Here is a 115,343-nt window from a genome sequence, read left to right on the forward strand (position 1 = left end):
CAATAACTATAATTTACATATATGATATATTTTGGTAGCGGTTACTATTGTAACCTTAATAAAAATTTAATTGAGAAATGGGGAATATTAATGGAAACGAAAGCGCAACAATTAGTAGCAACAGTATTATCTCAACCAAAACCTTTAGATGGACAAAAAAACCGCTCAAGTGGGAACTTTAGTACTGAGAGCCTTCCTTCAGGAACGAAATATTTAAAATGGGAAATTGAAGGTGGAGGAGATCCGGATTTTGTTAGCTTTAATGTAATGAAAGATGTATCTGCTGGTACAGATCCTGTTGTTTTTAGCGATGTCTTAAGTGGTAATAGAACAAGTGTAGTATCAGCGAGATCATTATATATTGCGAATCCTAAAAATGCATCTGAACCATTTACTGTAAGTGTGTATGCTATTTATTAATTCTTAAAAATCAAAAAATAACAAAAGTGAAATATACTATGTAAATGTCAATGAAGTCCATTTGTATGTAAAGTGGAAAGAAAAACCGGCCATAATTGATATGTCCTCTAATTGTTTTTCGTGTCTAACAATTAGGGAGCACATCAATAAGAGCCGGCCTTTTAATTTTATTTTTTTGAAGCTCTATAACCTGCAGCCTGTGCATCAGCTTCGGAACAAAACATCTCTTCAGCATTCGTTTTATCATAGAACTGTTGTCCAGGAATATGATAAATTTTTTCACCCTTACTGTTTTTGTTTCCCTTTATAGTACAGGTACCACCTTGTACAGGTTTTGCTTCTGGTTTAGATTGAGAAGCTGGTGTTGTGTTTGAATCCTGCTGTTGTTTTTTTAATTCTTCCTGTTTACGTTTTTCTTCATCAAGTCTTTTTTGTTCTTCTTGCTTACGTTTTTCTTCATCAAGCCTTTTTTGTTCTTCTTGCTTACGTTTTTCTTCATCAAGTCTCTTTTGTTCTTCTTGTTTGTTCTTATTTTCATTAGATTTTTGACATTCTCTTAATTTATTATCTAGTTCTTTTTCTTTTTCTAGCAATTTCTCCTCCATTTTTTTTAAATCTTTTTCTTTATTGATTAATTGTAGTTCTTTCTTTTTTAATTCAGCCTTTTGAGCACTACTTGATCCACTACTACATGCTGTACATAAAATGATAATTAAGAAAAATAACGAAATGATAACGCGTACATTTTTTGTGAAGTGTGCATGTTTCCACATTAAAAATAGACCTATTGGAAAGAATATGATTAAAAAGAAAATTGTCCAAAATTTACTTTGCATTCCTTGTTTCCCCCTTGAAAAATTGTGTATTTATCGCGATATTAAGTATATCAGAAGGGTATACTTAATATTACATAAATTATTATTTACAAATTAAAATTTGTAAGGAATGAGGATTCTTTACAAAATATAAAAATTAACTGCTACAAGGGGGATCAAACTAGAGGTGTTGAAAAATGTGGTTTACAAGCATTAGTAATGTTTGACACGGGTATTGACGGGTAAATTGTTATTCTGAAAGGCAGTATTGGATCTGCTGTAACAAATGGATATTCATTCGGAAATATAGATAAGTTCACGTCTTGGTTGGGCGAGCGCAAGTAGTATTATTCCTATGTGAAATAAAACAAAAGAATTGTTTGGCTAATAAAAATAGTAGATATTAGGTTCTATGTGTAAATAACAACATCTTCAATATAAAAATTATATATGTTAGTGTATATGTATACCGTTTCTTATTTATCTATGAGCATTATCTGTAGAACGAATAGATAAATTTGAAAAATCCCCTTGTGCACTAATATGCAGAAGGGGATTTTTATTTTAATGAAGGTGTAATTGTAAAATAGCCGTTATAAAATGGATTCTCTCATGAAAAGTATGCTGTGTTATCACTTTTGTATGAATTTTTTCGACCATTAATCTTTTTGAAATCGTGTCATCCAAATAAAAAGATACTTTATTTAAACAGTCTTCAAAGCTGTTATAGGATACAATTTGATCATTATTGAAGAAAGATGAAAGATCAGATTTTTCTTCAATAATTTGAAAGCCTTGGCAAGCGGCAATATCAAAAGTACGATTATTAATGGTATTATTTTTCACTTTATTTTTATTTTTATTCTGTGGAAATAGATGACTACGATGAGGATTTAAAATAAGACTAGCATTATTATAATAGAGTGCAACTTCTTGAGGTGGAATCCATCCTTCTATAATCTTAATTCTTTGGTGATTCTTCCATTTTTTTAATAACTTATTTCTCCAGTGTTGACCAATAATAGTATAGTGATAAGGCGTTTTTTCCAGGAGAAACTGTATCAATTTTACTCGGTTAGGATAAGGATATCCAATAAACAATACTTCACTTTTATATTTTAGATTTTTTAGATGGGGTTTAAACACCTCTATATTAGTTGCTAATGGTAAGTGATATACATTGGTATATCCTAAAGCTGTGTAATATTTAAGTGCTTCGCTATCAATAGTAAATATAAAATCGAAGTTATTTAATAGAAGAAGAGAAGTATCTATATAAAATGGATCCTCAGTTAACCAAACAGCTAATTTAATGTTCCTTTTTTTAAAATATTGAATTGCTTTTTGTGGTAGATGATTACCTAATAAGGTGAAAACAATATTGGGATGAAACGTTGTTGTAATGAAATCCAATTGCTGTATTAATTCACTCGGCTGCACTGCTAACCATTCGAAATTTTGATTAATAAGAGTACTTTGTATGCTTTGATCTAGATATTGATAGATTTTTGAGTAACCAGAAGTAATGTATAAGAGTTTCATATTTCAACCCCTGCTTTAGGTCTAAAATATACTATGAGATAAACGTAACACTTTCTATTTCTTTACAACTAATTTTAGTAATACTTGTAGTAGGAGGAGTAACTGAATTTTCTTCTTCTAATGTGACGATACAAGTATTAGGGTTAAAATTTGTAAAGATAGCAGGTCCAATAATATTTCCAGATTTACCAGTCACAGTAATGACTTCGCCCGGTTGTAAATTTTTAAAAATACTACATACGCCACCTGAACAACCAAATAAATTACATAAGAACAAATTTATCCCTCCTTTAAACAATATACTATATCATATGAAAGTTTGTAGAATGATGTGTAGACAAGTAACCTTTAAAAGAGAAAAAATTTAAATGAAAGCAACTTATTAAAAGAATAGGTCCAATAGAATGATATATTTTAGGGTATACTAATTAGATTTTTCATGAAAAAAGGCATTCATTGGAATGTCTTAAATATGGATTAAGTGAGAACAATATGAATTATCTTAAGGAGTAGTTAAAGTAACACTTTCTATATCTTCACAACTTATAAATATAGTATTGGTAGAAGAGGGGGTTATCACATCATCTTCTACCAATACTACTGCACAGATATTTGGAAAGAACAGTGAAAAAGTAGCAGGTCCAATAATTTGACCTGATCGAGTAGTAACTGTAACAATTGTTCCAGTTGGCCACGAAGAAAATAGAAAACAAGCTAAACCTGTACAATCAGCCACATTAAATCCTCCTAACTTTAAGTTTTGATTGAAATAATAAAGTCCAAACATTTTATAGTGTATGTGATAGTAATGTGAAGTGTTTGGACTAATAGAAGTCACTTCTGGGCTTTATCCTTTCATAATCAATTTGAAAACTATTCAACCCTACAATACTCAGAGTTGAAAAATACATTATGGTCAGAAGGTTTTTGAGTGAGATATCGTATAATTTAGTTGTTAGCTAATCCATGGTCCAAATAGTATAAATTGGAATTATAAATTGAGAAATAACGAGTACATGGGGATGTGCTGAATGATATTTGAATAGGATGAAATACAAGGCTTAATTTTTCGATAGTATTTATGGATATCCCGTGCAACTAGAAAATTTTAAAAATCAAATTTATATGTAATAATTTTCAAAAGGATTTGTTAAGGGTAATAAATGTTTTAAAAATGAAGCAACAAATTGAACAAAAGCGTTATCAGAAAAAAAGAACACAGATCAGTGCTCTTAGAAAGTAGACTATATGGTTTTTGGATTAGTATATAATATCATATGCTTGTTTCTCGTAAGTGTGTAAACAAAATTAAATAAATGAACACATATACATATGTGCGCTTTAAAAAAGTGATAGCTCAAAAGGACTAATTTGCAAGCTGAATACATATGCTGATCCAAACAATATACACCTGTTCCCATGCAAAAATAAAAGATTCTTTTATTTTTCCGATAGAAGTACCCTTCCTCAAAAATGGAGTTTAATAGTGAAAGTGAAGTTGATTATTACTGTAGTTTTTAGCTATGAAAGCTTTACAATAAAAAATCAAATAATTGTTCATAAGAAGGAAAAAAGAGCACACCAATTAAATGAGGATGCATAGGAGATTTGCACATATAGTAAAATTTTGACGGTAAAGTTAACGGAATTTTCATTTAAATAAGATGGAAAATGATGTTTTTAACTTATAATAATGTTACTACGATGAAAATACGGCTACTAATTAGTTAATTTAAAAATCAATTTTAGATAGGAAGAGGAAAATGAAGACCAGAGATAGTTATAAAATTATTGTAATTGGTGCTGGAACTGCAGGACTATCTTCTACTGCATATTTATTACGAAATGTCCCCCTATTGAAAGAAAGTATAGCGATTATTGATCCATCAAAAAAACATTACTTTCAACCACTATGGAGTTTAGTGGGGGGTGGAATTGTTTCAAAGGAAAATACGGTGCGTGATCAAGAATCATTTATTCCTAAAGGCGCAACGTGGATTCCGAAAAGTGTTGTTAAGTTATTTCCGGAAGAAAATAAGATACTTTTAGATGATGGAATGCTGCTTGAGTATGAAATTCTTATTGTAGCAGCTGGTATACAAATAAATTGGGAAGGTATTAAAGGTTTAAAAGAGTCTATTGGGACTAATGGGGTTTGTAGCAATTATTCTTATGAATATGTTGATTCTACTTGGAGAGAAATCGAAAAATTCAAAGGAGGAAATGCGATTTTTACCCACCCCAATACTCCTATTAAATGCGGTGGTGCTCCACAAAAAATTATGTATTTAGCAGAAGAGTATTTTTGTAAAATTGGTGTAAGAAACAGAAGTGAAGTAATGTTTTATTCTGCAAACACTAACATCTTTCAGGTTCCACGATATGCAAATACTTTAGAACAAGTACTAGAAAGAAAGCAAATTATAACGAACTATAATAAAAACTTAGTAGAAATTATTGCTGAAAAGAGAGAGGCAATTTTTGAAGATATGCAAACCATGAAAAGAGAAATAGTACCATATAGTATGATACATGTTGTTCCACCAATGGGACCACCTGACTTTATTAAAGAAAGTGAGATAAGTGATCATCAGGGCTGGGTAGATATAAGCCCTTATACTTTGCAGCATGTACAGTATAAGAATATTTTTGGACTTGGAGATTGTACTAATTTACCTACCTCTAAAACTGGAGCGGCAATTCGAAAGCAAATACCTGTCTTAAAACAAAATATTATGGACGTACTTAACGGAAGAGACTTGCAGGCTAAATATGATGGATATACATCATGTCCGATTGTTACAGGATATAAAAGTCTTATACTCGCTGAATTTAACTATGAACATGAGCCACAAGAAACGTTTCCATTTAATCAAGCGAAAGAACGGTATAGTATGTTTTTACTTAAAAGATATATGTTGCCATATATGTATTGGAATTTAATGTTGAAAGGGATTATGTAAGGAAAGATAGAGAGTAGTTGTAAAAATTGAAAAGTAATTCGAAATAAGTATTCGGAGGGAATAGTTATGCTTTTAAAATATTTTTATGATGAAAAATTAGCTCATGCTTCCTATTTAGTTGGTTGTCAGAAAGAAGGCGTAGCAATTGTTATTGATCCTAGCCGCTATATAGAACAATATATAGAATTTGCTAAGAAAGAGGGGATGGAAGTAATTGCTGCGGCTGAGACTCATATTCATGCTGATTTTCTTTCTGGGTCTAGAGAACTTTCTAATCTCTATCATGCAAATTTATATGTATCTGATGAAGGAGATTTTGATTGGAAATATCAATATCTTAATGAAGGTCGATACCAATTAGTAAGTGAAGGTACAGTGTTTAAAGTAGGTCATATAAAATTTAATGTAATTCCCACCCCAGGGCATACGCCTGAAAGTATCTCTTTTTTAGTAACTGATACAAGTCAAAATAATTTTACGAATGATAAACCGATAGGAATTTTTACAGGTGACTTTATATTTGTAGGAGATATAGGAAGGCCTGATTTATTAGAAACAGCTGTTGGTATAAAAGATACTGCACAAATAGGAGCGAAACAATTATTTAATTCTATACAAAAAGTAAAAATACTCCCTGATTATTTGCAAATATGGCCATCACATGGTGCGGGAAGCGCATGTGGAAAAGCATTAGGAGCAATTCCAACTTCTACATTAGGTTATGAAAAGATGTTCAATTGGGCATTTCAGTGTAATGAAGAAAGTGATTTTATATCGACTTTATTGACGGGACAGCCAGAGCCTCCAAAGTATTTTTCATTAATGAAGCATTTAAATAAGTATGGCCCTCCAATTCGTAAGAAGAGAAAGATTACTACTATTAATACAGTAGAAGAGCTTCAAGAAGTTATGAGGAGTGTTCAGCAAATAGTTGATATAAGGGATGTAGAGAGTTTTGCTTCTGGTCACATTGAGAAATCAATTAACATACCGTATAACAATTCTTTCACAACTTGGTGTGGATGGTTACTAGATTATAAAACAGAGACTTTAATAATTCTAGATGAGGAAAAGGTTAAAATGAAGGAAGTCATTAGGGACTTCGAATCTATCGGGCTAGATAATATTGTTGCTTTTGTACCTTTAAAAGTAATAAAAAAATTTGATATATTAGAAAGTTACAAGGAATATACATCAATTGAATTATATCGGCATATAAAAGATAGAAGTGTTAAGGTTATCGATGTGCGTAGTAAAAAAGAGTGGGAGGAAGGACACCTTCATGATGCAATACATATTACGTTAGGTAATCTATTTGAGAAGATAGATTCTATACCGAAAGATTGTCCAATAGTTTTACAATGTCGAACTGGTTTGCGTTCCGCTATAGCAGCTAGCATTTTACAAAAAGCTGGTATAAAGGAAGTAGTTAATTTAAAAGGCGGATTTCTCGAGTGGAAAAAGTTTGGATTACCATACGAGAATTAATTTTTATCTAGTAATTCATTAAATTAGATATTTATCTTATTAATAAATCGCTTATGTTATTATAATTATAATAAACATTGGGTAATAACACCAGTCTTGTAGTATATTGTATATTGTATTAATATTTATATATTCTTGTTAAATATTATAAGATTGGGTGGCGATATCGATGAAAACAATTAAATGTATGACATGTATGTCTATTTTATTATTAATTTTCACATTGTTTTTACCAAAAAATTTAGTATTCGCAGAAGAGATGGATAAGGTTTGGGATCCAGAGAAAGGGACTATTTCTGGTTATATCTGGTTCGATGAAAATGAGGATGGTTGGATTGATCCCCAGGAACAAACAATTGCACCAGAAATAGGTGAAATAAAGTTATATTTAATTAATGAAAATGAAGAAATAGTTGAGGAAAAAATAGTTTCTAGATTACAAAATGGGCAAGCTCATTACTATTTTGAGGTAGAAGAAGGCAAATATAAAATACGAGCTGAGTTTACTGAAAAGGGAAAATATCAGCTTACTAGGGATGGAAGAGATTCATTTTTCAATTCTACAACAAACGAAACAAGATATTATGAAATTATGAAGTCATATAATATAGATAGTATACAGCTGGGATATAAAAAAGCATCTTAAACCTATTCAAAGTAAGGGAAAAGCTAAAGGTGATAGTAAAGAGGGTGGATTTCAATTTTAAGAGGGGCGCTTGCCCCTCTTTTTTATGTAACGGATTTGTTGGTTGTATTATTTAATGAGATGTTATATGAAAAAAGTGGCGACGTTTATCTTTGATGATTTTTGCATCATTAGATTGTGAACAGAGCTTTAATGCTTTATTTTATATCGACACTGTAATGGAATTATGTACGACTACAGCACCAGAATATTGTGTTTTCCAGTTCTTTAAAATAGATACTTGTACTTTATTTTATCATTAGATTAATCTCACAGAATGAGAAAATGTAATATGCTCTTATTTGAGGAGGGTTCTTATTATTGGTAATTTCATGTATCGTATTTAAAACTAAATCCACTTGGAAAGAAGTGCAGCAGGACGAACTTCCTGCAAAAGTGAAAGAAAACTTGCTGCGAAATAATAAAAAGGATTTGGCATTAAAGGTCAAATCCTTTTCTGTTTTCAAAATCTTATTCTGAAGTGAATATGAATCTATATTTTTTTAATTGAGCTGTTATTACTCCTTAACTAGTTTGTTTATTTCCACTAATTACATAAGGTTTACCGTTGATACCTCTACATTTTTCTGCCTCTTTAGTAAGGCATCGAAAAAAACTTACGTATACCACTGAGATTCCTGATAAGTTTCATGTAGAGGTATCACTCAATATAACAAAAATGTAATGTTAATGAAATGTAATTCCACCGATACTATTAATGAAATTATATAAAATGAAGGGGAGTTAAAGAATTTTTATAATGAAAAAGGAGAAGTATTAATGCGAAATATATTAAGTGTAGAAAAAATTGAAAAATATTATGGTAATAAAGATAATGTAACAAAGGCTATAGATAATATTAGTTTTAAGGTAGATGAGGGAGAATTTGTTGGGATAATGGGGCCTTCAGGAAGTGGCAAAACTACATTACTTAACTGTATATCAACGATTGATCATGTTACGACGGGAAAAATAATAATCAATAATAGTGACATTACTCGGTTAAAATCAAATTCACTAGATAAGTTTAGAAAAAATGAATTAGGGTTTGTATTTCAGGATTTTAATTTATTAGATACTCTTACTGCTTATGAAAATATTGCCCTAGCGTTAACTATAAAAGGTGAGGAAAGTTCAAAAATTGATGGCAAAATACAAGCAGTTGCAAAATATTTAGAAATTGAACAAGTATTAAGCAAATATCCTTATCAAATATCAGGTGGACAAAAACAAAGGGTTGCTTCGGCAAGAGCTATCGTAACAGAGCCATCTTTAGTACTCGCAGATGAACCAACAGGATCGTTAGATTCTAAATCGGCTAGATTATTACTCGAAAGATTTGAAAGTCTAAATAAGGATTTGAAAGCTACCATACTTATGGTTACTCATGATGCGTTTACAGCAAGCTATGCTCGTAGAATTCTTTTTATTAATGATGGCAAAATATTTATCGAGTTGGTAAGAGGAAATGATTCCAGAAAAGAATTCTTTACTAAAATTATCGAAGTTATAACCCTTCTTGGAGGTGACGATAATAATGTACTCTAAGATTGCTATTGGGAATGTAAAGAAAAGTTTTAAAGATTATGCCATATATTTCTTAACACTAACACTGGCTGTTTGTATATTTTATAGCTTTAACTCAATAGAATCACAAAAGGCACTTATGGAAATTAACGCTTCAGATAGAAAGTATGTGCGAACAGTAATGAACGCTATCTCAAATGTGTCAGCATTTGTATCCGTAATATTAGGTGGTTTAATATTGTATGCAAATAATTTCTTAATTAAAAAACGTAAAAAAGAATTAGGAATATACATGACTTTAGGTATGGGAAGAAGAAACATATCCAGAATATTAGTAACAGAGACATTTCTAGTTGGCATTATATCTTTAGTGAGTGGACTTATAATAGGTATTGGAGTATCGCAGGGATTATCTACATTTGCATTAAAGTTATTTGAATTGCCCATCAATAAATATAAATTTATAATTTCAACAAGTGCTATAGGTAAAAGCGTATTATACTTTGGAATCATGTTTTTGCTTGTTATGTTATTTAATGTATATGTTGTTTCTAAATACAAAATAATTGATTTGTTAACAGCAGGTAAAAAAAACGAAGATGTAAAATTTAGAAATCCTCTTATCTATGTAATCATATTTATTATGTGTGTAGCATCACTTGGATATGCATATGTGACCGTACTAAAAATCGGATTGAATTATAATAATCCTATGCTCATGGTATCAATCATTCTTGGCATATTAGGTACATTGCTGTTTTTCTTTAGTTTATCTGGATTTATATTATATGTTGTAAAGAAGAATAAAAAAGTCTATTTTAAAGGGTTAAATATATTTATCATCAAACAAATAAATAGTAAGGTTAATACAAATTTTATATCCATGTCTGTAATATGTTTAATGTTATGCCTTACAATGGTGGTTTTATCTACAGGAATCAGCTTTAACAGAATAATGGACGCAAGAACGAAAGAAGCAACACCATTTGATGCCAGTATTAAATTGGAGAATAAGGATGAAAGTTACACTATAGAAGACGTATTAAATAAAGCTAATTTTAAAATAAGTAATAACGAAAAATATGTATCTTATAATGTATATCCAACAGGGATGGTAGTGGGGGACTTAGTACCAGAAGTACGTAAAGATTATAAAAAAAGCGGTATGGATTTCATTAAAGTATCTGATTATAATAAAATTTTAAATCTTAAAGGTGAAAAGGAAATCACTTTAAATAACAATGAAGTTTTACTTTTATCAAATGATAAGAGGTTACTTAATTCGATAAATGAAAGATTAAAAAATAGCAATAAGGTGAATGTTAAAGAGAAAGAATATTTTGTGAAATATGATAAAATTATACAAGAGAGTCTTTACACTTCTGATACGCAACCTTATTTATTCACAATCGTTATAAATGATGATTTTTTATCAGACTACAAAATTATTGAATCAGTACTTAATGTAAATTATGTAGATGGAAATAGAGAAGAATATAATAAAAAATATGATAACGTTGCACGGGGCTTTCATGACGAAAATGGCCCGAAATTAAATATAAATCGTATAGAAGGCAAATCAAAGGATGAAGTTTGTGCAGAAAGTAAGGGAATGAAAACTATCGTACTGTTTATTGGGATATATATAGGTATTGTATTTTTAATAACGAGTATGGCTGTATTAGCTCTTCAACAATTATCAGAAGCCAGTGATAGCATAGATCGATATAAATCTTTGAAGAGAATTGGTTCAAACGGAACAATGATCGACAAAACGATTTTCATTCAAACTTTCGTATACTTTAGTCTTCCAGTTTTCCTTGCTCTAATTCATTCTGCAGTTGGAATTTATGTAGTCAATGATTTTATTAACGCATTTCAACAAGTAGACATTACTTTACCAGCATTGATGACTGGCTTAGTATTTCTTATAGTTTATGTAATATATTTTTACACGACATATGTCGGGTATAAAAATATTGTAAAAAGTAATACTTGATTTTATAATGCTCATTAAGGCTATTACACCTTGTGTCTCAAGATGTAGTAGCCTTATATTTTGTATAGGGAGGGAAAAGTCATGAAAAAAATCATTCTGATTGAAGATGATGAAATCATCAGAGAAGAATTACAACATTTTTTTATAAAGTATGGATATGAAGTAAAGGCTCCCACAGATTTTAATCATATTATCGAATATATAGAAAGTGAGAATGCAGACCTTATATTACTAGACATAAATCTTCCTGTGTTTGATGGCTATTATATATGCAGAGAAATACGTAAAACTTCAGATGTTCCAATTTTCATGGTTACAAGCAGAGATAGTGATGTAGATGAACTAATAAGTATAAATTTAGGAGCAGACGATTTTATAACAAAGCCGTATAATACAGAAATACTATTAGCAAGAGTAACAAATATTTTAAGAAGAACATCTGGAGATTTCAAGATGAATCATATCTTAATTTATAGGGATTTTAATTTAAATCTTTCAAATGCAACAGTTACTTATCAAGACAAGTCTGTAGAATTAACTAAAAATGAAGTTAAAATACTCTCATGCTTAATAAATAATCGCGGAAATATTGTAAAAAGAGATTCACTCATAGAAACTTTATGGAAATCTGATTATTTTGTGGATGATAGCACCTTAACTGTTAATATAAATAGATTAAGAAAAAAGCTTGAAGAGATAGGTATAGAAAATCCAATTGCAACAAGAAGAAGCTTAGGGTATATAATGCCATGAATATAGGTGAATTTATTAAAGATAAAATAGTAGTGATACTATCAAATGTACTGGTATATATCATACTAGCAGGTATATTGCTGACTGCGCATGTTCCGTTCATTATCATATTCTTTGTCTTTTGTATTTGGTTTTTTCCATTGATTTCATATATGGCTATAGAATTTATAAGATGTAAAAATTATTATAATGAGATTAACGGTATATTAGAAAACTTGGAGAAAAAATACTTACTTCCAGAGGTAGTAAAGGAAGCAAACTTTATACATGGGGAAAAGCTTAACGCAATACTAAAAGAAGTAAGTAGAGATATGCATGAAAATGTAAAGTATTATAGAGATATGCAGTTGGATTACAGAGAATATATAGAGACATGGGTGCATGAAATTAAGACACCAATAGCTTCTACAAAGCTTATAATTGAAAATAATCAAAATGAAATAACTAATAAAATTGACTCTCAAATGGATCGAATCGAGGTGTTTGTAGAACAGGTTCTGTATTATTCTCGAAGCAATAACGTTAATAAAGACTACATTATCAAGCCAATCAACCTTGATAATGTAGTAAGGAATGTAATTAAAAGAAACTATAGGGATTTTATTCATAAGAGAATAAAATTAGATATACAGGATATTGATGAGATTGTATATAGTGATGGAAAATGGGTTGAATTTATTATTAATCAAATAATAGGAAATTCTATAAAGTACTCAATTAACAAAGAACAAATGATACGTATATGCTCAATTAAGAAAACTAACTCAGTAATACTAACTATAGAGGATAATGGAGTAGGGATAGCAACTAAAGATATAAATAGAGTTTTTGAGAAAGGATTTACTGGAGAGAATGGAAGGAAATTTAGCAAAAGTACAGGAATGGGCTTGTATCTATGCGAAAAACTGTGTTCAAAATTAGGATTGAAAATTGGCATTGAATCTGAAGTAAATAAAGGAACTAGAGTTACATTAGTATTTCCTTTATCAGATATGGTAACTTTTGAGTCTTATTTATAAAAGGAAGACTGCCATCTTCCTACGAATTTCATATGAAACTTAAAGACAAATGTAAAACGGTATGAAAAGAGTAGAAATGCTCTTCATATCGTTTGTATTAGAAGGTTTCATAAATGTATCTTTGAAAACAAGAAGGATTTGGTGAAATGAAACTATCCTCGTAATGACTTATTGTAAGTCCAAGAAGGGGAGAAAACAATGAAAGTAAAATTCAAACCACACTTTACGGTTCAAATCGAGAAATTCTAAAATAAAAAATACAAAAAGCGCCCCTAGGAAGGGGCGCTTTTTGTATTTTTTAAAATGACATAAGATACGTTTACTTGAGTTCTTTAGGTAGTTAGGGTTTGTTATACTAACTTAAAATAAAAATGTTGAGTAGTTCATTTTTATTGTACATCAATATATCTAAATTAAATATGCAATTTTGCATCTAATACATATATTATCATTAAGAGTATATTTTATAAGATCAGTATTTCTCAATAACAACAGCTACACATTCCATTTACATTTATTGTATGTAAGGCGTATGCTAGATTTAGTTGTAATAAATGGAAGGGAGCTGTATTTTTGAACAGAAAAGTTTTTTCTTCAGTTTTACTATCGTCACTTTTGTTTTTAGGAGTAACTGGTTCAGGAGGAGTAGAGGCTTCTATGATTACACAAATAAAGTATAAACAAGGCGGAGCAAAGTACATATATACAAATGCACCAGAAAGTGTATACGATAATCCAAATATGGGATCAAACTTTGAAGCTGGTAAGTATGCTTACTACACAAATGAAAGAATATTAGAAGCAAATCAAGAGTATAGTGCTGAATTTTTTAATCGAAATTATACTGGAGGTCAATTGAAATTTGGATATGCTATACACAATGAAGATCGTCAACCGCAAACTATAAGAATTAAAAATAGTGCTGTAAATGCAGCATATCCGGTTAGTTCTGATGGTTCATGGGATATAATGGGCATTACATCTAGTACTATAGTTCAATATGGAAATAGTAACAATGATCAAGTTATTACTATCCCAGCAGATGGACATGTATTTATATTAGAAAAAGATGTAGAAGATACTTTTGCAGTTAATGGAAAAATGAAGTTTATTCCGAACGCAAAATTAACCCTACGTCAATTTGTTTCAAAGAAAAAACCAGATGGACAGTTCTCTAGGCCATCAGAAATTTTTGATCCCATAAAAACAACACAGGTTAAAAATTATAATAAAATCACTTCAACTGCTAATTATAATTACGATGAAAGGTATGCTGTTATTGATAATGTAACAACAAGTACCTTTTATGTAGGCTCAAAGATAAGTAAAGCCTATCCTCAACCTCGTGTTGGTGTTAATGAATACGAAGCACCTATATGGTATCTAGAAAATTCTAACCCGACGCTTGAAGGAAACTATGGAATTGTTTATGATTTTCAATTTAAAAATGCGGCAGGAAAGAAAATTAGAATTAAGCCTGAAATTATTTCAGAAAATGATAAGTCAACCGATCCAGAGAAATTCCCGCCACTAGCATTTTTTTCACAAGTAACGTACTGGACTTCAGGAACTTGGAAAAGTACAACCAAATTAACTAAACCTGATCAATATCATTATATAACTATTCCAGCAGATCAACATGTGAAATTTATATTACCAGGTGGTAATAATGGCAATAACCTTTTTGAAATTATAGAATAATGTTTTGGAAGTTAGAATTAAATAAATAGACAGAGTCATATTGTTGATGCCTATTTAATAAAAATGTAAGGGAATAAAAAAATCGTCAGTTGCTTTTTAAAAGCGCTGACGATTTTTTGTATAGTCTCATAGCTAGACTTGATTATTAAAAGCTAAATAAATTTCTATAGAGTGTAAAATTAAAGAAATTAGATAGAAATTTGGACTATATTTGTTTTAAAGGGATTGAGGTGGATCTAATTTTATTGAATCTATCATAACTTTAATATTTTTCGAATTACCTTTAACAGATAGTTTCACTTTTTCAATTTCCAATGTTTTTGAAAAATCTTCATTTCCTATTGAACCAATTAACTGATCTAATTCATTAGTCCATGTAATGTTAGTAGCTTGAATCATTGCTTTAATCGTAGGTATATCTGCGTAGCCAGTATACATAATTCCATTAATTATTTTTCCGCTTTCACCTAACATGACACTTACCCATTTCATATCTTGATCTGATTTATCTACTTCTTTAGGATAATAAAACCTATATGTATTGGATTGCTTTTCTAGTTCAAGATGAAATGGAAGAATTTCAATACCTTGTGTAGATACAGTACTTTTAATTTTATTATAGTTCTTTAAATATTCTTCTACTGTCATATGTTTAAGTGCAACTTTTTCTTTTACATCCACTGATTCTTTTTCGGGTGCTTCAATTTTGTTGAGAGTATCTTTGTGTTCTATATCTGTGCAACCTAAAAGGCTAGCCGCTATCAGGAAGGTTCCGAGTATAAGTATTTTCTTTGGCATAAAAATCTCTCCTTAAGTGATATAGGAAAAATGCCGAAAGAGTTGATATCCTTAACAATTTTGGCATTTTTCAAGTTTGGATACTTGAATTTTTTTATAACGAAAAAGAATCATTTATATGATCTAATTGATTTAAGAAAGAACAGTACAATTAGTCCTGAAATAAATAATAAGACCCCATTTATTAATAAGATTAATGGTGGACCATAAATGTCAGCGAAAAATGAGGAAATTGCTAAAGCGACTGGTGATGCAATACTCGTAAGAGAACCAAGTGTTCCAAAAGTCCTTCCCTGTAACTCAGGATCTACCTCAACTTTAATAATCACATTGACAAGCAATGTACAAAATGAAAAAAGTATTCCTAAGAGGAGAATTAATGGTACTGCATAAAGAACAGATGGAGCAAAAGATAGCCCTACAAAGATTGGAGCTAGTAAAACCATGCTAAGGATTATCCACCAACCCCGTCGATGTAGCTTATTATCAAAAAAGATAATAATGCCCGCACCTAACATATAACCTATTGGAATGCTAGATTCAATTATCCCAAATTCAATCGGATTTGCCTTCCACACTTTTACAGACATTACTTGAATAAGCATTAATGAAGCAGTGAAAAATGTGATTAAAGTAGGCGAGAGTATAATAACAGATTTAGCAAAAGGGTTCTGCCATATATACTTGAAGCCTGCAACAAGGTCCTCCTGAAATGAATTTTTTATTCTTGTTTTTTTTGTAGAATTAGGAAACTTTCCACTTAATAACACTAAAATAGCGGATAACATAAAAGTAACTGCGTCAACTGAGATAGCGATACTACCACCAAATGCTGCAACTACAACTCCTCCTATTGCTAGCCCCGAGATACGAGATACATTATCTGCTACATTTAATACTCCAGTAGCTTGTTGAACTTTGTCTTTTCCTACAATATCAATTAAGGAAGCATGGAATGCAGGAGACTGAAATAATCCTGCACAAGAAGTAAGAGCGGTTAAGATAATAATAAGAATAAAGGGGGTACCGGGTATTGCAATACAAAATGCGATACTTAGTATTAAAAGACTTCTTATTATATCTGTTATCCACATTAGTTTTCTGCGATCTACCCTATCTGCAACAGTACCTGCAATGGAAGAAAACAACATGCTCATGACCATATGAGTTATGGCAATTGTAGACATTAATTTGGCACTTCCTGTTGCTTGTAGTACCCAAAGGTTTAAAGCAATACTGTGAAATGAATTTCCGAACATTGATAAGGTATAACCTGTAAATACAAAAGTAAATGTACGATTTTTCCATAATGTCTTTTTCGAAGAAGCAGCAAGAGCGGAATCTAATTCGACCTGTTGTTGCATAGTATTGTCACCTCACAAATTTAAGTAACTCATTTATAAAAATTTGTTTGCAAACTAATGGTGATGAACTTTAGTAATCGAGTTAATTAGACGATTAATGAAATGGAATCTCATTGTAAAAGAACTATATTAATATAAGATATTGTTATTTTGAGGTAAAAATGGTAGGTATGAAATGGATTTAAGTACATAAATGTTTGAAAAATAAAAAACAATATAAATTAACCATAGAAATCTTAGAATGTAAGTGGATTTAAATTGTTATGAAATTAAATTACTAGAAAATATCTACTAATGGCATTATCAAATTTGTAGAAGTAAATCTTTAATTTATAAAGAAAATTTTAATTAGCATTTAGGAAGGAATATTTTAACTGTACAATAATGTTTTAATTTTTATATAAGATTTTTACAAATAAAATATTTCTCCAGATTATTTTGAAATTTCTTTACAGCTTTTCCTTAGGTTTTTAATATTTGTAAGAGCGGAAGCTATATTTATATTTTATAGTTTATTTTGGAATATAAGATTGGTATTAGTAGTATAAATAGTATTTTTATTAATAATCTAGTATTTATTTTTAATACTCCTCTCCGCATAAAGTTTTACCAAATATTTTCAGGTGAATATTACCAAATAAAAAATGTTTTGTCTATGTATTTTATTGGGGCTATATTTTGTAAGCATAATTCTATGTAAGAATTTTCTATATTTATCCTCCCTATATAATGACATTTTTTCCCTTACTTCGACATAAATCAAATGGTACAGTTTATAGGACAAATATAGAACCCACTTGTAGACATTATTTTGTATGAAAAACTGAGTCGAAACATGAGTTACTAGTTAGGGGGCGAAATATATTTTAACTATTTTTCAAATAGTACTTAAGGGTAGAGTGCTAAACGTTTGAAAATAGCTGGTAAATGCTTCTATGGGATGGAGGTTGTCATTTGAAAGAAAAAGATAAGCTTAAGGTGAATAGGAACAACGTTAATTTTTCTAAAGATATAATATATCAAATTGTAACGGACAGATTCCATAATGGATGCCCATCATATAATCCCAAAGGGGGATTATACGATGAATCTAGGAAAAATAAAAAGAAATACTTTGGTGGAGATTGGATAGGGATTATTGAAAAATTAAATACAAATTATTTTACTGAACTAGGTGTGACGTCATTATGGATATCTCAACCAGTAGAAAATATCTTTACTCCAATAAATGATTTGGTAGGAAGTACTTCATATCATGGATATTGGGCTCGTGATTTTAAAAGAACAAATCCTTTTTTTGGGACATTTGAAGACTTTCAAACCTTAATAACAACCGCTCATGCAAAAGATATAAAAATTATTATGGATTTTGCACCTAATCACACTTCGCCTGCATTACATGATGATGCGACCTATGCTGAAAATGGTAGATTATATGATAATGGATTATTACTTGGTGGATACGATAATGATTACAATCATTATTTTCATCATAATGGTGGGACGGATTTTGAAGAATATGAAGATGGAGTGTATCGTAATTTATTTGATCTTGCAGATCTAAATCACCAAAATATAGCTATTGATTTGTATTTTAAAGAAGCTATTAAACTATGGCTAGACCAAGGAATAGATGGTATACGAGTTGACGCAGTAAAACACATGTCATATGGCTGGCAAAAAAGTTGGCTAAATTCAATCTATAATTATAGACCAGTATTTATTTTTGGTGAATGGTATATCAATCCGAATGAGTATGACCATAGAAATGTTCATTTTGCAAATAATAGTGGTATGAGTTTATTAGACTTTAGTTTTGCTCATAAAGTACGTGAAGTTTTTCGAGATGGAATGGATTCCATGCATGGGTTACACAAAATGGTTGAAGAAACATATCAAATTTATAATGATGTAAATAATCTTGTTACTTTTATTGATAATCATGATATGGACCGTTTTCACATTAATGGACAAAGTAAACGTAGAATAGAACAATCATTAGCATTCTTGTTAACTTCAAGGGGAATACCTTCTGTATACTATGGTACAGAGCAGTATATGGTTGGAAATGGAGATCCGAACAATCGTGGTCAAATGGAATGTTTTGATGTGAATACAGATAACTTTAAAATAATACAATCTTTATCTTCGCTTCGTAGTTTAAATTATGCACTTCCATATGGAAATACCAAAGAAAGATATATAACGGATGATATTTATGTATATGAAAGGTACTTTGGAAGTGATGTGGTATTAATAGCGTTGAATCGAAATTTAACAGAAGGATATGAAATAAAAGATGTTAAAACAATTCTTCCTTCTAGAAAGTATAAGGACATATTGGATGGCCTTTTAGATGGTGAAGCAATTAGAGTTGAAAATAATAATATAGATTCATTATGGCTTGGACCTGGGTCAGTACATGTTTGGCACCATAAAGGAGTAAATAGTATACCTTTAATAGGAACTGTGGGACATAAAATGACAACAGTTGGTCAAATAATTTGTATTGAAGGATGTGGCTTTACTTCTAAAAAAGGATCAGTATTATTTGAGGAAAAAGAGGCGGAAGTTGTTTCATGGTCACATACTAGTATAAAAGTAAAAGTTCCAGCAGTGAACGATGGTAAATATGAAATTACTGTTGTAACAGATACAGGAACTAGGAGTAATATCTATAAACATGTAGAGGTCTTCAATACAAAGCAAGTTTGTATTCGATTTGTTATTGAAAATGGATATGAAATACCAGAGAGTGAAGTTTTTATAATGGGGAACACATATTCATTAGGGAATATGAATCCTTGCAAGGCAGTAGGGCCATTTTTTAATCAAATAATGTATCAATTTCCTACGGGTTATCTTGATATAAGTGTTCCGGCTGATACCTTGCTTGAATTTAAATTTATTAGAAAGATCAATAAAACACTATTGATTGAAGGCGGAGAGAATCATAAGTATCGGACCCCGAGTTTTGGAACTGGAGAAGTGGTTATAAAGTGGCAAACTGCAGAAAAAACTATCTTGGTGGAGTCTTAACTATATGGGTCTACTTTTTTTACAATTGTAATTAAAATTGGGGGGATCTCATTCTGATAGCTAAAACAAAAGCTTATACTGAAAAATTCTCTTAAAAGTTAATAAAGGGTGCGATTTTAAAGGGAAAACTAGAAAAGAACTGTATTAATGAAAGTGAAAAATAGAAAATTGGAGGTTACTATGGAACGAGCTTCTAAAGTGATTACGATTGAAAATTTTCATTCTGAAATACTTGATAATAGTAGGAAACTATTCATATATTTACCACCTGGTTATGAAAGCAATTCGTATCAAAAGTATCCTGTATTATATATGCATGCTGGGCAGCGATTGTTTGAGCCAGTAATAAAAAATGATGAATCATGGAATGTCCACAAGACGACTGATATGCTAATTTATGAAGGTAAAATTCAAGAGATAATAATAGTAGGTATAGCACATAAAAGAATCATAGAAAATAATGAGTTTTGTCATTTCATTTCACCAGATAAACATATAGAATGCTCAGGGTTATTATATGAAAAATTTATAATCAATGAGGTGAAACCTTACATTGATGAAAATTTTAGAACATTGACTAATGCTGAAAATACAGCTCTAATAGGGTCATCAGCAGGTGGTTTATCAACTTATAATATTGGTTTCCGCAATCCTGAAGTGTTTGGGAAAATTGGGATGTTATCTCCATTCTTTGTGAAAGTTGAAGATGATCATTCGGAATTAAAATTATATGAAATGTATGAAGGAAAAAAAGACTTAAAAATATGGATGGATATAGGTAGTGCGGAAGGTTTTTTCTTGGTAAAACATGTGAGAGATATTGCAGAAACTTTATTGGAAAATGGTTACAAATATAGAGATGATTTAATTTTTTATCAGGATCCAAATGGTGCACATTTTGAGAAAGACTGGGGAGAACGTATGCATCTACCATTAATATATTTCTTTGGAGATGTTGGCAATATAGTTAATGTTACATTAGATGGTCGAGATGTAGTTGGATTAACTGGAATGAAAGTGAAAATTAATCCAATTGTTACGTACGATAATGGTTTTGAAATGAGTGTTTTAGATGGTGTATTTTTAGTTGATAACCCAGACGTGCTAGAGGTTATGGGGGATGGAACAATTATACCTAAGAAAATAGGAGAAGCCGAAGTTACCTTTGTGACACAAGGTGTAAAAGGAATACCTAAAAAATATAAGGTAATAGAAACATTATCAGAATTTGTAGATGTTTCTGTAACAGTCGAAGTACCTGAAAATACACCAGTTGGTGAACGAATTTATATGAGTGTAGGCATGATACTAGATAGAATAGAAAAAAATCGTTTTGCAGGGAATTTTAAAGTGCCAAGGGACCTTGCATGCAGGTTTAAGTTTTCAAGAGGCTTTAGACTCTTTGAAGTGGATAAATTAGGACAACCTATTCCAAATAGAAAATTTAAAGCTACTAAGGACTTACAGTTGAATTATACTGTTGAGAACTGGATAGGGCTGTAAAAAAATAAATATGGGGTGAGTGCTGTAGTGAAAATGAAAGAATTAATTCCAACTTTTGATGTCCCTTATTATTATTCATGCTATATACCAATTCTTCACGATAAATTAAAAAGTATGGGTAGCGTTAGTTACATGAGTTTAATAGCGAATGAAGAGTTATATAGTATACCATCATATCGTATGGATACTATCACATCGATACCTTCTGTAGCAAGATATACACAGTTGTTAGAATATAATCAAACATTTCGTATGGAGAAACATGTATATTCTAATTTCGAAAAGGGGCTTCAATATATAAAAGAATGTTTGAATCGTCAAGAAGTATTTATTGCCTTAGGAAGCACCTTTTTTCTACCATATAGTAATGATTATTTGAACCCCAAATTTATAAAAAGTCATATAGATGTCCATACGGATAAATATGTTACAGACCATTACCTCGCAATTAACAAACTTACAGAAGATAAAGTATTTGTTCAAGATCCAGTTCCTAATAAATTTATGGGTGAGATATCAATGGAGGAGTTCCATTCTTTTTGGAAAGGAGGAAAAGCTATACCTGAATTGGCTCAAGCAAAAGGTATAGAAAGGATTTCACCTTACTCATCAATTGATGTAATTATACAAGAAAAAATAAGTATGGAAAATCTTGGAGATATTTTTTTAAGAACACTAAAAAAAATATCAAGTGAGTATGTTCGAGGTTTAATTATGCAAAAAAACAATAAGATATATTATTTTGGTAAGATTGCAGCCCTGGAACTTAAAGAAAATATAAATGAAGATTTTCATAAACAAAGAAATATGTTCCCTTTGTATTTGAAATGTTTATTTGATATGAGATGGAGTAGATATTTTTTATATGACTTACTTATAGACATGAACGAGTTATTTAAAGATAAATTTATTCATATTACTAGTGAGTTAATGGATATAAAACAATCATGGGAAAGACTGTATAAGATTGCACATATTAAATTATTAAAAAAAGATAGTAACTTAAGTGATCTCGAATCTTTTAATTTGATAATGATGGATATTATTAATAGAGAGTGTGTCTTACATGAGAATATTTTATTTCTTCTGCAACATAATTATAGTCTTCAATCTTAATAGGGAAAAGATAATTGAGAGAAGGAGAGTAAGGTTACTACGTATACTGACAAACTTTATCAGTAGAAGAAGTGTATTTAGTGTTCATGTTATACAGTACTAGAGTTGCTGAAAGGAACTCTTCATAGTAAAAAGATGATTCATAAAAAGGAGTGTATTTACTTGGAAGATACAAATAAAGAAAAAATTATTCAAATCGTATTGTGCTGTGTTGAAGAAGTGAATGAAAATCTTGAAAATAAAATTGATCTTGAAAAAGGAGTGAAAGCACATCTTTATGATTGGGAAGGGTATTTAGATTCGTTAGGATTGGTATCTTTACTGGTAAGTATTGAACAAGGCTTGGAAGACGAATTGGGTTTATCAGTTGATTTGGTTAATTTAGATACAATGTCGCAACATAATAGCCCATTCAAAACAATAGAAACATTAGTTGCGTATATTTTAGAATGCCAGGAACAATTAAAATCACTGACATGACAAAATATTAAAGGAGAAAATTTAAAAGGAGGTTAGGTATGCATATTGATTTTTTATTTGAAAGATTTGAAATGAATAAAGAATGCGAAGCTATTGTTTGGGAGGATAAAACTTACACATATGAGTGGTTTCTAAATCAAATAAAGATTTATACAAGGGAGTTAAATGAACATAGAAAGATGGATTATACAATAGTCTCTTTGGAAGCGGATTATTCTCCGTACTCTATAGCAATGTTTTTAGCACTTATTGAATTAGGATGTACTGTAGTACCGATATTAAATTCATTGGTTGACAGTAAGAAGAAAGAATACTATGAAATAGTTGAATTAGAAAATGTAATTAAAGTTGAAAGGGCAAGCTTTGAAATAATCAATATACAAAGGGATTACATTCAAAATGAATTATTATTACAACTGAAAAAGTTAAAACATCCAGGATTAGTATTGTTTTCATCTGGTACAACCGGACGTAGTAAAGCAATTGTACATGATTTTACATTACTTCAAAAGAAGTACAGTGTCGCAAGGAGTGCAAAACGTGTTATACCATTTATGTTATTTGATCACATTGGGGGAGTTAATACTCTCTTCCAAATTATTTCCAGCTCAGGGTGTTTGGTAATTATTGATGATCGTACCCCTAATCGAGTATGTAACATGATTGAGAAACATCAAGTACAAGCTCTACCCGCATCACCAACTTTTATAAATTTACTTATACTGAGTGAGGTTTATAAAAAGTATAATTTAAATAGTTTGCAGACCATTTCTTATGGATCAGAAGTTATGCCTGAGGCTACACTAAGTAAAATAAACGAAATATTCCCTCATGTTAAAATTACACAAATGTATGGGTTGTCAGAATATGGAGTTTTATATTCACAATCTAAATCGAATGATTCTTTGTGGATCAAACTAAGCGATAAGAATATTGAGTCAAGAGTAGTGGATGGAATGTTGCAGATTAAATCAATGTCTACAATGATTGGCTATATTAATGCTCCAAGTCCATTTACTCAAGATGGCTGGCTTATGACAGGAGATATGGTGGAAGTAGATGAAGATTATATTAAAATTTTAGGAAGAAAATCAGAGATTATAAATATTGGCGGAGAAAAAGTATTTCCAGCTGAAGTTGAAAATGTAATACAGGTAATGGATGGAGTAGAGGAGGTTGCTGTTGTTGGTGAAAAAAATGCAATCACAGGGCAAATGGTTAAGGCTGTGGTTAAATTAAGTACAAATGAAAGTGTAAGTGAATTTAGAAAGCGATTAAGAGAGTTCTGTAAAGATAAACTACCATTATATAAGATTCCACAGAAAGTGGTATTAACAACTGAGAAAATGCATACAGAGCGTTTTAAAAAAGATAAGAAGGTATTTATGTAACCAAAAGTTGAAGTCCTTTTATACAATAATTTAAAAGTAAATTATAAATCCCTTATATTTTGAAAAAACTTTTTCAAAATATAAGGGATTCTTTTTATTTTTTTCGGATCTAAATTGAGTAATTCATATAAATAAGCTTCTTCGCAAAATAAAAATTTACGTGTTAAGGAGAAACTTTATGTTTATAGAGTTTGTTGTTGTTTATTATTACGATTCGATAGGAGTTTATCTAATGATATAGGTTGGCTGTTATTTACTACAAAAAATAAAGAAACAGCCAATAATAATAAATCAAATTCATACCCTCCTATAAATCCTTGATCAAATTTCACAGTAATAATAGCTCCGGCTATAAGTAAAGAAAATAAGGTTGAAATAATTCGTGTACCAAGCCCCAGAATAACTAAAATTCCACCCACTAGTTCAAGAATTGCTACTGGATATGCAAGCCAATCGAATATTCCTAGGCTGTTGAAGAAATTTTCCGTATTATGAATGCCATCTTGAAATTTTGTGAGTCCATGAGCAAAAAAAGTTAACCCTAATACTAATCTAATAATGAAAAAACTTAAATCATTTTTGTTTGACAATTGATTTTCCCCCATTCAGTGATTTTGAAGTACGATTAGCCATAGATTTTTCCGTTTCCTTATTCTATTGATCTATATATGATATAGAATCAAAAAACAGTATATTTTTTTGTTTTTCAACTTTACTACTTGATCACTTTTTGTTTATAGGAATAAGGTTCTATCCCTTTAATATCCATTTCAATATCCTGAAGTACTGTATTGTTAATCGATCCTTCAATTACTCCAAATGTTTTATTTAGGATGTGACCGGCACTTTTAAACCCAACATAATGTCCACGAACCATACTTGGAAAACATGCACCTAACATGCCTTGTACTGTTATAATTGATTGGAAATGTAGAACCTCAGTAATTAATGTTCCTATCATTGCTATTTTGATTTTACTATTTGGAGGCACTTTAATAGAATGTTCAATTGAAGGAGAGATATGAATTGATTTTGAATTACTTTCGCCTACAAAAGTTGAAATATTAAATTCATTACCCGATTGAAATTTACCTGCAATGATGAGATCTGATTTTAAAGTTAAACCTGTAATAGATTTCGAAGTCCAAGATTGTATATTTACCCATTGTTCTTCTATGGTCACTACAATCTCTTTTTCTTCATTATTAGGATTACATACAAATTGTTCCTTTAGGGTTATTTCATTTATTGAAGGTTTTTCAGGATCTCGAAATATAAAAGGTCCCAGCATTTTATAACAAGCATGATCATAACGTTCAGTAATAGCAGGCTTATTATGAATTGGAAACGTCTCATTATTTACTGCAATTTCATCAGGAAGTATTCCATAAAGATCTTTAAACGCATCCATTATGGAGTCGGTAGTTGAATCTAATGAATCTAGATCTGAAAAAGATAATTTTTCTTGTATAATCATACTAATGCTCCTTACCTATTTGTGTATTTTATTTGTTTGATCGTGGTTAAAAGACAATTAAAATATGAAGCAGAGATAAACTAATAGTTTGACAGATAGAATAATTAATAACTTTTGAGAATAAATTCCATTTTGTGCTGTGGGATTCCTATCAATTAATACTCGTTAAAAATTTATAAAGATTTGATTGAATTTTAGGAAAATAGAGGTTGTTATTGGAAATCTAACTAAGGATAAAGTTATGGATCAATAAACGGATTATTAAGGATGGAAAATAACGGATGAATAGCAGAGAGATGAATGCGAACGAAAGAAAATCTTGTGGATCATAAAGAATTTTAGAGCTAGAGGTATAAATAACAGCACAGATAAGGTTGAAGAAACCTATATCAACTCTAGCTAAATGATAAAAGCCCTGCAGGGGATGCAGGGCAAGACTAAGGGTATTGAAGAATTGTCGATTCTAAAAGTAAAGGACTTCTTGGAATATTTTAAGTTTAACACGTAATATATTAAAACGTTATATAAAGATGTTACATAATTGTGAATATAAAAAACTCTGATAAATATTATGAAAAAGCTGATAATCTATAGAAGCTATAAGGGATTATATTTGCAATGGTGTCTTTATAGAGTTAATAGGGCAGGCTTTTGTTTGTCTTAGTATTCGGGAATCTAGTAGAATTCCTGAATACTAAGACGGGTTCCTGGGTATTACGAGGCATGAAAGCATCAAAAAAGCCCGTACAGAAGCACAGGCCGGTTGATACACATATCGGTAACTAAATATTAACAGAAATACTTAGTAAGTACTATTGAAAAAATAAAAAAATGCTTTCCACCTAAGTCGGTTTGAAGAAAACACATATAATAAAGCACTTTTAGTACACAAGATGTTTTCTTCTAATTATATATTAATCATCCAACAGAGGTGCTTTTTACTTCTTTTATAGAATTTACACATTAAACATATATTTATACGCATTGCATTGTTACTATACGCTAAGGAATAGTAATAAAAAGATGATACCAATAAAACTGTATAAAAACAAAAAGAATCCTAATAGGGGTAATTCTTTATGAAAGTTGAGCATGACAAACCTCCTTGGATATATAGGATATTTTAATATATTGTTGGTCTATTTAAAAGGAAAAACATAATTTGGTACATTGGATTGGAGGATATCTATATAAATAGGTAGAATCTAATTATTTGGTTCACATTTTAATCCAAGGGGTACAAATTCGATGCGACATGAAAAGGATTTGTTGAAACAATGGAAGGCGGATTTGCAAGCTATTCAAGAAGAGAAAAGGCTGAAGAAGAAGGCTAAGAAAAAGAATAAGAAATATAGCATTCCGGGTAATACGGCTGACTTCATGGATGGTAAGAATACTTATCGTAAAGACAATGGGGTATGGAAGCAAAGAAATAAATAATGTGGGGATAAATAAGTTTGATCAAGTTAATAGAGATTATCGGAGGCGCTTCCTTGATCTGGGAGGCGTCTTGTTTGTTGTTAATATTACAAAACAAACGAACACAAAATTAAGATGCGTTAACAAGAAGGGATAGACCTTGCTAAACAAAGTGACGTATAATGGAGCACGCTTTAGAGCTGCTTGCTAATCGTGAAGAAAATGGATATACATTTAAGAAGATATGTGAAGTTACTAGTGTAAGTCGTAAAGTTCTTTATAAGAGGACATAAGAAATAGGTTACATCGTGTTAGGCATTGTTATTATATAGAATAAAGAGAATGGCGCGTATCTAAATAGGATGCTTTTTTACTTACAAAAAAACCTGCAGAACTGCAGATTCTCCTGATAATGCTTTAATTAAGTAAGTCCTGAAATATAATGTAAAGACTTGAAAATGAGTTCAAGGATTTTTGTTGATTCATGCGCCTCTATAATCTTTGTTTTTCAGCTTCTTTCTAATATCTATAAATCCTATAATCATTATTGTCATGCATATTAACTTGAGCCAACGAACCTCATGGTGGAACATTAGACCAGAGAAGAATTCATAAGCGTATAATAAACCGACAATTGGGAATAGCCAAGTCATAAATTTCAAATCTTTTAGATGAAACCTATAATTATTAATCTTTTTCCACATATGTATCAACTCCTATTTTCCTGATGTTCTGTAGTCTTTCTTGATAATATCTCGCATGTTTAGGATAAAAAATAGGAGGAAAACCAAGGCTATGATTCCATTAACCCAGTAGTATGTATGTCCTGCTGTGAATCCAGTATAGAAAGAAAAGGAATTCCAAACTAAAAGGATTGTTGAACAGATAGTAGAGATCAATAATGAACCAAAACTCCTCATGATTGTCACCTCGATTCAAAATGTTAGTAGTTAATTATAATTATACATTTTAATAAATAGATTTAAAAGGGTAGGATATAATAGAAAAGAATCACTGTGAGGAGAGAAATATGGATAGGTAGCGAATCTGCTGCTTTTTTATTTTAAATAGAAAAAGGAATCTCGAAAGATCCCTTTTTCTAATTCCGATATATCTTAATCGCATATAAGTAAAGACATTAAATATCATATAACAATAAAAGAATGTAAACAATAAGTATTTTAGTTAACATAAGGAGGAATTATACAAATTACTTCCTATTAGTACAGAGAGTGGTGGGTGATCTTAGGGAGATAAGGATTTACGACGTTATTACCATAATTAACATTATACCTTTACAGAAAATGTGCTCTTATTTAAAGGGAGATTTTTAGGGGTAGCGCCACATACCCATCAACTTAAGAATTCAGAATTACCCCGAAATGAAAAAGTGAGCATTTTTGTTACAAGTTAGCACAAAATTTCGTTCTGGGGGTAATATTAAATTGTAGCTTGATGGAGATTTGATGTTACCCCTATAAAGGTATGGTTTTCGTACTTTTAAATACAATTATGTCACTTAAGTAATGTGAGCGTCGCTGCTATTACATTGTCCACAAATGAACGTTGGGGGCGAGATTTCATCATAACCGTTAGACCGATTAACGCTACAATCAGTGCCTGTGCCAAAGACTTTGCATCTGTGTTGAATTCCAGCTCACCTGATTGGATTCCTCGTTCGATCGTCTCCTGAAAAATGACGGCGAGATACATTTGATGTTCTCTTGTCAAAATTTCAAATCTCTCATCATGAGGTGCTAGTTCAACCATTGTATTGATACAAAAACAACCTTTACTAAGATCCCCTGCGTATTCTTCATTGACGACATCGGCAAAGAAAATAGAAAATGCCTCTTTTACAGAGGAGTGACTTTGAAGCCTATTTCGTATATCAGAGGCCCGAGACATTGTATACCTGCGAAGTGCGGCTTCAAATAATTCTTTCTTATCTCCAAAAGTCGAATAAATACTAGGGCGTTGAATGCCCATTCTAGAAGTAAGATCACTTAAGGAGGTAGCCTCATATCCTTTCTCCCAAAATAACTGCATTGCTGCATCTAAAACTTGATCCTCATCAAATTCACGGGTTCTTGCCATTAAGAATTCTCCTCCTCAAACTTTGATTTTATTAATTGTTTTAGGATAGGTGCATAGGTAATTACAATTGTTTTTTTATTACCAAACAGTATGTAATTATTATATAATTAGCTATTCTTCATGTCAAATCAAGATCCATTCATTTAATTTAACATTAACTTTAGTGCAAAAACGTTGACATCATGAATAAGGCTAAGTTATATTTACCAGTAATCATATTGTACTGAACGGTATGTTATGATTAAAAATCTAATGTGATTGGAGGTTAAGGTATGTGCAAAACAGAGACAAATATAGAAGATGATCCACTCTACACTAAGATAAGTCATAAATCTTCCATAACAAAACCTAATTTGAATCAACAGCCATCCATGTCGCACGCTTTGGTATTATTGTTTGCGACTGCCTGTGGAATGTCTGTTGCTAATATTTACTTTGCACAGCCGTTGCTAGATCAACTATCTAATGAGTTTGGTATTAACCATTCCATTATTGGTGTTGTTATTACCATTACACAAATTTTTTATGGATTGGGCTTACTACTACTCGTACCGCTTGGAGATTTGCTAAACCAGCGACGTCTAATTGTCGGTCAGATGCTATTATCTACAACAGCTATGGTTATAGTTGGTACTGCTTCCTCCAGCATGGTACTTTTCGCAGGTATGGCTTTGGTGGGTCTGCTTGCAGTTGTGACACAGACTCTCGTGGCATTTGCAGCGACCATCGCTTCCCCTACAGAAAGAGGACGTGTCGTTGGCATTGTAACAAGTGGGATAGTTATTGGCATACTTCTCGCACGTACTTTTGCTGGTATATTAACAGATGTTGCGGGATGGCGTTCTGTATATCTATTTTCTGCAGCGCTCATGCTTTTGATGGTTTTTATGTTTATAAAGATGTCGCCCAATGTTGAGCGCGAGGTAAAATCGCTATCCTATCCGCAGTTGATTAGATCGGTGCTTGCTTTGTTTATTCAAGAACGAACGTTACGCGTTCGCTCCGTTCTAGCCATGCTGATTTTTGCTGATTTCAGCATTTTGTGGACTTCACTAGTACTGCCACTTAGTACACCGCCAATTGCTCTATCTCATAGTGCAATTGGCGCATTCGGTCTTGTAGGTGTCGCTGGAGCCTTGGCTGCGGCACGGGCAGGGAAATTGGCCGATCAAGGTTACGGACAACGAACGACAGGTATTGCTTTAGCTCTATTATTGATTTCATGGTTGTTCATCAGCTATATAGAGCAGTCATTAATCGCATTAGTGATAGGGATAGTTCTACTTGATTTGGCCGTACAAGCAATACATGTCACGAATCAAACCATGATCCTTCCATTGCATACAGAAGCACGGAGTCGACTTACTGCTGGATATATGGTGTTTTATTCTATCGGCAGTGCTGGTGGTTCAATTGCGTCGACTCAAATATACGTACACTTTGGCTGGGGAGGGGTTTCCTTACTCGGAGCCTCTGTGAGTGCTTTAGCTCTTCTTTTTTGGGCTATGACCAGACGAGTTAAGATTTTATGAAATAAACGTGTGTTAGCCAATATGAGAAACACGTTACTACCATAAAGGAAATGATTAATTTTTTTTACTTAAAATCTAATTGGACTAGGAGAGATAACAAATGGAAATAGGTATTACGTCTTTTGTAGAAACGAAACCAGATGTTCATAGTGGTGAAGTGATAAGTCACGCACAGCGATTACGTGAAGTTGTTGAAGAAATCATTCTTGCTGATCAAGTAGGACTTGATGTGTTTGGTGTTGGTGAGCACCAAAGGAAGGATTATGCAGCATCCTCTCCAGCGATGGTTCTATCAGCGGCGGCACCACAAACGAAAAAGATACGGCTCGCGAGTGCAGTATCCGTGCTTTCTTCAGCTGATCCTGTGCGCGTTTTTCAGGATTTTTCTACACTGGATGGCATTTCAAATGGACGCGCAGAGATTATGGCGGGTCGTGGCTCCTTTATCGAATCTTTTCCATTGTTTGGCTATAACTTGAAAGACTATGAAGAACTGTTTGAAGAACATTTGGACCTACTGCTCAAAATACGTCAGTCCGAAAAAGTGACTTGGGAAGGCCGACATAGACCAGCAATCAATAATTTAGGTGTGTATCCAAGACCTGTTCAAAATCCTTTACCTATATGGGTTGGTAGCGGTGGGAATCAGGAATCTGCTATCCGTGCCGGTTTTTTGGGATTACCACTTATGCTGGCGATTATTGGTGGTAGCCCAATGCACTTTGCACGAATTGTACAGCTATATAAGAAAGCAGCGGCTCACGCTGGTCATGATGTATCAAAGCTTCAGGTGGGATCTCATTCAATTGGATTTGTTGGAGAGAATACGGAATTGGCAGCAGATACATTTTTCCCTTCCACTCAGGCAGGTATGAATAAACTTGGTAAAGAGCGGGGGTGGCCTTATTATGATCGTTCCAGCTTTGATGCTGCACGAAGTTTTGAAGGGGCGTTGTATGTTGGTGATCCAGATACAGTCGCCGAAAAAATCATTCATCTTCGTAAGCATGTAGGGATTACACGCTTTATGATGTATGTACCATTAAGTACCATGCCGCATGATCAGGTCATGCGTACCATAGAATTGCTTGGAACAGAAGTTGCCCCTCGTGTAAGAGAGGAGATTGCCAAATGGGAAGCTGAAGGAGAACAGGAGACACATCTATTCAGTTAATTATTCCATAAGGATTACATCAAGTTTCATTATTTAACTGGAGGAATCTATATGAAAATTGACAGTCGAGTATTACCAGAATTAAAACAGGCTTTCTCACAATTTCCAGGCTTTCAATTAGAGGGGGATTTAGAGGCGAGTCGAAGTCTCTTGTTGAATCCACATTTGGAAAAATCAGAGCTTGTAAACATGACCAAGCGAATGATTCCTGGCGCAGCCGGCGAGATGTTAGTTAAAATTTACGAACCCGTTGAGAAGAATAAGAATCTTGATAAACTTCCAGCTATGCTGTGGATTCACGGTGGTGGATACGTAATGGGCCACCCTGATATGGACGATGTTTTGTGTGAACGCTTTGTTCAGACTGCTGAATGCGTTGTTGTGTCTGTCGATTATCGACTGGCGCCCGAACATCCTTATCCAGCGGCTATTGAAGATTGTTATGCAGGCTTGGTTTGGATGACAAATGAGGCAGACTCGCTTGGAATTGATGTGAATCGAGTTGCGATTGCCGGTGCAAGTGGAGGCGGTGGACTAACGGCAGCGCTCGCATTAATGGCTCGTGATAAAGGAGGTCCATCTATTATTTTTCAGATGCCGCTGTATCCGATGCTTGATAGCCACAACATAACACCATCAAGCTATGAGATTATAGAAGACAATGCAACATGGAATAGATCAAACAATGTAACGGCTTGGAATATGTACTTGGGAAAGAAGAACGATACTAACGAACCATCTCCCTATGCGGTACCTTCGAGAGCAGACAACTTAGCAGGACTACCTCCAACTTATACATGTGTAGGTCAACTCGATTTATTCCGAGATGAAATTATTGAATATGTAACACGACTTGCACAAGCAGGAGTAGATGTTGAATTTCATCTCTACCCAGGCTGCTTCCATTGTTTTGAAGTATTTGTGCCTGAAGCCGAAGTGAGTCTGCGTGCCAGTCAGAATTATTTTGATGCGATGGCACGGGCGCTTCATCCATAATTTATCTTACTTCAGTCATCGGGGTGTTCAACTGAAGGCATGAGTGATAGCTCTAAATTTATTCAATGAGTAGAGATTACAGAAAGAAGTACAAATAGTGCCACCATATACTTTAAATTTTGCCCCTTACTCATTGATTAAAAACAGGAAATACTTCAAAGGTGGAATAGTTAACCAAGGTTTCAAAATAGTGTGCTAGCAATTCAACTTTTTTACTGCAGTTACGATGATAAGCACAATCAACACTTTGGAGCGTTTTTTTCGTAATTCGAGTTACTTTTTTAATCGCATTCATACTAAACAGCAGCAGGAAAGGGCGCCAATTGAACATTGGCACCGTTTATAAGAAGCGATAGACTGCATCCTTAGCTGGATCTTCATTTCAAGCCCGAAAAAAATAGAATTAAGTTCTTTTGGTAGTTGATGATATTGGTTATTTTGAGCTATTGTAGTTAAGGCACCTCTTCTGTGGTAGTGATTTCTAGGTAATCTCACTATACCAAGGATCGAGGTGTTTTTCATTTTACTCAAGTTGTACAGTACACAATTGATAGACTCTAAATTCAATATAGGTAAATCTCCCAGCTTATTTTATAGGTGCGAAAGTTGAGTTATTTAATTCCCATCTTAATGAAGAATTATTGAAATATATTTCTCCATTAGAATCGGAACACATTAATATTCTAGGAAAATACCGATTTAGTATAAAAGAAATTGCATCATTAGACTCCCTACAATCACTACAAACAACTTAACAGTAAAAAACCAATTATTCTCTTAGAGTACCGGAAATCGGCTTTTTCTTATGAAATTTTGCTTTGCGTACGAAATTCGCGTTTTGATGGTGTTACCCCATCGCTATCAAGCTAAGGTTATGTAAAATCAATTTCAGGTTAGAAAATCCCTATGTTCTAATGACTAATTGTATATTATTTAAAGAATTGCATACGAAATAAACCCTAATGGGTTTTGCTTTTTTAAAATTAAGCTGCATGAGTATGAGACATGGAATAATTGTATACGATGCCTAAAATATCAAAGACTGTTTTTTTGTGAAGCCTTGTCAATTGAGTGGAAAATTAGTTTGAAAGAAACACTTGAATTCTACAGGTCGATAAATCAAGAAACTGTATTACTTTGGTTAATCAACATACGTGTTAATTTATAGTATAATGATTGCTTGAAATAATGCGGTGAAAAACAGGGAAAAGAGGGAAACTATGCCTACTATACTAGTTGCTGACGACGATGCGAACATTCGCGAACTCGTCTGTTTATTTCTACGCAACGACGGATTCGCAACAGCTGAAGCAGCGGATGGCAAGGAAGCGCTGGCTGTCTACATCTCAAAGAATGTCGATCTTGTCGTACTTGACATTATGATGCCGATTATGGATGGTTGGACGTTAAGCAAGGAGCTCCGAAGAGCCAATCCTGATCTACCTTTACTTATGCTGACTGCGAGAGGAGAAACATGGGAGAAAGTGAAAGGTTTCGAACTTGGAACGGACGATTATTTAACCAAACCATTCGATCCGTTAGAGTTGACGGTTCGTGTTAGGGCACTACTCAAACGATACAAGATTGGCTCCACGCAGACGATCCATTTAGGGAACGTCATCCTTGATCGACAGACCTATAAGGTGATGAAAGGGACGGAGTCGCTTACGTTGCCGCTAAAGGAGTTCGAATTGCTGTATAAGCTCGCTGGAACACCCGGACAAGTCTATACGCGCGTGCAGTTGATCGATCAGATTTGGGGTATCGATTACGCCGGAGATGATCGAACGGTAGACGTACATATTAAACGGCTGCGTGAACGGTTCGCGACAACACCCGATTTTCGGATCGAAACGGTGCGCGGACTTGGGTATCGGCTTGAGGTTTATGAATGATCAGATCCTTATATATACGTGTTGTCCTGACATTTTTAGTCTCCATCATCGGGGGCACGATCATTTCTTTTTTGGTGTCAACTTGGATATTCGAGGATAAATTGAACGAAAACGCTCAAATCAACTCACGTAACTTTGGCCAAGACATCGTCCGGATTTACAAGACCTTTCCGTTACGTGAAGCGGACTTGTTCGTAAGTGAAATGAAGCAGCTCGATTCTTATTATATTCGAATTTACGAAGCAACGGGTCAGTTCAAGTCTTACGGTAAACTTCACGGACACAAACCTGCGCCTGTGACGATGGAGCAACTAAAGAAAGTATTAGATGGAGGTGTTGTTCAGGACACTCCTAATGGTATTGCCACGGTCCTCTTAGGGTTGCCGTTGAAAACGGAAATGGGAACGAAAGCGATATTTTTGGAAGCGCTCGCCCCTCCTTCAGCCTCTTTTGTCACAAAGTGGGCAGTGGTCTTTGCAACATGTTCGTTGATTGCAGGAAGCTTATTGATTCTAGTTGCCTCTGTATTCCTGGTAAGACCGATAAAAAAGCTGACAAAAGCGACCAGGCGGATAGCATCTGGAGATTTCAACGTCAAGTTGAATATTAAGCAAACGAGTGAGCTGGGTACTTTGGCTCGCAGCTTCGAAGAAATGATGCACGATCTGCAGCAACTTGAGCAGATGCGCAGGGAATTCGTAACGAACGTGTCGCACGAGGTTCAGTCTCCGCTCACTTCGATATCCGGTTATGCTCTAGTACTTAAGCAAGTTGACCTCTCAGAATACGAACGAAGCCGTTATCTTGATATTATCATCGCTGAAGCGAAAAGGATGTCCAAAATGAGCGATAACCTGCTAAAGCTGAGTTTTCTTGAATCGCAGTCAAAGCAACTACGGCTCGTCACGCTCAGCCTCGATGAACAAATCCGACGGACCATTGTGGCGCTACAGCCACAATGGTCTGCTCGCGATATACATTTCGAGCTTGATTTACAGACGGTTAAAGTAACGGCTGATCATGACCTGTTAAATCAGGTATGGACGAATATCCTCAGAAATAGCATCAAATTTTCCGAGGATGCCGGCGTGATTAACGTAAGCATCAAACAAGATACCAAAAACGTGACAATCCTAATATCCGACACTGGTATTGGTATTCACCTTGACGACCAGAAGCGTATATTCGAGCGTTTTTTTAAGGCCGATCGTTCCCACAGTCGTAAGTATGACGGAAGTGGTATGGGACTCGCTATCGTTAAACAGATCGTGTCGCTTCATCAAGGTGACATCCGAGTGAAGAGTGAACTTGGTCAAGGAACGACCTTCATTGTCACCTTGCCAATCACTACACCAACAGATTAGTTAGATTCATTCTCTATGCTACGACTCATATGCAAACTTACTTGCATATAGAGCCGTAGCATATTTTTTGCAGTTCATATTCAGTTCATATTGTCGTCATGGTGAGTACATCTTCATTGATTAAGTTTTCATTACAGGCACATAAAGCAAGGCAAACAGATCAGGACAGGAGAAGATGACAGTGACACAACAAGAGGAAAAGAAAACGCTGAGTGGAATGAAAATAAAGAAAGTGCGAAGCATCTTACTTAAAACCATAGGAGCAATCGTTCTAGCCATTGTACTTTTTTTAGGTATTGTTTATATCGTAAATGTGATGAGTAGTCATTCGGAGCAAAAACGAATAGTGCCCTACGGGCAGCACGTATCTGTAGACGGGAAAAACATGAATGTGTTAATACAAGGCGAGGGCGAGGAAACAATCGTGCTCCTGCCTGGTTATGGAACAGCTACTCCAGGGCTTGATTTTAAGCTTCTTATCGATGAATTATCTCCATTTTACAAAGTTGTTGCGGTAGAGCCTTTCGGTTATGGATTAAGTGATGAAACTGAAAAAGAGCGAACCACGGAGAATATGGTAAGTGAAGTTCATGAAGCTCTACAGCAGCTTAATATTAACAGATACATGCTCATGGGCCACTCCATTACAGGTATTTATGGAATTGATTATGTGAACAAATATCCAAACGAGGTGACTGCATTTGTCGGAATCGATAGCAGTGTTGCAACACAACCGGGTATGGATATCAATTTCCCATTAAAAACGTTTGCATATCTCAAAAAATCAGGTCTCTTAAGATTGGCTATGAAAATTAGTGCTGACCCCTATGCTGGACTGGCATTTGATGAAAAAACCGTAGAGCAAATGAAAATGATTTCGAATAAAAACATGTATAATGACACAACCTTGAATGAGATGGACCATATTTCGTCTAATTTTAAAGGGGCTCAAGGTTTAATCTTCCCTAAATATCTTCCACTTCTTCTCTTTTTACAAGCGAATAATGAAGATGTAGCAGGATGGATACCTCTGCATGAAGGGCAGATAAAAGACTCGGTACATGGAAAAGTAGTAACCATGGATGGATCACATTATTTACACCATACCAAATTCAAAGAAATCGCTGAAAACGTTAGACTATTTATGAAAGAAGTAAAGTAAGTGTTGAGAGAAAGGTTCATTCGTTATTTTATGCATTTGTCTACAGTCTGCAAGACCATCATTTCGATGGTCTTTTTTATCATTTTAGCCAAGAAGACTCCTTCCTCAAGGAGCGTGAAGGGTCACAGCCCAGTGAGTAGGTGGGAGATGAATTGGCTTCGAACAAAGGATGGAAGAAAGCCATCTTAATTGTTCGACATACAGAAAGTGTTACGCCACTATCCTATTTTTGAACCTGTTCAAAAATATACTGTTGCATTTTATGGGCAAGCTCAATTGCACTTCTATCCTTATCACCTTTTAAAGTCCAGTTTATGTGTACCATAGCATTAGCGGTGTACAATTGAGCCAGATAGTCAATAGAGGCACTAGAATCGCTTAGTTTTTCGTTCAAGTAAGAAAGACAAGTTTGGTATAAAATTGTCTCCAATTCAACACGTAAATCTGCAAAAGGGACATGTACATTTAACAGAGTAGCAATCTCTGTCTTATTTGCAGCAATTTGGTCCATAATCATTTCAAGTACTTGAGCAACATTGCCTTGATTCCCAGACTTAAAGCGTAATTTTATTTCATTTTTAAAAAAAACGGCATATTTATTTACTATTTTCTCCATCAAATCATACTTATCTACATAGTGACTATAAAAAGTGGATTTGCTAATTAACGAACGGCTACAAATGTCTTTTATTGTAATTTGATTGAAATCTTTTTCATTCAAGAGGATAATTAGTGCTTCTGAAATATTTTTTTTAGTCTTGTATATTCGAACGTCCTCTTCCATAAAATCAATCCCCCTTAAAAAGAAGCTTTTCGAACCATTAGAATACAAATTGTTCGATTTCCTACTTATTAAACTCTTTTGTTTATTGTTAGACAAGATAGATTCCATTACCATTGTTTTGTAATTAATAAGAGGAGGAATAAAATGTTTAAAAACTATGTTAACAATGAGCAATTTAATTTGCAAATCAATCGTTTCTTAAATGACTACTATCAGGAGGATGAAAGGGCAAACAGTGATTTAAAAGGTATTATTCCAAGACTAACCGATATAGAAAGCTGGTATGAAACTTGGCTAGAATATGCGATAAAGCGAGAAGAACAGTACCATTATGATCTTGCATCTGTCTACTATCAAGCTGCTGAATTTTATCTAACTCCATCAGATCCTAACAAAAATAGAATGTATCAAAAATATCGCGAGACCTTCTATAAAGGTTTTAGTGATTTTGACTATGAACCCTATCAAGTCCCATATGAGAATTCCTTACTTCCAGCAGTTAAATTAATTGAACCTGGTGCCAATAAAACGTTACTGGTATTTGGTGGCTATGATTCCTATATGGAAGAAATGGTTAAGATGATGAATTTCATTAGAGGAATTGACTATAATATTATCGTCTTTGATGGTCCTGGGCAAGGGTCAGCATTAAAAAATGGTTTGAAATTCATTCATAACTGGGAAAAACCAGTTGCTGCAATAATTGACTACTTTAAATTAAATCGTGTCAGCATTATGGGAGCTTCCTGGGGAGGCTATTTAGCAATGCGTGCTGCTGCATTTGAAAAAAGGATTGACAAAGTGATTGCATTTAATATTTTCTATAGCGGTCTTGATGCATTAAAAATTCGGATGCCGGATGACGTCTGGAATAGGCTGACTACCCTTTTGACTGCTAATAAAGCAGCTGATGTCAATGCAATGATTGAAAATATGATGGCCACAAATATCGACTTAAAGTGGAAAATTATAAAAGGTATGGAAAACACAGGTGAGAAAACACCATTTACATTGATTAAAAATTTTGAGAAACATACGATGGCTGGAATAAGTCAGTTTATTAATCAGGATGTATTGCTTCTGGCTGGAGAAGATGATCAGTATGTTCCAATCAGTCGTCTACCGCAAATCCAGCATGAACTGTGTAATGCAGCTTCAATTACTACGAAAGTCTTTACCAAAGAAACCGGTGGTGAACAACACTGTCAGGCTGGCCATCGAGACTTGGCTTTTAATGAAATGAAAAATTTTCTTAAATAGAGGTTACACCCCGTGCCCATCAACCTAAGAATTCAGAATTACTCCAAAACGAAAAAATGAGCTTTTTTGTTACAAGTTAGCAAAAAATTTAGTTCTGGGGGGAAATATAAAATTTTAGCTTGATAGCAATGTGGTGGTACCCCTTTTAGCAAAAAAATCAAAGCTTAAAACGTTTAGGGGTCACGGCATTAACTATGGGATTATTAGGTGCAGGGATTCTACCAAGTAATTCATATGCAGATGAAGGGAATATTACTAAAGTACAATCAATTTCATCTAACAAACTTACAGAAGGACGCGTATTGAATTATATTAATACTAAAGAAAGTAATGAATTTCTGACTGATAAGGAAGTCAAATCAATTAATCTATCTGATTTAAATGCTATATATCAAGAAGTGAAAAACATTACTGCCAGTAAATCCGAAGACGAACTAAATCGAATTGTAGCTGAAAAGATTAAAAATAATCAATCAGTATCACTTCGCTCCGCATATTTCTAATGGCGTTGATAAGGAAATGGACTTGTATAATAATGAAGTTGGTAGAACGATTGCTTACAACAATTATTCCTGGAGTATTAATCAATATAGTAGTCACATAAGAAATGAAGTTGCAAATGGTTCAATGGTTAGAATTGTTGAAGACAAACTAGTTAGAACAAATGGCGATCTTTAATAAAATATCTTAATAAAAAGAAGTTATACTGCATAAATGCGTTTTTTCTTTCGTATAAGGCAAAATCAATATAAGATAAGAGAATTCATATGAAATAATACCTTATAGAAAATGAGAATAATCTATAGGGTATTTTTAATATGAAGAGAGAATAGTTGGAATAAGTGAAGATAGAAGGGTGTAATTATTATTCTAAAAAACAAACAACAAGTTCGCACGAAATACCAATTTTACGAATAATAAGATGTATAATTAAAAATCTAATACAGTATTTAGGGATTTCGAGCTCGATAGCATAAATCTCTGTATATTGGTATGTGTCTATATAATTCATGCTTTATATAGAAATCATAAACTGCTAAGTTAGTTATTAATATTTTTTATGGTAGATTACATTTTAATTTATAAGATTTTTTCTTAAGTTGATCTAATTAACCCCTCATAATCATGATTAAATTAGCCAATTCATGTTAGATAACGAATTTTGAACTGTTTTCATATATTGATTTTTTTGTATGAATTTATATAAAAAAATTGTTTTATTTTACATACATTTATATGTAGTTTTTACACTAATTTTTATGGTCTTATACAAATTTATCACTTAGTTAGCTATAATTTTCATTTGACTAACTACACTATATCATTCAATTTTGTGTATATTTTAGTATTTCATAATTTAGTTATGTAAATAAGTTTGTGTAAAAATTGAATTTAACGCGAACTTGTGTTCGATTCTGTTTTCTGTTATATTATATATGAGGTGATTTTTATGGACTACAGCAAGCAACGTCAAAAATCCGTACATCGTAAAAAATTATACGAAAATCTAAACGAAATGCCCTTTTACATAGAAGAATTTGTGGAGTACAAAGAATTGCATGACGCCTCTCCCTCCACCCTACTGAATTATGTATATGATTTTAGAGTCTTCTTTAATTGGCTATTATCTGAACAAGTTATTGAATTAAAACCCATTAAAGACATATCCTTCGCTGATTTGGAGAATTTAAAGAAAAAAGATGTTGAGAACTTTATGAGATTTCTAAAACTACAACAGAACATGCAGAATTCTTCTGTTAACAGGAAAATTTCAGCCTTAAAATCCTTATTTAAATACCTTACCTCCCTATCAGAGAATGAAGATGGAGAATGTTATTTTTATAGAAATGTAATGGCTAAAATCGAAATACATAAAGATAAAGAAACATTAAATGCTCGTGCAAAACGTATGAGATCTAAAATATTTCATAATAATGATGATCAAGAGTTTTTAAATTACGTTAAGTATGAGCACGAAAAATCTTTAACAAAACATCAGTTGTTCTATTTCCTAAGAGATAAAGATCGCGACGTAGCAATCCTCTCGCTTTTTCTTGGCAGTGGCATTCGTGTAAGTGAATTGGCGGATCTTCGTATGGAAGATATAAACTTAAAAGAAAGACTCATTGATGTAATACGAAAAGGAAACAAAGAAGATTCTGTATGGATTACCCCAATTGCATTAAATGATCTTGAAAAATATATGGAAATTCGAGATAACAAATACGCTCCAGGGAAAGAATTGAAAAATGTGTTTCTATCAAAATATAAACATACTGCACAGCCTCTTTCAGTTAGGGCTATCCAAGATATAGTAGAAAAATATACTAAAGCTTATGGAAAAAGAATGTCTCCTCATAAATTAAGACATACATTGGCAAATAAATTATATATGGAAGAGAAAGACTCATTACAAGTCATGCAGCAACTTGGACATACGAGTCAAGATACAGCTTTGCTATATACACAACTTGGGGAAACAACTATTAAAGATAGTTTAGGCAGAATAGGAAAGAATAAGGAATAAAAGTTCAGCAATTTTGCATTGTTGAACTTTTATTTTTTCACATACTTACGTTAGCTTTAAAAGCTATTTATTATTCGTTTTAAATTTGATTTTATTATGTAAAAAATACATAATTTGAATCCTTCTATAATTGGTATATAAAGACTCTCTCTTGTGGATTATAAATGAAAATTTTAGATTACTACAATTGTTGGTTACTTTAATACTCATAATAAAACTAAATACTCGTTTATTCTCAATATGTTGTACGTTAGCACTTTTTTAAAACATAAACCAGAGGAGATTCATACTATTTAGTAACAAAGTAAAATTGAATTTATCAAGGATAAACCATTTAACAATTAGTTTGCAGCACTGAATGATTTACAAAAGAATCCCCATCGATACACTACGAATAAAAATAATCAGCTAATCGAGGGAATATAATTATTTTTATTTAATTCGCACTTGTACTTCTTGTTCTTGTATTACTTGAATGATTAACTCCAATACAATATTTTGTATTAACTGATGCTCATTATCATGAAGTGTACTTTGTTCTGATATGTATTGAATACATTGATATATATACCCTTCTACCAATAAGCTCCCTTTTTCAACTGTAAGTGTATTTTGCCCATTCTTTTTTACCTTTGGTATTAAAAATTCGTTTTTTGTCAAAATAATCTCCTGTTCAACCTCTTTTATTCCTATGACTTTTTCTTTAAATACAACCTTTTCTCGTAAACTAATTTCACCTTTATATCTTCCTATTTCTATTGGTAGTTTCGCTGTAATAAAATTATTTACGTCTTCCCCATTTTCACTCTCTAATATTATACTGTGAATAGGAATCCATGAAGATGCCTCTACCTTATTCTCTTCTTTATTCCCTTTATTTTTTTGGTTATATAATTCAAAATGAACTCTCTTCTCATGAAGATTTAAAGAAACTAATTTACAATAACTATCCGAATGATATTGTTGCACTGTATTTAATAACTTACAATCTAATTCACGCCCTTCTACACCTTTTTCATTCCTAAATACAAATGCTTCTTGATTTTTTACATTTATTTTTGGAAATATTTTAAAACTAGTTACTTCTGAAAAAATAGAAAATGGAGTTTTGACCACCAGTGAGCGTATTAAAGGCCCTATTTGTGATCCAGACGCTTGACCTTCTTTCTCTAATTTTGATGCTACATCTTCTTCCTTTAATTCAGGTGGTACTTCTTCTTTTTCACCTCTTTTTTCGTGTAAATTATCTTGTATATTCAGGTTTTTATACTTGTAAATTTCATCCCATATTCCCTTACCAATCCATGGATTTTTCATCACCATCCCCCCGTCTGATGAAATTCAAAAAATTTGTTTTTTGTATGTGACCATTTCATCATTATATATGTTGTATAAAAATAAAAAGAAATTGTCTTTATTAAAAAGACAATTTCTTTTTATTTTTATAGTGCTACTTGTACTTGTTGTACTTGTAAAACTTTTAAAGTAAGATCTAGTACAATTTTTTCACGAAGCGTATCAAATGGTTCGTTTAGGTCTGTAGAACAAGGTGAAAAGTCTAATTCAAAAAATTGAGCGCTTACTAATTCACAATATGGTTGTTCGTTATAAAAAACTGCATTTTCAAAGAAATATTTGTCTAGACGTGGTAAATCACCGTTTTTAGGATTTATAAAATGAGAAGTAGTGTCCGAAGAAGAAGCTACTAAAGCTAATGATAGAAAATCACCTTCTGTCAGATCTGCAAAACCAGAAAATGGAACATTTGCAATACGATCATATAGAACTCCATTACACTCGTCATTTGCATATTCAATATTTTTACGAATATAGCCTTGTACAAATAATTTCGCTCTTGTAACTCGTCGGTAAGGTGTACCTGGTACTGGTACAAATGCTACAGGCACTAACTTACATTGTGTTAAAAATACGTTTTTTAAGATGCGTTTAATTTCGACTGCTGGAGGCTCTAATGAAATATCGGACTCTACAACAATTTGAAGCGTTCTTTCAGCTAATACAACTGGAATCTTTACAATAGGTGCTCCTGGAGTAACAATTGGTGTTGCAGTCTCATCACTTAATGGTGTTTGGGTTTGTCCCGCTACCTGACATGGTACATTAATTGGACATTGTTCGCTCATGTTTTATGCTCCTCTTTTTATAAGATTTTAGAGTTTATGAAATTTTCAAACTCATAATACTTGTATATGTTTTTCTTCTACTAATGTTTGGGTTCTATAGTAGCCTTTTTAATCATTATCATTAAGTTAGTATAATCTAATCATTTTTATTGAAAATTCTGAAAATTAACATTTTTAGACAGATACTAGATTATAGTAATTAAAAAGCTGACTAAAATTATTTTCAGTTTTTTAGCTTGCGAAGCTGAAGCTTCAATGTACTTAGAACCTTTCACCGTTTTTATCATTGACCAGGCTTTCTTTAATTCTTGCCAAGATGTTTCGATTACTTGGTTTAATTCATCATTTTTACCAATTTTCATCGTGTTCCCATTTGTTGATTTTCTTTTTAAATATTCTACCGTGTTCTTTATTATGGCGATCCACACAGATTGTTTCGAGATTATCTATATCAAGTGCAAGCTCTTTGATATGATGAACAACTAGTTGTATCTTCTTACACTGGGCACTCTCACTGTACTCATTCGTATCAAAACGAACCCGACCATTACGTTTACATTCTGGATATTCATAGTTGTCACATTTCTTTACTTGTTCACGTATACTATTCCCGTCACCACTGTCATAGAACTTACGCTTCTGTTGTTTAGTTTTATATTCATTCATCTGTCTTTACACAGCGTATTCGATTCCCTCTATCTCTTTCCAATAAATCTTTTATTGGCGTTTGTGTGAGATATTCTACAGAATAAAACATCGGCTTCTGTTCATATAACTTATAATATTTGAATTGATTAACATCAATCCCAGACTTCTTGTACGCTTTCTCATGAGGTTTAATGTATTTGATATATGCTTTTTTATCAATAGGTATAAGACCGAGTACAGCAATCTTACCGTTTAATACACTTTCCAATTATCCTCATTCCTCTCTTAATTTTCTCCAAAATATAAAGCACCCAATTATGGATGCTTAGATATACTTTAGACCTATCTTCATTCTTTTTTATTAAATTGTGATCTATGTCTTTTAATGCCAACTCTTGGTGTTTTACTCTTTCAGACTATTACAGAAATTAATATCCTTAAGCTTTTGCAATTAAATAAAATTAAATTGGTCTTGGGCTCCCTGTTCCTGGCGTTGAATTAAACGTAGTAATTACCCATTGATCTATTCTTCTAGGAAAACTCTCCATTGCATAGAAAGGAGCGTAATCCTTTGGTGCCCATCCTCCATTTATAACTTTCATTCCAGGCGCATTTAAAAAAGCAACAAGATATTCGTCTGTATTAATATCATAGCCTGTCCATCTAAATGATATAAAACCATTTCCAAGGTCGGTTTGTGACGCTGAACCAGGTGATAACTGAATTTCTCTTCTTGTAGATCGTTCATCTTTATATTTAGTACCAGGATTTGAATATAGATGGTAATCCTGTTCAACAGTCGACATATCATTTTGGTAATACTGGTAATCAGAGTTCACACTTGAAACAGAGTTTTGATACAAATTATAATTAGATTTATTTCGTCTATACGTACGCTCACTCATACCAATTTTGTTATAAACCATGTAATCAAAGACCTCTTCATCTTCTAAATATCGTTTTACAATAATATCCCTTTGGTTTTTACTAAAACGACTTAATGCCTTATCAATTTGAAAAGATAAACGTTGTAGTTTCACTTCTCTTTCACTCATACAACATTTGCTAAAGCAATATCTTCAGCTGGCTTCCCTACTATATTTGTTGGACCGTGATATCTTACCTCGCTAGATGCTGTAACCTTCATCTCATGTCTAAGCATCCCAAGTTGTCTATAAATAGGAACATTTTCAAGAATCTCTTCTAAACGAGTCTGCGTTGCTTTGCGATCAATTTTAGGTAAAAAAGTTAATTGCGCCATATATAAAAATACCCCTTATATATTTTGTTAATAAAAACAAAATAGCGGACACCAAACTACAGAGCAATATCACTAATGCTCTTATAGTTCGATGTCCGCTGGTTCTTCCAGTAGGACTAAATGTTTAATTTGGATTATTATATCATTTTCTCATATTTTAGTAACCTTTTATTAGAAAAGGATTATTTTGTTAAAAAATTTATTTCGATTTATAATCGCTATCTTTTTCTTTAATTTTCCAGTAAAATCAAATGTAAATATTTTAATTATATAGGAGAAAGCAATGAAACATAACATCAATCTATGGTCCTTTATTTTTTCTTTTATTTGCATTGGTTTATTCCTCTTATATCTTGAAATGGGTTCGATAGCCTCATCTGAAACGAAATTGTTTATTATGAATTCGCTACCTGTCCATCCTTTATTTTTTTTACTAGTTTTAACAATAGGAACTTTTTTTGCTGGTATGAAAGGCTTTTCTAAAATAGATAATTGGGTTGCTATGCTTAGAAGCATAGCGACAGTTCTACTAACACTTTTATTATCAGTGTTTTTAACACTAACTTTAATCGTTGGCTATGCATTAAGTTAAACGTCATTCTTTGTGTTTAAAACTCAATATCTCGTCAATAATGTAGACACATGGTTATCTTTCTCCGATTTCCTTATAAGATCAGTTAGCTTTTGCTAGCTGCTCTTTTATTTTCAAATCATTGCTGTCATTACCACTGGCGGCCCATTGGTTCCGTATTTCATAATTTTAGAGATTGATTTTAATTGCTGAATTCCTTCTTTTTCATTACGTTCACCTGGGATAATTACTGACGAACAATATAACGGTTGAACTGAGTCGCTATATGGAGACTCTTCAGATAAATAAAACTGCGCGACCATAGGAAGATCTTCTCGTTTACATATTTTTAGGATTCGTTACAATAAAGGTGCAATTTCCTCATCGTATACTTTCTCTTTATCGTACATATCAATCCATTCCCCTTTTATACAAAATGAAATTTTTATGCTAATTTCTTTCGTCCCTCACAATCCAATTCAATTTCATAAGTACATGGTCTAAAATGCCTATTTGTTTATTAACACCCTCTCTATATTCCTCGCTATGGATTCTTGAAAGACCATTTTGGATCCGTTTTAACCTAGATTTTCTACATTCTAAATCAATGATAAGCTGATTAACTTCTTCAGGTTTCAATCTGCACATCCTTTTCTACAAAGTGAAGTTTTTGTTATACTCTCTCTCAAAACCCACAATATGTTAATATATACATAGATTAACAACATTTATCATTTAGACATTTAAGAAAGGATGATAAAATGGTTATTTTTCAATGGTTAGAATCATGGTTATCTAGTGACATTCTTCATTTTAATTTATTTGTAGGTATAACAACCTTTCTTACTCTAGCATCTGTCATCTTATTCTCTATAACATTTAAGAAAATAGGTACCAACGACATAGAAAGACTTAGAATCAAGCTCCAAATCTCTTATACAATGTGTACTTCACTACTTGTCTTTTTAGCCCTCTTTATTCTGTGGATGCCTACAAATACTATCTATTCCAGACAGTATCTCATCATGATAATCTCCATCTCACTTCTTTTGGGATCAATATCTGGCCTGTACAATTATAGAAAAGAAGCACTCACACAGAGTTAAACTCTTTTTTAGAACTCGTTGCAGTTAGCAGGTTCTTTTTTTATAAAATAGCGTTTTTGTTAAGTACCTGTAGTTAGATTTTCTCCCCACTTTACCAGGTCTTCAACTGTTGCATGTAGTGCCCCATCACCTGTATGTTCCCAAGGACTTTCATAGATTTTATATGATCCTTGCTCATTCTTCGAATACCCACTAGTAATTGGTACAGTAGTTGGGTAGTAATCTATAATTGTTGTGTCTCTCATATTTAAAGGGTCAAAAATACGATCCTTTGTAAACTGACGTAGAGACTTGCCGCTTACCTTCTCTACCACTTGTGATAATAAAAAATATCCTGTATTGCTATACTCAAATTTTGTACCAGCTGCGAACCTTGCAATTTGTTGACTATTAAGGTGGTTTAGCGATTCTTTCACAGTTAATGAATCAGTAAATTTAATATTTACTGATTCAGCTAATGCCATATAATCAACTAGTCCACCAGTATGATGAATTAGATGTTTCAATGTTACAGGTTCAGCATATGTTCCTATAAAAGGGACGAACCTTACAATTGAATCATCTAAACTCAATCTTCCCTCTTGTTCTAAGAGTAATATAGAAAATGCAATGAATTGTTTAGAAACTGAGGCAATATTAAAAATATTTTTTGTAGTTATAGGTAAATTTTTCTCTATAGAAGCTAAGCCAACCGTACCTTTATAAGTTACCCCGCTATCAACACTAGCAATTGTCCCCAAATAAAAAAGTTCTTTACTATTAATTATTGAAATTCTATATTTCTTGACTAAGTAAAGATCTTTTTTCTTTTGGATTTTTATGCTTCATATTTTTTAAACAATTACAATACCTGACATAAAAAGTACCTTCATCTATAAAAGAGTATTCTTTTACCTGTAAGTTGTAAAACGTACCTTATGGCTTACGAAATATTAATGATAAATAATTTTCCCAGCCCAAAATAACCTAAAATATCGAATCTTCCTTTATATACTTTTATCTATTTTAAATAAGATAATATCAACTTCGATGTATTTATTACTACTCCTTTATGAATCAGTATCTTTTTATATAATTACATTTTTAGAATCCTGTTTTCTTACATAGTAAAAAACAAAGCAATCGCTGGACACGATCGCTTTGTTTTTTCTATTCATATCGTAGTGCTTGAATTGGGTCAAGTTTAGACGCTTTATTCGCCGGAAATACACCGAATACAACTCCAACTAATAAAGAGAAAACAAATGATAACAGCATAACTGGTATAGAGTACGCTATTGTTGTACCTGTGGCTAGCGTAAATATTTGAGCACTGATTACCCCAATCCCTATTCCAATTATTCCACCGAACGAACTTAACACAACTGCTTCGATAAGGAATTGAAGCAGAATGTTTTTACGCTTTGCTCCAATTGCTTTTCTAATTCCTATTTCTTTCGTACGTTCTGAAACTGATACGAGCATAATATTCATGATGCCAATCCCGCCTACGATAAGAGAGATTGCTGCACTTCCGCCTAGCATTAATGTCATCGTATCATTGACAGATGATGCAGTTTCCATTAAATCTTTTGGACTTGATACGCTATAACTATCTGTATCACCTATGATTGAATTCATCGTTCTTTCAATTCGGTTCGATATGAAATTAATCATATCTTCATTTTCTACCTTCACATATGTTGTCCCAACATTCGTAGTGGGAGCTAAACGCTGTCCGGTGCTAAGCGGAACAATAATCGTACTATCTCCGCTTGTTCCTAAAGAACTTCCCACTGATTCAAGAACTCCAACAACTTTATAAGACGTTCCGTTTACCTTTACTGATTTACCGACCGGGTCTCCTAAACCGAATAATGTTTGTGCTGTGCTTGCACCAAGTACAGCAATTTTTGAATGATTCCCCTGATCTAGGTCTGCAATGAAGCGTCCAGATTGCAGTTTTAAATCACGGACGTCTAAGTACGAAGAAGTTGTTCCAATCATTGATACTTGTGTATTCGTTTTTTCATGTTTCACTGTTACTCTTCCTGATACTGTCGGTGCAATAGCTTTAATACCATCGATATCCTGAATTTGTTTTGTATCTTTTTCTTTAAATGTAGCATCTGAATCCGTAATCGATACCGTTAATACATTTGTACCTAAGTTGCCAATTTGATCTTGTACCTCTTTTGTCGATCCTTGTCCTATCGCAACCATGACTATAACAGAGGATACACCGATAATAATCCCAAGCATCGTTAAAAATGCTCGAATTTTATTTGCTCTAATGCTTTTCAGTGCCATTTTGAATGTTTGCAAACCATTCACCTCCATTCTCATAGAGCTGTCCATCGTGAATCCGAACGACGCGGCTTGCTTTCTTTGCAACATCTAAATCATGCGTAATCAGAATAATGGTGTGCCCTTGCTCATTTAATGCATTCATAATTCCTAATATTTCTTTACTCGTTTTACTATCAAGTGCTCCGGTCGGTTCATCTGCTAGTAGAATAGGAGGATGTCCAGCCAACGCACGTGCTATTGCGACACGTTGCTGCTGCCCACCAGACAATTGAGAAGGCAAATGATTCGCTCTATCTGCCAACCCTACTTTTCGTAATGCTTCTAATGCCGTTTCTCTTCGTTCTCCCGCTTTCATGCCTCGGTAAATGAGTGGAAGCTCTACATTCTCAACTGCTGTAAGTTTCGCTATCAGGTTGAAATTTTGAAATATAAAACCTATTTTTTCATTTCGAATCGTCGCCAGCTCAGAGCTTTTCATTTTCCCTATCTCTTCATTATCTAGTAAGTATTCACCTGAATCCGGTCGATCTAAGCATCCAATCATGTTCATAAATGTTGATTTCCCAGAGCCTGATGGTCCTATGATAGAGATAAAATCGCCCTTTTGAATGTCGAGGGAAACACTTTTTAGAGCCATTACTGTTTCGCCACCAAGTTCATAGACTTTCTTCATGTTCTTTATTTGAATAATTGGCTCTACCATAACATTAACGCCCTCCTTGTCCGCCACCAGCTGGAGCTCCGCCGTTAGATCTTCCTCCAAATTCACCACCAGGTCTTCCTTGGAAATTGCCGCCACCAAATCCTCCTTGAGAGTTTCCTCCAGGCATCATCATAGGTCCTTGAGAAGAATTCCCTTTAGATTGAACTCTCGGTATTTGCACCGTATCTCCTTTTGCTAATCCTTTTGTAATTTCTACATGCGTATCATTTGAAATACCAGTTTCTACTGTTACTTTTTTTGTTGACTGCGCTACATCGTCTGAAGATGTAGGAACTAGTACATATTTTTCATTTCCGTTTGTATGCACCGCTTCTACTGGGACATATAATGCGCCTTCTTTACTTTCTATTGAGATACTTGCTTCTGTTGACATACCAATCTTCATATTTTTCGGATCTTCAATTTGTACAGTTACGTCAAATGTAGAAACGCCTTTGTCCGCTGTTCCTTTTGCTGCTACATTTGTTACCTTTCCGCTGAATGTTTCATCTCCGAATGCACTTGCTGTTATTTTTACCGCTTGACCTTCTTTTACTTTCGGTACATCTAATTCATCAACACTAATCGTTGTTTGCAAAGCGTTGTAGTTTGTTATGTGTGCAATTGGATCCGCAGCTTGTACAGAATCACCGCTTGCAACAGAAAGGCTTGTAATTGTCCCCGTTACTGGGGCTTGCAAAATACTTCCATCTGTAAAGGTTACAAGTGTTGCACCTGCCTCTACAACATCACCTTCTTTTACACTGACACTATCGGCTGTCAAACCATTTCCGCCACTTGCTTTATCTGAATTTGCACTATTGTTCCCTCTCGTTACAGGTGATGTATATCCATCTGCATCCTTCATACGAAGAAGAATTGTTCCTTGTGACGCTTTACCGCCTTTTTTCACACTAACTGATTGAATTTCCCCGTCATATGGAGCCGTAACGACAGCACCATTTTTAAAGGTTACAAGCGTGTCACCTTTTTTCACTGTATCTCCAGCCGCTACACTTATAGTATCAACAATAAGAATTGTATCTTTCGCTGTTACATCTTGATCTGTATTTGCTGTAACCGAACCCGAACCACTAACTGCTACCTCCAGTTTTCCTTGTTGTACTGTCGTTGTTTGAGAAGTTGCCACAACACCTTGTGTTTTATCTGTTTTATGGAGAAAGAACCAAGCGCTCGCTCCTCCTATTACAACAATAATGGTTGAAATAATAATCCACTTTTTCAAATCTCTATTCCCCTCTCTATTGCTCTGTTTGTCCTGATTGTTCTTGATTCGGCTGGAATTGACCGTTACCATTACCCGGGAACATCTTATCGCGCCCTCTTGAGCCCATCTCTGAAAAGTCCGGACTTTTACTCTGTTTATAAGCTACATAACCTACTCCGATAGCTGCACACGTACTAATCCCCAAGTTTACTATGAGTAAAATTTGTATTAACTTTTGTTTCGTTTGTTCCATTTTTTATTCCACCTCGTATATGTTTTTGGTAAACCTATTGTGACTTTCGTTCCTTAACTTTTTCTTAAAAGTTCAACCTTACATGTAAAACCTCTTACGAAAGTTTTTTTGTAATAAAAAACCAAAAGATTAACTACACGATTTCACTGCAAAAGTTTATATAGTTTAGACAAGTAAGAACTCCCTCAATGAAACAGAGGAAGTCTTTGCTAATTCCACACATTAAATCTATATAATAATATAAAACAATCCATCAGATCCCATCTTAATTCACTGGTTTAGTGTGGGAAGTATGAAACACCCAATACCTCGATCCTACATAGTTTATTAAGCTACCAATCAAAGTTGCAGTCACTTTAGAGACAATCAACGACTGCTCCAAGGTATCATACATACTTCTTAGTATTAGAGATACTACAATAAGACTTAAAAGATTAACACAAATGAATTTAGATGCTTCTACTGCAACTCGACTTTTCTCTTGTTTAAATGTCCAAACCCTATTTAGTAAGTAACTGTTAGCAACACCACAACAATAGGAGATTGATTGCGCAAGTAATATGGGCACGTCCCCCATGACAAGTAATGAAAAGATTACTATATCTATGCCCGTATTCAGTATACCTACTATTAAAAACTTAAAAATTCGTATTAAATCTTCATTCATACGCTGTCTCATGTCGGATTGCTAATTTTTCATTTTCCTGTTCCCCATAAAACTCTCGAACAATATATAGAGGTCTCCCTTTTGTTTCATCATAAATCCGCCCAATATATTCACCAATAACGCCTAGCATAAATAGCATAAAGCCATTAAAAATTAGCATAATACTAATGATAGAAGGCCACCCTTTCATGGTTGCTTCAGTAAATAAAGTAAGGTATAGCACATATATATAGTATAGAAAGCCTGAGCTAGAAAGAAGTAAACCCGAATAAATTGCTAACTTCAAAGGTTTATAAGAGAAAGACAGAATTCCATCTAAGCATAGCTTTACCATTCGTTTAAGGGGATACTTGGTTTCACCTGCTACTCTTTCATCTCGAACATACTCAATCGCTATTTGACGAAAGCCGATCCAACTAACTAATCCTCTAACAAATCTATTATTTTCGTTTATCTTTCTCATTTCTTTACATACCTTTTGATCCATAAGGCGAAAATCTCCCGTATCTACTGGTATATCAATATCTGTGGAGGCGCGAAGCACGCGATAAAACGTGCTTGCCGACCATTTTTTAAACCATGTTTCACCCTTACGCTTCATTCGCTTAGCGTAGACTACTTCATACCCCTCTTTCCATTTTTCAATCATTTGCAGAATTAGCTCTGGTGGGTCTTGCAAATCAGCATCAATAATGATAACTGCATCTCCATTTGCATAATCCATACCAGCTGTAATTGCAATTTGGTGACCAAAATTCCGTGAAAAATCGATAAGTTTTACTGTCTTATCACCTATCATAAATTGCTTTATAATATCCGCACATTTGTCTTGGCTTCCATCGTTAATAAATAGTAATTCATACGTACCATTTGCATCTTTCATGACCCTTTTCAGTCTTCGATACGTTTCTTCAATAACAGCTTCTTCGTTATACATGGGGATGATTATTGAATAACATATATTGTTTCCCACTCTAACCACTCCTTTACAAAGTTACTTTATATAAAGTATTTGAGCGCCCAGGACCACCCATATTCATACCTTCTTTTCCACCAGTTTGTTTTGTCTGCCACTCCTCAGAAGGTATTTTCTCACCATTTTCTTGAATCCATTTTGTTACTTCAGAACTTCCCCCTCTCATTCCTTCATTTGAAATAAGGAAGTACTTTATTTTCCCACTTACAACTAACTCTTTTAATTCCACAACAGAATACACTGGATCTGAACCAGAAAAACCACCCATCGTTATTACTGATTCCCCCTTATCTATAATGTAAGGAGCTGCGGTTTGATAACTTGTTGTAGCAAATAAGTATTGTTCACCGGTATTATTTTTCTTTAAATATGAAAAAGTTTTATCGTCTAAACTCTCGTTATCCATACCTCCTGGCTTGCTTCCTGGTAATCCTGAAGATTTTTTACTAGGGTTTGGGATTTGCATGTGATCTTCTGGTGAAGCAGAATCTTTTTCAATATATTCCCGTTCAGTTGGAAGTCCGTTACCACCGGGTCCTCCTTGTTCAGAAAATCCAGGCATTGCTCCTGGAAAAGCTCCTTTACCATCAGCTGAACTTGGGCCCGCTTGTGGGAGCATACTATTTCCACCATATGTAATCGGCGTAGCAGCCCAATACAATGGTCCGATGAATAATATAAGTAATCCTGCAATATGCAGCGTAAAAGGTAATACAATCTTCTTATACTTGAACAAAACAAGTACAAAAGTCATGATAATTCCGGCTACTGCTATACAAAGTGGCCACTCAGCTCCAATGACATCACTGTAAGGATGCATGATATACCATTGGAAACCTGCTGTTCCTACAACTGCAATTGGCAATAACCAAGACTTCCAGCCAGTATTATTCTTATAATCCTCAAAAAGCTGTGTTGAACCAGCTCCAAATAGAGCTGCAATAGGAGCCGCAAGCATTATTAAATAATAGTGATGGAAAAATCCTGCAATACTGAAAAATACCATAACTGGAATTAACCATGCGAGCCAAAAGACAGCTTCTTTATGTTTTAAAGTTATATTATTTCTTCTTACACTAGCCAATAAACTAATACTAGCAATAATAATAAACGGTAACAGCCAACTAGCCTGGCCAGATAACTCAGACTGGAATAGACGGAACGGCCCTTTTTCTCCAGTTCCAAACATACCGCCTGCCATGCCACCTGGACCACCATTTTTACCTGTCGGTGGACCATCCCCTTTGTTTATTTGAAATCCTTGACTATTATCACCATTTCCTTGTGGTAAATTAGCTCCATTTTGATTATTATCTTTCTGTACTACTTCATTGTTACCTTCAGGTGTTTGAGATTGATCATTTTCATTAGGCATTCCTTTATCTGCTGGAACTTCCTGTTTACCATTCTCAGCACCATCATTTGGCATTCCCCACATATTATTTTGAGGCGATTGTTGATGTTCCTTCGCACCAGGTACTCCCTGATTCCCAGTAAGACGTGATATACCATTGTAACCAAATGCTAATTCTAAAACTGAATTTGTTTCACTGCTTCCGATATACGGACGTTTGTTTTCAGGAATACTGTCTACAATTACCGCCCAAGAAAGAGAAATAACGAGCATGATAGCTGTTGCACCAGTAAGGAAACCAATCTTTTTTTTCCAGTTTACTTTCGCAGCTAAAAGATAAAAGAGATAAAAAGCAGGCAGTATCATATATGCTTGTAGCATCTTCATATTAAAAGCTATCCCAATTACCGCGAAAGATCCTAAAAGACTCCAAACACTTTCACGCTTCACACTTTTAAACAAGAGCCAAGTAGCTAACAAAAGAGTAAATACAAGCATGCTATCAATGTTATTTGTTCGACTCACTGCAGCTGCAATTGGTGTGCATGCAAAGGCTAAGGCACTAAGACGTGCAGCAACTACACCAAAAGAAGGTTTAACTAAAAAATAAATTAACAATACAGATCCTATCCCTGCCAATGCTTGAGGTAGAATTACACTCCAGCCGTGCAGCCCAAAAATATAGGCACTAATTGTTTGAATCCAAAATGCAACAGGTGGTTTATCTACCGTTACAGACCCAGCTGAATCGAGGGAACCAAAAAAGAAATTATGAAAGTTTTGCAGCATACTTGCCACTGCAGTCGTATAATAAGTATTCACATAATGATCCGTCCAAATATTATAGCCATTTAGAAAAAGTGCTAACAAGACTATGAATATTAGAGGAACATCCAATCGTTTTTTCAATTGTAAAAACATAGAATTACAACTCCTTAATCATTTTATAAAGTTAACTAGGCCCTGAATGTATTATCTTTCTTCTATCTGAAGTGGACTTGAAAGTAAGCTGAAAGTTTCCTGAATACATGAAATATCTTTCGTATGAAAAGAGAAAATGACAAAAAAATAAAAAACTACCAGGTATTTGAATGACTTTCAGCAAATTTTAAGCATAATCGTAGATACTAACAATAAGGAAGAAAAAGGAGGCATAGAACATGAACTCTCTTAAAGGGGTTAAAATATTAATAGTAGATGATGAACCACATATTTTGCAGTTTTTAGAGATCGGGTTAATGAACGAAGGATATGTAGTAAAAAAAGCGACGGATGGAATAAGTGCCATGAACTTAGTACAAGAATTTGAGCCTCATGTGGCCATCTTAGATGTAATGATGCCTGGTACAGATGGGTTTGAAGTATGCCGAATGATAAAAAAAAGTGGCGCTCTTACTTCCGTGATTATGCTTACTGCAAAAGACGAAGTAGATGATCGAGTGAAAGGATTAACATTAGGTGCAGACGATTATGTGATTAAACCTTTCAGTTTTGATGAATTACTTGCCCGTATACACGCACGTCTTCGTAATCAGTTTCCTAATTTATTCAGCGAGATTATTTATGGTCCTTTTAAGGTGGATGATCGTAGAAAAGAAATACGATTTAAAGATCAAATTTTGGAACTCTCTCCTACTGAATATGAACTACTTAAATATATTGTAATTAACCACGGGATTGTACTAAGTAAGGGTGTGATACTTGATAAAGTATGGGGATATGATTTTCAAGGAGATGAAAATATTGTGGAAGTGTATATTCGTTCACTCAGGGAAAAATTGAAAGATAAAGAACACCGACTCATTCGTACAATTAGGGGATCGGGGTATCGTGTGGATCTACCATGATTAAAATAATCCAGTTCTTGAAAAACAAAAAACTAATGTCTCGCTCCTTACGAAAGCAACTTTTAACTCGAACATTATTTATTTTATCTCTTATTCTTTTGAGTATTGGTCTTTTACAATTTTGGGTAATGAAAGACTTCTTGTATAAAAATGAAGCCGAGACATTACGAGCGAAGATGATGTCTTTACCACCAGAATTAGATTTACTTCCTTTTAACTCAGAAAATAATGAAAAAAAACATCCTGATCCTAATCGACCAAGATTTCTGTTTTCACAAGATATTTCACTTGCAATTATCGGACAAGCTGGTGGTTATAAGGATTTCGCAGAGAGTACGGGCATGTCCTCGCCAAAGTTATCTAGTAAAGAGTATGAAAAAATATTAGAACAGTTCTCGAATCGTAAACAAGTAACCTATAAAGTAGTACGTAATAAAGAGGGCATTGAGCAATTAATCGTTTTTAAACCTATTCGAGGAATTCCCAACAACTCTGATGGATACTTTAATCAAGTTCCTGATCAAATTCTTCAAATCGGAACAGATATCGCTCCTTTACGTGATGTTCTATTTCAGCAATTACTAACATTCATTGTTCTATCTGTACTAGCTTTACTTATCGGTTTAGCACTATATTTACCGGTTCTAAAAAATACATTGATTCCTCTTTCTAACATTGTAAATGCAGTAAAAAATACGAATGCTGGGAATTTGGCTGAACGACTACCTACACACCAAGGGCAAGAAGAAGTTGATCAATTAGCTTTAGCATATAATGACATGTTGAAGCGATTAGAGGCATCCTTTCAATATGAAAGAGAAACAAAAGAGAAAATGAAACGTTTCATTGCCGATGCTTCTCACGAACTAAGAACACCACTTACATCAATTCATGGCTTCTTAGAAGTATTATTACGAGGTGCAGCTGATCGTCCTGAACAGCTTTATAATGCTTTAAACAGTATGCACGGCGAATCAAAACGCATTATAAAGTTAGTAGAAGATTTATTGTTTCTTGCAAAAATGGATCGTGAGCCTGGACTACATTTATCGGAAACCAATCTCACCAAACTTATCTGGCAAATGAAACCACAGTTAAGCGTTTTAGGTGGAAATCGACAGATATTATATGATCTAACAGAAGGAGTAAAAGGCACTTATGATGCTAATAAAATCAAACAAATTATTTTAAACCTATTCCATAATGCCGTCCAACATACTGATTCGACTACAGGCAAAATAACAATTTCTTTAATGGTCTTAGAGAATCAAGTAGAAATATCCTTAAAGGACAATGGATCAGGCATAAAATTAGAAAACCTTCCTTATGTATTCGATCGTTTTTATAGAATTGATGATTCCAGAACAAGACAGCATGGTGGATCTGGTCTAGGGCTCGCAATTACTCAGACTATTACGCAAGCACATGGAGGAACAGTATCTGTAAAAAGTAAGTTTGGCGAAGGAACAACTTTTTATGTGTATCTACCGATAATTTCGCCATCACTAAAACAGTAATAAACAGGGGAGAAGTGTAATTCGCCCCTGTTTATTACTGACATGTATTCTTTTACTTTTTACAATATTCATTTGAAGAACGACTGTTTCCGCAACCTTCTTCAATCGACCAAGACTTAATAAATTTCACGGCAGAAAAATACTTCCACCCTATATAATGCACCTTGATACACAGATGTTCCAAATAACATAGCTTGACCAATCGTAAGAAAATACACCCGTATGAGTGCACTTCCCTTAACCTGTTACGGAGCCCTTTACTCGGTAAAGAACTTTTTTATTTAGTAAAGGACTTTTTTATTCAGTAAAAGACTTTTTTATTTGTTGACAGCAATATATGCAAAGCCAGGAGCTTTTGGTGAAAACTTGTTAAATAATTGTTTAATCAATGTATGTGTCTTTTCATTATATGAATTATTCATCTCAATCTCGTACCCCTTCCATTAAATAATTCAAAATAGATTACCCTATTATCTTTCTCATATTGAATTCAATTAACCTTCATATCGAATGTTTGATATGGGGAAAATCTCAAGTTATCTCATTTTAGTTTCCAAGGAAACTAAAATAGAGTATAATTATATTTGCACAATAGATATCGTTTACAAATCCATTGTGCAAATTCTTGTATTAGCTCTTAATTAAATAAAAAAATGGAGGGCATGACATGGAAAATTATTATGATGTAGCGGTAGTTGGCAGTGGTCCGGTTGGACTTATGACAGCATGTGAATTAGCTATTCAAGGTGTAAAAGTTGTCGTTGTAGAGAGAAGATTAAATCGGATAAGAAATTCTAGAGCACTCACACTTCACCCCCGCTCCTTAGAATTAATGGCTATGAGAGGTATTGAAAATCGATTTTTATCTAGAGGGAAGAAATCAGATACAAGCCATTTTGCTGCCCTAGATACAAGATTAAACTTTAAAAATTTAGATACTGATTTTCCATATACGCTTTTTATTCCCCAATCTATTACAGAAGAAATATTAGAAGAGCGTGCGTTAGAATTAGGTGTAGATATTAAACGTGGTCATACATTAAAAGATTTAAAACAGCATGAAACATTCGTACAACTAGAAATAGAACAAGCAGAAACGATAAATAAAATAGAAGTTCCATATGTAGTAGGCGCTGATGGCGCAAGAAGTGTAGTTCGTGAGTTATCACATATACCTTTTAATGGAACAGATACAACAACTACAGCTATATTAGGCGATGTCATTTTAGAAGATGTACCAGATAACCCATTTTTTTCTACATCTAATATAAATGGGTTAATAATAATGGTACCTATTGCACCTAATGTATTTCGTTTTGCAATTGTAGATCCTAAGAATCAGACAATACCTGTTCATGTTGCTGTCACAGAAAAAGAGCTTATCGATAGTATTTATAGTATTACAGGTGAACATGTTCAAATTAAAAGCTCAATATGGCTTTCTCGTTTTGGAAATGCAACCAAACTAGCAAATACTTATCAACATAAGCGTGTATTCTTGGCAGGTGATGCAGCGCATATTCATTTCCCTGCAGGAGGACAAGGTTTGAATATAGGTTTACAAGATGCTTTTAATTTAGGATGGAAATTGGGACTCGCTATAAAACAAAAAAAATATGAAAGCCTATTAGAAAGTTATCATTTTGAACGACATGCTGTGGGAAAACAATTTTTAAAGGATGTACAAGCACAAGAACAATTAATGATAAACTTTTCAAATGCAGGTATAGAATTAAGAGAGTTATTCTCGCATTTACTCACATACCCAGAGATGAATAAAGATTTAGCTGAAAGAGTAAGTGGCTTAGGGGTTATATATTCCTCTATGCATACGAAAGAAAAGCATCCATTAATAGGGAAAAGATGTACAAATCTTACTATTTCTTCTCAAAATAAGAAAACTTATAAACTCTTTGAATTGATGCAAGATGGTAAATATATTTTATTAATACATCCTTCTTATAAAGAAGAAATAGATAAAATAAACATTGATTCGCACACAAAGGTGGTTGTAGGAGAAATACAGGATTATCAATTAAAAAATATTGATGTCATTTTAATTCGCCCCGATGGTCACATAGCTTACATTGAGTATGATGAAAGAAAAGACTGTACAGATTTGAAAATAAAATTGAATAATTTTTAAAAACTACTATTTATGTAATGTTCTTATGGCAGTTAGCTTTTTATTATTAAGTATGTCCTCATCAAAATGATGAATCCCTAACTATTAGCTCAGCTCTTTCTATCTAGAAGAGTAGTTTGTACTTTTGCTTAAAATTCCTTGAAAACAATTTGAGCATAAATTTTTCACATTAAAAAAGGAGAGATTATAACCTCTCCTTCTAATCCATACACTATATAATTAGCGAGTGAATCGACCGACAAGTTGTTCCTCAGCCATTGCTATTAGACGTTTTGTAATTTCACCACCAACAGTCTGTTTGGACGAGCGGTTGCGTCTGCACCAAGTTGTATATCAAACTCTTATGCGATTTTATATTTCATTTGATCAATTACACTTTCAGTACCACGAACTAATAATCCGTTACGGCTTCCACTATTCTTATGTATACTCGTCAAATTTCATGTCCATACTGTTTAGAGACGGTAGTCCATGCCATTCGGATTGACCTCCAGCACATGATAAATTTATAACCGTTCCTATAAATTAGGAGCGGTCTTATTTCATTTCCTATAATTCTAATGATAAGAAATCATTATTTGTTCCCTTTCGATAGCTATCTATAGTCACCTTTAGAGGAAACATATCAATTTATTAGGAGAATACCTTTTTAATATGGATAATATAGTATCATTAGATTCCTTAAAGCCACTACAAGCTAAGTAATTTTGCATGTCTTATTCATGATAAAACACCCATGTCATTCCAATATTTTATTTACCACGGAGATATCTACTTCTTTTTGAACTGTAACATCAAACTTATAAACATCTGTTTGATCAGGATTAATCATATTTCCTTTTACAAGCTTATTAAACCTGAGTATCTTCTCTTCTTCAAGCAATCCACCTGTTTGCGAGTCTTTTTTACAGTAACTTTTATTTGTTCTTTACTTTCTTTTCCTCTACTATCTTTAACTGTTAGTTCTACATTATATGTTCTTTTTTCTCCATATCCATAGCTAGGATTGGCTTCTGTACTTGTTCTACCCTCTCTAAAATTCCATAGATAAAAAATAATTTTTCCATTTTCACTTTCTGTACCATCACTATGGAATTGAATTTCTTCATTAGAATCATAGGAAGGATAACTTATTAGTTATTTAAGATATATTTTGTAAGTAAGTTCAATTTATAATTATAGTCTTATATACATAAGGATTATTATTAATCCTCTCAATTACTTTAAGCGATGGTAACTTATCTAATTCAATGACCATAATATTATTTATCTTTTGAGGAGAACTTTGAATTTTTATAATATTAATTTCATAATCACTGCATAAGGATGTTATAAAAGCGAGAAATTTACAACTATTTTTATTCCTCACTAAAATAGTTGGATTATTTTCTGATATGTTAAAATTAAACCCATTAATTTCTGAAATAAGTAATTTTCCTATATCATTTTTATATGTAACAACTTCTATACTTTCTTTTTCATTAAACAAAGAAATTTTTGCAGTATAAGAATAAGGTGTTTTTGCAAATTCTTCTACAAATTTAATTCCAGTGCTATTACCAATCCTAAAAGGATCTTGTTCTAACATACTTTTTTCTGTAAGATTAAATATCCCTTTCAAAAACGCTATTTGCAATTCATATTTATTTGTAACGTGTTTAAAGCTTCCATAGACTGAAATATTCACTTGTTCTGGTCTTAAAATAAATAACTCTCTAACTAACTTACCCATTTCAGTTCCTAAAATTTCAGGTGATAAATTATTAGTTTTTACAAGATCGAACATAGGACAACTCTCCATAATTAACTCCCCCTCACTTAAAATACCCCATATAAATATGGGGTATTTTAAGTAGTAAACTACATGTAATTTTAATATCCTAAAATATCATTTGATTTACAATCAAAATAATTTTATATATAGATATTATACTATTACTTGTTCTTCCTTCAAGAAAGGTATATCGAATGCAATAAATACCTCAGTCAATGCATTTGTTAATTGTATTATCTGTTCTTCAGTGTGATTTGGAGTAATGTTTACCCTAAATCTCTCAGTCCCAATTGGTACAGTTGGTGAATTAATTGGTTGTAAATAAACATTATGTTTCTCAAGTAACTGACGTGCAGCAGCTTTACACTTTGTTGCATCACCAATTAAAACTGGTAATATATGTGTCTCGCTTGAATTCATAATTGGAATTCCCGCTCTTTCAAAAGATTTTCTTAACATTTCTGTTTTTTTATGTAAACCATCTCTTTCTACGTTAGAAACCTTTAAGTGCTCAACACTTGTATAACATGCCGCTACTATAGATGGTGGTAGTGAAGTCGTAAATATAAAACCTGAGGCAAAAGATCGGATTGCATCAATCATTGGTCCCGAACCCGTAATATAGCCTCCGATAACACCAATTCCCTTAGCCATAGTTCCTTGAATAATATCAACTGAATCTGCAATACCTAGATCAGCAGCTATCCCTGCTCCTCTAGGTCCATACATACCAATTGCATGAACTTCATCAAGGAATGTTAAAGCGTTATACTTCTTAGCAAGTTTAACAATTTCTTCAATTGGTGCAATGTCACCATCCATAGAATAAACTGACTCAAAAACAATTACTTTTGGCCGGCTATATGGTTGTGATGCAAGTAATTGCTCTAAATGTTTTGTATCATTATGTTTAAATATTGTACGCTCTACCTTCGTACTACGTATCCCATTAATTATAGATGCATGATTAAGTTCATCGGAAAAAACAATACAATCTTCAAATAAACGTAGTAAACACTGAAGTGTTGCATCATTTGATCCATATCCTGTCGGGAATACAAGTGCAGATTCTTTACCATGCCATTCAGCTAATGATGACTCCAATTCCTCATATTGGTAATGTGTACCACCAATATTTCTAGAACCACCTGATCCCGCACCATATAAATTGATTGCGTTATGCATGGCTTCAACAACAACTGGATGTTGTGACATTCCTAAGTAATCATTACTGCACCAAACAACTACAGGCTGACTATCTTCTGATCCATTTAATTTAGCTAAAGGATATTGCCCACGAATTCGATTTAATGTAACAAACTCACGATATTGCCCACTTTTTTTCAGTTCTACTAGTTTTTCATTTAATATTTTTGTATACATATAGTGCCTCCAATTATAAGTTCTCTAACTATCAATTTAAAGGGGGTAATGTAAAAAAATGTTAATAAAGTTGTGGTGCTCTCTCATTATAGGCATAATACAAACAAAAAACAAACAAAAATTTTAAAAATAAAATTTTTTCGGTAAATTATATTTTTACTCTTCCTATATATATATATTTATATTAAATTTTAAGCTTTAGTTCGATTAGAAATAGTGAAAAGCTTATAAATAGAGTGTTTTTAGCCACTTATTTAACAAGAAAATAGATTTTTTATTTTTTTAATTTATTTCTAAAGAGTTAGAAAATTAATATTGATATAATATTTAAGTCGTGATAATATTTGGCTCGTGAAAACTAATTTTACAAAAAAGGTATTTTTAGGTTATTAAAATTAATAGTTAAAGATCAACTATACTTTCTCAAATTAAGTTTATGATTATCGAAATAATATATCATTATATTTTAATTAAGGGATAAATTTGCTGTCTTTAGTCTGGTTATTTTACCCCCTAAAAATACAGATCCATCACACAATGAACTTTAGGAGGAATTTTGATTATGCAAGAAAAATTATTAATTCGTAAAGCTACCATTCAAGACACTGAAGAATTAGTGGAATTAAGAAAGATTTTATTATCTGGTGGTGACACACATTATGCAGCAAAAAGTGAAGAAGATAATTTGGCCTGGCAAAATGCTTATCGCGTTTGGATTAAAGAAAATATTTCAAATGAGAATGTACTGATTCAGGTTGGTCAATATGATGAAGATGCAAAAATATGTTCATGTGTTATTGGAATAATTGATTCACGCGCTCCTATGGTAGGTGCACTTAACGGACGAGTTGGCTGGGGACAATCTCTTGTAGTAAGCAAAGATAGACGTGGTCTAGGAATTGCAGAAGCAATGATGGATGCTTTTCATAATTGGTTTAAAGAAAATAATGTTCAAAAAATTGTTGTCCAATCTAGTAGAATGGCCGAAGAGTTCAATAGAAAAAGAGGCTATCTCCAAACTGGGGAACAGTTATTATTTAAAACAATAGAATAGGGGCGTACCAAAATGAAAGTTTTAATTATTGGAATGGGTTTTTCAGGTCAAATGTTTTTAGAAGCTTTCCAGAACATCTCACCTCTCTACAATAATGATATTGATATTGCTTATACTTCAAGATCTCAAAAAGATATTGATTTAGTGTATTATCCGACTATTGAATCTGCCTTGGAAGTATTTAAGCCAGATATTTTAGTAATATCCGTTAACGACGAAAATCATGGAGAAGTATTATTTTCAATTCAAAATTTCAATGGATTTGTAATATGTGAAAAGCCTTTTGTTGATCCAAATTTCAAGTTAGAAAATGCAGAGAAACTATTAAAATACACATCGGGCTTTTGTTTAAATATGGTTGCAAGATATTCACAAGCCGCTCGATTATTAAAAGCATATGTAAATGAAAATAATTTAAAATTAGTACGTGCCAACTTCTTATGGGAAAAAAATAGAATTAATGATTATCGACCTACAACAGGAGTTATCAGTGAAATTATACACTCTTTAGATCTTGTTCAATGGATCAACGGTAATTCACCATTACAATTAAGACATATTCAAGGAGTGAAGTCTGATTATTCAATTTCTGGAGATGAAATTTCAGATAGCGTTTCTGTTATGGGTGAAATAAATGGTGCTGTAGTGACAGGATATAGTAGTTTTGTAAACTTATTCAGAAGAAGAGAATTAGATTTTGTTTTTCAGGATGCTAATAATCAATTAATTTTTGCACAACTCTCTTATGACACACCAAACTGGTATGAAGATTCAGTAAAAATTTGGACAGAAACTAGCACACAATCTGAAGAACTGTTATACTTTAACTCCCTTGAACACGAATATAATGGGGATAGAAAAATAGAGCGAATTATAAATGTAGTCAAAGATGTTACTGATTTTGTTATGCTGGAAAAAGAACCTTCTTTTGGTTTTCCAAATCTAAAAGATGCAGTTCGCTTACAGGAATTACTTAATGAAATTGATTCTAAGAAATCGAGCTTTTATAGAGTTAAATATAACAGTTCTGAGAAAAGAGTCTTGCTCAACGAAAATAGTGGATTTGGACGATTAGGATAAAAAATAGCAAGGAACTTAAAATAAGTTCCTTGCTATTTTTATAAATTCCTGAACATAATGTCCTTCTGCATGTGTTAATTCTGTAGCATGTTTATAAGATATGTATATATTTCTATAATGTCTATCCGGCAATTCATATATCTTTATATTATCAAATGATTTTAAGAAAAGCTTTGGTCCTATAGAAATACCTATTCCTAGATCAATCATTTTCACAATTGTATTGCAGTCACTTATATACGAATGAACCTTAGGCTCTATACTGTGCTGATTAAAAAATTTCTCAACTTGATTTCTGTATGGCGCTGCTGGCATAATAATATTATTTTGATCAAAGAAATCCTTTAAAGAGCAATCTTCAGGAATTAACTTTAAGTTATTTGGTGTTGCTATAACTAACTCGTCTTCCCAAAATGGGACGGATTCACATCCGAATTCCCCGTTAATTGTAAATCCCAGGTCAATTACTTTATTAATAACCCATTCTTGTATTTCATCATAAGTCCCCTCAAATATTATAATTTCAATAAACGGATACAATTTATTAAATTCTTTCATAATTGGAGGTAATATATGTTTTTTTACACTTGTAAAGGCTCCAATCCTCAGTGTTTTAGGCAATAATTGATCATTAAAATTTGTCTCTATTAATTTACGGTTTATATTTAATATCTGACCAATATACTCATAAGCTTTAGTGCCTTGAGGAGTTAAAGTAATCGTCCGACCAGTTCTCAGGAATAAAGACGTTCCTAATTCCCTTTCTAAGCTAGAAATTGCATGGCTTACTGCAGATTGCGTCATGTTTAATTTTTCGGCAGCCTTTGTAAAACTCCCCGTTGTAATAACTGATTCAAAAATTTCATACTTAATAATACTCATGAGTTTTTTTCATCCCTTGCATTAATATTATTCATTTTATTTAATCCCATTCATTAAGTATACTAATATTAACCTACTTAAGCTAGACGAGTAATGATTATCAAATGTTATTTTATCTTAATTTAATCTGCAGATTTTTTAATTACTATGGCATTATTCAATAATTATATATAACTCAATTATTATAATTGTAAGTAACATCATTATAGAGTTATATATTGATTCAATAATCATTCTCTATCTGTATAAAACTAGCAACTAGAGTGTATAAGATTGATAATTTATTATAATCTTGACAATGTAAAGGTGGCAGAACTATGAAAAAAGTTATCTTTTTAGCTATTGGTATGTTTGCCTTGGGATTCGATGCTTATATTATTGCTGGACTGGTTCCTGGAATTAGTGATACCTATCAAAAAAGTGCATCCCAAGTTGGGCAAGCTGTAAGTATATTTACATTATGCTATGCAATATCCGCTCCACTGTTTGCCTCTCTCTTAGCAGGTAAACCTATAAAAAAAGTTCTATTGACTTCAATAATTGTATTTGGACTTGCAAATGCATTAACCGCAGTATCTCCAAACTTTTCGATATTCTTAATATCAAGGGCGATTGCTGGTGTTGGTGCTGGATTATTTTCTCCTTTAGCTGTTGCAGGCTCAACTATGTTAGTACCTGTAGAAAAGAAAGGACGCGCACTTGGCTTAACAATCGGTGGCATGAGTATGGGAACTGTATTAGGTGTTCCCATAGGTCTTTATATCGCAGACAAGTTTGATTGGCAATCAGCAATGTGGTTTGTGGTAATACTTAGTTTAATTGCTGCTATTAGTATTCTTAAGTTTCTACCACATGTTCCAGTCACTGCACCACCTGCTATGAAAGAAAGACTTGCAATGTTTTTAGATAAAAGAGTTACTATCACTGTTTTAATAACATTCTTTGCAAGTATTTCAAGTTTAGGTTTATATACCTATCTATCTCCATTATTACAAGATCTTGATAGCACAAGTGATTTAACAATTTATTTATGGGCTTGGGGATTGGGTGGATTATTTGGAAGTATAACAATTGGATATTTAATTGATTACTTCAAAAAACCAAAAACTTTAATGGCTCTTATTTTAATTATTTTAACTGTCTCAGTTGTATGTATTCCTATAATGATTAATCTAACAATTATAAAATACTTACCATTTTTCATATGGGGAGCAATGGGATGGGCATCAGGAGCACCACAGCAACATATTTTATTATCCTATCAACCTAAGCATGGAAGTGCAGCTGTGGCCCTCAATAGTTCGATAAACTATCTAGGAAGTTCCGTAGGTGCCACATTAGGTGGAGTAGTAATTTCTCTTGGAATGGGGACTATGGCTCTAATCTACTTTGCGATAATTTCTATGATTATTTCATTAGGCCTACAATTTTATAGCATGAGAAGTAATACCTTTAAAATAGCCACTACTAAAAAGGCTGTTTAAAATAAATCTATTACATTTATAAAACATAAAAATGGGCATTAATTAATCTGTATCTTTTTATAAAGAAACAAAAAGAAGACGGTTCTTTTGAAACCGTCTTCTTAAAATAATAATACCATCTATCATATAGCTAGTTATTTAATCTTTTTTTATTAGAAAATTTGATTAAACAATTTATATTTCTATCATTCCTCTCTTCTTTCATATTCATCTGAAATAATATTTTCATCCCACTATATTTATAAATTAGCACCGCTTTTTATATTAAATTCTTTATTTTATCTAGTTACCCCGAAAAAAAGTCTCTCAGATTCGTTTGTATCGATCTTTAAATACCACAACAATATAAAAACATGCAAAACAACTTAAAAGTCTATTTTAAGTTGTTAAGGCGTTTAAAAAGATTTTAACTGTTTTCAAACGGTTTTGTTAAGCAATTTCTATATACTATAAGCTAATCTCTCAATTTTTCACCTTTGATTTCTTCTAAGCCTTTTTTTAATCCCATTTCTTTCGTAATATGCTTCATTTTTAATTATACTAGGCTTAAATATAAACCGACATGTTCTTCATTATTTATTAAATGATTTTCAGGTATGACCACTACTTTATTCTGCGTATTAATTTTTACTCATCTGATTACAACAATTCGTTGTACAGGTTGTCCATTTCATATAGCTGTAGCAAATACTACTCAATTAAAAGAATTTCCATATGATTGAGTGTTTCTATAAGCACTTCATTAATATATATTAAATGGTAAAAGTATTAATTTAAAACCTCTTTGGATGTTAGTCCTTAAACTTTAATTAAACCTTCATTTTCTTAGAAATTTATAAATCAGTTGAAATATTTATATCAAATTCATCTGGTATTTTAGCATCTATTTTTTTCCCATCTATTGTCATCCTTATTTTCTGTTTCGGATTTGCTGTTACCACCCAAGCATTAGGTAAATAACGATCTTCATGTGATAATGTAGAAGGTGAATTTATAACCTTTCCTCCTAAATATAGAGTAGCAGAAGAACCACCATCCATAGCCATTGCATTTATAGCACCTTTTTCATATAGAATATCTTGACACTCTTTTAACGTAGCCCCTATACTATGCGTCTGTCTACCGTCAATGACTAGAAACATAATTGTACCATCTTCTTTTTGGGCCATAATACTTCGCGGAGCAGAACCCCAACCACCGTCTCCTTCTGTAATCATTTTTTCTCCATTTACAATTAACTGTGGCATAAATCCTGCTGCTGAAACGACTTGTTTATCCAAAAGTTGTTGTGTAGAATAATTTCCTGTTATCATTTGTCCAAACTTTGTTAAGCCTGTAATAATTGTAGGGGTATTTCTATCCATATTCGTATCAATAACTTTCCCATTTTCTATTACAATTCCAGTAGCAACATTTCCTCCACCCCTTCCTGTTTCATCTGCAAATCCACTTGCATTCACAGCAACAAGTGCATGATTACGCTTTGCCATTACGCTAATTTTTTCCCCTCTGTTAGCGCCCTGTGTTCCTTGATGGCTAACAAGTTTAACATTGAAGGGATTGCTAATAGTAACTAATTTTCCTTCAAAAAGAAAGCGACTATCTTTGTTACTTTTAATCGTTTCTACATCAATTTCTAATGGCTGATTTTTAAATTCTTCTAATCTTTTTCCTGCTATTTTTTTATAAATATGCTCATCACTATTTGACCATTTCGGATGATTAATTCTATCTTGCAATTTATCTAGTTCCTTTTGGGATAGGAATGTATATTTCGCATATTGCGGATGCTGAGAAGTTAGTATACTCCCAGCCATTGTTATGCGAAGCTCTCGGCCATAGCTAGTACCAAATAATATGCCTATGCCAATAAGCATGAAAATAGACAATAGAAGCAAAATTCGTTTGAAGATTTTTCTGAGATGTTTCATAGTTTTATCCTCCAGCATTCATTACATTCAATAAATCCATTAAAATATTATTTATCTAAATACAAAAGTGTTTGATTTCCTCATGTCTGAATTCCCCACTATACTTTAGCAATTCAGGCAAAATACTTATTCCGAATTTCATTTTTTAGTGTATATTTATAAATTTAATAACGTTTTTGCAACCATGAAATAAATTAATAATCCTGTTCCGTCAACAAATGTTGTAATAAATGGACCTGAAACAACTGCAGGATCTAGTTTTAATTTTCTTAGAATTAAAGGTAAAACAGCTGCTACAAGAGAGGCCCAAATAACAATAAATAATAAAGTAATTGCTACAACTTGTGCAACTTCTGTTCCAACTCCTAACATATAAGCACGAGTGAGCCCAGCTATTCCAAGTGCAAGTCCGAGAAGCATACCTATTGCAAATTCCTTTTTCATTACACGGAAAATGTCTTTAAATTTGACCTCTCCAATACCGATTGCACGAGTAATTGTTGCTACAACCTGTGTTCCTGTATTCCCACCAGTACCTACTAATAACGGAACAAAGAAAGCAAGGGCAACTACAGTTTCAATTTCATCTTCAAAATATTTTAATACTGTACCTGTATATGCCTCAGCAACAAAAAGAAGTAATAACCATGGTAGGCGTTTTAAGAAGATGCTCCAAATGCTAGCTTCAAAGTAAGATTGATTCAATGGCTCACTTCCGCCTAACTTTTGAATATCTTCTGTAGCTTCTGCTTCCATAACACTCATTACGTCATCAAAAGTGATAATACCAATCATTTTATTATTTGCTGTTGTCACAGGTATTGCTGCTAAATTATAATTCAGTAGCTTTTTTACAACTTCTTGCTGGTCAACTTCAGCTTGTACTGAAATTACCTCTTGAACCATAATAGTAGATAATATCTCTTCATCTGCTGCTAGTAATAACTCATGTATGGAAACGATTCCCTCAAGATAACCATGACTATCAAGAACATAACTATAAGATATTGATTCTACATTTTCAGAATGTTCCCTAATGTACTTCAATGTCATTTTTACTGACCAATTTCCTCTAACTGCAAAAAAATCACTTGTGACAAGACTTCCTGCCGTTTCAGGTTTGAAATTCATCAATTTTTTTACGTTATGTTTTGTAATTTTGTCTAGATACGCCATTAATTTAGCTTGTTTTTCAGGATGAACCGCTAGAAGTAAATCTACTAATTCATCAATCGGTTGTAAATTTAGTAACTTTTTAGCTTTGTTTTCAGATAAGTGAATTAAGATATTATATTTTTCTTCTGCACTCATATATTGAAGAATTTTAGAGCTTTTTAATACGGGAATCGTATTTAGCAATATGATTTGATCTTCAATTGAAAATCTTTTTACTTCTTGCGCAACATCATACGACGGAAGACGTAAAACTTTCTCTGCATCCAAATTATTTTTGGTTACAAGTAATTCTTTTAATAATTTCTTCATGTTAACTCCTCCTCATATTGCTAAGGGAGACTCTAGAGTTTCATGAGTGGTTTTGTTTTATTTTATCTGTCTTAGATTTTTTATTAGAGCAATAATAGTTACATTGCAATCAATTCATTATTTAGAATTACCTCCTTTTTGAATATAGACAAGATAAAACAAATAACATTAAACAGAAAAACCTTTACTCAAAAAGGAGTAAAGGTTTTTTACAATACAAATAAATGATTATTAAGACAGCTCTGCCAAAATCACAGAGGTGCCTTTCTATCAAATCGTATACCACTCCCTCGTTGAGTTTTAGCACTGTATAGCATAGGTTTTTATAACCAGCTACATTAAGAAGGGCCTTAATCCGACCGTTCCTGTTGACCCATTGGCGTCTCTCGACATTTTTGGGCAGCAGCGTTTCTCTATACAGGAGCCTCACCTAACAAAGTTTATTGAATTACTTCAAAATTTAAACCAGAATTTAATATTTGTCAACTGACTTTCAATTCCATTCATAAAAAAATCTTTTATGGAAAATGAAATTATATTTTATTATAAATTTAAAATTCCCCTAAAAAAACATAGAATTCAAATAGATTTAATTCGAAGAAACGTTATAAAACATATGAAACTTATTGTTTTTAAACAAATTCCAACTTTATAACATAAGATGAATAATTAGTCATTCTGTATATCAAACGAACATTCATAAAAAAATCTTCTTTTATGATTAAAATCTTCTTTACTGTTTATCAAATTTATATGGTTAAACTACTTAATCAAACTATACACTACAAGTTGAAAATATATACTTATACAGAATGATTACATACATTTTCTCATATCATTTCTCAAAGGACTATAAAGCAATATAACAGATAAAATTAGCAATATGGTTGCTTGACAAGCAAAAAAAATATATTTATGCTTGCTACACGAAACAAATACATAAAATTTATGTTGCTTAACCTGTTAGGTGAGGCTCCTATGCAAACACAGGCTATTGCCCAAAAATGTCGAAAGACGCCAATGGGTAGAACAGGAATTGTCGGATTAAGGCTCTTCTTAAGATAGCTAAGTAATGAATTTTCATTACTTTACGTTGTATAGTGCCAAAGCTCTACTAGGGGGGAGAAAAGCCTTATTTAATCATGCCATTTTGAATCCCTCTAGTTACATACTAGGGGGATTTTTGCGTAAAAAAAACAGGGAGTTAGTGATAGAATCTTCCTAAACACAAGTCATATTTAGTAATTGACGAGAACAAGATTCTATTCATTAGCAAATGTAATATTATGTTTTGTTTTAAATCAGGAGGATATTAAAATGAAAAAAATATTAAAACTCGATTATCTATTGCTCCTTTCTCTATTCATAACATGTACTTTAGGTATTATCATGATGTATAGTGCAAGCTCCATTGTCGCTGTCCAACATTACGGTTATAACAGTAGACATTTTGTTGATTCTCAATTAACAAAGCTACTTTTAGGAACAATAGGGTTAATAGTTTGTGCTTTACTCCCATATGAAATATGGAAAAAACGAATAGTCTCAATCTGTATTATGGTTGGGGGGATTTTTTTATTAATTATGGTTTTATGGAAAGGAAAAGTGGTAAATAATGCTCAATCATGGATCTTTGGAATACAGCCAGCTGAATTTCTAAAATTAGGAACAATACTTGTAACAGCCCGTTTTTTTGCATTACGACAAGAACAAGCTAAAAATAACTGGAGTGGTATCGGAAAACTTTTATTTTTTTTAGCTACAATTTTTTTTCTTATCTTTAAACAACCAAATTTAGGATCTGCACTTTTAATATTAGGTATAGGTTTTAGCATATTTCTATGCTCAGGAATAAATATAAATCTACTAATCAAAAGAACTATCATCAGTTCTATTTTGTGGTTACCTATTTTATATTTCTTGATTCAATATAGTTTGTCAGAAGTTCAAAAGAAACGTATTACTACGATTTTCAATCCATTTCTTGATGCGCAAGGAAATGGATACCAGCTTGTAAATTCTTTTATTGCCATTGGCTCCGGAGGAATCACTGGTCGTGGATTTGGAAATAGCATACAAAAAACAGGTTATCTTCCGGAACCACATACAGATTTTATAATGGCAATAGTTTCTGAAGAACTAGGATTTATTGGTGTATTTATTATATTGGCTGGAGTTTTGACTATAGTACTTCGCTCCTTAAAAATTGCACAATTATGTGTAGATCCATTTGGCAGTTTTATAGCAATTGGTATAGGATGTATGATCGGTATGCAATCTGTTGTAAATTTAGGTGGTATTACAGGACTATTTCCTCTTACAGGTACCCCATTTCCATTTGTAAGTTTTGGTGGAAGTTCTTTAATGGTCAATTTAATAGCAATAGGAATATTAATTAACATTTCAATTTTTAATAAAATTGAGTTTGATAATCATGATATATAATTTTTATATATCAATTTAAAAATTTTAAAATTCGACCTCATTAATTAATCTATATTTAAAAAATTTCTAATTATTTTTTTAACTGTATAAATATTAATATTTATATTTATGTTCGTTTTAATACGAAAAAAGGCAGGCATATATATATGCTTGCCTTCCGTTCTCAAAATCAATTACACCTAAAACAACGTGAGGTTAACCAAATCTAGATACTGTCTTCTACGCCCTATTTTTTACTTTTCTAAAACAATTTCTGCTATTTCATTAGCACATTTTTTAGAGTCAAATCCATCATAATTACTTAGTACTACAACAGTCAAATATTCTTTTGGAAACCGCATGAAGTGTGAACGATAACCTGCCCAGCTACCTGAATGTTCCAAGTATCGACAGTTAAAACCTTCTGCAAGCCTTAGCCCAAAAGCATAATCTTCATTGTCAATAATCGTCTCCCCAGTTGGAGAAATTTTCAGACCTATTTCGCTCATTCTTTTAACAAGTTCTTTTCCACCAACGGTGCCTGTAGTTAAATTTTCTCCCCATCTTACAAGATCTTCAACATTTGTATGAACTGCCCCATCACCTGTATGTTCCCAAGGGCTTTCATAGATTTTATATTTTCCTTGCTCATTCTTCGAATACCCACTAATAATTGGTATAGTTGTTGGGTAGCAATCTACAATTGTTGTGTCTTTCATGTGTAAAGGATCAAAAATACGTTCCTTTGCAAACTGACGTAGGGACTTGCCACTTACCTTCTCTACCACTAGTGACAATAAAAAATATCCTGTATTGCTATACTCAAATTTTGTGCCCACTGGGAACCTTGCAATTTGATGAGCATTTAGGTGTTTTAGAGATTCTTCCACAGTTAATGTATCAGTAAATTTAATATTTGCTGCTTCAGCCAATGCCATATAATCAACTAGCCCACCAGTATGATGAATTAGATGTCTCAATGTTACTGGTTCAGCATATGTTCCTATAGAAGGGACAAACTTTACAATTGAATCATCTAAACCCAATCTTCCCTCTTGTTCTAAGAGTAGTATAGAAAACGCTGTAAATTGTTTAGAAACTGAGGCGATATTAAAAACGCTCTTTGTGGTTATCGGTAGATTTTCCTCTATAGAAGCTAAGCCAACTGCACCTTTATACGTTACTCCACTATCAAAACTAGCAATATATGCAAAGCCAGGGGATTTGGGTGAAAATTTGTTCAATAATTGTTTAATGGGAGTATGTGTCTTTTCATTATATGTATTATTCATCTTAATCACGTACCCTTCGCTTAAAATGATTACAAATATAATAAAGAATACTATATATATAAATATCAGTGTAAGTGTGTAAAAGTTATACCATAAGTCGTATGGCCTATTATAAAAAGCAAACTTAATTAAGTTTGCCTTTTTGATGTTATTCCAAATCTAATTAGTTTTGATAATATATCTTTTGTTTACGCTGAAATGGATAAGTTTTAATTTCATCTGTATCTAAATTTTCATGAAATAGATGTATGGCTATAATTTGTCTACAATCATAGGTATGATAATAATATATGCCAGACTCCATACACATTGCACTTGTATAAATAGTATTATCTATTGTACCTTCTTCAGTTATCACTCCACCTTTTGGAAGCTCACAATTTGATAAGATATGAAAAACGGCCGATACCCCTTCCTCTTCGTTATCTCCCCCTTGAATATTTTGTTTGCTATACGCCGCCCGAACAAACCTTGATGGTGGAGTAAAATCCCCAGGGAGTCCCATCGAACCTGAACCTTGTCCAAAAGCACTTAATGATACATCCCCCCATTGGGTTGGTGCATATGGCTGCGATTTAAGACCTATATATTGTCTTAAATTTTGTAAATGCCAGTTAAACTCAGGACTATTGGTCATTACCCCTAGCGGATTATCATAAATTTTTAGCCCCTCAATTGTGGGCTCTAATACAATACATTCTCCCCGCTTATCCGCTAAGATCCAATGTAGCGGTGGAGTAACTCCTAAAACAGATAATGATATATCTAAAAAAGAAATACTCTCTACAGATTTCTTTAACTCTTCGACAGAATTGAATTGTGTGAGACTCCATGCCACAAAATCAAATGGAGCTAGATTTGTTTTATTGTCATCTATACTGTTACTATAAGTAGCGAATCCTGGAAAATAAAGTGTTGCACATGTCATACCAGATTCATTTACTCCATCTGCCAGAATGACCCTTCCTTGATAGTTAATCCCCATCCCGACAACTGCTTGTTTCGCCTTGATATTTTCACCAGTTATATTGTTCCATTGATAACGCCGAGGAATGATTATTACTTCTTGATTGAAATCTAATGTAAAATCCATCGTTCGTGCAAAAAGGTGCTGACCGTTTTTTGTCTGTAATGTCAAACTAGTACACATAAAGAACACCCCTTTATTTAGTTTATATGAACAAAAACTCGTTTAATTTCTACCTTGATAAGCAACCACTTATTTCCTATTCTTTTTTCTTGCCTATATTGATTGACTCTCCTTTCAAAATATTAAATTTTTAATACAGTATGCCAAATACTATAAGGAAAATAAAAATTATCAAAGAGGTTAATAATCTATTTTAAAATTCATCCCTATCAACTTAAAAAGCTATTATAAACAAACTTCAATAAAAAATGCCATCCCCCTCTTTTTTTATAACTCGATTTTTTAATTAGAAGGATGTTAATCAGTATGCATAGATTTCGTATCATCAAAATTATTATAATTATCATTTTGAGAAGAATAACCACTATTAGAATTATTATTAAAATGTGGGTACTGAATAAATTCATTATACAAAAAAAACCACCATTCTTTTCCACAGCCTAATTTAATACCTAAATAATTCATATATTTAAGTTAATTATTTTCCCTATTATTCTTCTTCATGTACAAACAAGAAGAAAAAATTTTTCTAGATCATTTTATCAATAATTAAGACACAGTTATATAGTGAATAAGCCTAGTTAATCCTTAAAGTAGGCTCTTCTAATATATTGCTAAACCATCTTAAAGGTTTTCACTGGATACCTTCATAAAAACATAGATAATCAGATAGTCTTGCTTCTTTTTACTGATTTGAATGTCCTTTATGCTCCCTTCTTTATCAATTATTCACTAGAGATAGTTAAACCCGTTTCCTTTAAGTTATAGACCTTATAGCAAAAAAATGCTTAAAATATTAAGAAAATAATCGATTTTTTATTATAAGCACATATATTTTTTTAATCTTTTTAAATTCAAAATTTATATATTGATAAATAATTAATGGAATACCCGAAAAGGAATAATTTACCTTTTATTGGTTAGAATGATGTACGAATCTATCTAATAAAAGGAGTTGGTTTTATGTGCCAAAAGCACAGCAAGTGTAAATGTAGTTTTGTTCCACCATCTATTCTATCTAATATGGCTAGATCCGGAATTGATGGAACACAATTAACAATTAAAAATAGTAGAGACTCTAGGTTAAAGAGAAAAGAAAAAGACATTCATGTGTTGGAAGTTGAAGCTGGAATTAGTAAAAATCCATCATTAGAATTTTCATCAAATGAACAAGCGCAACGTCAAGTATACGATTGTGAAAATCAATGGGAATTGCGTCATAAAATGGTTCGCGCTGAAGGTGATCCTAATACCGCAGATGAAATTGTTAGTCACGCATATGAATATGCAGGTCTTGTACGTGATTACTTTAAGAATGTTTTAAATAGAAATTCCATTGACAATCGTGGATTAGATTTAATTTTAAATGTTCATTATGGTGTGAATTTCTTAAATGCATTTTGGGATGGAGATGAGATGGTTTTTGGAGATGGGGATGGTCAAATCTTCATTAATTTCGCAAACTCTAAAGATGTGATTGGTCATGAATTAACTCATGGGGTTACACAATATACTGCAAATTTAATGTATGAAGGCCAATCTGGAGCTTTAAACGAACATTTCTCTGATGTTTTTGGAACTGCGATTAAACAATATTCTAATAAACAATCAGCAGATGATGCAGATTGGTTAATAGGAAATGATATTATGGGTCCTAAATTATTTGGAGAAGCTTTACGTTCAATGAAAGCACCCGGAACAGCTTTCGATAATCCTTTAATGGGGAAAGACCCTCAACCAAGTCACATGAATAATTACTTTGACGGTCCTGCAGACAATCATGGTGTACATATTAATAGTGGAATATTCAATAGAGCTTTTTATCTAGTTGCAATGGACATTGGGACGGAAAAATCGGCTAAACTATGGTATCATGCACTACAAAACCTTTGGACAAACGCAAATTTCAAAGATGCCGTACAAATATTAGTTAGATCTGCACAAATCCTTACTAAAGATGGAGAATTGCCGTTTGGTACAACACAGACTGTACGTGCTGCATTTAGAGACGTAGGACTCTAAATACTCATTTATTGAAGAATTAAGAATGGAACAAAATAATACTAGGGGGAGAAAAACTTATGGAAATTAATTTTACCTCTCATGGAGGATTTGCCAATTTACAATTAGTTTATAATGTAGAAACAAATAAATTACCAACAAAGATTTCAAAAAAAATACAAAATATAATAAATAAATATCAAATTTGGGAAATAAACGATACTATTACTGAAAAGCACACTTCCCTCCCGCCTAGTATTTTCTATTACGAACTATTGTTAAAGGAAAATGATAAACAAAAAAACTTTATCTGTAATGATTTAAATGCCCCTGTAGAACTTCGTCCCTTATTAACATTTTTACAAGAACTTGCTATAAACCATAAATTAGATTTACAGTAAAGTATAATTGTATTGACCAATACATACTTACAAATATTAAATAAAATTCATCTGAAAATAGTCCAGTATAAAATTAAAAAAAGGAATTTTAATGCACGTACTAATAACTATTGAACTGAAATAACTCCAAAGAGACCTCTATAAATGATCTAAAAGCCTTCCAACAAGTAAGCATAGTAATAACAATCTAAGTTGATGGTAATGGAAATGTACTGGTACTTACCTACCCTTCCATCGCCTACAATGGAATTCTTGCTGATTTGTTGACAGTCAATCCTGGTCAATTAAATTAACCTTATCAAGAATTTATCTAATGAATGTAGGTGAACATGAGTTAAATCTCGCCCTTGGTTTATCCCATTCAAATGTTCGTGATGCACTTATGTTTTCAAGTTACAGTATGGCTCTTAGATCATTAAATAAGGTTGATACAGGAAGAATCCCATCTATTTATTGTCTAAATACCTAAATCTTATTATTAAATTATTAACAATGCATTAAAGGAATATACAAATAACATTATATTTTATCAGCTAATACCACCAAATCCTTTGGTTACAGAGATTCTTACTGTTAAATTACAATTCACATAAGTGTTAATAGGATTTTATACGCATGTGAAATTCCTTATTCTATAAGTATTGAATTACCTATCTAAAATAATATATTTAATCTAACTTTGAAGGACACAATTAATGAATGAATTATCTAAGCTTAACTATTAAATTCTTATGAAAGGACTAATATATTATGACAAAAAATAATTCGAGTATTCCAGAAGATGATTTTTCGACCTTATTCGTGAAAGAAAGTGAACAAGTGGAACTTCTTAATGAACTTAATAAAAATAAAGAAATTATTGGAAAAGATGCAGGGAAATATTTAGATTTGGACTTGGAAAAACACATTTTAGCAACCTATTATGCAGCAATTAATTTCGAGGAATTAAAATCAAATGAATTATTCAAAGCATTACAATCCTTGTTAAAAAATACACATAAACCAGTTAAGTATAACCCTACACAATATTTATATAATTGGGTGGATTTGCAAGAAGACGGAAAATTAAAAAGTATCTACTCAGGGAAGATACGAAACCCAGAAGACGTTATTGCTGAAGACTTTGAAATACTCACCAAACGAAAAAATGAATTAGATTTACTTCTTGCTAATCACTCATTAACAGAAAATGAATTAAAAACCCAAAAAAAGCGAATTGAAGAAAACAATAAACTGAACTGTGAACATGTAGTACCACAATCATGGTTTCATAAACAGGAACCAATGAGAGGTGATTTACATCATTTATTCGCATGTGAACCATCCTGTAACTCATTGAGAAGTAACTATCCTTATCATGATTTCTCAGATTATGAAGGAGGTAAAGAACAGAAAATTATTAGACAAGAGTGCGGAAAATTAGAGGAGAATTTATTCGAACCTGAATATGCTAAAGGCATAGTGGCTCGAGCTACTTTATACTTTTTACTAAGATATCCAGATGAAATTACAAACGATAAAGAAAAAAATATAGATATTGAATTATTACTTAAATGGCATGAAGAATTTCCAGTAAGTATATATGAACGACATCGAAATCAAAGTATTCAAGACACCCAAGGGAATAGAAACCCCCTTGTAGATTTTCCTAACTATGCCCGTAAAATTGATTTTTCATTGATTTTATCTTAAGTTTTTGCATAATCAAATAAATATTAATTAAAAAACTTACTACTTACTCACTTACCTTTTTTAAGCAGAAGATTTTTAATAAAATTAACCAAACACAAACTTTTTAATAATAATATACAGAAAAACCATATAGCTTAATTATTTCTACAGTTTTTATTTATCTAAGTTTTTATAATAAACTTGAATCTATATGCCATTTGTGGTTGTGTTGCAAAATTACAAAAAGCGTAAATGGGTAAGTAAATAGGAAACAATGTTTAGAAATTAGCAAGTAATTGTTGAAATTCCTTAAACATTGAAAAGGCGGAGTCTTTATTTAGATATAGCATGATCGATCACGATACCTTTTGAAGAAGATTTAAAAAACTGTGTATTTGGCAAAACTTCTCTTTCCATGTCTATAATCCTGTTCAACAAGGTTGTTTAAATGTTTGATTGTACAGTGCATTGTAGTTTGAAAAAATCCTTATTTTTCTTCCTTTGTTATATGCATAAAGGAATGCGGGCGCATTGTTTCTATTAAGAACTGTTTGTTCTTTTAAATGTTTTACAAATCATTCTATTATAGCATAGACGGCCTGGTGTTCCGGTTTTTCACGTAGTTAAATATCCCAAATGTGTGTCCATCTTTATCAATTGCAGAATAGAGGTAACAATACCATCAATTAACCTTGGAATAAATCTCTTCCAAATGACAAAATAATTGTGCAGGTATATTTTTCACTTTCCAATTTAGATACATTAGTTTGCCATATTCATGAATCCCTAGCATGTTGGCTTTTGGGCGAACTGAAATAACACACTTTTTCAGGAATTCAAACACATTGTAATAGATTAAAGAAAAACGTCAGTAGCAACCAACAACCACTAAAATAAATTTTTCGGGTGATTTTTCTTTAAAATATCTCATGCCTTATTCTCCATATTTCTACTTTAAAGAGTATATCTTCATCTGAAAAACTATGCTAAAGAACCATAATTAGTATAGTATTCCAAATATTAATTATACGTATCTTGATTGAACTAAATGAACAAACCAATTTTTGTCTATACCCGTTCCAGGGCAGCTTTTAGGTGGTAGACCATTGATTAAACATTCTCTATGAAAAAGAATTTTTGCACCTTTTTGATAAAAATAACGTGTAATTTTTATTACAGTGTCTAATTGTTTATCTTTTAATTGGTCAAAACCTAAATCAAAGTTCCCTACCATTTCTAACATAAATGGATGGTCATTATCATTTCCATTACAACCTTTGGCAGAAATTGGTTTTTTATTTATATTTCTTCCTGTTATTATTTTACCATCTGGGAATATAGTAATGTGTTGAGCGATATCAGGAAAATGATTTATTTCTGTATGAAATTTTTTCATTTCATTTTGTAGGTAATGATGATTATTACCTTTAAAATGACTATGATTAGGTACGTAAGTATGATGAATATGTATACTTGAGAGTTTTGATTTGATTTGTATACTTTGAAGCCACCTAACGAATTCATCTGAATTATTAAACAAAATTCCATATAACCAATTTCCCATGTATAACTCCTTTCTCTATTCATAATATTTTTAGTTGTTTTTCGAATAATCAATATATATGCCGGTTCAATTCTAAAAATGTCAAAGTTAATTATTTGATCTATTTCAAAATAAATCCATTGGAAATATATATTTTTAGTAGCTTTTTTAAATTTTTTTGTTATATATTTTTAAATCCGGAGCGTTTATACTACGAAATTCACAAGAGGAGTACCCTCATGCAAACTCCTCAGAGATCACATAAGAAGCGTATTTTTTGTTTAATACATATATTCAATAATAGTTGTAAAAAATATGAAGGATTTTAGAAGTTTTATCAATTTACAATAACTAAGGAGAGAAAACATATTGCAAAAAATAGCAGTTGCAATAATCCACGGTATAGGTGAACAAAAAGCTGAATTTGCTGATAAAATGATTGAAGAAATAAAAAAACGATTTGCAAGTCACCTTAATCATATAATTGATGATCCTACGTCACAGTTAGCATTTAAGCCAATACATTGGGCAGAACTATTCGCTGAAAGAGAAAATAAACTTTTTCAGACAATTGTGTTGAATAAGAATTTACACTTCAATGATTTAAGAGATTTCATTATTCATTATTTGGGTGATGTAATTGCATACCAACCTGTAGAAACAGCCAAGCAGAATTATGAAAGAGTACATGAAAAAATTGAACAGAATCTAAATGACCTTGTTAATGTAGCCGGAGAAAGTGCTCCACTTTGTGTGATCTCGCACAGTCTAGGTTCTGTTATTACAAGTAACTACTTCTATGATTTACAATTCAAAGTAAATCATAAAGATTTAGAAAAAAATAATTTATCACCTTTAGAAAAAGGAGAAACCTTAACATTATTTTATACATTAGGAACAACATTACCACTATGGAGCTTAAGATACTATAATTTTAATCGTCCTATAAATATTCCTTCTGCAAACCTTAACGATTTTTATCCAGGGTTACAAGGTGAGTGGATCAATTTTTATGATAAAGATGATGTATTAGGTTATCCATTAAGAGATATTGATGAAACTTATGCAAAAGCTGTAACTGAAGACAGAGAAATTAATGTAGGAAATGTAATCACAAGCTGGAATCCATTAGCTCATAATGCATACTTTATAGACAATGATGTAATCAATCCAATAGTAGAAGCTTTAGTTCGGGTATGGAAGTATGTGAATAACGTGTAGGTTTTATTAACCTCCCCCTCTTTCACTTTGTTTAGAACTGGGGATTCCTAAGTAACGTGTTCGATAGAACTCTAATTTATCAGGCTATCTCTGCAGCCCTTACGGTTAAGAGCCTTATCGTTTCATTACTATTCTTTATCTGATGTCGATTCATCTCCTACATGCTGTACTGGGCCATGATGATCCTTCGCGTTCTAGAGGAATAAGTTTTCTTAGCTAAAATGATAAAAATATTTTTGATACTCAAAAGCGTTTTTTTAACTTTTAGCAATCTTATAATTGGTGAAAGTAATAAATATAATTGGATTATATTAAAGGAAGGTTTTATTATGCAAAATACACTTACATCCGAATTGCCACGAATAATTTATGCCGAGGCCTCCGTTCACTCCATTGGTGGTCAATCCATATTCACAACTTCAAAAAACATTACAAGTGCAACTGTTGAAAAATTTTATTCTGATAAATCTAAAATACAAAATGCTGTTGAAAAATTGAAGAAACATGGATTTAGAGTACTAAACGTAGGAGAAACATCGATTTCAATTGCTGCTTCCCCTTTAACTTTCGAAAAAGTTTTTCATACTAAAATTGTAGCAAAAGAACTAAAGGTACCAGAAATAACAGGACAAACATCTACAACCATACTAGACTCAATAAATTCGAATATGCTAGGTTTAATTGATACAAAAAATAGTGATTTAGCAGATGTATTAGAGGGCATTGCTATTAACGAAAAAGCGATTTTACATACACCATCAATGGGAAACGTAGAAAATACTAATACCTCTGGAATAATATCTCCTAATCCTCCTAAAAAGGATTATTATTACCTAGAACCTCCACACGATTTGATTAAACTTCTCTTAGCAAAAGAAGCGCATGATATTGGGATTACTGGAAAAGGAATAAAAGTTGTAATGGTTGATTCTGGATTTTATAGACATCCATTTTTTCTTACAAGGCAATACCATATAAATTCAGTTATTTTGGGTCCTGATACCTTTGAACCAATACATGACGAAACGGGGCATGGGACAGGTTGCGCTGCCAATATTTTTTCTTTGGCACCAGAAGTAGATTTAACTGTAGTAAAAATGAACATGTTTATGGCAATGGGTGCTTTTGAAAAAGCAGTAGAACAAAATCCTGATATTATCACTTGTAGTTGGGGATTTCCCACACCACCAAATGCGTTAACAGCCCAACAAACCATTTTTGCAGTTAAAATAGCGGATGCAGTAAAGAAAGGCATTACAGTTATCTTTGCCAGCGGAAATGGAGGACAACCATTTCCAGGGATGCATCCAGATGTCATTTCTGTAGGAGGTGTTTTTGTAGCAAAAGACGGTTCTATGGAAGCAACACCATTTGCCAGTGGTTATAAAAGTGAGATTTACCAAAACCGTCAAGTCCCTGATATATGTGGTTTATGTGGTCTCCCACCAATCGCTGCTTATATAATGCTACCAGTCGATCCTGATGAAAAATATGATCGTGAAAGAGCTGAAATAAAATATCCACTAGGTGACGAGACTTCACCTAGTGATGGGTGGGCAGCTTTTAGTGGAACTTCAACTGCCGCACCACAGATAGCCGGAATATGTGCTTTATTAAAACAAGTAAATAAAAAACTAACTCCATTGCAATTGCGAGACATTTTAAAAGAAACTGCTAGAGATGTAATAAAAGGTCACTCCCAACAGAATAACCCTGCTCAACCAGGGCATGATGTTGCAACAGGGTTCGGATTAGTGAATGCTTCTAAAGCTGTAGAGGTTGCAAAGAGTATGCAGTAAAACAAAAAAATTATATACAAAGCATACTTTCTAATAAATAAAAAATTAAACTATTAAAAACATGTATTTATGTGTTAACTTATTCCACACTTCGACTTTATATCAACAAGATACATTCAATCTTTCCTTAAAGGTTACTGAATAGGGCCTTTTAGGAAAGATTTTTTCTGTACATTTGAAAAGTTTACTACTTTTATTGGAAACTATTTTCCTCTTAAAAATGTTAGTAATTTTCCACCGTTTATTATACCGATGAATTCTTAACTCATCCCTTGACGTCTTGGCTTTTAAATTACAATTTCTAAAAATTCCAACGCCTGTCCTAGCCTTGATTAAACAAAAGAATAGTCATAGTGAATAAAAAATCTATAATAAATTTCATATTAGATATCGTTTCAAACATTTTAAATACTTTTTCTTTTCATTTCTTTTGTTTCGTCTTTTAGATACTCACTATCCAAAGAAACAATATTAGCTACCCTTCAATCTCCTCTCAAACATGGGCTGAATTTCAATTTGTATTCATTTTCTTCATATACTATAATAAAAAATTACTACTAAATATACATATAATCAAGAATTGAGAACTCCAAATAAATTCCTTTGATTTTTCCGTTAAAAGAACATACTTATCTTTAATGATTTTTATCTGAGACAATGCAATATCCTGATTTTATATCAAGCAATTCAGCACTTTCAATTTTATTCTTTTGCTAAATCTAATAACCCATTACCTACTAACCGTTTAGAATAATTAAGAGTCGTTGTCCGTCTAATTAATTGAGCATAAATCTCATTCTCAGATAGTGTTCTATCAAATTCATTGTTATTTTCACAATGTTTAATAATTAATGCAGCACCCCCTGAAATATGAGGGGTTGCCATTGACGTTCCACTTAATTTTGCATAGCCTCCACCTATATAAGTTGACAAAATTTCTACTCCAGGTGCAACTAAATCAACATTCTTATTCGTATTACTGAATGTAGCCACCTTTTTTTCTAGATCAACTGCACCTACTTCTACAACTTCTGGGTAGCAACCTGGATAACTAAGCTCATCTGTATTACCGTTATTATCTCCTTCATTTCCAGCTGCACAAACAACTAATATACCATTATTCACCGCATTTTTTACAGATTGATGTAGTTCTGGAACATCATAAGGTCCTCCCAAAGACATGGAAATAACTCTTACTTTTTCTCCATTAGGCCCTCTCCAACTTACTGCATAATTAATTCCATTTATTATCCATTCATAGACGCCCGAACCATCCGGCCCCCCCAATACTTTTACAATAAGCAACTTAGCTTGAGGTGCTACTCCTAAAACACCTTTATTATTTTCTGTAGCAGCAATTGTTCCTGAAACATGCGTTCCATGTCCATTTAAATCTAAATAATTATCAGGATTGCTATTATCATCAGTAGTAAAATTTCTTCCTCCAATAATACGATCCTTTAAATCAATATGATCGCTTTGACATCCTGTATCTAGTACCGCTACCACAATATCTTTTCCTTTTTCACTTTTATCCCATGCTACCGGAGCGTTTATTAATTGTACACCTTCAGGTATTTCATGAACTTTATCAACAACTTCCAACACTTCAAATGGTATTAATCCTACTTCATTTTTCTTTACATCATTTGAGTTATTATGAATCATTTTTTACCCCGTTTAGTAAATTTAATTTTTAAGATAATCAAAATTAACAACAGCATTATAAGATTTAATATACAGTACCATATATAATGTGCTATATATTTTAGAACCTTTAACCCTTAAAGAACGCTACTTAGTCTCCCCACCTCTTTGCAGATACTATTACACCTTTATGCAAATTGAGGTGGAGGAATTTTATCAAAAAATGATAAAACATTTTAAAAATATCAGAAATCAGATTTTTATATCTTCAGGTGATTCAATAATATGACCAATTAGACCTTCTACGTGAGCAATTGGATCGTAATTCCGTAATTCTCCAAAATCAAGCCCCGTTAAATCTTCAATTTTTAGCACAGGTACTTGATATGTTTTATATGCACCGTACGCATCTTCTAAATTATCAATTAAATGTTTTTGAGATTGTAAATACGCCGTAGCTGATAATTTCCCATCTTCCTTAACCATAACAGCTACTTTCCAAAATTCTGCAGGTATTTGTACGCCGCGATAAACTATGTCATCACTACGAAATACTGGTCCAGTAAAAACTGTTGCTTTAAATTTAAACTTTGAAGCTTTCTCTAAAATATAATCCTCCAAATCCAGCCATGTCTTCTGGTTAAGGTTTTTATGTTGAGGAGAACAATTTGTAAAATGGAATGTATCTCTTTCTGCTTTCTTGGCTAAGTCTCCCCAAACAGGATCTAACCTACGAACAAGATGCCCTCTGTCGATTTCATTTCTAGCGTACAACTCAGGTCCACACTGGTATTTTTGATCTATCCGTGAATCAAACACCCAACTATCATTCCGTCCCAGATCTACAAGCTTATTTCCATCAAGATTAACTACAGTATAATATGCTAATCGACGGGATTGACTCATGACAATTGAAAAGTGTGTATAATTTAGTATTCTCTCCCCATTTTTAAGAAGTGCTACATCTGTTTCAAGATCAGAACGTAATTTAGGATGGGGAACTTCATAATTATCACCTAAAAACTTCGAGTCATAACCTTTAGAGCCCTTATACCAATCTGGAGCTAGACTCTCTGAAGATAATATTTCAGAATTATCTTCAGCCAATTCCCACCCTTTTGCAAGCTCATCCAGTAGTTTCTTCTTATCATCACTTAAATTTTGTAACTGATTCATAACAAACTGAACTATACTACTAATACGTATACCCTCGTTTGCTATATATTTTGTACTATCTTTTGGATCCGGAACACCTGCATGATGAAGCGCGATAACTATCCATTCATCATTATATACAGCTGATCCAGAAGATCCTGGTTCAGTATCAGTTTCATAATGAATAAAATCATCAAATATGTCTAAGATTTTATTCTCTCTATTTGCTACCATTTTTGGCGCACCAGAAGGATGCTGAATTATTGATAAGTGTTCACCTACCAATATTCCGCCTTTACGTGATAGTAATGGTAGAAAGTTATAATCACTCAATTTTGTACCGTCAGCAGATGTTTCTTCTACGGCAACTAATGTAAAATCAAGTCTCTCATTTGTCATAAAGAAACGATTTGGTGCTAAACGAAAATTTTTTATCTCTTTTTCTTTTAAATCTAAACCCAATTCATAATCAAATTGTGCGAGGCTAAATAATGCATCGTCTTCATCTGTTAAAACATGATTATTCGTTAGTAGCAAAGAAGGCGATACAAGGAAACCTGTGCCATGTCCGCGAACCCTTCCAATTCGATCCCGAACCTCGATTCTACAGACAGGTTTAGCAGCTTTAAGTCCTGCTTCAAAATAAGAAATGGGAAATAAATCACTCGCACCAATTATACGCTCTATCGCTAATCCATCTCGTGGATTAATAATTGCTTTTCGAAAAAAAGCTCGTTCTGGTTTACTTACTTCTAATGGGTTTTTATACTGTAATTCATTCTGCAGGTTCTCACGCTTGTTTGAACGTTCAATATAACGATTCTGGGCTTGCTGTTGTTGCAAAGCTATTAAGTTTTGATTAAAAAGTAAATCTTTTTCAAATCCCATATTAGACATTTTTCATCCTCCTAAGTATACATTTCTTAACATTATTTATATATTGCCCTTTTCTATATTTTTCTAATGCATTGGTAATATGAATTTTTATCCTTACAGTCTTAAATATTTCGAATTATATTAATAAATTCATGTAATTAAATTAATTATTTTATTTATTTTAAGGTTAAGTAAAACTTCTCTTAATTACTTAAATATTCTTTTTCAAAGTAAACTCATAATGAGAGCATAATTATTAACTTGTGCAAGTTTATATTGAATTGAACTACCCCCACTTTCACTTCGTTTAGCCAAACAAACTCTTTCTTCATGGCAGGAAGTTTAGCAGAGCATGTACCATATATTTCTTTGTATGCGTGATCCCATAGGGATAGAAAATGATTGAATACAAAGGGAAAACAACCATTCGTGTTGTTAATTAAAATTGCTTGTACTCAATTTGGATAGATACGAAACTTATAGGCTTTATTAATCCTCATTTGATTCAACTACATTTCCTTATATAACCACTATAAACAGAACGTACATTCCACAAGTAGTGAAGTAACAGTTTATGTATGTCGAACAATTATGATGGCTTTCTGTCATGCCTTGTTTCAATTCATCTCCCACCTACTCACTGGGCAATGCCTCTCCACACTCCTTCAGGAAGGAGTCTAGGAGTCTTCTTGGCTAAAAAGACTTAAAAATCCTAGTAGCGTTCTATTAACTCCAATAAAAGTAACAATATTTTTTATAATTTTAACTTGAATTAAACTAAAGAAATTAATAAAAACCGAAGAAATTAATTATTCCACGGTTTTATATTTTTTATTTTTTGAGTACTTCAAAATAATATTTCTAAAAATAATTCTGTTCAGTTGCCTTTCTAACTTTCCATTGTTACTTATTGATTATAAAAAGTTAATCTCTGATAGTGGATAAAAGGCACGAATTATACTAACATAATCTATCCCTTGATCAGCAAGGTACTTGCTTCCCCATCTACAAAATCTTTCATTTGGATAATTACTTATCCCACTACTATATACGATTAACATCGGTTCAACACTATACGGTTTTGTAATGTATTGATTAAATATTTCATCAACTAACTCATCAATTTCAAAAAATGTATTTCTACCATAATGATACGATTGATCAAACAAAGGAGTGCTACTGATTGTAAATCCTCTTTCCAAATAATGCGCATTATATATACGATTTAATACAAAAGATGTTATGCAAATTATATTAGCTCTAAGAGCTTCTTTTGGCCATGTAGGGTATAGTTCTGAAGCAGCTACGTTTTTTATATATTCCCTAAATTCCACCTTATATCTTGGAGCCGAATCATTAGGATTTCCATCATGAACTATAATATATTGGGGTAAATTTAAATTATGCGCATATGAAGGAAAAGCTGAAGGATTAATAAAGGACGGCTGAATTTGTCTTTCTAAATACTGTTTAGTTAATGTATGCTGAGGTACATCAATAATTTCAATTGAGTGCAGCTCTTCTGTTCGATTAGCAGGAATCATATCTACTCTTTGTTTCGCTGTAGTTTCTGGAAATATTTGTACACCTCTAATTATTTTTATACCATAGTTAGGTGCCTCAATTGTAAGGATATATTCTGTATAAGGTTTAGGGCCTGATGGATTATAAGAATACTCTTTGGGAGGCGCTGATAGCGAGATGGCACTTGTTAAACCAATGTCATTGGTTTGAAGAGTGGCAATAACTTGACTACTTTCATCTTGTTTACGGATGAATACTTTTGCACCCTTAATTGGTTTATCTGTATTTACTTCATAAACAGAGACAATTAATTTTCCAGTTGATGCCCTATAAGAATCACGTGTATCATAATATAGTTGTTTTTCATTAAAAAATGGATACGGTTGATAATATAGCTGCTGTCCTAAATCCAATTGATAAAAATAAATTTCATTCAAATCTATTCATCCTCCTTCTATGTCTGTTCATTTATTTACTCCTAGTTGCTTTAAAAGCATTCACTAATTAAGAAAATGGATAATATCTATTATTATTGTGGAAAGATTGTGCCTGCTGATAAGCGGACGAATTTGTCATAGAAGAAGGATATATAGACAATGGTTTTTGATTTTGAAAAGACGTTTGTGTTTTAATATTTAATCCTTTATTAGTTTGCTGTAAAATTGAATTATTCGTTAAAGGAGATCGGGAAGTTCCCATAGTATATTGTATTGCCTCAAGGACCATCCATAATTCTTTACGCACTACTCCTGTAACAGTAAAACTTTTAATTTTCTGAAATTCTTTCACTGATTTTTCAGTTCCCAGTCCAAAAAATCCGTCTAATTGTCCTTCGTAAAAACCATAATGCTTCAATAAATTTTGTAATTTCCTTACGATATCTCCTTGACTACCATTCTGCAAAATAGGATAAATACCAGGGAGGTTTGTAACATACACATATATATCATTAAGTTTATTCCAAGTTACTTCATCTACAACTCCATTTTCAGGAATTTGAAACTGTCTTTGAAATACTTTAACTGCATTTACTGTACTTGAATCGAACATACCGCTTACTCTTATTTCAGGAATATCTGTATATCTTATTCTTATATGGAATAGATATTTTTGAATAGTTTCAACAGCAGCATTTTGATCTCCTTCCTTTAAATTTTTTCCTGGGAACCCTTTAGTAACTTGTATAAATTCAGCTAAGCGGATTTCAACGTCTTGATAATAATATTTTAAGATATCCAAATAACTCATTCCTTTTTTAGCTAGGCACTGCGTTCCCCATTGATATAGCATTCCTGGTCGTTTTGCAAATAAACATGTTTGTTTTTTACCATCACGATATTGTGTGAAAAACGGTGCATTCTCTCCATGCTTTGCAACATATTGTTTAAATACCTCATCGACCGCATCATCAGTACTTTCAAAGGTATTTCTCGCATGAATATACTTGTGATCAAAATTTGTATCACTTGTAATGGTGAATCCTTTCCCTTTATAAGGGCTTACATATATACGGTTTAATGTAAAAGTCATTACACAGAGTGCATTAGCTAACAACGCTTCTTTTTCCCAGGTCGGATAAACCTCAGAAGCGAGCACATTTTTTACATAATCTTTAAATCTTATTTTATAATTTCTTGCTGACGTATTAGGGTGACCATCATGAACGATAACAAATTCAGGTAATACAATTTCCTTATTGATATCTTCCCTTGTTTCTTGTTGTGTCTCGAGTTCTTGCTGGGATTCTTGCTGAGGATATTGTCCAATTAATGTATGTTCCGGAATATCAACTATTTCAACAGAATCCCGTCCTTCCGCCCCACTAATGGGTATAAGCTCCATTTTTTGAATAGCAGTAACATCCTCAAAAACTTGTGTACCACGCAGTACTACAGGTGCATAACCTGCAGCTTCAATGGAAATAGCATATTCTTTATATGGTTTAGAACCTAAAGGATCGTTTGCCATCTCTTTTGAGGGCGTAGGCAATGCAACTGTATCAGTTTCACCAAATTCATTAGTATATAAAGTAATAACATCACTTTGGCGAGAAGTTAAAATATACCCTTCATTTGTCATTTTATGAATTGATACTTTGACACCCTTAATCGGTCTTTCTGTATCTTTTTCATATATTTTTGCAAATATTTTGCCACTTGGTTGCCGATAAAAAGCTTCCTGACCCTCTCCCCTTACCCTTGCTGTAGAAGAAGGAGGTTTAAAATCTCCAGAAAAATATTGATTAGAATTATACAAACTCATCTCTCCTCTCTTTAAAATCCTATTTATATTAAAACTTTCGTATATAAACAAAATAAAAAAGGCCCTTTATCCAAGATATTATGCTCAACTCTATTTTTTGGAAATCATATAATTGCCTATTTTATCTAAAGTTTCTCTAGAATTATCAAAAATTACATATGGACAACTCTATTAAAACTTCACCCTCTTCTGCTAGTCTATCCAAAATATCCCTTCGATTCAAAAGGTTAATATAGTTATACTTTTGCTACATACTATATAAATTAAATAACCTTATTTATAAAGATAACTTAATGTAATTCAAAACTATATATGTATTTTACAAAGAAATTTTTGAATTGAAGATTTAGATTAATTTATAAAAAATTTTATATAGATTACCTCTCTTAAGTCTATATTTAGAAAATAGCAATAAACTTTTTATAACTATTGAATATAGTAATTTTTACTTTAAAACAAATTTAATTACAAAAATGTTACTTTTGAAAACCATGTAAATATAACAGAAAACATTTGCTATTTCTTCTTTTACTATTGGTGTCTGTCATATTAAAGTTCAAATCATCTATAAATAAGTAACAGCATTCTAAAATCCAGAGGTGAAATATGGAGAATTTACCCACTATTAAATTAGGTTCTACAGGATATTATGTAACAATTCTTCAATTAAATCTAAACGGTTTGGGAGTATACTATGAAAAACTTGCTATTACTGGTTTTTTTGATGAAAAGACAAATAAATACACAAAAATTTTTCAAGAGAAAACTAAATTAAATCCAAATGGAATTGTAGAAATGAAAACTTGGGAATCATTGTTTGAGAACGTAATATTAATACAAAAAAAGCTGCAAACTGAAGGCGTTTATTTGGGACAACTTGATGGAATATTCGGTATATCAACTATTCAATCCACACAAGAATACCAAAAGAAGCAGAATTTATACCCTTCTGGAGATATTACACCTAGAACACGCCACAGATTATTTAATCCTAATTCTAAAAATGAATTTTATGCTAGCTCTAGTCACTTAAACTCCTTACACCCATTTGTTAAGATGTTAGCTAAAGAGTTTCTAGAATTAACGAAAGCTAATGGTTTAGATGTTCGAATATATTCAGTGTTTAGAAGTTGGAGTGAACAGGATCAGTTATTTTCTTTAGGAAGATGGAAACTTGGTAAAAAGGTAACAAACGCTAGAGGCGGGGAATCATATCACAACTGGGGATTAGCCTTTGATGCTGCGCCGTACGTAAATAATTCTATCCCTTGGGGGAACATCAAAAAATTCAAACAAATGGGGTATATAGGAGAAAAACTTGGTTTAAGTTGGGGTGGGCATTTTACCAGCATAGTTGATTATCCGCATTTCGAATATTCTTTCGGATTAAGTTCTTGGGATCTCCTTAACGGTATTAAGCCTCCTATTTTAGATATATAGCTTTTCATGAAACTTAAATCACATCAATAGGTTGTCAAATTATAAAGGAAAAACTTTTCATTATATATATCGATTAATAATGGACAATAGGATTATGTTCACAATGATCCATTACATCCTGTACCAGACCAATGAATTCATGTTGCTTTTCCAGTTGCTTCTAGTCTTTTTGTTTTAACATGTGGGGGCACACATTTAGAATACAATAATTAATGAGAGTTTTTACTCAGAACTTTTTTATCAATGGACAATTTACTACATTCCTAAATTAAACATAAAATATATGGTTAATTTAGGAAAATCAGGGAGGGTCATTCATGTTTGAACCTGTTCTGTACCATTATCTTAATAGATATAATCAATCTCCTTATGATTATTATAATGAGTATTTCAGACAAATTAATCCTGAAGTAACTCGAATGATAAATCTTCTTAATCAAGAAAGACAAAAAGCAGGACTAAAACCTTTATCTATAAATAACCGCATAACTCAAGTAACCCAATTAAAAGTAAATGACGTAGCTATTACTGGAAATTGTCAACATTACAGCCCTACCTTCAACGGAGACGAGGGTAAAATGTTAAAAGACGCAGGTATTACGGGATTAAAACTTGGTTGGATCCTTTATTGCGGCCAACCTGGAACTGCTAAAGAGGCAATAAACTGGTGGATGAATATCAGCACCTTTGGGCATAGAGCACAGATTTTAAACCCAGATTTTAATTACTTTGGAGTTGCGACTTCTGTATCACAAAACGGAATGCGTTCTTGGTCAGTAATCTTCCAAAAGGCATAACAATTTCTGCTTCTTACTCCACCTCCTTCCTCACAATTTCCGCAATAACAATTGATAGACATTAACTTAGCACTTATTGATTTCACAGCTAATGAAAACTATCTGTCTCTTTTTGATGTTACCTTGTTTTTCTTTTTCTGTAGAGAACCGTGTATTTCCTGCTGTCTATAGGAAGACCTTGTTCTCAATTCAATCGTTTAAACATAAGATTTAAACGATTTTTAAGATAAAACCTCATCATTACCAATATTTTAAAAAATATCTCAAATTCAATATTATTTGCATAAAAGCTGAAATATTAAGTCAATAATACATTTAAGTTTTAACAACCTACCAATATATTACTTCTCAACATAGGAAGTATAGAATTATAAGAAACCAATTGTTAATATATAGATATTTCAATTGCGTTATTTCTTTTTAAAGAGAGTTTGTGTTTTTACACAAGCTCTCTTTTATTGCATTTCAGATATATTCAACAAGGCGAGTCTTTTCCACTTACAGCAATAGAAAATAAAGATTTGCTTTTAATACAAAAACTCCATACAATTCACAAATAACCTTTAAAACTCAGATATAACAATAAATAGGCATTCCATATCCTGACTGGTAAAACTAAATTATAGAACTATTTCTCTGTAGCAAAATAAAGTAGAGCTATAGTCGGAAAAGCGATTCCTATCCATAATGTTAGATTCCATCCACCTAAGGCATATGCCCATCCTCCAATAAAGGATCCAACAGCACCTCCCAAAAAGAAAATAGCCATAAATAGCCCGTTTAATCGACTACGGATTTCTGGACTCAACGAGAAAATTAAACGTTGGCTAAGCACAAGGTTTGCAGATACTCCCATGTCCAACAGAATTGCAGCAATTACTAAAACAGCTATTCCAAAGGGTGAGCTACTTTGAATAAAAAGTGGAAGTAATAAAGAAATAATAACAACGGTGAGAGCTATCCCAGTGGCGGATCGTGTCCAGCCAAGATCGGCTAGTCGACCACCTATTGGAGCGGCTATCGCACCTGTAATTCCCACAAGTGCATACAATGCTATGGCAGTTTGGGAAAAATGAAAAGCCGGACTAGATAATAATAATGGAACAGTGGTCCAGAATAAGCTGAAAGCCCCAAATACACAAGCATGATAAATGGCACGACGGCGTAAAATTGGAGTAGTTCGTAGTAGTTGCCACATTGAATTAAGTAAGGTGTTATAATTTGTTTTTGCCTTTGGTTTCCTAGTAGGGAGTACTTTCGATAATACAAATGCCAAAACAATAATTACAGTAGCAGATAAAGCAAATATTGCATTCCATCCCCACATACCGGCTACTAAACTAGATATCGGTCGCGCAAGCATAATACCTAATAACAGACCACTCATGACGTTGCCAACTACGCGACCGCGTGCATTTTCAGATGAAAGATATGATACAAGAGGTACGAGCACTTGCGCTGCGACCGAACCCAGTCCGATAAAGAATGAAGCAATTAACAACAAGGTTGCGCTTTTTACAAAAACCATATAAATGAGTGCAAATGCACTTGAAAATAACAATATAAGTATCAATTTTTTATTCTCAACAATATCCCCCAAAGGCACAAGAAATAATAAGCCAACAACATATCCAATTTGAGTTAGCGTTACAATTAATCCAGCGCTACTATTAGAAAGCCCAATTTCATTACTAATTAGCCCAATTAAAGGCTGTGCATAATAAAGATTAGCCACAATAATACCACATGCAGTTGCTAAAAGAATGATTAAACCTGATGAAATGTCCTTATCAATTGCTTTATTTTTAAAATTAGACATAAGTATTTCCTCCCATACTTTTATTTCAAAATTACTAAATCCCTTTGGCAAGTACTACTGCGATGCCATTTTTTATTGTAATAAATTAAGTCTGAGCTAATTTCCATTCTGCTTTTAAAAGGTCCAATTTCCTCTCTTTTTTATCCCCCTTTTCTAAATGTTTTTTAGCAATTTAATTATTGAATTTTGGAACCTAAATGTAGCCATACCATTACAAGATGTTAGTTAATTAATAAACTGTACGTTCAGTTTATTAATTAACTAAAAATATATACTAAACGTTCAGTTTTGTAAATAGGCTATTTTGTTTTTTATTCATATTAAGTATACTAAACGTATAGTTTATGTTTTTGAAAGGAATGATTAATGTGCAAGGTAAAAGAGGTCGACCACGTAATATCGAAACCCAAAAGGCCATCCTTTCTGCGTCCTATGAGTTATTATTGGAAAGTGGATTTAAAGCAGTCACAGTCGATAAAATTGCAGACCGTGCTAAAGTCAGCAAAGCTACGATTTATAAATGGTGGCCAAATAAGGCTGCTGTGGTAATGGATGGTTTTCTTTCTGCTGCTGCTGCCAGATTGCCTGTACCTGACACAGGTTCAGCCTTGAATGATATTTTAATTCACGCTACAAGTTTAGCCAGTTTTTTGATAAGTCGAGAAGGAACTATTATCAATGAGTTAGTTGGCGAAGGGCAATTTGATTCGAAACTAGCAGAGGAATATCGTGCTCGATATTTCCAGCCACGTCGACTGCAAGCAAAGCAACTTCTGGAGAAGGGAATTAACAGAGGAGAATTAAAAGAAAACCTCGATGTTGAATTAAGCATCGATCTCATTTACGGACCAATTTTTTATCGCTTGCTAGTAACCGGTGAAAAGTTGGATGAATCCTATGTACATGACTTGGTTATAAACGCATTCGAAGGGATACGTTTGAAGTAATTAACATATAAACAAAGATTTAGATTTCCAACGTTTCCTATACTGATGTAACTCGCATTAACTTGATAAATAAAGTATCTAATGTTTTAAAACTGATGTTTATGGGATTGTCCCCCGTATACATCAGTTTTAAAACAGACTTAATCTACAAGCTAATCACGCTTCCTTTTTGATTTTTGGAAGGTTGTAATATTTATGAGTTATTGATTTTTCATTTAAAAACAGATTAAAACCACATAAGAACCCTGAATTTGTATTTTATACAGTTTACCTATTCTAATTAGTTTGCATCAAATAAATCAATGGTTTTAATTTGTCTACAATCGTAGGTATGATAATAATATGCGCCAGACTCCATGCACATAGTGCTTGTATAGATGGTATTGTCTAATATACCTTCTTCCGTGATTACTCCACCCTTAGGAACTTCGCCATTTGATAAGCTATGAAAAACAGCTGATATTCCCTCTTCTTTTAAATCGTGACATATTTAAGATATTGATGTCATTGGATTAAAGTAATAATTACTTAAAAAATTAATAAATAAAAACCCTCCACAACAAGGAGGGCTTAGTATTCTATATAAGTAAATCTTTAAATGGTAAACTTAATATTTTATTGTATTGGTCCTAATAATCCCATAATTTCTTCAGCTTTTTGGTTTTCGATGCTATAGTAAATTTCTAACCCCTGACGATTTCCTCTTAGAACCTTCCCTCTCATTTTAGATAAGTGTTGGGAAACTGTTGATTGTGGAATGTTTAAAATTTCGGTCATTTGGGTTACATTTAGTGTTTTATGTTTAGAAAGCTCATTGATCAGTTTTAAACGCATTGGGTGTGCCATAAGTTTTAAAAGCTCTACATCCTCTTCTAAAATCGTGTTCTCTACATGCTGATTCGCAAATCTTGTCATAGTATACGCTCTCCCTTATTTGTGTTCTTCTAATGTAGTGTAACTTCCATATTACATAATATTAGTATGTTCGAATGTTTATTGTTGAAAAATGATACTTAAAGTATACAACTGTAGTTTGTGCTAGTAGTGGAGTTAATGTGTGGTTTGTATGAAGTTTTCATTTACTATTAATCTAGTCTGTTTAAGCTAGTATAAAAGTTATGCATATAATTAAAAAGACAAACTCTCCAAGATGAGGAGTTTGTCCAAAACCATGATCTCTTTAGTTCAACAATATAGAGTTCAGTTCCGATAAGAATTTTTATTTTTTTCATATCCCATGTTTTTTGCATCAGTACTAACAACAGTGGATTAGAATAATGACTGAATACTTGCTAGGACAGTAAGGATACCTATAATAATGACAAATACATTGCTCGCTTTCCCTTTGTATTTAGCAAGTACTGGTACTTTATGGATCGCATACATTGGTAATATACATAAGATAGCAGCAACTAGCGGACCGCTAAGGGCATCAATGATTCCAAGAATACTTGGATTTGTATAAGCAACATACCAGCATGTTAATACGACAAAAGTAAGAATTATTGTCTTAACTGTTTTTTCTCCTATATCTTTCCCACGTTTTTTACCGGACTTGACAATCATGTCACGCATTACCTCATACGCTCCTATATAATGGCCAAGGAAAGACTTTGTAATAGCCACAAATGCAATCATAGGAGCTGCAATAGTGATTACTGGCGAATTAAGCTCATTAGCAAGGTATGATAGGATTGACAAGTTCTGTTCTTTTGCTACCTTAAGATCATCTGGAGTCAAACTTAAAGTACTGCTCCAAACAAAGAACATAACAACAGCGAATGTCATGATATAACAAACTTTTTGTATTTGAGCACACTTGGCATCAGTAGCGTCTATTCCATAACTAGCTCTCTGCTTCACAACAAATGATGAAATCATAGGTGAATGATTAAACGAGAATACGATGATTGGAAGTATCATCCATATCGTTCCTAAATATCCTGTTCCTGTTGAGGCAGTAGAAACACTTGAAAAACTAAGCATTGACGTATTCCACTGTGGAATCAAAGATATTGCGATAAAAAGTAGAGAAGCTATAAAAGGATACACTAGCATGCTCATGATCTTTACAGTTATATCTTGACCAAAATTTAGTATAGCGATAAGACCAAGTACTAAGACAAGTGATAAAATGGCCCTTGGAGGCTCCGGCATGTGCAATTGATGCACGATAAAACTACTAGCGGTATTTGTAAGTGCGACCGAGTACATCAGCACGATCGTATAAATGGAGACGAAATATACAATGTTAAAAATGATACTTGCCTTATTTCCAAAATACTCTCTTATAGTACCTGTAATCCCCTCATCGGCAGAGTTCGAAGCGTAAATCATTTTAGCAAGCGCCCTATGTGAATAATACATAACAGGATAGGCAAGTATGGTAATTAACAGCAATGATAATAAACCACCTGAACCTGCATTAATCGGTAAAAAGAGTACCCCTGCTCCAATTGCTGTTCCAAAAAGGCTCAATGCCCAGGTAGTATCCTGTTTATGCCACTTTTTAGGGTCTAGATATTTCTCATCTTTTACTGCAGTATTATCAGCTTGAAATTCTATGTTTTTTGCAGTATTCCCATTCATGTAATAATTCCTCCTCGTGTCCTATTCTTAATTCTCTATTTAAGGTATAGGAATATAGACTGTTCTTGAAAAATGAATTGCTTATATAGTGCATCACAACGAATATCCCTCTTCTAAATTAATCAATAGCGAAGCTGCAACCCCAAGGGTTTGTTACCACTTACAAAATATTTTAATTATATAGTAGTATATTTTATTGATAATTCCCCCAACATACAGACATCCTTAGGCAAACAATAGAGTACATATTGTTAAATATTTCACAATGCTATCGATAGTTGTTTATTGATTTGATTGTTTCTCCCCAAAGATTTTATTTTTAATGGCAATCCCTGTAGGTGTAGCCGCAATTCCGCCTAAACCTGTCTCTCTTAACTCACGAGGCATCTGTCTTCCAACCCTATACATTGCTTCAATAACTTCGTCAGCATTGATGATATTGTTTACGCCGGCTAATGCGATGTCTGCTGCTGCTAAAGCATTTGTCGCTCCAATGGCGTTTCTCTTTACACAAGGAATTTCAACCAAACCAGCGACCGGATCACAAACTAAACCGAGTAAATTTTGTAATGCGGTCGAAAAAGCTTCAGAAGATTGCTGTGGGGTTCCACCCGCAGCTTCTACCGCAGCTGCAGCCGCCATCGCTGAGGCACTTCCTACTTCAGCTTGACATCCTCCGTACGCTCCTGAAATACAAGCGTTGTTTGCGACTATCGTTCCAAATAACGCTGAAGTGAATAGAAAATGAATCATATCTTCATGATTTAACTGCAACGTATCTTTAATACTAAATAGGACTCCCGGAATCGTCCCACTCGCACCTGCTGTTGGAGTTGCACAAATAGCTCCTAATGCAGCATTTACTTCATTAACACCGATAGCACTTTGAATCCCTAACACCATCAAATCTCCAGAAAGAGTTTTCCTATTTTCTCGATAGTTTTTAAGTTTTACAGCATCCCCTCCGGTTAACCCGGTTGGAGAAAATACACCGTCGCCTTCGATACTTTTATTAATTGCATGTTGCATAGTCGCTAAATTTCTTTCCATTTTACTCCAAACTTCTTCATAAGAAGTTTTAGTTTGTTTGATTTCCTGTTCGATTGCTAATTCATAAATTGGCTTTTGGTTTTTATTAGCTGAATCCACAATCTCTTTTATGGACATATACATATTTTTCACTCCTTAATGTAACTAAAGAATAATAAGGTTAGCTATATTGCTTAAATCCCCCAATTCCTTCTGAACATTACCAGGCAATATCGAATCCAAAGCGAATGCATATAAATATTTTGTTTTATCTTCCAAACTATGAAAGCTGTTAATTTCAACATCATATTGTTTAAAGATCCTGCGTAAAACAAATTCAAAGTCAGCTCTTTCCGAAATCGCAATAACAACTGGCAATGGCCCCTGCAGATCTAAGCTAAATCCATCAATTTCAACATGTTTGACTTCAATCAACCCACCACCGACCGAAATACCCATCGTTCTAATACTTCGACTTTCATCCTCTACATATACATCTGCCGTATTTGGATGACCAGCAGGACTATTACCCGATTTTTCAATAAAGGTAATGACAATTCCCTTAGACTCTGCTATTTTAATAGCATCTGGCACTTTGCTGTCATCGGCAGCAAAGCCTAATATACCAGCAATAATTGCAAAATCAGTTCCGTGACCTTTATGGGTTTCAGCAAATGATTCATAATACTTTACCACAACTTTTTTGGGAAGACCTTGAAATAATCTATTAGCAACTGTTCCAATAGCCAAAGCACCTGCAGTATGTGAACTTGAAGGACCTATCATTATGGGCCCAATCACATCAAAACAACTTTTGTATTTAACAATCTTTTTTCCTTTAATAGATGCTACATTCATGTTCATATAAACACCCCCATAATTTATTATTTTTAATTACAGTTGAATCTAAGTTATTGGAATGACCAATTTAAAATAAAATTTGTTTGATAACGCTTTCTTTATTGAGTTGAATAAACTTCCCTTCTGATCCACTACCCTCCATATAGTAATCATATCAATATATCAAATTTTTAAACCCAAACGAGGTTTGGTATTTTCTCTAGAGGTATTGAATTATGTCTCGACGCCCTCATTATAACTTGTATATTTATAAGTTTAATCTTTTTTTATTTTTAGAAAGATTGAATAGACAGAATTTTGAATGAGTAATAAATTACACTTAGTATGTAGCAATTGTGTCCTTTGTTTGAAGCTGTATTAGTTAGTAAAAAAGCAAAAATAACACAGAATTCCTTTCATAAACACATTGATTATATTGGAAAATCATTATAAAGATACTTACATTGTCCTTAGTTAGGATATCTTATTTGGGACGGGAAACCTGTTGCAATAAATGATTGATGTAGATGGAAAGGAATACATGAATGAACCATAAAGTAATTCGTGTATATTAATTAATAATTACTCATTAATATTTATTGTCAGAAAAGAATAACTTCTTTTTTGCAGATCTTTACATAAGTAATACTATAAAAGATAAGTTCCAAATAACACTAGGGATCCCTAGTGGAATCCATTTTATACTGTTTTTATATGAAAAATCCTCTTCAAAACGCAAATAAAAAAGGGCAATTTCAGCCCTTTTTTATTTATAAATCCTCTATATCATATTCAGTATATCCCTCATAATAGTAACTAATATCAATGCCTTTCATGAATACTTCACGGCTATTAATTTTATCTACTAGTGCATTTTTGAGTAAATACTTAATTTCAATATCTTTAATCGGGCTGCGTTCCATTGCCAGTAAATAATCTTCTTTATCAATCCTATTCCAGTCAACCACCTGTTGAATTTCATTCTTAAAGATTAAATCTAACCATATTCTAGTCGCTCTACCGTTTCCTTCTCTAAAAGGATGGGCAATGTTCATTTCAACATACTTTTCAACGATTTCATCAAAGGTTGTTTGTGGCATAGTGTTTATATGTTCTAGTGAATGGCTTAGATACATAACAGGAGCAAATCGAAAGTTTCCCTTCGCTATGTTAACCTTGCGAATTTTTCCAGCAAAGAAATCAATATCTTCAAATAGATAATTATGAATGTCAGAAAGACCCTTAAATGTGCCAACTTCTATGTGGTTTATTTCTCCTGAATCATATAAATCTTTGGCTTTCATTTTTGATAGTCGTTCTTCTACTCGATTCAATTCTAACTGATTTTTGATACCTAATTTATTTTCTAGCACGGTCATTCTCCTCTTTTTCTGCCATTAATTCTTTTAGCATATCCAAATCTTCTTGTGTGGCTAAATTCTTGATGAAACTTCTAGCCATAGTTTTATATTCGCTTGTTCTGGATTACGTTTTTTATAGTTTTTTGTGGCTTCATTTTGCGCCTTGCTGTATGCCATTCTCTCGCTCACTTTCAAGTATATAAGCATATTATATATGACTTAGTAATATATTCAAGTGAAAGGAAAGCTAGTGCCGAAGCCTTAGTCTATGGCTATATCAAATATATAATTTAAAATTTTATCATTTCACGACATTTATCTTTTAGAATAAGATAATATTCACCTTCAGAGCATCTTCTTCTCAAGATGCTTTACAAATTTATCGTTAAATATGGATTTTATTTTAAAAACATGTTTACTCAAAAAACTCATATACCCTTATAGGTGTTGTAAGCGTTAAAGAGTGCTCTGGACAAGCACTCCTTAACGCTTACTAAATAACGATTTTACATGTAATGGAACTTCTAAATATAAAAAATATGAATCCTTTTCATTTTTATTTTTGAAAAATAATATCACTTGCTACATAGAACAAGTGATATTACAACGTATTTACTTAAGGAATTGCAACTCCATCAAAAGAAATCTCTTCATTTTTAGAGATCGAATTGCAGATTTCCTCGATACTCATAATCTTTGCACAATATGAACCTAACCACTTTAAATCTCGTTCTTTATCTTCAGGTTTCGCTGAAACAACTGCATCTTCTGGTACAATTACATTATAACCACGGAAAAATCCATCTGCTGCAGTTGTTTGTACACAAATTTGAGTTTGCATACCCGAAATAATAATTGTATCTACCTCTAAATTTTTTAAGGTTTCATCAAGATTTCTCTCAAAAAAACCACTATCTTTATTTTTCTCAATAATAATATCTTTTTCATGAAGAAACTCAGGTAAGATTTCTGCACCTTTAGATCCCTTTGTGACTGGTAAAAAATCACCATATCGTTCAGCTTTCGGATCATCTTCTAAGTTAATTAACTGTAGGTGAACAATAGAAACATCATTTTCTCTCATAGTATCTAAGAAAGCCTCCATTTTAGGTGTAAACGCCTCCACAACTGCAATTCTAACCTCATTTTATTAACCAAATCGTACTGTAAGTCATCTGTGAGCACTGCATATTTCATAATAATCCTACCTCCAATTAACTAAGAATTTTCTAAAAAGTTTTTTCTGAAAAATAATACCTAATAGGAATCTATTTCCCATTAGGTATTATTTTTACGCTTTTTATTTAGAATACTCTCTCATATGTAATTAAGGTTTTTCACTCTCTGTAAAAAGTGATTTATGTTCTACTGGAGAAGAAAGCACTATTAAGGTTGTAGGCTTTCCATACTCTAAGCACAAATTAATATAGTCTTCGAGTGTATGTACTGATTCTGTCACTACCTTTGTTATATAACTATATAAACCGGCAATACGATGGCATTCGACTACATCTGGATGTTCCATTGCAAATTTTCTATATTTTTTGCAATCTCTTGGTTCCATTAAAACAAACGCGGTAATATGTTTTTTTAATTCTTTCGGATTAACAATTGTACGATAACTTATAATGACACCCTGTTCCTCTAGTCTTCTGACCCGCTCTGTAACAGAAGGGGAACTCAAACCTACCAGCTTTCCTATTTCAACCATACTTAAACGTGCATTTTCCTGAAGATGTGAAAGAATCTTTAAATCTGTTTGATCCATTAATGTATCTCCCCTTGATTAATTAAGAATACAATTAATAATTCTTAAATTTTTTAAGAAAATTATAATTAATACATAAATTATAGCATGTTATCTTTTTTTAAAACTTTATATAATTGATATCAATTAACGAAAGAGAGGCTGAATATCTTGACACAACAATCATTGAAACGTTCAATTACTTGGGTACAAGGGACTGCATTAACCATAGGAGCTGTGTTGGGTTGTGGAATTCTTATATTACCCTCAATTACTGCAAATAGCGCTGGACCAGCTTCGCTTTTATCTTGGGTTATCATGTCTATATTAGCTTTTCCCATTGTCGCAACTCTGGCGCGTCTTGCTAAGATGATTCCTAGCGCAGGAGGAATTACAGCTTATGTTCAAATGGCATTTAATGCAAATACGAGTGCCATCCTAGGGTGGATTATGTTAGGATCTATTCCTATTGGAGTACCTATTATCGCTTTAACAGGTGCCCAATATATTGACTATGTTTTTCCAATAAGTAATGCAGGAGTTATAGGCATTGCGGCAGTAATTTTGATTACTTCTTTACTCTTACATATTAAAGGAATTGAGTTATCATCAAAAGTGAGTGTGTTTGTCATTTGTGTAATTTCACTTCTAATAATTGTGGCTGTTGTCGTTTCTATCCCCTATGTAAAATTAAGTTCTTTTACACCTTTTGTACCAAACGGATGGTCTTCTGTTGGAGCTTCTTCTGTAATTATCTTTTTCTCATTTGTAGGATGGGAGATGATAACCCCATTAGCTGAAGAGTTTAACAGACCTGCTAAAGATATTTCCATTAGTCTATTTTTAGGGGCAATTTGCATCTCAATTATGTACATTGCAATATCTTTTGTAATAATAGGGACTCACTCATATGGTGATAAGAACCAGATAGCTTCCCTTAGTATTCTAATATCAAAAGGATTAGGACCAATAGGTACATATATAACCACTATTTTAGCAATTTTCATTTCTTTTAGTGCTGTACATGCTAACATTGCAGGTTTTTCAAGAATGATTTATGCCCAAGCTAGAGAAGGACATTTCCCTTCCTTCTTTGCTAAATTACATTCTAAATTCCAAACTCCAACTAGAGTTTTACTAGCTTTAGGCGGAATTTTTAGTTGTATTTTAATTTTTTATGGTATAGCACGACCAAATTTAGAGATGCTTCTAAAAGGCCCTAGTGTAATTTTTATTACCTCGTATATTTTTACAATGCTAGCTGCTCTTAAGTTATTAAAAGTTCAAGATATAGGTTGGTGGATGGCCTTCCTATCTTTGGTTATATGTACTTTTGTATATTCATTTAGTGGTTGGGCGATTTTCTATCCAGTAATCTTATCATTCATAGGTGGGATCTATATACTTATGAATAAAAAGTCCAGCACTGTAATCGATTATCAATTAGATACACCTAATGAAAAATAGTTTCATAATCTCTATAAACTAATTCTACAAATTATATAATGTTATTAACACTATCAAGATTGGAATAGATATAAATTCTACTAACTTATAATTAGCTCATATTAACTTTATGAAATATGAATAATTATGTGTATTTAAGAAAAAACCAGGATAACTTTTTAAAATCATCCTGGTTTTTTCTGTATAAAATGAATTTCGTTATTTTTATTTATTTCCCCAATTATATTTTTCTTCACAACAAACAACCAAACAGATACATCATTTAATTATGTAAAAAATATATAATTAAATACCCCTATAAACTACATAAAATTTAAACCAGCATATCAGCGAAAGTGGATCCAACGTTGTTTTTACGCTTCATATGCTTTTCTAAATATATTTTAGTCGTTTGAATATTTTCATGGCCAAGTGTTTGCATTAAATGATATAAATCTGCATTACCTTGTTCTACTGCCATAATTGCAAAAGCATGACGGAATGTATGCGCCGTTACTGGATTTTCACGATACAGTAGAAACTCTAAGTTTGTCTTTTTTATCATATCTGTTACTTGATTCGATAATGTTTTAGAGTTATAAGTATTTCCTCTTTGATTTATAAACACCGGACTCTCATCCCCTTTATCCAATACTGTTTGGCATCCTCTTCTCAGCCTCATTTCACAAATACACTGATATAAATGTTCCGAAATAAAAAGCTCACGCACTTTATCCCCTTTTCCAGTGACTTTTAACCAGTACTTTCCATCATAATGTAAATCTTTCACTCTCGCGGTGCACAATTCTTGAATTCTTGCACCAGTACTTGCTAGAGCCAGTAAAATTGTATAGTTTACTAAATGTCCTCTTTCTTTATAAAATCCTAAAATTTTCATAACCTCATCATAGGATAGGTCCCGATTTGGCCGATCCTGCTCATTCACATTTGCGCGCTGTAGTTCTTCATGAAGAGGCTTTTCAATATAAGAAAATACATGTAGATGTTTTAGAAAAGAACGAATGAGCACTGTTTTCTTTGCAAGTGTCGCGACTGCATACGTGTCACCACTCCTACCGTTCTCTACCCGTTTCAACCACGAATTGTATTTACGAATATGCCAAGGTTGCAATGTTTTCAATAAAGAGTCCTTTTGCTTTACCTCTTCCCCATCCAATTCAAATTCTTCTGCATGCTGCACCATGCACTGACAAAATGATAAGATTTCTGAGATATAGCTCTTTTTCGTATCCTCTTTTCTATTCTTCTTCTCATCCATATCTTTTTGTAAATGTACGAAATGATAAATGACTTCTATGTCACTTAAATACGTATATTTACCCTTTCCTTCTTTTTCTGCAACCTCCATCTTATCTTCCACTATATCTACATAACTGTTGTTATATAGATATGGAACGATATCTTTTATATTCTCTACATATGTATCCATATACTCACTTTGATTGTTTATAATTAATAAATTTTCTTTTACATTTTTTTTATTCATATTTCGAATTCACCTCTCCTATAGAAGATTATGAATATAATTCTCTTTATTACCTATAATTATTATTTTATTTTACTTCTATTAATTATACAAATGATAATTCATTTTCTTTCTGTAAGAACGTTATATTCTTCTTCATTTACTTATATTTATATTTTTTTATAATTTATTAATAAATAGATATTATTTAAAAGTTAATTATTTAAAATTCATAGTGATTTTATAATAAAAACAACTATAAAAATCCATTAACATATAAAGCGAATGAAAAAGATCTTAAAACAATAACTATAAATATAATATTTAATAAAATCTATTTCTTATTTTAAATATAAATCAGATTCTGATATGATATATACATACCTAAAATATTAGCAAACGATAGTTATGGAGGTGTCCTTTCATGACACAAGATTTATTGTTCATTACAAAACCTACTGTAACGACAAAAGAGGCAGCCGACTTATTAGGAGTAACGGTACAAACAATTTTAAAAAAAGAAAAAGATGGATTAATAGAATGTGTATATAAAGATAACTGGAAGCAATTCGGTAGTAAGATTTTCTATTTAGAGGATATTGAACGTTTAAAAAATAAAAATGAGGTTAAAGGCCTTAGCACGAAAGAAGTAGCTGAAATTCTTAATGTTGCACCATCTACTATCTTTACATACATCAAATCTGGAAAATTACCCGCAACAATGGTAGAAAAACGAGGAAAACAAGTATATATTATCGATGAGGAAGAGCTAGAGATTTTTATGCTTGATTATGAAAAAACTAAAACAAAAGAGCGAAAAACATTTATTATTAAGATTCAAGATGAAGATATATATTTATATCAATTACTAAAACATCTACAAACTGGAAAAACCGCTAGGGTAATAGAGATTAATGGAGGAGACGGCAAGATTCTTACAGAGGACGAAGAAATTTTCCCTCTATCCACTTATAAGGAACATGATTACTCCTTTGAACCTTTCAATAAAAAAGCGGTAATCACTAAACGAGGGTATTTATCTTTTTCATTTAAAAAACCTCAATTATTTAATTCCATTACTTATAATTTAATAAACTTATTTTATAAGGAGCTAGGTGTCACAAATATGCGATTGAGTATTTCATCAGATACTATTAAATTAGAAATTAAGCCTTTCGTATTACAAGTAGATCCATTGCAGTTTCAAGAGGAGATTAAGTACTTACATTCTCATATGAAATCTGGCACGATCCTTCCACATGTAGAAGGTATTTACTTTAAAAGTAATGTAGAGCCATTAACTTTTCATGTAGATCATCAATTCAAGCAAAAAGTAGTTCAGATGGCAGCCGGTGCTGGTATGGGGCAGGAAGAATTCTTATTGCAAGCTGTAAAATCTTATATAACAAATTTAGAAGAAGCGTAGAAATTAAACCTTTCTACGCTTCTTAAATTATTCAATTTAATCATTCTATTCTGTGGGAGCGTCACGACCCGCGACAATCTTGTTTCCTCATTTTGGTTCTTATTATCCAAATTACCCACATATTTTTATTCCCAATGGGTGCACCTGTCTTCTTTTGTTCGTACAGCTTTTCTGCCCATTGGTATCTGTTCTTCTATAATTTTATGTTATTATCACTTACATCATACTTCTTAGCTACATCCTTATACTTCATACCTTACATTTTAGCTTCTTGAGCTAATTCGTGTTTCGGTTTTAATTCATATCACCGACCAGCTTCTATATAATAGGAAGAAACTCGTTATAAGTGCCCTTTATAGTAAGTCCCTTGTAAATCTTTTTATTTAAATTCACATTAATACAGAAAGTTAAAATAATTTAGATTGAAGTGGAAATTTTAAACGTAAAGTATATATAAATTCCGCAAATAAACAATTCATATATAATTAAGAACGGATTGATAATTTGCTAGATTCTTCTTTATTTATTTGTACTTGCTAGTCCATTTGGAGATAATTGGTTAATGAAACTCTTTTCCTTGTAATACATATATAATCCCTTTAAAAGGCCCAAAAACCAATAAAATAACTATGATTATATATAATGGTACTGTCCACAATATCATTGACAAACTACTCTTATTCATATCTAAATGGAACATAGAAAACATTAAAATCCTTATTATAAAAGCATTTTTATTGTTGAAGTAACGTTTTCTGTAATAACAAGTTTCGCAATAAAATATAAACTATAACTAATTTTAATTATGATATAATATAGCTAGTAACTGAAGGCGTGTGGTGGGAGGTTGCAGCCTTTCTTTCTCTTAATTTAGAGGGAAAGGAGGTGTAACCAATATGGAATTTTTACAACAATTATTACAGGACGCTACGAAACTATTCTTAACAGTGTTCATAACAACTTTTGCAACAGCTTGTGCTAACAAGCTAGTGGCAAAACGTAATAATAAAAGTAAAAGAACCACCCAGACGTCTGCCAAACGTAAGAAAGGTGGTTCAAAGAAGAAATAATTAAACTTTGCAATCTACCACCTAACGGCAGCAGTTACAAATTAGACGGGATGTTACCAGCATCTCGTCTTTTATTATTATGCACATAGTTAGTGAGTTAAAACCTTTAATAAAAGGTTTATGTCTACACTCTCATTATACATTTTATCTCATTGGAAAACAATATCATCTTGTTTGGTATTTTTTATAATGAATTATAGATTGATACTGCTTAAGGCTTTCTTATTTTGGTGAGCTCTTTTCAATTACTCCTTTCTTTTTATACATGTCTTTTAATACCGCTTCATTTATTTTCAAATCCGATTTATCAACAAATTTCTTATATATAGGATTGTCCTTTTTATCTTTGCATTCCTTTTATGACAATTTGAGATGCATTGAGTTGGTAACTTGCACTACCTTAGCAAAATTAATTAATTCAAGCTAATCCGAACACATCAGATCTAAATTTTTAATAATTTCCCTCTACAAATAAGAATTTCATTCGTTTCTGCATTCTTAAGGTAACAAGTGCACAATGTCACCAGTATGGCTTGAAGGATCTCTAGTTCTTCTATCTCTAAGTTTGGCTATCTTGTCGCTCAATAGACAAACGAATAGAATTTCATGGTAAAATAGTAAATGTTTTTAAATAAGGGGATGGAGTGATTTTAAGTGATACTTAGAAAGATTTTTATGATTTGTTTTTTATTTATATTCACATTAACTATTGTGACTGGTTGTAGTTCTTCACAAAGTTCTACAACTGTAAAAAATGGAAAGGCATCTTCGTCTTCGAAGAATGTGGAAATCGAAGTTGAAAATGCTGAGTACGTATTACCATTAAGTGGGTCAATGGGAGGAATAAATAAAGATAAAGTATTAAAATTCAAAGTCAGTTTGAAAAATAAAGGGAATGAAATGTTAGAGATATCACCTTATCTCTTTACACTATATCAAGGTGATGAAAAAATGAAGAAATATGATAAGGCTGATTCAGATAAATTACGTTTAATAGAATTAGAACCTGGTAAAAAAACATCGGGGATTCTCTACTATGAAGTGAATAAATCCTCATCATATGAGCTCGTTTATTCCAATGAAGAAACAAAAAAAAGAGACGAGAAAACAGAAAAAGTTTCTTTCAAAATTGATACACAAGAAATAGAAAAGAATACAAAAGACTTAAACAAACCAGCTGAAGCTCTAAAAACCTATATAAACGCTGTTTATTATGATAAAGATATAGACAAAATTAATGAATTGTCTGGTGAAGATGGAAAACAATTTACTCAAAATATACAAGAAGAATTTAAAAAAGATGCAATGTCCAGTACGCATAACGGAATTAGTGACCAAGAATTTGAAAGCTATTATAAAAAGTTAAAATCTGTACTGCAGGAAAAAGTTACATTTAAAGTAAAATCAATAGGTTCTTCTCCTGAGGAAGATAAAGTTGAAGTGGAATTAAAAGTAAAACCATTATTATTAAGCGAGTTGCAGCCAAAATTAAATACGGAAAATGAAAAATTTTTAAAAGAAAATCCAGGAATCGAACAGTCTAAATTATTTAGCCAATCGTTTAGTTACTTTATATCTATTTTGCCAGAAGCAAAAGTTTCAGATAAAGAAAAAATAATAAAGGTTGAGATGGAGCGATATGGAAAAGAACAATGGCGTTTTTCTAAAGGTAAAATAAGTGATTCAGAGGACGTAATGGAAATAATGGGAGAGTTTTTAAAACAATAAAAAGATATAAACGAAAACGAAGTTTGCAACAACCAAACTTCGTTTTTTCGATTTTAATAACTTACAACAACTGTTACCTCCAAACGATAAAAACACAAACTTTCCATTTAGAGAATTTTTTAAAATATTAGCTTAATGGATATGGGGTTCTACATTTTATGCCGCACTAAAACACTCTTCAATAATCAAAATTAGATTACATAGTTTTTTCTTTTATCCTCGCAACAAATCTTTGTAAAGCAGGTGAAAAAAGCAACAGAATTTTTATAAATATATAACAAAAAATAATCTATTCACCTATATATAGTAGACGCATAGATTATTTTTTAATAGACTTTAAAGTTTGTCCGCATTAGGATCTAACAAATGATTCCAAGTAATTATTGCTTTCAACATAATAAATTTTTAAACACATAATTGCATTTCTATTATTTATTTTACCACTTGAACAGATGCTGGTTTCCACCCCTGATTTTCTACCCAATCAATATTAACCTTATATTTTTTATTATTTTGCTTATCTCGTACATTACCGTAGGCTTTATTATTACCATTATTCCCAATAAAATCGAAAATTAATTGGCTCTCTGGAACATCAACAGCATAAGAAATTGCTTTTTTCATCTCACTCCAATCTACTGTTCCTTCTTTAAATTTCATTTCAGGTTTTGCTCCTTGCTCTGTACCAATTGGCTTCCATGAAGGATTAGTTTGAGGATCCTTTTCTTGAGATACCGTTTTTTCTTCCTCTTTATTTTCATTTCCGTTCGTTTTTACCGATTTTTCTACTTTTTGTTTTCCTTCTAACTGTGCTGCTTCTTTATCTTCGCTTTTCTTTTCTTCTATCTTTGCTATTTCTTTATCTTCAATTTTCTTCTCTTCTATCTTTGCTGTTTCTTTATCTTCAGTTTTCTTCTCTTCTATCTTTGTTGCTTTCTTTTCTTGAGCAATTGCTTTCGTTGATGTATTAGCAGGGGTAAACAACTGGTATGTCACTATACCAACTGTCACTAATACCAAAGTAAATGCAATATTAAAAATTGCCTTTTTACGACGATTCTGTTGTTTTTCTTGAAACCTGCTTACTTGTCCCATTCTTTAAACCTCCGTGTTGACTTTCTCCTATACTCTTTATACATTATCCCTATAATTCTTAATATTTTTATTAAATAACAGAAATAAACTACACTTTCCATACAGGATTTCATACCATAATAAAATTTGTTTTTTCAAGCATCTGACATATGTTATTCAAAATAGTTTAATACATTAAAAATTGATAAGCTTCTGCACTTAGGAAACCTTCACTTTTATTCAAAAGTGATTCCAATTACGTCCACATCAGATCTCCTGTAGAAAGCTTTTTAACAATTAAACCTCTTCTTCCCTTATTTATAATTTTTAAATTAAATTTCCCTCTATGGTATAATAAAGATGTTTCGTTTTCTAATGGGGTATGTCGTAAAATCAAAAGGGATTTTATTTCTTTTACCTTCTTTTCAGAGTAAATTTCACCACTAGGAAATTCTATTATTCCTAATGTAATTCTTAATTCGCTATCATCACAAAGCCATTCCTTATTAAGTTCCCTTATCTTTTGTATAAAGCTTCTTTTGGTTTGTCCTATATAGAGCAATGTCACCTTCTTGGCACATACTCTAGAGATTGCAAATAACCCCTTCTTAGAAGCTTCTTCCCTATTATAAAAATCATTTATACTATACATTCCATACCACTTAATATGTACTGTTTCTATGAATCTCACCTCATTTTTAGATAATATTATAATTTCTGAATGTTCAAATTATAATAGGTACATAGTCTTATTACTTGAATTATAAATTGTGCTTTTCAATAATACATTTTATTATTACTAATTTCAATAATGCAGAAAAAATATACTATTATAATTTAATTACAAAACTATATAAAAAAAGAACCTGCAAATCTGCAGATTCTCCTGATAATGATTTAAATAAGTAAGACTCGAAAATATAATACAATGATTCAAAAATAAGTTCAAGTAAATCAAAAGAACCCGCTGGAGTTCGGGTTCTTTCAAAAGTGATGATGTTTTCTCGGCTTCGCAAAGTGAGAAAATACAAGAATGTAATACATCGAAATTTAGAGAATTTTAATACTTAAATTAGGGGTTATTTTAATATGATGTAACACCAGCATTTTGATGGAATAGCAATGAATACCTTATATATTTCCGGTCTACATAACGCTTTATCATTTTAGCCAAGAAGACTCCTTCCTAAAGGAACGCGAAGTGAGTAGGTGGGAGATGAATGGGCTAAAATGACAAAAAAAGTTGAGGATTCCCCCAACCTTTTTATACATTTATTGTCTTATTAATCCTGTAGATGTAACCTGATATGTTCTTTCCTTTCCTATATATTCCTGTTTTCCATTCTCAAGGTTAGTTAAAGTCGCTCTTGTTTTTTCCTTTGCTGCTTCCCCTTCTATATGAGTAAATTCTATATAATCTCCCACTTTTACGGGCACTGTTTGGGTTTCAGCATTTTGTTGTCTATTTCCCATGATTTCCTTATTGTACATAACGCTACCAGACG

Annotated in this window: 93 protein-coding genes, 12 pseudogenes and 2 riboswitches (1 of these 107 cut by a window edge); of the genes and pseudogenes, 48 read left to right on the forward strand and 57 right to left on the reverse strand. The window is 32.5% G+C overall.

Translation table 11 applies throughout. From position 1 onward, the window contains the following. Positions 1 to 90: 90 nt before the first annotated feature. Positions 91 to 420, forward strand: coding sequence for a hypothetical protein (locus MRP26_RS20440; protein WP_000448094.1), 330 nt, complete (start codon positions 91 to 93; stop codon positions 418 to 420). Between the two features lie 167 nt (positions 421 to 587). Here MRP26_RS20440 and MRP26_RS20445 read toward each other — a convergent pair whose 3' ends face one another. From MRP26_RS20445 to MRP26_RS20460, 4 genes are all read right to left on the reverse strand, one after another. Continuing rightward, positions 588 to 1,256 (reverse strand): sunset domain-containing protein, encoded by a 669-nt coding sequence (locus MRP26_RS20445; protein ID WP_242806771.1) that lies wholly within the window; start codon positions 1,254 to 1,256, stop codon positions 588 to 590. Positions 1,257 to 1,799: 543 nt separating this feature from the next. Then, positions 1,800 to 2,777 carry a CgeB family protein gene (locus MRP26_RS20450; protein WP_098276597.1) on the reverse strand — a complete coding sequence of 326 codons (978 nt, stop codon included), beginning with the start codon at positions 2,775 to 2,777 and terminating at the stop codon, positions 1,800 to 1,802. 31 nt (positions 2,778 to 2,808) lie between these two features. Further along, positions 2,809 to 3,054 carry a hypothetical protein gene (locus MRP26_RS20455; RefSeq protein ID WP_000477968.1) on the reverse strand — a complete coding sequence of 82 codons (246 nt, stop codon included), beginning with the start codon at positions 3,052 to 3,054 and terminating at the stop codon, positions 2,809 to 2,811. A gap of 225 nt (positions 3,055 to 3,279) precedes the next feature. After that, entirely contained in the window at positions 3,280 to 3,513 is a 234-nt protein-coding gene (locus tag MRP26_RS20460; protein WP_000752668.1) for a hypothetical protein, read from the reverse strand. Between the two features lie 1,027 nt (positions 3,514 to 4,540). On the opposite strand from MRP26_RS20460, the gene MRP26_RS20465 reads away from it, so the two are divergent. The 9 genes from MRP26_RS20465 (at position 4,541) to MRP26_RS20505 (ending at position 14,912) form a co-directional block, all read left to right on the forward strand. Next, positions 4,541 to 5,740 (forward strand): NAD(P)/FAD-dependent oxidoreductase, encoded by a 1,200-nt coding sequence (locus tag MRP26_RS20465; protein WP_242806773.1) that lies wholly within the window; start codon positions 4,541 to 4,543, stop codon positions 5,738 to 5,740. 66 nt (positions 5,741 to 5,806) lie between these two features. Beyond that, entirely contained in the window at positions 5,807 to 7,228 is a 1,422-nt protein-coding gene (locus MRP26_RS20470; RefSeq protein WP_242806774.1) for an MBL fold metallo-hydrolase, read from the forward strand. A gap of 169 nt (positions 7,229 to 7,397) precedes the next feature. Further along, positions 7,398 to 7,874 carry an SdrD B-like domain-containing protein gene (locus MRP26_RS20475; RefSeq protein WP_197241965.1) on the forward strand — a complete coding sequence of 159 codons (477 nt, stop codon included), beginning with the start codon at positions 7,398 to 7,400 and terminating at the stop codon, positions 7,872 to 7,874. Between the two features lie 360 nt (positions 7,875 to 8,234). Next, positions 8,235 to 8,393 (forward strand): hypothetical protein, encoded by a 159-nt coding sequence (locus MRP26_RS20480; RefSeq protein WP_242806776.1) that lies wholly within the window; start codon positions 8,235 to 8,237, stop codon positions 8,391 to 8,393. Between the two features lie 300 nt (positions 8,394 to 8,693). Next, entirely contained in the window at positions 8,694 to 9,461 is a 768-nt protein-coding gene (locus tag MRP26_RS20485) for an ABC transporter ATP-binding protein (RefSeq protein ID WP_001244395.1), read from the forward strand. Continuing rightward, on the forward strand, positions 9,451 to 11,439 hold the full coding sequence (locus tag MRP26_RS20490; RefSeq protein ID WP_097987437.1) for an FtsX-like permease family protein: 1,989 nt from the start codon (positions 9,451 to 9,453) through the stop codon (positions 11,437 to 11,439). Before MRP26_RS20485 ends, MRP26_RS20490 begins: the two co-directional genes overlap by 11 nt. Before the next feature lie 81 nt (positions 11,440 to 11,520). After that, on the forward strand, positions 11,521 to 12,192 hold the full coding sequence (locus MRP26_RS20495; protein ID WP_097987436.1) for a response regulator transcription factor: 672 nt from the start codon (positions 11,521 to 11,523) through the stop codon (positions 12,190 to 12,192). Continuing rightward, positions 12,189 to 13,211 (forward strand): sensor histidine kinase, encoded by a 1,023-nt coding sequence (locus MRP26_RS20500; protein WP_097987435.1) that lies wholly within the window; start codon positions 12,189 to 12,191, stop codon positions 13,209 to 13,211. The genes MRP26_RS20495 and MRP26_RS20500 overlap by 4 nt, the downstream gene beginning before the upstream one ends. Positions 13,212 to 13,784: 573 nt before the next feature. Beyond that, complete coding sequence (locus MRP26_RS20505; RefSeq protein WP_242806777.1) at positions 13,785 to 14,912, forward strand: copper amine oxidase; 1,128 nt, start codon at positions 13,785 to 13,787, stop codon at positions 14,910 to 14,912. Between the two features lie 216 nt (positions 14,913 to 15,128). On the opposite strand, the gene MRP26_RS20510 is transcribed toward MRP26_RS20505, so the two are convergent. Continuing rightward, positions 15,129 to 15,710, reverse strand: coding sequence for a hypothetical protein (locus MRP26_RS20510; protein ID WP_242806778.1), 582 nt, complete (start codon positions 15,708 to 15,710; stop codon positions 15,129 to 15,131). Between the two features lie 110 nt (positions 15,711 to 15,820). After that, positions 15,821 to 17,074 carry an MFS transporter gene (locus MRP26_RS20515; RefSeq protein WP_242806779.1) on the reverse strand — a complete coding sequence of 418 codons (1,254 nt, stop codon included), beginning with the start codon at positions 17,072 to 17,074 and terminating at the stop codon, positions 15,821 to 15,823. Between the two features lie 954 nt (positions 17,075 to 18,028). On the opposite strand from MRP26_RS20515, the gene MRP26_RS20520 reads away from it, so the two are divergent. From MRP26_RS20520 to MRP26_RS20540, 5 genes are all read left to right on the forward strand, one after another. Continuing rightward, positions 18,029 to 20,113, forward strand: a complete 2,085-nt coding sequence (locus MRP26_RS20520; RefSeq protein ID WP_064532229.1) for an alpha-amylase family glycosyl hydrolase — start codon at positions 18,029 to 18,031, stop codon at positions 20,111 to 20,113. 180 nt (positions 20,114 to 20,293) lie between these two features. Next, positions 20,294 to 21,616 (forward strand): alpha/beta hydrolase, encoded by a 1,323-nt coding sequence (locus tag MRP26_RS20525; protein WP_098355561.1) that lies wholly within the window; start codon positions 20,294 to 20,296, stop codon positions 21,614 to 21,616. A 27-nt stretch (positions 21,617 to 21,643) separates the two neighbouring features. Continuing rightward, positions 21,644 to 22,732 carry a hypothetical protein gene (locus MRP26_RS20530; RefSeq protein WP_000782267.1) on the forward strand — a complete coding sequence of 363 codons (1,089 nt, stop codon included), beginning with the start codon at positions 21,644 to 21,646 and terminating at the stop codon, positions 22,730 to 22,732. Positions 22,733 to 22,894: 162 nt separating this feature from the next. Continuing rightward, positions 22,895 to 23,212: a hypothetical protein gene (locus MRP26_RS20535; RefSeq protein ID WP_000390268.1), complete on the forward strand. Its 318-nt coding sequence runs from the start codon at positions 22,895 to 22,897 to the stop codon at positions 23,210 to 23,212. 38 nt (positions 23,213 to 23,250) lie between these two features. Then, on the forward strand, positions 23,251 to 24,603 hold the full coding sequence (locus MRP26_RS20540) for an ANL family adenylate-forming protein (protein ID WP_063549991.1): 1,353 nt from the start codon (positions 23,251 to 23,253) through the stop codon (positions 24,601 to 24,603). Between the two features lie 182 nt (positions 24,604 to 24,785). Here the strand turns inward: MRP26_RS20540 and MRP26_RS20545 are convergent, their stop codons facing one another. Together MRP26_RS20545 and MRP26_RS20550 are read right to left on the reverse strand one after the other, a co-directional pair. Continuing rightward, the gene (locus MRP26_RS20545; RefSeq protein ID WP_000066503.1) at positions 24,786 to 25,193 is read right to left on the reverse strand and encodes a DoxX family protein; all 408 of its coding nucleotides are present in this window, start codon (positions 25,191 to 25,193) and stop codon (positions 24,786 to 24,788) included. A 125-nt stretch (positions 25,194 to 25,318) separates the two neighbouring features. Then, the gene (locus MRP26_RS20550) at positions 25,319 to 26,080 is read right to left on the reverse strand and encodes a hypothetical protein (protein WP_000586616.1); all 762 of its coding nucleotides are present in this window, start codon (positions 26,078 to 26,080) and stop codon (positions 25,319 to 25,321) included. 1,248 nt (positions 26,081 to 27,328) lie between these two features. Here MRP26_RS20550 and MRP26_RS20555 point away from each other — a divergent pair. Both MRP26_RS20555 and MRP26_RS20560 read left to right on the forward strand, forming a co-directional pair. Further along, a complete protein-coding gene (locus tag MRP26_RS20555; RefSeq protein WP_001215520.1) occupies positions 27,329 to 27,520 on the forward strand; it encodes a hypothetical protein in 192 nt (63 codons plus the stop codon). Positions 27,521 to 27,681: 161 nt separating this feature from the next. Continuing rightward, positions 27,682 to 27,792, forward strand: a pseudogene (locus tag MRP26_RS20560) (recombinase family protein); the annotation flags it as partial. Between the two features lie 189 nt (positions 27,793 to 27,981). On the opposite strand, the gene MRP26_RS20565 reads toward MRP26_RS20560, so the two are convergent. From MRP26_RS20565 to MRP26_RS20575, 3 genes are all read right to left on the reverse strand, one after another. Further along, positions 27,982 to 28,203 carry a hypothetical protein gene (locus MRP26_RS20565; RefSeq protein WP_000265604.1) on the reverse strand — a complete coding sequence of 74 codons (222 nt, stop codon included), beginning with the start codon at positions 28,201 to 28,203 and terminating at the stop codon, positions 27,982 to 27,984. A 12-nt stretch (positions 28,204 to 28,215) separates the two neighbouring features. Continuing rightward, positions 28,216 to 28,419, reverse strand: a complete 204-nt coding sequence (locus MRP26_RS20570; protein WP_097987428.1) for a hypothetical protein — start codon at positions 28,417 to 28,419, stop codon at positions 28,216 to 28,218. 595 nt (positions 28,420 to 29,014) lie between these two features. Next, the gene (locus tag MRP26_RS20575) at positions 29,015 to 29,596 is read right to left on the reverse strand and encodes a TetR/AcrR family transcriptional regulator (protein WP_002066413.1); all 582 of its coding nucleotides are present in this window, start codon (positions 29,594 to 29,596) and stop codon (positions 29,015 to 29,017) included. Between the two features lie 272 nt (positions 29,597 to 29,868). Between MRP26_RS20575 and MRP26_RS20580 the strand changes: the two genes are divergently transcribed. The 6 genes from MRP26_RS20580 to MRP26_RS20605 all read left to right on the forward strand — a co-directional run bounded on the left by MRP26_RS20580 (position 29,869) and on the right by MRP26_RS20605 (position 37,719). Further along, positions 29,869 to 31,128, forward strand: a complete 1,260-nt coding sequence (locus MRP26_RS20580; RefSeq protein WP_097987427.1) for an MFS transporter — start codon at positions 29,869 to 29,871, stop codon at positions 31,126 to 31,128. A gap of 100 nt (positions 31,129 to 31,228) precedes the next feature. After that, complete coding sequence (locus tag MRP26_RS20585; protein WP_097987426.1) at positions 31,229 to 32,302, forward strand: LLM class flavin-dependent oxidoreductase; 1,074 nt, start codon at positions 31,229 to 31,231, stop codon at positions 32,300 to 32,302. A gap of 51 nt (positions 32,303 to 32,353) precedes the next feature. Next, positions 32,354 to 33,298 (forward strand): alpha/beta hydrolase, encoded by a 945-nt coding sequence (locus tag MRP26_RS20590; RefSeq protein WP_097987425.1) that lies wholly within the window; start codon positions 32,354 to 32,356, stop codon positions 33,296 to 33,298. A 1,220-nt stretch (positions 33,299 to 34,518) separates the two neighbouring features. Then, on the forward strand, positions 34,519 to 35,193 hold the full coding sequence (locus tag MRP26_RS20595; RefSeq protein WP_016082882.1) for a response regulator transcription factor: 675 nt from the start codon (positions 34,519 to 34,521) through the stop codon (positions 35,191 to 35,193). Beyond that, positions 35,190 to 36,557 carry a sensor histidine kinase gene (locus tag MRP26_RS20600; protein ID WP_242806784.1) on the forward strand — a complete coding sequence of 456 codons (1,368 nt, stop codon included), beginning with the start codon at positions 35,190 to 35,192 and terminating at the stop codon, positions 36,555 to 36,557. The genes MRP26_RS20595 and MRP26_RS20600 overlap by 4 nt, the downstream gene beginning before the upstream one ends. A gap of 181 nt (positions 36,558 to 36,738) precedes the next feature. Further along, positions 36,739 to 37,719 carry an alpha/beta hydrolase gene (locus MRP26_RS20605; RefSeq protein WP_016082880.1) on the forward strand — a complete coding sequence of 327 codons (981 nt, stop codon included), beginning with the start codon at positions 36,739 to 36,741 and terminating at the stop codon, positions 37,717 to 37,719. Positions 37,720 to 37,942: 223 nt separating this feature from the next. Here MRP26_RS20605 and MRP26_RS20610 read toward each other — a convergent pair whose 3' ends face one another. Then, positions 37,943 to 38,503: a TetR/AcrR family transcriptional regulator gene (locus MRP26_RS20610; RefSeq protein ID WP_098377021.1), complete on the reverse strand. Its 561-nt coding sequence runs from the start codon at positions 38,501 to 38,503 to the stop codon at positions 37,943 to 37,945. 144 nt (positions 38,504 to 38,647) lie between these two features. On the opposite strand from MRP26_RS20610, the gene MRP26_RS20615 reads away from it, so the two are divergent. The 4 genes from MRP26_RS20615 to xerS all read left to right on the forward strand — a co-directional run bounded on the left by MRP26_RS20615 (position 38,648) and on the right by xerS (position 42,290). Next, positions 38,648 to 39,763, forward strand: a complete 1,116-nt coding sequence (locus tag MRP26_RS20615; protein ID WP_000475981.1) for an alpha/beta fold hydrolase — start codon at positions 38,648 to 38,650, stop codon at positions 39,761 to 39,763. A 194-nt stretch (positions 39,764 to 39,957) separates the two neighbouring features. Further along, positions 39,958 to 40,266, forward strand: coding sequence for a hypothetical protein (locus MRP26_RS20620; RefSeq protein WP_242806786.1), 309 nt, complete (start codon positions 39,958 to 39,960; stop codon positions 40,264 to 40,266). 16 nt (positions 40,267 to 40,282) lie between these two features. After that, positions 40,283 to 40,441, forward strand: coding sequence for a hypothetical protein (locus MRP26_RS31075; RefSeq protein WP_481747183.1), 159 nt, complete (start codon positions 40,283 to 40,285; stop codon positions 40,439 to 40,441). A 772-nt stretch (positions 40,442 to 41,213) separates the two neighbouring features. Beyond that, positions 41,214 to 42,290 carry a tyrosine recombinase XerS gene (gene xerS / locus MRP26_RS20625; RefSeq protein ID WP_000386619.1) on the forward strand — a complete coding sequence of 359 codons (1,077 nt, stop codon included), beginning with the start codon at positions 41,214 to 41,216 and terminating at the stop codon, positions 42,288 to 42,290. Positions 42,291 to 42,722: 432 nt separating this feature from the next. On the opposite strand, the gene MRP26_RS20630 is transcribed toward xerS, so the two are convergent. The 6 genes and pseudogenes from MRP26_RS20630 to MRP26_RS20655 all read right to left on the reverse strand — a co-directional run. Continuing rightward, positions 42,723 to 43,607: a BC_2427 family protein gene (locus MRP26_RS20630; RefSeq protein ID WP_197241966.1), complete on the reverse strand. Its 885-nt coding sequence runs from the start codon at positions 43,605 to 43,607 to the stop codon at positions 42,723 to 42,725. 125 nt (positions 43,608 to 43,732) lie between these two features. Beyond that, complete coding sequence (locus MRP26_RS20635) at positions 43,733 to 44,434, reverse strand: CsxC family protein (protein ID WP_088344735.1); 702 nt, start codon at positions 44,432 to 44,434, stop codon at positions 43,733 to 43,735. 203 nt (positions 44,435 to 44,637) lie between these two features. Beyond that, positions 44,638 to 44,778: pseudogene (locus MRP26_RS20640) on the reverse strand (phage head closure protein); the annotation flags it as partial. Positions 44,779 to 44,782: 4 nt separating this feature from the next. After that, positions 44,783 to 45,100 (reverse strand): HNH endonuclease family protein, encoded by a 318-nt coding sequence (locus tag MRP26_RS20645; protein WP_088344731.1) that lies wholly within the window; start codon positions 45,098 to 45,100, stop codon positions 44,783 to 44,785. After that, positions 45,093 to 45,350 carry a hydrolase gene (locus tag MRP26_RS20650; protein ID WP_242806788.1) on the reverse strand — a complete coding sequence of 86 codons (258 nt, stop codon included), beginning with the start codon at positions 45,348 to 45,350 and terminating at the stop codon, positions 45,093 to 45,095. The genes MRP26_RS20645 and MRP26_RS20650 overlap by 8 nt, the downstream gene beginning before the upstream one ends. A 601-nt stretch (positions 45,351 to 45,951) precedes the next feature. After that, positions 45,952 to 46,343 (reverse strand): annotated as a pseudogene (locus tag MRP26_RS20655) (ArpU family phage packaging/lysis transcriptional regulator); the annotation flags it as partial. A gap of 283 nt (positions 46,344 to 46,626) precedes the next feature. Between MRP26_RS20655 and MRP26_RS20660 the strand changes: the two are divergent. After that, on the forward strand, positions 46,627 to 46,935 hold the full coding sequence (locus MRP26_RS20660; protein ID WP_080470023.1) for a hypothetical protein: 309 nt from the start codon (positions 46,627 to 46,629) through the stop codon (positions 46,933 to 46,935). Positions 46,936 to 47,048: 113 nt separating this feature from the next. On the opposite strand, the gene MRP26_RS20665 is transcribed toward MRP26_RS20660, so the two are convergent. The 9 genes and pseudogenes from MRP26_RS20665 to MRP26_RS20700 all read right to left on the reverse strand — a co-directional run bounded on the left by MRP26_RS20665 (position 47,049) and on the right by MRP26_RS20700 (position 56,411). After that, complete coding sequence (locus MRP26_RS20665; protein ID WP_088344725.1) at positions 47,049 to 47,237, reverse strand: hypothetical protein; 189 nt, start codon at positions 47,235 to 47,237, stop codon at positions 47,049 to 47,051. Positions 47,238 to 48,082: 845 nt separating this feature from the next. Next, positions 48,083 to 48,751 (reverse strand): annotated as a pseudogene (locus MRP26_RS20670) (serine hydrolase domain-containing protein); the annotation flags it as partial. 418 nt (positions 48,752 to 49,169) lie between these two features. Then, a complete protein-coding gene (locus MRP26_RS20675) occupies positions 49,170 to 50,324 on the reverse strand; it encodes an ABC transporter permease (RefSeq protein ID WP_371127607.1) in 1,155 nt (384 codons plus the stop codon). Beyond that, entirely contained in the window at positions 50,290 to 51,012 is a 723-nt protein-coding gene (locus tag MRP26_RS20680) for an ABC transporter ATP-binding protein (RefSeq protein WP_033699979.1), read from the reverse strand. Before MRP26_RS20680 ends, MRP26_RS20675 begins: the two co-directional genes overlap by 35 nt. 4 nt (positions 51,013 to 51,016) lie before the next feature. Next, positions 51,017 to 52,258 carry an efflux RND transporter periplasmic adaptor subunit gene (locus tag MRP26_RS20685; protein WP_088344719.1) on the reverse strand — a complete coding sequence of 414 codons (1,242 nt, stop codon included), beginning with the start codon at positions 52,256 to 52,258 and terminating at the stop codon, positions 51,017 to 51,019. A gap of 16 nt (positions 52,259 to 52,274) precedes the next feature. Continuing rightward, positions 52,275 to 52,493, reverse strand: coding sequence for a hypothetical protein (locus MRP26_RS20690; RefSeq protein WP_048564053.1), 219 nt, complete (start codon positions 52,491 to 52,493; stop codon positions 52,275 to 52,277). A gap of 265 nt (positions 52,494 to 52,758) precedes the next feature. After that, complete coding sequence (locus MRP26_RS31080; protein ID WP_071724355.1) at positions 52,759 to 53,172, reverse strand: GtrA family protein; 414 nt, start codon at positions 53,170 to 53,172, stop codon at positions 52,759 to 52,761. Next, on the reverse strand, positions 53,153 to 54,133 hold the full coding sequence (locus MRP26_RS20695) for a glycosyltransferase (RefSeq protein WP_088344717.1): 981 nt from the start codon (positions 54,131 to 54,133) through the stop codon (positions 53,153 to 53,155). Before MRP26_RS20695 ends, MRP26_RS31080 begins: the two co-directional genes overlap by 20 nt. Positions 54,134 to 54,146: 13 nt before the next feature. After that, positions 54,147 to 56,411: a glycosyltransferase family 39 protein gene (locus tag MRP26_RS20700; RefSeq protein ID WP_088344715.1), complete on the reverse strand. Its 2,265-nt coding sequence runs from the start codon at positions 56,409 to 56,411 to the stop codon at positions 54,147 to 54,149. A 239-nt stretch (positions 56,412 to 56,650) separates the two neighbouring features. Between MRP26_RS20700 and MRP26_RS20705 the strand changes: the two genes are divergently transcribed. Together MRP26_RS20705 and MRP26_RS20710 are read left to right on the forward strand one after the other, a co-directional pair. Further along, complete coding sequence (locus tag MRP26_RS20705; RefSeq protein WP_088344714.1) at positions 56,651 to 57,337, forward strand: response regulator transcription factor; 687 nt, start codon at positions 56,651 to 56,653, stop codon at positions 57,335 to 57,337. Then, a complete protein-coding gene (locus tag MRP26_RS20710; protein ID WP_242806790.1) occupies positions 57,334 to 58,854 on the forward strand; it encodes a sensor histidine kinase in 1,521 nt (506 codons plus the stop codon). Before MRP26_RS20705 ends, MRP26_RS20710 begins: the two co-directional genes overlap by 4 nt. A 329-nt stretch (positions 58,855 to 59,183) precedes the next feature. Here MRP26_RS20710 and MRP26_RS31085 read toward each other — a convergent pair. Beyond that, positions 59,184 to 59,276: pseudogene (locus MRP26_RS31085) on the reverse strand (serine hydrolase); the annotation flags it as partial. A 245-nt stretch (positions 59,277 to 59,521) separates the two neighbouring features. Here MRP26_RS31085 and MRP26_RS20715 point away from each other — a divergent pair. Beyond that, positions 59,522 to 61,000: an FAD-dependent monooxygenase gene (locus tag MRP26_RS20715; RefSeq protein WP_088344710.1), complete on the forward strand. Its 1,479-nt coding sequence runs from the start codon at positions 59,522 to 59,524 to the stop codon at positions 60,998 to 61,000. 219 nt (positions 61,001 to 61,219) lie between these two features. Here MRP26_RS20715 and MRP26_RS20720 read toward each other — a convergent pair. The 4 genes and pseudogenes from MRP26_RS20720 to hemA all read right to left on the reverse strand — a co-directional run bounded on the left by MRP26_RS20720 (position 61,220) and on the right by hemA (position 64,157). Then, a pseudogene (locus tag MRP26_RS20720) lies at positions 61,220 to 61,428 on the reverse strand (alpha/beta-type small acid-soluble spore protein). Positions 61,429 to 61,719: 291 nt separating this feature from the next. Continuing rightward, positions 61,720 to 62,110 (reverse strand): annotated as a pseudogene (locus tag MRP26_RS30960) (PKD domain-containing protein); the annotation flags it as partial. A gap of 55 nt (positions 62,111 to 62,165) precedes the next feature. Beyond that, on the reverse strand, positions 62,166 to 62,801 hold the full coding sequence (locus MRP26_RS20730; protein WP_088344708.1) for an ACT domain-containing protein: 636 nt from the start codon (positions 62,799 to 62,801) through the stop codon (positions 62,166 to 62,168). A gap of 126 nt (positions 62,802 to 62,927) precedes the next feature. Next, on the reverse strand, positions 62,928 to 64,157 hold the full coding sequence (gene hemA / locus MRP26_RS20735) for a 5-aminolevulinate synthase (protein ID WP_088344706.1): 1,230 nt from the start codon (positions 64,155 to 64,157) through the stop codon (positions 62,928 to 62,930). A gap of 562 nt (positions 64,158 to 64,719) precedes the next feature. Between hemA and MRP26_RS20740 the strand changes: the two genes are divergently transcribed. Together MRP26_RS20740 and MRP26_RS20745 are read left to right on the forward strand one after the other, a co-directional pair. Continuing rightward, the gene (locus MRP26_RS20740) at positions 64,720 to 65,211 is read left to right on the forward strand and encodes a GNAT family N-acetyltransferase (protein WP_242806792.1); all 492 of its coding nucleotides are present in this window, start codon (positions 64,720 to 64,722) and stop codon (positions 65,209 to 65,211) included. A 12-nt stretch (positions 65,212 to 65,223) separates the two neighbouring features. Then, positions 65,224 to 66,291 (forward strand): Gfo/Idh/MocA family oxidoreductase, encoded by a 1,068-nt coding sequence (locus MRP26_RS20745; protein WP_088344704.1) that lies wholly within the window; start codon positions 65,224 to 65,226, stop codon positions 66,289 to 66,291. 15 nt (positions 66,292 to 66,306) lie between these two features. Here MRP26_RS20745 and MRP26_RS20750 read toward each other — a convergent pair whose 3' ends face one another. Continuing rightward, positions 66,307 to 67,173 (reverse strand): LysR family transcriptional regulator, encoded by an 867-nt coding sequence (locus MRP26_RS20750; RefSeq protein WP_197241975.1) that lies wholly within the window; start codon positions 67,171 to 67,173, stop codon positions 66,307 to 66,309. Between the two features lie 317 nt (positions 67,174 to 67,490). Between MRP26_RS20750 and MRP26_RS20755 the strand changes: the two genes are divergently transcribed. Next, on the forward strand, positions 67,491 to 68,657 hold the full coding sequence (locus tag MRP26_RS20755; protein ID WP_000755603.1) for an MFS transporter: 1,167 nt from the start codon (positions 67,491 to 67,493) through the stop codon (positions 68,655 to 68,657). Between the two features lie 833 nt (positions 68,658 to 69,490). Here the strand turns inward: MRP26_RS20755 and MRP26_RS20760 are convergent. Next, positions 69,491 to 70,588 (reverse strand): phosphodiester glycosidase family protein, encoded by a 1,098-nt coding sequence (locus tag MRP26_RS20760; RefSeq protein WP_167320055.1) that lies wholly within the window; start codon positions 70,586 to 70,588, stop codon positions 69,491 to 69,493. Positions 70,589 to 70,744: 156 nt separating this feature from the next. After that, positions 70,745 to 72,073 carry a magnesium transporter gene (gene mgtE / locus MRP26_RS20765; RefSeq protein WP_088344699.1) on the reverse strand — a complete coding sequence of 443 codons (1,329 nt, stop codon included), beginning with the start codon at positions 72,071 to 72,073 and terminating at the stop codon, positions 70,745 to 70,747. A gap of 279 nt (positions 72,074 to 72,352) precedes the next feature. Further along, positions 72,353 to 72,518: riboswitch (M-box (ykoK) riboswitch) on the reverse strand. 507 nt (positions 72,519 to 73,025) lie between these two features. Then, a riboswitch (M-box (ykoK) riboswitch) is annotated at positions 73,026 to 73,202 on the forward strand. Positions 73,203 to 73,390: 188 nt separating this feature from the next. Here mgtE and MRP26_RS20770 point away from each other — a divergent pair. Beyond that, positions 73,391 to 74,518, forward strand: coding sequence for an FtsW/RodA/SpoVE family cell cycle protein (locus MRP26_RS20770; RefSeq protein WP_242806794.1), 1,128 nt, complete (start codon positions 73,391 to 73,393; stop codon positions 74,516 to 74,518). Between the two features lie 233 nt (positions 74,519 to 74,751). On the opposite strand, the gene MRP26_RS20775 is transcribed toward MRP26_RS20770, so the two are convergent. Both MRP26_RS20775 and bsh read right to left on the reverse strand, forming a co-directional pair. Beyond that, a complete protein-coding gene (locus MRP26_RS20775) occupies positions 74,752 to 75,789 on the reverse strand; it encodes a serine hydrolase domain-containing protein (RefSeq protein WP_242806795.1) in 1,038 nt (345 codons plus the stop codon). 163 nt (positions 75,790 to 75,952) lie between these two features. Beyond that, positions 75,953 to 76,939 (reverse strand): choloylglycine hydrolase, encoded by a 987-nt coding sequence (gene bsh / locus MRP26_RS20780; protein ID WP_065230022.1) that lies wholly within the window; start codon positions 76,937 to 76,939, stop codon positions 75,953 to 75,955. Positions 76,940 to 77,902: 963 nt separating this feature from the next. Here bsh and MRP26_RS20785 point away from each other — a divergent pair. From MRP26_RS20785 to MRP26_RS20800, 4 genes and pseudogenes are all read left to right on the forward strand, one after another. Further along, a complete protein-coding gene (locus MRP26_RS20785; protein WP_000336537.1) occupies positions 77,903 to 78,961 on the forward strand; it encodes a M4 family metallopeptidase in 1,059 nt (352 codons plus the stop codon). Between the two features lie 59 nt (positions 78,962 to 79,020). After that, entirely contained in the window at positions 79,021 to 79,341 is a 321-nt protein-coding gene (locus MRP26_RS20790) for a protealysin inhibitor emfourin (RefSeq protein ID WP_025686814.1), read from the forward strand. Positions 79,342 to 79,618: 277 nt separating this feature from the next. Continuing rightward, positions 79,619 to 79,810 (forward strand): annotated as a pseudogene (locus tag MRP26_RS20795) (matrixin family metalloprotease); the annotation flags it as partial. Positions 79,811 to 80,091: 281 nt separating this feature from the next. Further along, positions 80,092 to 81,033, forward strand: a complete 942-nt coding sequence (locus MRP26_RS20800) for an endonuclease I family protein (protein WP_242806799.1) — start codon at positions 80,092 to 80,094, stop codon at positions 81,031 to 81,033. 257 nt (positions 81,034 to 81,290) lie between these two features. On the opposite strand, the pseudogene MRP26_RS31090 reads toward MRP26_RS20800, so the two are convergent. Next, positions 81,291 to 81,943: pseudogene (locus tag MRP26_RS31090) on the reverse strand (DDE-type integrase/transposase/recombinase). A 93-nt stretch (positions 81,944 to 82,036) separates the two neighbouring features. Next, positions 82,037 to 82,576 carry a peptidoglycan recognition protein family protein gene (locus MRP26_RS20805; RefSeq protein ID WP_025686816.1) on the reverse strand — a complete coding sequence of 180 codons (540 nt, stop codon included), beginning with the start codon at positions 82,574 to 82,576 and terminating at the stop codon, positions 82,037 to 82,039. Positions 82,577 to 82,924: 348 nt separating this feature from the next. Here MRP26_RS20805 and MRP26_RS20810 point away from each other — a divergent pair, with 348 nt between their 5' ends. Next, on the forward strand, positions 82,925 to 83,776 hold the full coding sequence (locus tag MRP26_RS20810) for a chemotaxis protein (protein WP_088344693.1): 852 nt from the start codon (positions 82,925 to 82,927) through the stop codon (positions 83,774 to 83,776). A 329-nt stretch (positions 83,777 to 84,105) separates the two neighbouring features. After that, complete coding sequence (locus MRP26_RS20815; protein ID WP_025686818.1) at positions 84,106 to 85,575, forward strand: S8 family serine peptidase; 1,470 nt, start codon at positions 84,106 to 84,108, stop codon at positions 85,573 to 85,575. Positions 85,576 to 86,277: 702 nt separating this feature from the next. Here the strand turns inward: MRP26_RS20815 and MRP26_RS20820 are convergent. The 5 genes and pseudogenes from MRP26_RS20820 to MRP26_RS20840 form a co-directional block, all read right to left on the reverse strand. Continuing rightward, on the reverse strand, positions 86,278 to 87,243 hold the full coding sequence (locus MRP26_RS20820) for a S8 family peptidase (protein ID WP_197241985.1): 966 nt from the start codon (positions 87,241 to 87,243) through the stop codon (positions 86,278 to 86,280). Positions 87,244 to 87,474: 231 nt separating this feature from the next. Further along, positions 87,475 to 89,274, reverse strand: coding sequence for a DNA/RNA non-specific endonuclease (locus tag MRP26_RS20825; RefSeq protein WP_025686820.1), 1,800 nt, complete (start codon positions 89,272 to 89,274; stop codon positions 87,475 to 87,477). Positions 89,275 to 89,525: 251 nt separating this feature from the next. Further along, positions 89,526 to 89,753, reverse strand: a pseudogene (locus MRP26_RS20830) (helix-turn-helix domain-containing protein); the annotation flags it as partial. Between the two features lie 414 nt (positions 89,754 to 90,167). After that, entirely contained in the window at positions 90,168 to 91,214 is a 1,047-nt protein-coding gene (locus MRP26_RS20835; RefSeq protein ID WP_242806801.1) for a SpoIID/LytB domain-containing protein, read from the reverse strand. Positions 91,215 to 91,281: 67 nt separating this feature from the next. Beyond that, a complete protein-coding gene (locus MRP26_RS20840) occupies positions 91,282 to 93,033 on the reverse strand; it encodes a peptidoglycan-binding protein (protein WP_242806825.1) in 1,752 nt (583 codons plus the stop codon). A 612-nt stretch (positions 93,034 to 93,645) separates the two neighbouring features. Between MRP26_RS20840 and MRP26_RS20845 the strand changes: the two genes are divergently transcribed. Further along, entirely contained in the window at positions 93,646 to 94,479 is an 834-nt protein-coding gene (locus MRP26_RS20845) for a peptidoglycan-binding protein (RefSeq protein WP_242806803.1), read from the forward strand. 317 nt (positions 94,480 to 94,796) lie between these two features. Further along, the gene (locus MRP26_RS20850) at positions 94,797 to 95,276 is read left to right on the forward strand and encodes a CAP domain-containing protein (protein ID WP_179884081.1); all 480 of its coding nucleotides are present in this window, start codon (positions 94,797 to 94,799) and stop codon (positions 95,274 to 95,276) included. A 628-nt stretch (positions 95,277 to 95,904) separates the two neighbouring features. Here the strand turns inward: MRP26_RS20850 and MRP26_RS20855 are convergent. Next, on the reverse strand, positions 95,905 to 97,095 hold the full coding sequence (locus MRP26_RS20855; protein WP_242806805.1) for an MFS transporter: 1,191 nt from the start codon (positions 97,093 to 97,095) through the stop codon (positions 95,905 to 95,907). Between the two features lie 359 nt (positions 97,096 to 97,454). On the opposite strand from MRP26_RS20855, the gene MRP26_RS20860 reads away from it, so the two are divergent. Beyond that, positions 97,455 to 98,042, forward strand: coding sequence for a TetR/AcrR family transcriptional regulator (locus tag MRP26_RS20860; protein WP_100249670.1), 588 nt, complete (start codon positions 97,455 to 97,457; stop codon positions 98,040 to 98,042). A 283-nt stretch (positions 98,043 to 98,325) separates the two neighbouring features. Here the strand turns inward: MRP26_RS20860 and MRP26_RS20865 are convergent. The 8 genes and pseudogenes from MRP26_RS20865 to MRP26_RS20900 all read right to left on the reverse strand — a co-directional run. Continuing rightward, positions 98,326 to 98,523, reverse strand: a pseudogene (locus MRP26_RS20865) (linear amide C-N hydrolase); the annotation flags it as partial. Between the two features lie 134 nt (positions 98,524 to 98,657). Continuing rightward, on the reverse strand, positions 98,658 to 98,957 hold the full coding sequence (pagR, locus tag MRP26_RS20870) for a transcriptional repressor PagR (RefSeq protein WP_000196515.1): 300 nt from the start codon (positions 98,955 to 98,957) through the stop codon (positions 98,658 to 98,660). Between the two features lie 354 nt (positions 98,958 to 99,311). Next, a complete protein-coding gene (locus MRP26_RS20875) occupies positions 99,312 to 100,631 on the reverse strand; it encodes an aromatic amino acid transport family protein (RefSeq protein ID WP_242806807.1) in 1,320 nt (439 codons plus the stop codon). Positions 100,632 to 100,913: 282 nt separating this feature from the next. After that, the gene (gene sdaAA, locus MRP26_RS20880; protein ID WP_088346437.1) at positions 100,914 to 101,804 is read right to left on the reverse strand and encodes an L-serine ammonia-lyase, iron-sulfur-dependent, subunit alpha; all 891 of its coding nucleotides are present in this window, start codon (positions 101,802 to 101,804) and stop codon (positions 100,914 to 100,916) included. A gap of 21 nt (positions 101,805 to 101,825) precedes the next feature. Continuing rightward, a complete protein-coding gene (locus tag MRP26_RS20885; RefSeq protein WP_242806809.1) occupies positions 101,826 to 102,524 on the reverse strand; it encodes a serine dehydratase beta chain in 699 nt (232 codons plus the stop codon). A gap of 746 nt (positions 102,525 to 103,270) precedes the next feature. Continuing rightward, the gene (gene fic / locus MRP26_RS20890; RefSeq protein ID WP_242806810.1) at positions 103,271 to 103,879 is read right to left on the reverse strand and encodes a protein adenylyltransferase Fic; all 609 of its coding nucleotides are present in this window, start codon (positions 103,877 to 103,879) and stop codon (positions 103,271 to 103,273) included. A 598-nt stretch (positions 103,880 to 104,477) separates the two neighbouring features. Next, positions 104,478 to 105,058: pseudogene (locus MRP26_RS20895) on the reverse strand (cysteine hydrolase family protein). Positions 105,059 to 105,188: 130 nt separating this feature from the next. Next, positions 105,189 to 105,629 carry an Lrp/AsnC family transcriptional regulator gene (locus MRP26_RS20900; RefSeq protein WP_098353028.1) on the reverse strand — a complete coding sequence of 147 codons (441 nt, stop codon included), beginning with the start codon at positions 105,627 to 105,629 and terminating at the stop codon, positions 105,189 to 105,191. A 150-nt stretch (positions 105,630 to 105,779) separates the two neighbouring features. On the opposite strand from MRP26_RS20900, the gene MRP26_RS20905 reads away from it, so the two are divergent. Then, entirely contained in the window at positions 105,780 to 107,075 is a 1,296-nt protein-coding gene (locus MRP26_RS20905; protein ID WP_242806812.1) for an APC family permease, read from the forward strand. Between the two features lie 313 nt (positions 107,076 to 107,388). Here MRP26_RS20905 and MRP26_RS20910 read toward each other — a convergent pair whose 3' ends face one another. After that, entirely contained in the window at positions 107,389 to 108,561 is a 1,173-nt protein-coding gene (locus MRP26_RS20910; protein ID WP_242806814.1) for a tyrosine-type recombinase/integrase, read from the reverse strand. Between the two features lie 403 nt (positions 108,562 to 108,964). Here MRP26_RS20910 and MRP26_RS20915 point away from each other — a divergent pair, with 403 nt between their 5' ends. The 3 genes from MRP26_RS20915 to MRP26_RS20925 all read left to right on the forward strand — a co-directional run bounded on the left by MRP26_RS20915 (position 108,965) and on the right by MRP26_RS20925 (position 112,764). Beyond that, complete coding sequence (locus MRP26_RS20915; protein WP_242806816.1) at positions 108,965 to 109,966, forward strand: helix-turn-helix domain-containing protein; 1,002 nt, start codon at positions 108,965 to 108,967, stop codon at positions 109,964 to 109,966. An 896-nt stretch (positions 109,967 to 110,862) separates the two neighbouring features. Next, the gene (locus MRP26_RS20920; RefSeq protein ID WP_242806818.1) at positions 110,863 to 111,036 is read left to right on the forward strand and encodes a hypothetical protein; all 174 of its coding nucleotides are present in this window, start codon (positions 110,863 to 110,865) and stop codon (positions 111,034 to 111,036) included. A 675-nt stretch (positions 111,037 to 111,711) separates the two neighbouring features. Then, a complete protein-coding gene (locus MRP26_RS20925; RefSeq protein WP_242806827.1) occupies positions 111,712 to 112,764 on the forward strand; it encodes a DUF5105 domain-containing protein in 1,053 nt (350 codons plus the stop codon). Positions 112,765 to 113,196: 432 nt separating this feature from the next. Here the strand turns inward: MRP26_RS20925 and MRP26_RS20930 are convergent, their stop codons facing one another. From MRP26_RS20930 to MRP26_RS20940, 3 genes are all read right to left on the reverse strand, one after another. Then, positions 113,197 to 113,859, reverse strand: a complete 663-nt coding sequence (locus tag MRP26_RS20930; protein WP_242806820.1) for a YrrS family protein — start codon at positions 113,857 to 113,859, stop codon at positions 113,197 to 113,199. A gap of 235 nt (positions 113,860 to 114,094) precedes the next feature. Further along, positions 114,095 to 114,529, reverse strand: coding sequence for a hypothetical protein (locus tag MRP26_RS20935; RefSeq protein WP_042884152.1), 435 nt, complete (start codon positions 114,527 to 114,529; stop codon positions 114,095 to 114,097). Positions 114,530 to 115,110: 581 nt separating this feature from the next. Further along, on the reverse strand, positions 115,111 to 115,343 hold the 3' portion of the coding sequence (locus MRP26_RS20940; protein ID WP_242806821.1) for a DUF3472 domain-containing protein. Its footprint extends 1,714 nt past the window's final position; only the last 233 of its 1,947 coding nucleotides appear in the window; the start codon falls outside the window, past its right edge — the gene reads right to left on this strand; its stop codon occupies positions 115,111 to 115,113.

The organism is Bacillus sp. CCB-MMP212 (assembly GCF_022748145.1).
In the GTDB taxonomy this organism is placed as follows: domain Bacteria; phylum Bacillota; class Bacilli; order Bacillales; family Bacillaceae_G; genus Bacillus_A; species Bacillus_A cereus.

What these genes read in the sequence shown, in the direction of transcription:
- MRP26_RS20440 (WP_000448094.1), top strand. Translation starts at nt 91, where the DNA reads ATGGAAACGAAAGCGCAACAATTAGTAGCAACAGTATTATCTCAACCA.
- MRP26_RS20445 (WP_242806771.1), bottom strand. Translation starts at nt 1,256, where the DNA reads ATGCAAAGTAAATTTTGGACAATTTTCTTTTTAATCATATTCTTTCCA.
- MRP26_RS20450 (WP_098276597.1), bottom strand. Translation starts at nt 2,777, where the DNA reads ATGAAACTCTTATACATTACTTCTGGTTACTCAAAAATCTATCAATAT.
- MRP26_RS20465 (WP_242806773.1), top strand. Translation starts at nt 4,541, where the DNA reads ATGAAGACCAGAGATAGTTATAAAATTATTGTAATTGGTGCTGGAACT.
- MRP26_RS20470 (WP_242806774.1), top strand. Translation starts at nt 5,807, where the DNA reads ATGCTTTTAAAATATTTTTATGATGAAAAATTAGCTCATGCTTCCTAT.
- MRP26_RS20475 (WP_197241965.1), top strand. Translation starts at nt 7,398, where the DNA reads ATGAAAACAATTAAATGTATGACATGTATGTCTATTTTATTATTAATT.
- MRP26_RS20485 (WP_001244395.1), top strand. Translation starts at nt 8,694, where the DNA reads ATGCGAAATATATTAAGTGTAGAAAAAATTGAAAAATATTATGGTAAT.
- MRP26_RS20490 (WP_097987437.1), top strand. Translation starts at nt 9,451, where the DNA reads ATGTACTCTAAGATTGCTATTGGGAATGTAAAGAAAAGTTTTAAAGAT.
- MRP26_RS20495 (WP_097987436.1), top strand. Translation starts at nt 11,521, where the DNA reads ATGAAAAAAATCATTCTGATTGAAGATGATGAAATCATCAGAGAAGAA.
- MRP26_RS20500 (WP_097987435.1), top strand. Translation starts at nt 12,189, where the DNA reads ATGAATATAGGTGAATTTATTAAAGATAAAATAGTAGTGATACTATCA.
- MRP26_RS20510 (WP_242806778.1), bottom strand. Translation starts at nt 15,710, where the DNA reads ATGCCAAAGAAAATACTTATACTCGGAACCTTCCTGATAGCGGCTAGC.
- MRP26_RS20515 (WP_242806779.1), bottom strand. Translation starts at nt 17,074, where the DNA reads ATGCAACAACAGGTCGAATTAGATTCCGCTCTTGCTGCTTCTTCGAAA.
- MRP26_RS20525 (WP_098355561.1), top strand. Translation starts at nt 20,294, where the DNA reads ATGGAACGAGCTTCTAAAGTGATTACGATTGAAAATTTTCATTCTGAA.
- MRP26_RS20540 (WP_063549991.1), top strand. Translation starts at nt 23,251, where the DNA reads ATGCATATTGATTTTTTATTTGAAAGATTTGAAATGAATAAAGAATGC.
- MRP26_RS20550 (WP_000586616.1), bottom strand. Translation starts at nt 26,080, where the DNA reads ATGATTATACAAGAAAAATTATCTTTTTCAGATCTAGATTCATTAGAT.
- MRP26_RS20555 (WP_001215520.1), top strand. Translation starts at nt 27,329, where the DNA reads ATGCGACATGAAAAGGATTTGTTGAAACAATGGAAGGCGGATTTGCAA.
- MRP26_RS20565 (WP_000265604.1), bottom strand. Translation starts at nt 28,203, where the DNA reads ATGTGGAAAAAGATTAATAATTATAGGTTTCATCTAAAAGATTTGAAA.
- MRP26_RS20570 (WP_097987428.1), bottom strand. Translation starts at nt 28,419, where the DNA reads ATGAGGAGTTTTGGTTCATTATTGATCTCTACTATCTGTTCAACAATC.
- MRP26_RS20575 (WP_002066413.1), bottom strand. Translation starts at nt 29,596, where the DNA reads ATGGCAAGAACCCGTGAATTTGATGAGGATCAAGTTTTAGATGCAGCA.
- MRP26_RS20580 (WP_097987427.1), top strand. Translation starts at nt 29,869, where the DNA reads ATGTGCAAAACAGAGACAAATATAGAAGATGATCCACTCTACACTAAG.
- MRP26_RS20585 (WP_097987426.1), top strand. Translation starts at nt 31,229, where the DNA reads ATGGAAATAGGTATTACGTCTTTTGTAGAAACGAAACCAGATGTTCAT.
- MRP26_RS20590 (WP_097987425.1), top strand. Translation starts at nt 32,354, where the DNA reads ATGAAAATTGACAGTCGAGTATTACCAGAATTAAAACAGGCTTTCTCA.
- MRP26_RS20595 (WP_016082882.1), top strand. Translation starts at nt 34,519, where the DNA reads ATGCCTACTATACTAGTTGCTGACGACGATGCGAACATTCGCGAACTC.
- MRP26_RS20600 (WP_242806784.1), top strand. Translation starts at nt 35,190, where the DNA reads ATGATCAGATCCTTATATATACGTGTTGTCCTGACATTTTTAGTCTCC.
- MRP26_RS20610 (WP_098377021.1), bottom strand. Translation starts at nt 38,503, where the DNA reads ATGGAAGAGGACGTTCGAATATACAAGACTAAAAAAAATATTTCAGAA.
- MRP26_RS20615 (WP_000475981.1), top strand. Translation starts at nt 38,648, where the DNA reads ATGTTTAAAAACTATGTTAACAATGAGCAATTTAATTTGCAAATCAAT.
- MRP26_RS20620 (WP_242806786.1), top strand. Translation starts at nt 39,958, where the DNA reads ATGGGATTATTAGGTGCAGGGATTCTACCAAGTAATTCATATGCAGAT.
- MRP26_RS31075 (WP_481747183.1), top strand. Translation starts at nt 40,283, where the DNA reads ATGGACTTGTATAATAATGAAGTTGGTAGAACGATTGCTTACAACAAT.
- xerS (WP_000386619.1), top strand. Translation starts at nt 41,214, where the DNA reads ATGGACTACAGCAAGCAACGTCAAAAATCCGTACATCGTAAAAAATTA.
- MRP26_RS20630 (WP_197241966.1), bottom strand. Translation starts at nt 43,607, where the DNA reads ATGAAAAATCCATGGATTGGTAAGGGAATATGGGATGAAATTTACAAG.
- MRP26_RS20635 (WP_088344735.1), bottom strand. Translation starts at nt 44,434, where the DNA reads ATGAGCGAACAATGTCCAATTAATGTACCATGTCAGGTAGCGGGACAA.
- MRP26_RS20645 (WP_088344731.1), bottom strand. Translation starts at nt 45,100, where the DNA reads ATGAATGAATATAAAACTAAACAACAGAAGCGTAAGTTCTATGACAGT.
- MRP26_RS20660 (WP_080470023.1), top strand. Translation starts at nt 46,627, where the DNA reads ATGAAACATAACATCAATCTATGGTCCTTTATTTTTTCTTTTATTTGC.
- MRP26_RS20665 (WP_088344725.1), bottom strand. Translation starts at nt 47,237, where the DNA reads ATGGTCGCGCAGTTTTATTTATCTGAAGAGTCTCCATATAGCGACTCA.
- MRP26_RS20680 (WP_033699979.1), bottom strand. Translation starts at nt 51,012, where the DNA reads ATGGTAGAGCCAATTATTCAAATAAAGAACATGAAGAAAGTCTATGAA.
- MRP26_RS20690 (WP_048564053.1), bottom strand. Translation starts at nt 52,493, where the DNA reads ATGGAACAAACGAAACAAAAGTTAATACAAATTTTACTCATAGTAAAC.
- MRP26_RS31080 (WP_071724355.1), bottom strand. Translation starts at nt 53,172, where the DNA reads ATGAGACAGCGTATGAATGAAGATTTAATACGAATTTTTAAGTTTTTA.
- MRP26_RS20700 (WP_088344715.1), bottom strand. Translation starts at nt 56,411, where the DNA reads ATGTTTTTACAATTGAAAAAACGATTGGATGTTCCTCTAATATTCATA.
- MRP26_RS20705 (WP_088344714.1), top strand. Translation starts at nt 56,651, where the DNA reads ATGAACTCTCTTAAAGGGGTTAAAATATTAATAGTAGATGATGAACCA.
- MRP26_RS20710 (WP_242806790.1), top strand. Translation starts at nt 57,334, where the DNA reads ATGATTAAAATAATCCAGTTCTTGAAAAACAAAAAACTAATGTCTCGC.
- MRP26_RS20715 (WP_088344710.1), top strand. Translation starts at nt 59,522, where the DNA reads ATGGAAAATTATTATGATGTAGCGGTAGTTGGCAGTGGTCCGGTTGGA.
- MRP26_RS20730 (WP_088344708.1), bottom strand. Translation starts at nt 62,801, where the DNA reads ATGGAGAGTTGTCCTATGTTCGATCTTGTAAAAACTAATAATTTATCA.
- hemA (WP_088344706.1), bottom strand. Translation starts at nt 64,157, where the DNA reads ATGTATACAAAAATATTAAATGAAAAACTAGTAGAACTGAAAAAAAGT.
- MRP26_RS20740 (WP_242806792.1), top strand. Translation starts at nt 64,720, where the DNA reads ATGCAAGAAAAATTATTAATTCGTAAAGCTACCATTCAAGACACTGAA.
- MRP26_RS20745 (WP_088344704.1), top strand. Translation starts at nt 65,224, where the DNA reads ATGAAAGTTTTAATTATTGGAATGGGTTTTTCAGGTCAAATGTTTTTA.
- MRP26_RS20750 (WP_197241975.1), bottom strand. Translation starts at nt 67,173, where the DNA reads ATGAGTATTATTAAGTATGAAATTTTTGAATCAGTTATTACAACGGGG.
- MRP26_RS20755 (WP_000755603.1), top strand. Translation starts at nt 67,491, where the DNA reads ATGAAAAAAGTTATCTTTTTAGCTATTGGTATGTTTGCCTTGGGATTC.
- MRP26_RS20760 (WP_167320055.1), bottom strand. Translation starts at nt 70,588, where the DNA reads ATGAAACATCTCAGAAAAATCTTCAAACGAATTTTGCTTCTATTGTCT.
- mgtE (WP_088344699.1), bottom strand. Translation starts at nt 72,073, where the DNA reads ATGAAGAAATTATTAAAAGAATTACTTGTAACCAAAAATAATTTGGAT.
- MRP26_RS20770 (WP_242806794.1), top strand. Translation starts at nt 73,391, where the DNA reads ATGAAAAAAATATTAAAACTCGATTATCTATTGCTCCTTTCTCTATTC.
- MRP26_RS20775 (WP_242806795.1), bottom strand. Translation starts at nt 75,789, where the DNA reads ATGAATAATACATATAATGAAAAGACACATACTCCCATTAAACAATTA.
- bsh (WP_065230022.1), bottom strand. Translation starts at nt 76,939, where the DNA reads ATGTGTACTAGTTTGACATTACAGACAAAAAACGGTCAGCACCTTTTT.
- MRP26_RS20785 (WP_000336537.1), top strand. Translation starts at nt 77,903, where the DNA reads ATGTGCCAAAAGCACAGCAAGTGTAAATGTAGTTTTGTTCCACCATCT.
- MRP26_RS20790 (WP_025686814.1), top strand. Translation starts at nt 79,021, where the DNA reads ATGGAAATTAATTTTACCTCTCATGGAGGATTTGCCAATTTACAATTA.
- MRP26_RS20800 (WP_242806799.1), top strand. Translation starts at nt 80,092, where the DNA reads ATGACAAAAAATAATTCGAGTATTCCAGAAGATGATTTTTCGACCTTA.
- MRP26_RS20805 (WP_025686816.1), bottom strand. Translation starts at nt 82,576, where the DNA reads ATGGGAAATTGGTTATATGGAATTTTGTTTAATAATTCAGATGAATTC.
- MRP26_RS20815 (WP_025686818.1), top strand. Translation starts at nt 84,106, where the DNA reads ATGCAAAATACACTTACATCCGAATTGCCACGAATAATTTATGCCGAG.
- MRP26_RS20820 (WP_197241985.1), bottom strand. Translation starts at nt 87,243, where the DNA reads ATGATTCATAATAACTCAAATGATGTAAAGAAAAATGAAGTAGGATTA.
- MRP26_RS20825 (WP_025686820.1), bottom strand. Translation starts at nt 89,274, where the DNA reads ATGTCTAATATGGGATTTGAAAAAGATTTACTTTTTAATCAAAACTTA.
- MRP26_RS20845 (WP_242806803.1), top strand. Translation starts at nt 93,646, where the DNA reads ATGGAGAATTTACCCACTATTAAATTAGGTTCTACAGGATATTATGTA.
- MRP26_RS20850 (WP_179884081.1), top strand. Translation starts at nt 94,797, where the DNA reads ATGTTTGAACCTGTTCTGTACCATTATCTTAATAGATATAATCAATCT.
- MRP26_RS20855 (WP_242806805.1), bottom strand. Translation starts at nt 97,095, where the DNA reads ATGTCTAATTTTAAAAATAAAGCAATTGATAAGGACATTTCATCAGGT.
- MRP26_RS20860 (WP_100249670.1), top strand. Translation starts at nt 97,455, where the DNA reads ATGATTAATGTGCAAGGTAAAAGAGGTCGACCACGTAATATCGAAACC.
- pagR (WP_000196515.1), bottom strand. Translation starts at nt 98,957, where the DNA reads ATGACAAGATTTGCGAATCAGCATGTAGAGAACACGATTTTAGAAGAG.
- MRP26_RS20875 (WP_242806807.1), bottom strand. Translation starts at nt 100,631, where the DNA reads ATGAATGGGAATACTGCAAAAAACATAGAATTTCAAGCTGATAATACT.
- sdaAA (WP_088346437.1), bottom strand. Translation starts at nt 101,804, where the DNA reads ATGTATATGTCCATAAAAGAGATTGTGGATTCAGCTAATAAAAACCAA.
- MRP26_RS20885 (WP_242806809.1), bottom strand. Translation starts at nt 102,524, where the DNA reads ATGAACATGAATGTAGCATCTATTAAAGGAAAAAAGATTGTTAAATAC.
- fic (WP_242806810.1), bottom strand. Translation starts at nt 103,879, where the DNA reads ATGACCGTGCTAGAAAATAAATTAGGTATCAAAAATCAGTTAGAATTG.
- MRP26_RS20900 (WP_098353028.1), bottom strand. Translation starts at nt 105,629, where the DNA reads ATGGATCAAACAGATTTAAAGATTCTTTCACATCTTCAGGAAAATGCA.
- MRP26_RS20910 (WP_242806814.1), bottom strand. Translation starts at nt 108,561, where the DNA reads ATGAATAAAAAAAATGTAAAAGAAAATTTATTAATTATAAACAATCAA.
- MRP26_RS20915 (WP_242806816.1), top strand. Translation starts at nt 108,965, where the DNA reads ATGACACAAGATTTATTGTTCATTACAAAACCTACTGTAACGACAAAA.
- MRP26_RS20920 (WP_242806818.1), top strand. Translation starts at nt 110,863, where the DNA reads ATGGAATTTTTACAACAATTATTACAGGACGCTACGAAACTATTCTTA.
- MRP26_RS20925 (WP_242806827.1), top strand. Translation starts at nt 111,712, where the DNA reads ATGATTTGTTTTTTATTTATATTCACATTAACTATTGTGACTGGTTGT.
- MRP26_RS20930 (WP_242806820.1), bottom strand. Translation starts at nt 113,859, where the DNA reads ATGGGACAAGTAAGCAGGTTTCAAGAAAAACAACAGAATCGTCGTAAA.